Raw genomic sequence first — 109174 nt, forward strand, 5'->3', positions numbered from 1 at the left:
TGACGACACCGGCATAGGCATACTCGCCATGGACCGAAGCACCCGGCCCGCGAATCACCTCGATGCGCTCGACCTGTTCGATCGGCAGGTTGAGCAAGGCGTTGGCGTTCGCCTGCATCGTTGAGTTGAGCGACACCCCGTCGAGCATCAACTTGATATTGCCCGAGGTGTAGCCGGAATAGCCGACGCCGCGGCTCAGGACCTGACGTTCTCCGGTCATCTCCAGCCCCTGGGCGACGCCGGGCACCAGGGACAAGGCCTCCCAAACGGTCCGCGCGCCGCGCAACAGCAGCTCGTCACCATCGAGGATGGATGCCATACCAGGAATGAAATCGGCATTCATACCGCTACGGGTGGCCAAGTCGGTCTCGTTATCCAGTAACGAGAGCAAATCGCGCAGCTCACCGTCCTCCTCCACGGATTCAGCGGCTACGACGCCACCCGCTTGCGACAACAGAGCAAGCCCGAAACACAGAGACCTAAAACAGTTCGGGCCGCAGCCCTTGCGCAATGCCCCGTCACGACCGGGTGCATTAGAAACACTACCCATCACCAATCCCCTCCAATTCAGACGCGGTGTATCGCGGCGAACACAACGCGCATCCAAGAGGAACCCGGTTCAGGACGACTCGAACGGATGACAAACATGACTTTCGACCCTTCACTGACAGCAATCATTCCAGAAACACGGTCGCGCGAGCCGATGCCCCGTGACCGTCAACGACAGAAAGCGCGGTGTAACCCGCGCCATCCGGACGCCATAGAACCATTCGAGCAAACGGTTCGCGAACCACAGGCGAGCCATTGACAAACCAGGTGAACGGCGGAACTCCGCCACGCACCTTGAGTGCGAGTTTGGCCTGCTCCTCGCTATCGAGATCGAGGGCGATACGGGCGCCAGCCGGAGGATAAACGATCTCCAAGACGTTTTCTGTCGCACCCATGCCAGCATTACGGGAATCTCTGACACGCTTCAAGGGTGGCGGCAACTCGCCAGAACCCGATACGCGCAGGATCCCAGGTGGTGCGGAACGCAGCGGAACCCTCGGGCCCAAACGTGCGAAAACGTCGATCAGAACCGGGGCGGCAGCTTCGATCCCGATCAGCCCCGGTACCGGGGCACCGTCCGGCCGTCCGGTCCAGACGCCCACGACCCAGCGGCCGTCGAAACCAACCGCCCAGGCATCGCGATAGCCGTATGAGGTCCCTGTCTTGAATGCAATACCGTCAGCCTGGGTGCGGGACGGTGTCGGTACGCCCTGAAGGATCGAGGCGACCGTCCAGGCCGCTCGTTCGTCGAGCACCGGTGGATTGCCGCGCACCGAGCGGCTCGCGTCGCCAGAGAGCTCGACGCCTGGTGTCAAATTCTCGCGCAGATCGACCGCGCGACCGCCGCGCGCCAGTGCCGCATAGAGGCGAACCAGATCGCGCAGCGTCACACCCACGCCGCCCAAACCGATCGCCAGTCCAGGGGGCGACAGATCCGGCAGCCGAAGTTTTGCGCCCGCCCGACGCATGCGCGCCACCAGACGCGCGGGCCCAACGGCATCCAGCAGACGCACCGCCGGCACATTGAGCGAGAGCTGCAGCGCGCGCCGCACCGTGACCGTGCCCTGGAACGCGCGATCGAAATTGGTCGGCACATAGCCCGAGAATCCGGTCGGCCGATCCTCGATCAGACTCTCGGGGTGGGCGATGCCGTCCTCGAAGGCCAATCCGTAGATCAAGGGTTTGAGCGTGGAACCGGGCGAGCGCACGGCACGGGTCATGTCGATGAATCCGTGGCGTGCATCATCGAAGGGATCGGCCGATCCGACCGAGGCGATGACATCGCCATTGGTGTGATCGGCGACCAAAATCGCCAGCGAAACCTTGGGGCCGAGCAGATGCGCGCGCTCCTCCGCCAGACGTTCCAGCCTGGATTGGATCTCGGTGTCGATGGCAAGCCGCTGTGTCGCCAATTCGGGATGCAAGCGGTGTTCGTGCCAAGCGAGATGGGCGGCATGGACGGGAAAAGGCCGACGCCGGGTCGGAACGGGCTCCCGCAAAGCGGCGGACAGGGCGATCCGGTCGATCAGACCCGAACGCTGAGCGCGGACTAGGATCCGGTCACGTGCCCGGCGCGCGGCATCCGGGTCCCGATCTGGGCGTCTGGCCTCGGGCGCCTGTGGCAGTGCGACCAGCAAGGCCGACTCGGCCGCGCTCAGGCGTCGAGGCTCCTTGCCGAACCAGGCCAGCGAGGCGGCCCGCACACCCTCGATATTGCCGCCATAGGGTGCCAAGGTCAGATAGGTACGGAGAATGGCGTCCTTGTCGAGATGACGCTCCAGCGCCAAGGCGGTCAGGATCTGTGACAGCTTGCCGGACAACTGGCGCGTCCCCTGCCCGTCGAGCAGACGCGCCAGCTGCATGGTCAGGGTGGAGCCGCCCGAGACGATCCGTCCCCGGCTCAGCCACTGCCAGGCCGCGCGCAACAGGGCCCGGAGGTCGACACCCGCATGCCTGAGGAAGCGCCGATCCTCGACCTCCATCAGCATGGCCAGATAGCCCGGATCCAGGGAATCGAGCGTCACCGGCAGTCGCCAGCGCCCCTCCTCCACGGTGAATGGCCGCAGCAGACGTTCCTCGCGGTCGAGTATGAGCGCGGAGGTCCGTGGCTCGGTATCGGGAATCACGATCCGATCCAGCAACATCCCGACCCCGTGGCCGACCCCAGGCAAGAGGAGCGTCGCCGCCAAGAGCGCTGCCAGCAAACGGCCGGGCAAAAATCCAGCGCGCGACCCTCGGCGCGAACCGACGGATCGCGCCGACCCGCGCCAGCCGTTCCCCCCCATCCGCCGAACCCCATTCACAGCCAGCGCATCCCGTCAGACATCGCACTCGGCCCAAGCACACAGACAGCAATCGTTCAGGGCGCGGGCTCCAGCACCTCCACGACCTCGGTTCCCGTCCAGCCACGCAGATTCGGCCGATACATGTCCTCGACCGTCGCCGCCGGATGGGCAAAGACACCGGACGAGACGGCCCTCAGACGATAGGCGAACTGGAACTGTCGCGCACCGCCCTCGGGACGATCGATCGCGGCCACGAAGCGATCGGCTCGAAACTCGGCATGCTGCGCCTGCTCTTCGAGCCCCAGCCAGGGGATGTCGCTGATCGCACCGGCCTTGATGAGATGCGGATTGTCGATCTCGAACCCGGCCGGCAATGGATCGTCGACAATGAGCCGAGCCCGGCGCTGTCGATCGGCCGTAACCGTGACGACGGCGATCATTCGCTCGCCCTGCGCAACACCGCTCGGCTGGATGCGCCGCCCGTTCAGATCGTAATAGGCGCGCTCGATGCGATAGCCGTTGCCGCCAGCGGGCTCGGGCACCTCGGGCACACCCGTGACGGTCAGCAGGACATCCAACGGAGTCGAGGCTGGATTCTCGATCCGCAGAGGCGCGTCGGCCAGATCCCCATCGCTTAGACGACGATAGAACCCACCGGAGTGCCGCTTGCCGTTCACCAGCAGATCGGGCTGATCGGCGTCGGTGATCAGTGCATGCGCCGCCAGCAACAGCCAGGACTGCTCCTGGGTGCTGCTGTAACCATCCTGGTCCCAGGCGTCTTGGACCTGTCGGGCCAGACGCTGACTATCGACCGCCGGGGTGCCGGTCTCAGACGCCAAGGCCAGGAGGGCTGCACCGTCGCGCAACCGCGAACCGTAATCGGCGCGCCAGCGGGTATCGTCATGGCTCTGGGTCCACATCGCCAGGGCATTGCGGAAGAGCGCATCGGCACGCGGACGGTCGCCATAGAGCGCCAGCGCGGCACCCAGCTGGGCCTTGGCCATGGGTGTAGCGAAGGCATCAAGCTTGGTGTCGGCGTAGTAGCGCAGATCGCCGATCGCCGCCCGACCGTTGCGGGCCAGGACATAGAGGGCATAGGCGATATCCTGACCGCCATCGCTGAAGTCAGGGGCGTAGGAGAGTGCATTGCGCAGATTGTCCAGCGCCGTCTCGAAGGGCAGCTTAGGCACCTCGTAGCCCTTCTCGTGCGCTCGTGTCAGGAAGTCGGACACATAGGCATCGAGCCAGGTGTCGCCAGCGTCCGAACTGCCCCAGAGCCCAAAGCTGCCGTTGCTGCCCTGGTTGGCGAGGATGTCGGCGATGGCCGACCGTACCCGTTCCTTGAGCTTCGAGTCGCCGCCAAGACCGACCGAGCGTGCGACATCCTCCAGATAAAGCAGGGGCAAGGCGCGACTGGTCAGCTGCTCGGTGCAACCGTAGGGATAGCGATCGAGCGCCATCAGCAACCCGGCGACATCCAGCCGCCCGGCCCCGCCGATCGACACCAGCAGCGAGCCGGTTCCCGGCAGACGGTCGGACAGCCAGCTCGGATCCAGACGCAACTCGCCACCGGGCGCCAGCTCGCGGACCTGGGTGCGGCTCGTCACCGGCGCGTTGGAGCGCACCGGCACCCTGAGCCGCTTGGTCAGATCGCGCCCATCCGGCGTGCGCAGATTGATCATGAGCCGATCGTCACCGACCGTCAGGGCCTCGATCGGCACCATCATCTGGAGACGGCCGCCCTCGGCCAGGGTCGCCGACTGCTCGGCCGACTCGGGCGCAATCAGGGTATGACCGCCCTCGGTCGCCACCCTGACCGCGATCTCGCCCGCTGGCCCCTCGACATGGGTCAAATTGAGCAGGATGCGCGAACGGTCTCCGGGCGCCAGGAAGCGTGGCAGCGCCGCCGCGACTATCACTGGATCGCGCACCAGGAGATCGCTCACCGCATGGCCCACCCCAGTTGCAGACCAGGCCATGGCCATGACCCGAATCGTGCCGTTGAAGTCCGGGATGTCGAAGGAGACGCTGGCGCGCCCCTGATCGTCCAGCTCGACCACGCCTGAATGGAAGGCAACCAGTTCATCGGTCGGCGGTGGCCCTTCCATCTTGAGCAGCGCACCGTCGCCGCCGGAGCGCACCACGCCTGGAACGCCCTGCATGCGATCGATCAACTGACCGTAGAGATCGCGGATCTCCATGCCCAGACGACGCTGGGCAAAATACCAGTCGTCGGGCGCTGGTGGCTGATAGCGGGTGAGGTTGAGGATACCGACGTCGACCGCAGCGACCGTCACATAGACCGGCTCGCCGGGCGGGGCATGGGCGACCGAAACCGGGATCTGGATGGTCTGACGCGGACGAACCGTACCCTTGAGCGCGGGCGGCAGATCGAGCGCGAGATCCAGCTTGCGCGATCCAGGGTCCACGGGCGCCCAGGTCAAACCGATGGCGCGCGCCGGCATACGCTTGGCCGCGAGGTCCATGGGCCGATAGAGTACGGCGGTGACATAGGCGCCCGGCCCCCAGTCCGCCGTGACCGGCAGCTCGACCTCGGCGCCCGTCTCGGGCACCGCGACCGCGCGCATGGCGATGAGACGATCGTCCACCACCATCACCAGGGCAAGCCCGGGGAAGCGCGGCTCCAGACGGACCTTGACCGTCTCGCCGATCCGGTAGCGCGGCTTGTCGAGCGAGACCTTGAGCAGATCGGGCGTGTCCTGGGCGGTCGGCTTGACGTACCAGCCGGCCTCGAAGTCGAGATCCACGGGCAGCGTGGAGCCGTCCGCGCTCTCCAATGCCAGACGATAGGCGCCCCACTCGACCGGCGACTCGATGCGGCCCAAGGCATCGGCCTCGAGATCCAGCGTTCCGCTCGCCACCCGCTGCGTGCTGGTGATCGGCTCATAGTCCCAGGAGCCGTCGGATTCATACCACTGGAAGCGCGTCGTCACCCGCGAGAGCGTCCAGCGCACGCCGGACAGCGGGGTCCGCTTGCCATCCGCGTCGATGGCAATGACCTCGAAGCGGGCATTGCCACCCTCGTCGACCGAGCCGTCGAACAGCGGCTTGACACCGATCCGGCCCTGCTTGGCCGCCAGCGGAAGAGTCAATGAACGCTCGACCGGACGACCGTTGTCGTCCACCACCCGCACATGCAGATTGGCCTGGAGCGGCTTGCTGGTCGGAGGCAGATCGGGCAGGGTCAGCGCAACCTCGGCCTTGCCCTGGTCGTCGGTCTTGGACGCGGGCAGCGCACCGCCAACCGGCTCGAACGTCTCGCTTTCGAGCCCGAAGCGATAGCCCTCGTATCCAGCGAGACTGGAAACCGGCTTCACCTGAACCTCGCCCTCGACCGCAAGCCCGGCCGCCGGTGCCCCGTAGAGAAAGCGCGCATCCACCGCGATGGGTGCCGGATCCTCGGGGTCGATCACGCCCGCCGCGCTGTCCAGATCGAAGGTCAGCCGCTCGGGCTCGAAGTCCTCGACCAGGAAGGAGAGGTCTGCCAGCGACGGAGCCTTGGGATCGCTGTAGACCGACGCCCGCCAGGTCCCGCGCATGGCGGTTCGGGTGAGGGTCAGGTCGAGCTGATGACCGCCCGCCCCCTTGTCCTTGGTCAGTTGGCGCAGATACTCGACCCCGTCCGGGCGCTTGACCACGAAGGTGATGGGGAGATTGGGCGCAGCCTTGGCCCGGGCGTCGCGGATCAGGGCGGTGAGATGCACCACCTCGCCCGGTCGATAGGCGCCGCGTTCGCTGACCAGATAGACGTCGAGCGGCTTGGGCGGAAGCCGCCCGGCGACACCGCGATCGGAGAGATCGAAGGGCGTCTGGGTCAGATCGAGGAAGGCATAGTCGCCATCCTCGCCCTCGGCGATCAACAACGCGGGGGCGTTGCCGCCCGTGCCGCGCAACAGACCCGGATCGAAACGGGCATAGCCTTGGTCGTCCGTGGTGGCACGCCCAAGGATCTCGTTGTTGACCGCGACCAAACGCACCGCGACCCCACCAACCGGCTTGGCGCTCGACAAGGAGCGAACCAAGGCGTGCAGCCCGTCGTTTCCGGCAAAGGTTGCCAGACCCAGATCCGTGACCACGAACCACTGGGTGGCCCGGGTATCGGATTGGTCGGTGGCATTGTGCGCCCGCGCTGTCATGGCATAGGCGCCGGGCTCGAGATCGGTGACGACCGCGCCGACCGGAACCGCCGTGGTCACCTCGCGATTGAGTTGGGACCGGACCTCCACCGTTCCCTTCCAGACCGATTCGCCCAGGGACTCCTTGATCCGGCCCGTTTTCCAGTCATCGAGCTGTTTCAGCCAGACGCCGTCATCCATCGCCTGGGTCAGGGAGCGGTCGCCGATGCGATAGACCGCCGCATCGATCAGATCGGTATTGACCGAAACCAGCGGGATCGCCGCCTCGTCACCCTTGGGCAAAACATAGGCGCGACCGAGAAAACGCACCATCGGCGAGCGATCGCGCACATAGATGTCCAGATCGCTGCCCTTGGACAGGATCTCGCCGTCCGCGGCAGGGAGACCGGGGCGTACCAGGATGGAATAGCGCTCGCCGTGACGCACTCCGTCGATGCACATCTGGCGATCCTCGACCTCGATCGGAAGATCGGTGCGATCGGCGACCCGCACGAAATCGGTCAAATTGGCCCGATCGCGCGCCAGGGGGTCGCTGAATTGGATGCAGATGCGCGGATTGGCGGCATCGGAATCCACCTCGTGCCCCGTGACCCGGAAGCCATGCTCGGCGAGCAGTTTGTCGTAGTCGGCGCGCAGACGCTCGGACTCGACCAACGCTAAGGAGGCGCGGGTCGCCCGAATCGCTGGTCGCCACTGCTGCTGATCGGCCAGGCTCCGCCCCAAGCGTTGTAACGCGCCGGCCCGCTCCTGCACGCCCTCGGATCGCAGATAGGCGTTGATCGCCGCCGCTGTCGCCTCCTTCTTGAGTCGCTGACGCGTCCGCCAATCGGATGGTGAGGCCGTGCTGGCCGCCTCCGAGAGTGCCAGCCAGAGGTCACGGCTGGCAGGTCCGAGACCCAGTGCGTCGGCATAGAGCTCGGCCGCGCGCACCGGATTCTTGGCCGCCATGGCCGAGCGCGCCTGTGCGACGAGCGACTCGCGCCGCGCGCCCGTCGGCGCCGATTTGGCGAGTCGCTCGACCAGGGCGCGCGCATCGCTCAACTCGCGGGGAGGCAGAAAGGTCAGCTCGGAGGCCCGGGTCGCCGCCAGATCGACGAGCGACACCCCGGCCTCTTGGACGCGCCCCGAGACGGCTCCCTCGAATGGACGCGGATCCGCAAAACTCTCCTTGAGGAAGCACCATCCCGCCTTGGTATTGAAGGTAAATGCCTTGCAGCGCGCATCGTCCAGACAAGCCGCCTTGCAGGCATCCAGGCTCACGTCCTTCAGCGTGGCAAAATCACGGCCGAAATAGTCCGTGCCCAGGGTCATCGTCAGTTCGCGATCCGCTGCGGATGCGGCAATCGGATGCGCAACCGTCAGCATGACACCCAAAACAGAGCAGATGGCGCGCAAAGAAAGGCGCAAGACGGGTCGAAAACCGAGCATGGCGTTACCCCTCTGGAGACGAATCTCGTGGTCGAAACATCCTTTTTGACAACTCTAATCGGTCGCCATAAACGGGTAAAGATGCTGAAAACCCGCCTGAATTGAGGAGGTAAGGGCTGATTCAGCGTACGGGACAGGGTCGAAATACCCCGATGCCCGCACGTTTTTCCTTAACACGTGGTTTCGGTAAGGGTTAAGATCGTTACGCTTGACGCATCGATGGTCTCGCGCGCAGTTCCAGAAGGCCATCGGCCATTCACCACACTGACCCATTTCAGGAGGGTTCGTCGTGTCTAATGCAGGTAAAAAACAAAGTTCGCTGATACTCGCGCTCCTGCCATTCGTGATTCTGTATGTCTGCACCGTCGCACTTTTCGCACTCACCCGCGACGACATGGCCAGCACGGTCGGATATTGGGAATACTTCGTTCCCTTCGCCGCCATCATCGCATTGATCTCGGGCTGGGGAACCACATACGCAAACGGACAGTGGCGCCTCTTCTATCTCATCAAGCAGGCCATCATTTGGGGCGGCTTCATCTGGTTGCTCATGCTGTTCCAGACGATGGGAATCGACACCGCGCTCGGTGCTCAGAAGGCCACACTCACACTCATCTTCCTGGTCGCACTCGTCATGATCGTCTCCGGAATCACCATGGACTGGAAGATGGTCCTCTATGGTGCCTTCCTTTGCCTCTGCGGCTATCTGCTGACGGCTCCAGGCAATGCGGCCGTCCTGCAGCCCATCGGCGATAGACTCGGAATCGCCGATGCCCAAACCAAGCCTATGAGCATGATTATCGGAATCGCCGTCGCGGCGTTCGTTCTCACCGCTCTCATGCTGATCATGACCCGCGCAACCATCGCTACCAAGCGCGGTCGTTGATGAGCGCCTGACAGACGAGATGTCTTTCGTTTCCCGGGTCAGAATCGGGCGCGCCCCCTTCAAGAAGCGTCACCAGCCGACCCACGCCCTCCAAGGCGTCTGACGAAGGCAAGCCCCTCTCCCCACCCTGGGGAGAGGGGCGCAGCGGCCGAATCCTGAACGGCCAGCCCCCCTGAATCTTCCCTGCAAGTCTGGCTGCCCGATCCTCAGGGTAAAGGCAGCTTGTGGCCGGACTCATCGAGCCGCACGAAGGTGATGCAGGTCGAAAAGATCGACTCCTCGACACCCGTTTCCAAGTCGTCCGCAAAGACCTGGATCGAATAGGTCAAGGACGTTCGCCCTCGACAACTCTCGACCGCCTCGAAGCGCAGCACCACCCCCTGGCGCGCGCCCTTATGAAACTCCACGCGGTCCATGCCGACTGTCACGAAACGACACCCCGGATTGTCCCGGCTGGCGGCAATCCAGGCGATCTCATCGACCCATTTCAACAGACAGCCACCGAACAGGTGGCCGTAATGGTTCAGATGCTCAGGTCTGACGACCGTATAAGTCTCCACAACGACACTCCCGATACACGAAAAACACCAAATAAGGACGAAACGTTTACAAAAACGTCCTTTTCATGCGCTGGATCTATATAAAAACAGTGCGTGAACAATGTATTTTCCCCCGCGATCGCACCAAGACCCATAACGAATCCAAAAATAGGGGGAAACATGGCCGGAAATCCTTCGGTAGGCTGGATCGACATCCTCGTCATTCTTGCCTATCTGCTCGCCACCGGCTACCTGGGCTGGCTCGGCTATCGAGGCACCCGCTCGGCGGCCGACTTTCTGGTGGGCGGACGTTCCGCCCATCCGATCATCATGGCGGTCTCATACGGCGCCACCTTTATCTCGACAGCGGCCATCGTCGGCTTCGGCGGCGTCGCCGGCCTCTTCGGCATGAGCCTGCTGTGGCTGACCTTTTTGAACATCGCGATCGGCATCCTCATCGCCTTCACCCTATTCGGCGAACCGACGCGTCGACTCGGACATCGACTCGGAGCACACACCTTCCCCGAGTTCCTGGGACTGCGCTATCAGAGCCGAGGTATCCAGATCCTCGCTGGCGCACTCATCTTTCTGTTCATGCCGCTCTATTCGGCCGCAGTCATGACCGGCGGCAGCATCTTCGCCTCGACCCAATTCGGCATCGACTTCGAGGTCGCCCTGCTCATCTTCGCCGTTATCACCGCCGCCTACGTGATCCCCGGCGGACTCAAGGCGGTCATGTACACCGATACATTCCAGGGCCTCATCATGGCCCTCGCCATGATCTTCCTGCTGGTCTTCACCTATTCCAGCCTGGGCGGCATCACCGAGGGTCATCGCTATCTGACCGAGATGGCCGACATGGTCCCCGCGCCGCTCCAGAACATGGGGCATGAAGGCTGGACCGCAATGCCCGCGTTCGGCTGGGGGTCGCACACCTATGATCTCTGGTGGATCGTCATCACCTCCATCATCCTCGGCGTCGGTATCGGCGTGCTGGCCCAGCCACAGCTGATCGTGCGCTTCATGACCGTGCGCAGCCGCCGCGAGCTGGACCGGGCGGTGCCGATCGGCGCCATCTTCATCATGCTGATGACCGGAACCCCCTTCCTGGTCGGAAGCCTCTCGAACGCCTGGTTCGCCCAGCACGGCCCGATGCTGCACGGCAAAGTGGTCAAGGAGATCGACGCCGAAAAGGACCGCGCACTGGTCGAGCTGATGAAACAGAACGACGCGGGCGACTGGGTCGCGATCATCAGCCCCAAGACCCAGGCTCCGGCCAAGGCCGCGCTCATCGTCAGCGAACGCACCCAGGTCCAGGACGCCTCGAGCCAGGACTTCGAACTGGTCGGCGGACGCTCGACCGCCCTCACCTACGTCAAGGGCGACGCCGACAAGATCATCCCGGCCTTCATCTCAGCAGCGCTGCCGCACTGGTTCGGCGTCATCTTCTTCCTCGCCCTGCTGGCGGCGGCCATGAGCACCATCTCCAGCCAGTTCCACACCATCGGAACGGCGGCCGGACGCGACCTCTACGAGCAAGTCGGCAGCAAGGGGCAGAGCCGCGAACCCAGTCTGCTGGTCATGCGGCTCGCCATCGTACTGGGGCTGCTGATCGCCGTGTCCATCAGCTACACGGTACGCCAGGAATACATCATCGCCCGCTTCACCGCGATCTTCTTCGGTCTCTGCGCGACGAGCTTCCTCCCGGCCTATATCGGCGGACTCTTCTCGCAACGGGTCACGCGCGCCGGCGCGCTGACCTCGATGGTCGTCGGCATGGGCGTATCGCTCTTTTGGCTGCTGCTGGTGAAATCGAAGGAGGCCGCCGCGATCGGGCTGGTTCAGCGAGTCACCGGCGGCAAGACCAGCATTCTGGCCGACTATCCGAACTGGCCGGCGGTGGATCCGATCATCGTGGCACTGCCGGCCGCCTTTCTGGCCCTGATCCTGGTCAGCGCCGTCACCAAGCCACCGAGCGCAGAGCACCTGCGCCACTGTTTTCCCGAACGGAATCCATGAAGAGGCACTGAATCATGATTGGTATCGATGATCCGTTCGTTCTGATCGCCTATTTCGGCATCATCGCATCAGCCGTTGCGAGCCTGATCTACGGGCTCGTGCGGCGCAATGCCGCACGCGATGACGTCACCCCCGAAGATCGCCAATGGGCACTCGACGAGAAGAAGGTAGACGATGACATCTAAGAAAAAAAAACTCCTGGCAGGAGGACTGACCGCCGCGATTTCCTGCACGACGGCCATCGCCCAAGAGGCGACATCGCCATTCACCTGGGGCGGAGACGTGCGACTCCGACAGATCTTCGTGGACAACGTCGGCCTCGACGCCGACAGCAAGACTGCAGACCGCACCTTCGAGCGGCTACGCACGCGACTCTGGGGCAACTACGCCTTCGACCAGAACGTCTCGGTCAAGGCGCGCCTGCTCTGGGAGGGCCGGCACTATCAATCGCCGAACCGATCGGATTACCCTCCGCTCGAAAACTGGTACAGCGGTGGCATCTTGTTCGACCTCCTGCACGTCGATGCCAAGAACATCGCCGGCCTGCCGCTCTCAGCGCGGATCGGCCGTCAGGAGATCATGCTCGGCAACGGCTGGCTGATCCTGGAAGGAACGCCGCTCGACGGTTCCCGAAGCTTCTATTTCGACGCCGCGCGCGCCACCTATGCCGCCGAGGCCATCGACACCACCTTCGACCTCATCTACATCGACCAGAACCCCGACACCGGACGCTTCCCTCAGTCGCTCAACGGCGAACTCGAAGACCAGACCGAACAGCACGAAACCGGTGTCGTCCTCTACGCCAACAACAAGTCCCTGCTGGACGGCGACCTGGACGGCTATTTCATCTACAAGCACGACGCGCCGAACGACACGCCTGGCAATCTGCGCGTCAACAACGGCTATCCATTCGCCTCGCCGAGCAACTCGGCCGACATCTACGCCCTCGGAGCACGTGCAGACACCAAGCTGATGGAGAATCTGCGTCTGCGCGCCGAATTCGTCTATGAATGGGGGACCCGCAACGACCGCGACCTCAGCGCCTTCGGACTCAACAGCCGCCTGACCTACAGCTTCAACGACCCGCTGAGCAACGCGCTGCATCTGGGCTACGAATATCTGTCGGGCGACGATCCGGACACCCAGGACGACGAGGGCTTCGATCCGCTCTGGTCGCGCTGGCCGCAGTGGAGCGAGCTAATGATCTATCAGTGGCCGCTCGACAGCCGCGTGGCCGGCGCGACCAACCTCCATCATCTCAACGCGGGCTGGAGTGCCCAGGTCCATTCGACGACCAAGGTCTCGCTCGACTATCACGCGCTTTGGGCGGCGGAGGAATATCCCAGCTATCCCTCGCAACTTGGTCTGATCAGCGGCGACGACAATTTCCGCGGCCATCTCTTCACCGGCTGGATTCGCACCAAGCTCAACAAGCATGTCGCCGGCCATCTGGTTGCCGAGTATCTGATGCCGGGCGACTATTACGCCGAAAATCGACGCAACGACTCCTTCTTCGTCCGCGCCGAGGTCAGCTACACCTGGTAATCGCATCCGCGATCCATCGGCCAATCGGCTCACTGCCAAGCGCGCGAGCGGGAATCGATACCCGCTCGCGACGCCCTCCTCACCAAGCGACACTCAGGCACTCGGCAAGCGCCTTATTAGAACTCCTCCCAATCCTCATCCGAGGCAGCCGGCGCGCTAGGCTTGCGTGTCTGGGAGGAGGGTTTGGAAACCTTCGTCGGCGACTTAACCGGGCTCGGCGACACCGCACTCTTCGCCGTCGCAGCGACCGGCTTTGCCGCCTCGCCGCCGAGCTGGAAGAGTCTCATCGAACGCACCAGCCCCTGAGTCTGTTCCTCAAGGCTCTCCGCCGCTGCAGCCGCCTCCTCCACCAAGGCCGCATTCTGCTGGGTCATTTCATCCATCTGACCGATCGCCTCGGCCACTTGGTCGATACCGGAACTCTGCTCACGGCTCGCCTGGGAGATGTCGGTCACCAAAGACGCCACCTGGCGCGAGCTCGTCACCACCTTATCGATCGCGGTCCCGGCCTGATTCGCCAACACCACGCCCTCCTCGACACGCTGGGCCGAGTCTGCGATCAGGTCCTTGATCTCCTTCGCCGCCGTGGCACTGCGTTGCGCGAGGCTGCGCACCTCTCCGGCGACGACCGCAAAGCCGCGACCCTGTTCGCCCGCCCGGGCCGCCTCGACCGCCGCGTTCAAGGCCAGGATATTGGTCTGGAAGGCGATGCCGTCGATGACGCTGATGATGTCGGCAATCCGGCTCGAACTCGTCTTGATCTCGCCCATGGTCGAGACCACCCGTCGCACCACCTCGCCGCCGTGAGCGACGGTGTCGTTCGACGACTGGGCCAGATCGTTCGCCTGCTGGGCATTCTCGGCGTTCTGCTTCACCGTCGTGCTCAATTCCTCCATGGCGCTGGCGGTTTGCTCCAGGCTGCTCGCCTGCGACTCGGTCCGGCTCGACAGATCCTGATTTCCGGTGGCGATTTCCTTGGCCGCGCGGTCGAGTTCCTGTGAGGCCTCAATGATCTGGCCAACGACCTCGCGCAGACGCTCAACCGTGGTATTTGAATCCTCTTGCAGGGTGCCGAAGGTGCCCTGGTAATCGCCCTCGATCCGCTGAGTCAGATCGCCCTTGGCCAGCGCATCGAGAATGCGCGAGACCTCGCCGAGCCCCACATCGCTGATGCTCATCAAGCGATTGAGTCCCTCGATCATTTCCTTGAACTCGTACTGGAAGCGCTCGGCATCGCCACGCGCCTTGAAGTTGCCCACCACCGCCGCCTCGACCAAACCCTTGATCTGTTCGTTGACGGCCTGCAGACTGGCCTTGACGCTATCGATCGCGCTGGTGATCTGCGCCTTGCGGCCGGGTAGACGGTCCATATCGACGGACAGGTCGCCCAACGCGTAACGGCTCACGACCTCGACCACACGCATCTTGACGTCGATGTGCGATCGCACCAACTGGTTGATCGAGCCCGCCATCTGGCCATAAACGCCTGGGAACTGCTCGACCAGAATCTGATGGTCGATCATGCCCAATTCATGCTGCTCGGCATTCTCACGCTGGGCCTTGATGAAATCCTTGAAGGTAACCAGCATCCGCTGCATGGCAGCCAAGATGCTCTCGGTGTCTCCAGGCTTCACACGGATATCCATCAGCTCGCCTTCGGCCATCCGCCCGGCGATCTCGACGGCATAAGACGGCTCGCCACCCAACTGACGCATCAAACGCCTGGTGATCCAAACGCCCAGGAGAACGGCCCCCAGGATGGTGACCGCAGCAATGGCGATCATGACGATGACCTGCACGTCCTTGGTGCGCTCGGCCGCGCTCGCTCCCTCGCGTCCAAGCTCGATGTTGTAATCGATATAGCCATGAAGCTCGTCCTCGAGCTTTTTGCCGCTGGCGTCGAAGTCGGTGAACAGCGCCTGCGCTAGCTCCTTTTGGCCAGACCGCGAGTGCTCCAACACGGATTGTAGGGCCGCATCGAACAACTCGAACTGAGCGAGAATCTCATCGAAACGTCGACGATCCTCTTCAGTGAGGATCGTGCGCTCATAGCGCTCCAATCCCGTCTTCGTTTCCTGCTCGGCCGCCGCGATCGACCCCTCGATCTCGCTCATTGAGGCCGCATCGTTGGCGACGAAGACATGGCGCATCGTCCGGATACGCCCGCGCTCGACACCTAAGATCAGCTCGTTCAGCGAAACCAGGGACGGCACCGTGTTCTCGTTCGCGAAATTCGCTGCCGTATAGACGCGCCCGATCTGGGAGACGGCGATCGCAGAGACCAGCAACAGCCCCGCCGCCGCAGTTCCAACTAGAAGCATCAATCGTTGTGTCACTGTCATCGCGGTCATCCATATTCAAGGTGTTCGTCCAATCCTGCATGACGTATTCGGGCCTGGAGCAGTAGCCCCAGGCTGAAATCGAGAGTATCACAGCGTCGCTTCCCAGGAGCACATGACACTTGCGAATACATACTGCAGATTCAAGGCCCTATAGAGCTTGACGCGAAATCGTCGATGACATCGAACGAAGGAACCTCTTCGCATGCCCGCGCACTGAGGAGCTCAGTCGTCTCCTGCGGCGATCGGGGCGGACTGAAGAGATAGCCCTGGTAGGCGAGACAGCCCTCGCGCCGCAGGAAATCCAGCTGCGCCGGCTCCTCGACGCCCTCCGCGACGGTCTTGAGTCCGAGACTGCGGCCAAGCGAGATGATGGCGGCACAGATGGCGGCATCCTCCTCCTTGAGGTGGCACTCGCTCACGAAGGAGCGGTCGAGCTTGATGACGTCGATCGGAAAACGCTTGAGATAGTTGAGTGAGGAATAGCCGGTCCCGAAATCGTCGAGGGCAATCTCCAGCCCCAGCCCGCGCAGATTGCGCAGGGTCTCAATGCAGTGGACCGTATCGCGGGTCAGGATGGTCTCGGTAATCTCCAGCTGGAGCGACGCGGAAAGTGTACGCTGTTCCTCGAGGATGCGCGAAACGACGCCGCTGAAACCGGCCTGAAGGAACTGACGCCCCGAGATGTTGACGGCGATCCGAGGCGGATTCAATCCCTGCTCCCCCCAAGCGACATGCTGACGACAGGCGGCACGCAGCACCCATTCACCCACCGAATCGATCAGGCCGGTCTCCTCGAGTACGGGAATGAAGACCGAGGGCAACACCAGACCCTGACCGGGCCGACGCCAGCGAATCAACGCCTCCAGCCCGATCAATTCCCCCGTATCGATCAGGATTTGGGGCTGATAGAAAAGCTCGAATTCCTCGTTTTCCAGCGCCTCGCGCAGATCGTTCTCCTGCTCAAGACGTTCGGTCAACAGATGGGCCATGTCGTCACAGAAAACCCGGAAGTTGTTCCGGCCGGCCTTCTTGGCCTGATAGAGCGCCAAGTCGGCGTTGCGAATCAGCAGCTCCGGAGTACCGCCGCCCTCTGGATAGAAGGCGATGCCGATACTCGCCGGCGAACGGACGCTGCGCTCGCTAATTCGGTGCGGGGCCTCGAGCTCGCGCAGGATCTGCCCCGCCTTCTGCTCGACCGCCGCCTGGCTCTCCACGCCCAAGAGCGCGACGATGAACTCGTCGCCACCCCAGCGGGCCAGCAGATCGTCGGATCGGACACAGGCACGCAGACGCCCCGCGACCTCCAACAGCAATTGATCGCCCGCCGGGTGACCGAGTGTATCGTTGACGTTTTTGAAACGGTCCAGATCGAGGAAGAGCACGGCAACCTGACGCGGCGCCTCGGCCATGAGATAGAACGACAGGCTGTTGCGAAAGAAATGACGATTCGAGAGTCCGGTGAGCGCATCGTAATGGGCGAGCTGATGCAGCCTGCGCTGGATCTCGCGCTGTCGGGTCACGTCCCGCACATGCAAGGTGTATTCGGGGTGGCGCCCACAGAGCACCTGGGTAATGCCCACCTCGGCCGGGAAGCTCTCGCCATCGACCCGCTGCAGTATGGTCTGGGTGCGCTGATCCAGCAGGAAGCGCCCCTCGATGACGAAACCGCTGCGTAGCGCCTGGAGAAAGCCCTCGCGCCGCTCGCTCGGGATCATGAGTTCGGCCATCGTGCGTCCGATGGCGCTGCGCCGAGAGCAGCCCAGCGTCCGCGCTGCGGCCGGATTGAATTCGAGCACCCGACCTTCGTGATCGATGGTGATTATGCAGTCCAGAACCGCATCCAGAATCGCCGTCTTGCGTCCCTCGCTGGCGGTCAAGGCGTTCAACACGTCTTCGCGTTTCTGGATCTCCTCGTTGACCCGTTGCAGCACATGATTGTATTGGAGCGCAATCTGACCGACCTCGGTATGGGGCTCGACCCTCACCGGATTGGAGAAATCGCCCTGGCGCCTCTGGCTGTCCATTTCCATGAGCAGGTCCAGGATCTCGGTCGTGGCGCCATGCTCGGCCACATTGAGCCCGGCCTGCTCCGACTCGGCGTCCACGCGCAATCGATAGAAGCGCCCGATCAGCCATAGCAATCCGAAGCTGACGGAGAAGGCGTAGGCCCCGATCACGAGGACGCCCAGCCCCTGAACCCAAAGCTGCTCCAGCCGACCGCCGGTCTGAGCGAAGGCCGAGACCGGCGCGAAGAGCGCGACCGCCAAGGTCCCCCAGATCCCCGCGAAGAGATGCGCCGGGATGGCACCGACGGCATCGTCGATCCGCAGCCGCTCCAGCCACGCGCTGCCCAGCACCACCACGACCCCGCCGCCCCCGCCGATCAGCGCGCTCATGGGCGGCGACTGGAGATGACAGGAGGCCGTGATGGCAACCAGACCGCCGATGACCCCGTTGAGCAGGTCGAGTGCCGCCGGATACCCGAGACGGACATAGCCGAAGAACATCGCCGCAAGCCCACCGCAGCCTGCGGCGATGAAGGTGTTGAGCAGGATCAGGGGCACCGTCTCATCCAACTTGGATGCACTGCCACCGTTGAACCCGAACCAACCGAACCAGAGCAGAATGACACCGAGCGACGCCAGCGGCACGTTTCCGCCCTGCAGAACGAAGCCCTCAACGTCGAAGCGGCCGCGACGCGCGCCCAGACGGAGCACCGCAGCAAGGGCGACCCAACCTCCGACGCCATGGACCACGGTGGAGCCGGCGAAGTCGATGAACCCCATCCTTGCCAGCCAGCCCGTTGCCTCGCCCGTCGGCAGACCGCCCCAGGCCCAATGCCCCGTGACCGGGTAGATGAAGGCGACCATCATGAGGGTCGAGAAGACATAGGCGAGAAAGCGCATGCGCTCGGCAACCGCACCGCAGACGATGGTCGCCGAGGTACTGCAGAACATGCACTGAAAGAAGAAGACGCAGATGGAATGCGCCGAAGCGCCCTCTCCGAACAGAAAGTCGTCGGTACCGATCCAGCCGGCATGGGAGGCGCCGAACATGAGGCCGTATCCGAACAACCAGAAAACGAGTCCGGAGAGACAGAGATCGACGATGTTCTTGATCGCGACGTTGATGCTGTTCTTGGTTCTCACCAAGCCGGTTTCCAGACAGAGAAAGCCGGCTTGCATCATGAACACCAGGAAAGAGCACAGCAGGAGCCAGGCGATGTCTAGACCATCGGACATGGAGGGATGCACTACATCTGGGCGACGAGGCCGTATGGTACACCCCTTTCGAGCCGGGACACTCGAGCACCGCACTGCACAAGACGTTTTCGGGCGGGCTTTTGATATGACGCAGGATCGCCCGGGACGACGGCGGTTGCTGCCCCCAAGCGGTGCAGCGGATAATGCGACCGTAATATTCAGACAGCGAGAACAATCCAAGACATGACTGGAGAACGGCTTTTACTGAGCGGGGACGACGCGGTCGCGCTGGCGGCGCTGCACGCGGGCGTAAAGCTGGGGACGGGATACCCGGGCACACCATCCACCGAGATCCTCGAAACCTTCGACCACCTCGGCGGACGGGCGCAATGGTCACCAAACGAGAAGGTGGCGTTGGAAGTCGCGATGGGCACGGCCTTCGCCGGGGCGCGAACCCTGGTCACCATGAAGCACGTTGGACTCAACGTGGCCGCCGACCCGCTCTTCACCGCAGCCTATACCGATATCGAGGGCGGACTCGTTCTGGTCTCGGCCGACGATCCCGGCATGGCCTCCAGTCAGAACGAGCAGGACAACCGCCATTACGCGCGGGCCGCCGCCCTGCCCATGCTGGAGCCGATCGACTCCCAGCAGGCCTATGATTTCACCTGGCTCGGCTTCGAACTCTCCGAGCGCTGGAAGATCCCGGTCATCTTGCGCCTGACCACACGCGTCTGCCACTCCAAGACGGTGGTCGTCCCGCGCGCACGCATCCAGGATCAGCCGGAGCCCAGTTTCGAGCGCAATATCCCGGCGCGGGTCATGATCCCGGCCTATGCCAAGCCGGCGCATCACAAACTGCGTCAGAAACTGGCCGAGATCGCGGCCTGGAACGAGCAGGAAGGTCCAACCCGTCTCGACGAGGGCAAGGCCGAGCTCGGGATCATCGCCACCGGCATCGCCGCCGTGCATGCCCGCGAGGCCGCGCCGGACGCGCGCCAGCTCACCATCGGTCTGACCTACCCGCTACCGATGGAGCGCATTCGCGCCTTCGCCGACGGGGTCGAGCGTCTGGTCGTGGTGGAGGAAGGCGACCCGATGCTGGTCGACGCATTGCGCGCGGCCGGCATCCCGGCCGAGGGTAAACCCGAGATGTACCGCTTCGGCGAGCTCAACGTGGCGCGCGTGCGACGCATCCTTGCCGGCGATACCAGCCCCGAGCCGGTTCCGCCCAAGGGCAAGCCACCGGCGCTGTGCCAGGGCTGCTCGCACCGCACCGTCTTCCAGGCGCTGAAGGATCTCGACTGCATCGTCGCAGGCGACATCGGCTGCTACACACTCGGCGTGCTGCCCCCCTTCTCGGCCATGGACACCTGCGTCTGCATGGGCGCCAGCATCGGCGTCGGTCTCGGCATGCGTCACGTGCTGCCCGAGGATCAGGCGCGGCGCGTGGTGAGCGTGATCGGCGATTCGACCTTCGTGCACTCGGGGCTGACCGGGATCGCCGAGATGGTCTACAACCCGCCAGCGACCGGCCATCTGGTCCTCATCCTCGACAACGGCACCACCGCCATGACCGGCCAGCAGGAGCATCCGGGAACCGGGCGCCTGCTCGATCACTCGCCGACCGGTAAGATCAGTTTCGAGGCGCTCGCGGCCTCCATGGGCGTGCAGAACGTGCATGTGATCGACGCGAACGATCGCGAGGACGGCATGAAGACGCTGATCGCCGATCTGCTGGCCAAGCCGGAGACCTCGCTGGTGGTCGCACGCCAACCCTGCGTGCTGGCGGCCCCCAAGATCCGCTTCTACGAGAAGGCGGCCGCCGAGCAAGGATGCGCAGCCGAGCCGGCCAGCTGAGGCGCACAGGCGGCTCACCCATCGAAATGGACGGGGGTGAACGGCACACACCTAGCTCGGACCGACGGACGACCAGAAGCGTCCGTCGGTCCTCCCATCCGGTCCAAGACGGACACCCCATCAGACAAACAATCCTCAAAGTGATCGCATGACGAACGTTACCAATGTAGTCATCGCCGGACTCGGCGGTCAGGGCGTCCTCAAGGCGTCGGATATCCTGGCCGACGCGGCCTTCCGCGCCGGACTCGACGTCAAGAAAAGCGAACTGCACGGCATGAGCCAGCGCGGCGGATCGGTCAGCAGCGACGTGCGTTTCGGTCCCCAGGTCTTGAGCCCGATGGTACCGCCCGGCGAGGCGGACGTGCTGTTGGTCCTGGAAGAAACCCAGGTCGAAATCAACCGCCCCATCCTGCGCGCGAACGGTATCCTGATCGGCCCGGACGTGCTCGCGGAGGGCGCGCTCAAGAACAAGAAGAGCCTCAATGTCGCGCTGCTGGGCGCCATGTCCATGGTGCTGGACATTCCGGAGGAAGATTGGCTCACAGCCATGTACGCCAACCTTGCAGAGAAGCTCCATAAGATCAACGAACACGCCTTCGCACTCGGACGCGCCGCCGCGCTCGAGCGCAACCAGGCCGGCTAAAATACGCGAGGACCCCATGCTGAGAGAGCTCTGGAACGACGCGGAAGGTGGATTCCATCCCGCCAGCGCCCCGGATTTTCTGCCACAGACGGCGCTCCGAGAGGTCCAGCTGCGGCGCCTGCGCGCCGTCGTAGCCCGCGCCTACGAGCATGTCGAGCTGTTCCGCAGCCGGCTGGATGAACGCGGCATCACGCCCGACGCGATCCAGCGACTGGAAGATATCCAGCGCCTGCCCTTCACAGTCAAAACCGATCTGCGCGACACCTATCCGTTCGGGCTCTTCGCCAGCCCCATGAGCGACGTGGTGCGCCTGCACGCCTCCTCCGGCACCACCGGCAAACCGATCGTGGTCGCCTATACCCGCGAGGACGTCGAGGTCTGGTCCGAGGTCATGGCGCGCACCTTCGCCGCCTGCGGCATGCATCGCGGCGACATCCTGCAGAACGCCTTCGGATACGGTCTCTTCACCGGCGGGCTCGGCGCCCACTACGGCGGCGAGGCGCTGGGCGCCACCGTGATCCCCATCTCGGGCGGCAACACCGACCGCCAGATCATGCTCATCCGCGATTTCCAGGTCACCGCGCTCTGCTGTACCCCAAGCTATTTCACCTACATGGTCGAGCGCGCCCGCGAACTGGGCGTGGATCTGCGCGAACTGCCTCTGAAGATCGGCATCTTCGGCGCCGAGCCCTGGACCGACGGGATGCGCAAGCACATTGAGGCCGAGGCCGGCATCAAGGCCTACGACATCTACGGCCTCTCGGAGATCACCGGTCCAGGCGTCGCCAGCGAATGCTGCGCCCAGGAGGGGCTGCACATCTTCGAGGATCACTTCTATCCCGAGATCATCGACCCCGAGACCGGAGAGGCGCTGCCCGACGGCGAAGAGGGCGAGCTGGTGCTCACCACCCTGAGCAAGAAGGCGATGCCGATGATCCGCTACCGCACGCGCGACATCACCTCCATCATCACCGAACCCTGCTCGTGCGGACGCACCATCCGGCGCATGCGCCGCATCGGACGCCGCTCGGACGACATGTTCATCATCCGCGGCGTCAACGTCTTCCCCTCGCAGATCGAGGCCGCCCTGCTGCGGGTCGAGGGCACCCTGCCCCATTACCAGATCATCCTCACCCGCTCCCATGGGCTGGATCAGATCGCGGTCGAGATCGAAGTCACGCCCGAGGTCTTCAGCGACAAGATCCGTGGGCTCGAAGAGGTGCGCAAACGTCTGGCCCAAGCGATCGAGCACATCATCGGCATCCGGGTCGAACTGCGTCTGGTCGAGCCGCGCACCATCGCGCGCAGCGAGGGTAAGGCAAAACGGGTCATCGACCGCCGCAACGAAGGAAGTTAACCGCACAGCATATTGGGTGCGGGCAGCGAACGGACGCCGCTCCCGCACGTCACGCCCTTGCGGTTCGCAACATCCATTTCTAAAGAGAGCCCAATGCCATGAAACTGCAACAACTCTCGCTCTTTCTCGAAAACCGTCCTGGGCGGCTCGAAGCCCCGTTGACGGCGATCGCCAACGAGGACATCAATATCCTGACGCTATCGCTCGCAGATACCGCACAGTTCGGCATCCTGCGCCTCATCGTCAAGGAATGGGAAACGGCCAAGCGTGTCCTGGAACAGGCCGGCTGGGTGGTGAACCTCACTGAGGTGGTGGCCGTCGACGTGCTGGATCGTCCGGGCGGTCTGGCGGCCGCACTCAAGATCCTTGAGGACGCGGGCCTCAACGTCGAGTACATGTATGCCTTCTCGCTGCGACGCGGCGACAAGGCCATCCTCATCTTCCGTTTCGAGGACCCTGACCGGGCCATCGAGGTCCTGCTCGACAAGCAGTTGCACGTCGTCAGTGCAGAGGAACTCATGAGCTTCGTCCCCTGAAACACGCTCGACACCCCACCGCAAGCCGCCACGACCCCTGGTCGCCGGCCAAATTCCTTGTGGACAGCGACGGCCCCTTCGTCACTGAATCGGACATAGCGATGTCCCGGTTCGACTGGGTGTACGTCGCTCCATTCAAGGACCGAAAGCAGGCACCTCCAAGCGGTCGCGGCCGATCGATGAAGCCGCTGCGCCAAGCCACCCCACGCGTATCTACGGCTTTCACACAACGGATTCCGGATGATGTCCATACCCGATAGTCAACCCCCTTCCTCGACCGCACCCACCCTGTGGAACCCAGCGGCCGAAACCATGCCGCGCGCCGAGCGCGCCGCGCTTCAGCTGGAGCGTCTGCGTGGGCTCGTGACCCGCGCCGCACGGGTGCCCTTCTACCGCGACCAGTTCGCCCATCACGAGATCGGTCCGCACAGCATCCGCTCTCTCGACGACATCCGGCGCTTGCCCTTCACCACCAAAAGCGACATGCGCCGCCATCATCCGCTGGGGCTGCTCGCCGTCCCGCGCAAGGAACTGGCCCGCATCCACGGCTCGTCCGGCACCACCGGCACGCCGACCTTCGTCGGCTATACCGCCCGCGACCTGGACATCTGGTCCGAGCTCTGTGCCCGCTTCCTGGTCGCCGGCGGACTCAGACCCGAGCACACGGTCCAGGTCGCCTTCGGCTACGGACTCTTCACCGGCGGCTTCGGTCTGCACTACGGCATCGAGAAGGTCGGCGCCACCGTCATTCCGGCCGCCGCCGGAAATACCCGACGTCAGATCGATATCATGCGCAACCTGGCACCCGAGGTGCTGATCTGCACCCCGAGCTATGCCCTGACGATCGCCGACACCGCGCGCGATCTCGGCATCGACCCGCGTACCCTGCCGATCCGCTACGCCCATCTTGGGGGCGAACCCTGGACCGAGGACATGCGCCGAGAAATCGAGGAACAGCTCGATATCGCCGCCTTCAACAACTACGGTCTTTCGGAGATCATCGGCCCCGGAGTCAGCGGCGAGTGCCAGGCGCACGACGGCATGCACATCCAGGAGGACCATTTCCTGGTCGAATGTCTCGACCCGGAGACGCTGGAGCCCGTACCCGAGGGAGAACCAGGCGAGCTGGTCATCACCAACCTGACGCGCGAGGCGATGCCCATGATTCGCTACCGCACGCGCGACATCGCCCGAATCTATCGCGAGCCTTGCACCTGCGGCCGTACCAGCATCCGCATGAGCCGCGTCACCGGACGCACGGACGACATGCTCATCATCCGAGGCGTGAACGTCTTTCCCTCCCAGATCGAAGAGGCGCTGCTGCGGGTCGAGGGCACCACACCGCATTATTTGATCGAGGTGAGCCGGCCGGGTACGCTCGACGAGGTGCACGTGAAGGTCGAGATCCATCCTGAAATCTTCTCCGACCGCATGGACCGCATGCAGGCGCTGTGCGAACGAATCAGCCGCGAGATCCACACCGTCGCGGGCATCCGAGCGCATGTCGACCTGGTCGAGCCTCGCAGCATCGAGCGCTTCGTCGGCAAGGCGAAACGCGTGTTGGATAAACGCAACCTGAAAGACTGAGCCACCGATTCCGTGCCAAGCACGCGGATCGGACCAGAAACATCATCACCACAGGGACATCGAACATGACGCAATATCTCGCTCGACCCATCAGCAAGGGCGCACTGCCCGCCGTCCTCGCGCTCCTGATGACGCTGCTCGCGCTCCCAGCCGCCTTCGCCGAAGAAGAGGGGCTCTACATCGAGACACTCAATCACACCTCCGGACTGATGGGCGAGACGCCAACCGAAGAGTTGAGCAAGACCTATATCGCCTACGGGAAGATGAAGGTCGCGAGTTCGAAATCGGACGGAGCCGACATGATCCTGGATCCGACCACAGGCACCATGACCTTCCTGAATAACGCCAAAAAGGAGTATTACCAGATCGACGTCAAGAGCATGATGGAGGGCATGTCGCAGCCCGGCATGGAGCAGATGCGCGCCATGATGGAAAAGACCCAGATCAAGGTCGAGGACACCGGCGAGACTCGCAAGATCGGTGACTGGGACTGCACCAAATACGAGGTCACCAAGACCGGCATGATGGACATTCAACAGGAGATCTGGGCGGCGAAGGACGTCGATCTCGATCTGGATCGGTTCAACAACCTCATGAGCATGTCCGGACCGAACGGCCTACTGGGAGACTCGGCTGCCGCCAAGGCCCAGCGCGCGGAGATGGAAAAGGTCAAGGGCTATCCGATCCTGACCAAGACCCGAATGCAGATGATGGGATCCACCATGGAGACCGAGAGCGAGGTCAAGGTCATCCGGCACGAGCCCATGCCGGCCTCGATGTTCGAGATCCCGGACGGCTACACGCTCAAGGATATGATGGCTGCCCCGCCCAGCGCAGCGGGACATCCCTGATCCAGCACGCCCCAGCACCCGATCCGAGCGCCGAACGGCGCTCGGCTCCCTTCGAGCAGGACAGAACCCTCAATCGCCGCCCGCCAGTGCCGGCTTGTAGCTAACGGCTGGCAACTGGCGACTCAAATATCAGCCGCCCTCACATGGGAGGCGATTGCCGCACGATCGAGCTTTCCCGAATCCAACAGCGGAAAGGGCGCCAGATGCATGAAGGCACGCGGACGCTCGGGACCGGAGAGATGATCGCCACACCAGGCATCGAGGTCGGATTGGGCCAAATCGCCGCTGTGGACGGCGATCAGCCGGTGTCCCCACACCGGATCCGGCCGATCGACGATCTGCACGTCACCGATACCCGGCATGGAGGCCAACAGGTTTTCGATTCGGGCCCGCGAGACATTGGTTCCACCGATCACGAGCACATCGTCGGCCCGCCCGAGGATGCGCAGCTCGCCCTCTGGCGAGAGACAGGCCAGATCGGCGGTCTCGAACCAACCCTCCTCATCCAGACCGTCCCCCGGCCGGCGCTCCGGATTGGCATAGCCGGCCATCACAACCGAACCGCGAATCCGCAGACGCGCGGGGCGCGTATCGCAGTGACTGAGATCCAGATCGAGATCCGGCATGGGACGACCCACCACCGAGGTCTCCTCGATGCGACCGCACAGCGGTCCCTTCGTGGCGATCTGAGAGCCGGTTTCGGTCATGCCATAGCTGACGTGAAGCGGCCACCCAGCATCCAATGCGCGCTGGGCGAGCGAAAGGCTCAGTGCCTGCCCACCGAGCATCAGCACACGCAAGGACGCGGGAGGCCGACAGCCGAGCTCCAGCAGGCGGGCGAGCATCGGCGGAACCAGTGACAGGTGGGTCACCGGAAGACGCTCCAGATCCCTGGCAACCCATTCCGCCACGAAACCATCGTGAAGCAGAAGCGTCGCACCGACGAGGGCGCAACGGTAAGCGATGGATAGCCCCCCGACATGACTCGATCTCAGACAGGCGAGCCAAATATCCCCCGTCCCCAGCCCCAACACCGCATTGGCATTGAGCGCCGAGGCCAAGACGTTGGTCTGGGCCAGCATGGCGATCTTGGGGCGTCCGGTGCTACCGCTCGTCTTGATCAGCAACGCCAGCGATGCATCATCCGTTTCCGCAACCGGGGCGACTCGGTCCCCGACCCACAAGGGCCGCTCGGCCGAGGCATCCCACCTCCACTCCACCCCGGCCTGGGCGATCAACGCCTCCAATAGACTCGGATCCGAACCCTCTCGCACGGGGAACAACAGGGCCCCGATCCGGGCCAGTGCATGCTGGGTGAGGATCAGATCCCAGACCGGCGCATCTGGTGCCATGAGGACCTGACCGGGCAGAACGCCCGATCGCCGCAGCAAGATCTCACGCGCCTCGACCGAGGCACGCAGCTGATCGTAGCTGCATGAACGCTCACCCTGGATCAGGGCCAAAGCTGACCCGCTCGACCAGGGTGCATCGCGGAAACAGGGAAGGTCGCACATAAGTGGAAATCGGAACGTCAACGCCCGCAAACGACAAGGGCTCGGCGCCGCAACAGCGGACCGAGCCCTCGCGGACGTCTGAATGTTACCAGCGAATCTCGAAAACGCAGTTTGGCGCACCGACGGCATGACAGGCGATCTCGGTCACCTGCGCCTTCGGATGGACGAGACGGCCGAAGAGACGCTCGAAGGTACCGGCATAAAAGTCGCACAGCGGCTCCGAGGCGGTGGCACCGCGACAGAGCAGCGAGTCGCTGACGGTCAATTTCGGCGGATAGCTGGGATCGGCCGAAAAGACGCCGGTCCCGACGAAGGTCCAGGCATTGCCGCCGATAGCCTTGAGCAGCATCCGGGTGGCCAGACGCGGCGGTAGAATGGACAGGATCGCCTGTGCCGGTCGCGGAATCCGCACCGCCAGCAAGTAGTCACCCGTGCGCATCCCCGCATCGCGCGCGATCGCGCGGGCGGCGGTAACACCCAACAGTTCCCGCAAGGCGGCCTGTAGGCTGGTCACCTCGCCCTCTTCAACCATCTCGGTCGGCATCGCCTCAAGGTAGCGCTCAAGCCCCGCCCGGCGAAAAAGTTCGGAAACGGCCTCCGGCCCCTGCGCGGCCTCCAATGCCTCGGCGACGCGAATAATCGCGTTCGGACCAACGCGTCCATGATTCTCGTGTTTCAAATCGGTACCCTGAAGCGCCACTGGCTACTTCCCCAATCGACTAATTCGTCCTGCTCGGCGCAGAGTCCACGCAGCAGATAACGCCCTTTGGAGGTCACGCGAATCCCTGCGTCCGACACCTCCACCAGTCCGTGCTCGGCATTGCGACACAGACGACTGTATTCCTGCTCCAGATCAGTGGCTGAACTCGCCGGAAGCTGGAGATTACACATGAGGTAGAGCATGGCGTCACGCCGACGCCGATCGATCTCGCTCAGTTGACGCCCCCAAGCAACCGGCAGATGACCGCTGTTGACACGCTTCTGCCAGGTTCGGAGATCCGGCTCGTTTTGCATCAGGGCATCCCCGACCTCGCCGATACCGCTCGGCCCGAAGGCCAGAACCTGAGTCGAGGGCATGGTCGTATAGCCGATCGCATTGCGATAGAGACGTCCCTCGCGCTGCGCATCGAACAACTCATCCGTCTCGCGCACAAAGAGGTCGAGCCCAACCCAACGATAACCGGCCGAGGTGAAGGCCTCGACCGCGTTCTGGAAGAGACCGAGTTTCTCCGCTGCGGAGGGTAGCTGATTGACGTTGATCGCGTGCTGATGAGGGCGGGTGGAGGGATCGTGGGCATAGCTGAAACAGGCGGCGCGGTCGGGGGCAAGTTCTAGGATCTGGTCCAGCGTCTCCAGAAAGCTCCGCTGAGTCTGGAACGGCAGACCGTAGACGAGATCCAGGTTGATGCTCTCGAAACCGGTCTCGCGCGCCGTCAAATAGACATCACGCACCATGTTGAGCGACTGCACGCGACCGATGGCGCGCTGCACGTCCGCATTGAGATCCTGAACCCCTAAGCTGATACGCCGAAAACCCAAACCGTAGAGCAGTTCGAGTTGTCCGACCGAGGCCCGACGCGGATTGCATTCGATCGAGGCGCAGGTGTCGGATGACAGCTCGAAATGACACTCCAAGATCTCCATCAACCGCGCCAATTGCGGCTCGTTCAGATGATTCGGAGTACCTCCGCCGACATGAAGCTGATCCAACTTGCGACCACGTCCGACAAGACGGGTGACCATATCCATCTCACGCTCCAAGGCGTCGAGATATTGGTCTACCTTTTCGACGCTATGGGTTACCGTCGTATCGCAGGCGCAATAGAGACAGCGAACGTGACAAAAAGGGACATGGACGTACACGGCGAGTCGCTCGTCCGGTCTGCGGCGAAACGAAGACAACACCTCTTGGTAGTGCACGTCCGTAAAGGGTCTGTCCTCGACAGGCCCCAAGTTCGGCATGGCACATCGGTGGGGAGGGACACCGTACCGCTCAAGCAGCTCAAGAGGAAAGACGGAAGAGGAAGAAGGCGCCATGGTCTTAACCCATCTAGTCAGATTGAACCGCTGTCATACTGGGCCTCGCCGATACACCAGACACCACCCGGAACACATTCGACCCTATTCGGCAGCCACCGCCCACCCGAGCGTCGGATCGGACTGCAGACCAAAGTCTGCGGAAGCGGCCCTTGCTGACCCGTACCGACAAGGGTCGAAGGCGTTTGCGAAACGGTACTACAGAAGACGTACGGTGGAATACTTAATGGATCCAGCCGGACCCAACGAGGACAGCATCCAGGCTATACGCAGAGACGGCCATCCTAAAACCCTTCACACGTTGTCGACTTAGGTGTGATCATCGGCGCATCGAAATTATACTGCGCACGCCACCGAACCTCCAACTCGTCAAGACATCCGAGGCAAAGTTCCGGTCCGTTCAGGATGATCGGAGTCAGGAAAGGGCCGAGTTAGGCCTGATAGGCTCGACGCCAAGGTGGGGACGGAACGGCAGTCCGGGAGAGTTCTTGGCTCGTCCCGCGCTGTTTCGATGCGCGTCTTCGCTTGGTAAGCACATCGGATTGATTCGAATCCGAGCCTGGCCGCCCCGAATCATCATCGGAGTCGGGAACATCCTTATGAGGCAAGGCCCAGGCCCAGAGTGCCTCGTCGGGTAGAGGAAGCACCAAGAACCAATGCTCCAGTATCGCCAGGGCCAGCAATGTAGCGACCAAGGCCAATCCCTGCGAGGCGGCTGCGGTTAGACTGGGCTCGCGCGCCTCCAGCACGATCAGGACCACGATCACGGTCGCCAGAGTCACGGAAACGGGGAACAACAGGTTCATGCCCCGCTTCGACATGTATGTCTTGAGATAGCGCAGGTGCTCGGGCAGCCAGTCCTCGTTGAGGTTCGGCACGCCGAGAAAGAGATTCAGCTTCGCGCTCCAGCGCATCAGCCATAAAACCACGAAGGTCCAGACAGCGACCTGGTTCGGCTCCTCCCAGGAGATAAGCACCAGGAAGAGTGCCGTACCCATCACAGCCAACTCGTGATACAGGCTGGTCAGGATCGCCAGACCGAAACGTCGCAGATCGGAGCAACCGGGTGGACAAGGCGTCTTGCGCGGTCCAGTGGCCAACCCAGTGAAATAGCTCATCTCCAGCACGCCCCAGATAACGACCCCGCAGGTGAAAGACGCGTACTGAGCGAAGTTCGTGACGGAGGCACTGCTGATGACGACGCCAAAGGTGGCGATGGCCAGAACGAAGGAGCCGCCGAGCAGGGTCCAGCGAAAGGTACGTCCGGGCAGATTGTCGAGATAGAGCACCACACCGGTGCTGAACCACCAGAGACCGAGCGCGTAAAGGACGGGGAAACCGAAGTCGGACATGCTGTAGACCCAAATCTTGGTGCCGTTTCGAACGAAACGATCTGCGGTCAGCGGACAAAAGGACCGCGATCGACCGTCCTAACCACGACCGAAATCGATCGCGAACAACCGACCGGGTCCACTCTGCTAGGCAGGCTAGCCGTCATTGGGAAGCGCCGCGCGCAGGCAGCAGCTCAGCAAAGGACGCTTGATTGGTTTCGCCATAGGCCCTCAGGTCGATGACGATGCCCGTGGTGGGATCTTCGAGAGTCAAGTTGCCGTTCTGACGAAGGGCCAGGCGGAACGGTGCCTGATCGATCGTGGCGTCATAACCCATCCGTTGGCGCCCGAACGCCCGCAACACTCCACGGATGAATCCAGCACCGCCAGGCGCCAGGGTCTGGATCACCTCGCCGGTGGATGGGTCCACAATCTCTGTCGAACCATCGGATTGATCCACGAAATGCAGTTCGCGCTCCTGCACGATTGGAGTCAACGGGGCCTCATCGAACTTTGCGCCAGTCAGGCGAGCGACCCCGACCATGATGATGACAAAGCTCAGCAAGGAAGCGACGGCGATCAAGACGCCCCTCGGAAAAGGGCGTTCACCATACTCTTCAGTCAAAATGGAACCTCATCGGAATGAGAAATGCCGTCAGGAAGCCAGCGATGTCTCGCCTTGTGCCGAAGACTCAACCGACCCACCATCGGCCTGCCGCGACTCTTCCAAATAGCCCGCAAGGGCATCCGAGAGAATCTTGGCAACCGCAGCGGCATCCGGAATCCCCCTCAGCATCGGCTGAGTCGGCGAGAAATGCCACGGCCTCACGTGGGGCCAAAAGATCATGTACGACGGCCGAGCCGACTTTGCAAGCAGTAGCGGTATATCGCCACTGCCGTCCGGATAGACTCGAAGATCTGCGGACCGGAACTGCTTGAACGGAAGGTTCATGATCATCGGCAAGGCGACGCCGATCCGCATGACGACCCGCCGGTTGGTGATGGTGTAGAGCGTCGTCCGCGCCATTGCCCAACCGAGCAAGGTCAACGCACCAATCGACACCAGCGCCAGCGCAAGGATCCAAGTCACGCCCTGAATGACGCTCGCCGCGGAAGATCCATCGGACCAATCCACGACGAGACGCAAGACCACGAGCACCGCGAAATAGACAGCAACCTTGCGAACATGGAAGGCACGCCGCGCGAGGACATCCCAGCGCGGCGAACCCTGCCAGAGCATCTCCTCGCCAGGAGGAAGACGCTCAGGAAGCCCTCGAACGGGCTCGAAGTCATACTCCCTCACAATAAGGGCCCGGAGCGATCTGCAGTAGCGTAGAGCTTACCACCGCCGTAATAGGCGCTGACCTTGTCTTCTTCGTAAAGCGTGATCTGATCCGGCTTCGACAGCACAGGCACGTTCGCGAAGTGGGCGGCCTTGATTGCGGCAACCTTGACCTTACGTGCTTTCTTATTGAAGACGCAGAAACCGATCGGAACCAGGGCCTGCTTGCCACCGGCCGCAACCTTCAGCTCAAGGTAACGGATCTGAGGCTCGGAACGGTCGACCCAGACATCGGTGATGGTACCGGCCGGCTCGTCATCCAGACCGACGACGGTCATGCCGCGCGGATCCGGATCCTTTTCGGCGATGGAGAAATCGGTGGCGACACGCAGAGGCACAATCTTCTCTACACCATCGATGGTGAGATCGCAGTGCTTGGCACGATCCGGAGAGGCAGCGGGACCGAAGGCGGACAACATGGGGTCACCGACCGGCTCGAAAGGCGCGCCTGGGAAGGGAGCGACAGGAGTCGCCTTCATGTTGGCCTGCGGAGCCTCGGCACGCGGAGCCGTGACGGTGCCGCCGTTGTGCGGCAGGATGAAGGTTTTGGGATCGGGCAGATCGGGGAAGCCGACGACCTTAACGCGACCGCCGGAGCGTTCGGTGCGGTCCGAGTCAAGCGGATAACCTTCCCGCTTGTCCTCGCGGCGGAGATAGATGATGAGTCCAGCAAAGAAGAACCAGAACGCCCAAATCGTCAATTGAGCAACGTCGATGTATTCAGTGATGGCAGCAGACATGATGTAACCTCCGTAGGACAAATGGCTAGCCGGAACAGCCGACTAGACCGAAGCGCGATGACCGCCAGGAACCAAGTCCTCGCACCGTTCGCACGAATGGAGCAACAGCGAACGGCATGGCGAAAAACGTTACGATCTCAATGTGATAAACGACTCTATAGCCGGTGGAAAAACCGGTCAATGCCGGGCCGATAACCCACTGGATGACGCCTTCGACCGATGCCGCCCACTACGCCCCCAGAGCAATCTCCACAGCGCTAGGCTGGGTCCTCCACGGCGCGCAATGCGCCCTCACCACAACGTCACCGATGCGCTCGGTGACGCTGCAAGGCCGCGTCTCATCCGGGAATCAGCTCCAGTGCCTGAGACGTATAAAAGCCAACGGCAATGCGCCGAGTCCGATTCGGCTGCCAGCCGGCCAGTGCCGCATCGGCGGCAATCAAACCTTTCAAGGTCTTGACGCTCACGGGCTCGATCGCCGGCGAGCGATCACCGCGCGGAAAAAACTTGCCCACAGCATGCATGATCGCAAGCGGCACGGTCTTCGGCGCAAAGGTGAAGATGATCGAGGTGCTGGTCCGCTCGGCCAGTCCGGCCAGCACATTCACGACGTCTGCCGGTCGATAATGAATCAGCGAATCCATACCGACCACATGATCGAAACGACCGTGGGCCGGATCCAGCATGTCGCCCGCCTCGAAATGGATCGAACCGCCATCGAAATCCTTGGGCGCGCGTTCGCGTGCGATATCGATCAGTGTCGGCGCCACGTCGATCGCCACCACCTCGGCGCCACGACGTGCGGCTTCGACGGCCAGCGCACCGGTTCCGCAGCCCGCGTCGAGTAGGCGCTTGCCGCTCAGATCGGCCGGAAGCCAGTCGAGCAATGTATTGCGCATGTCATCGCGGCCCGCGCGCACAGTCTCGCGAATACGGCTGACCTTGGCGTCCGAGGTCAGCTTGGACCAGGCATCCGCCGCCGTCCGATCGAAATAGGTTTCGATCTGTCCGCGCCGCTCTTGATAGGAACCATTCGGCATCAGTCGAACCCCAGAAAATCGAAAATGTCACGGTCGCGCATGGGGTGAGCCTCAAGAGGCTCGACGCCATCCCAGAGTCGCTGGGCCAGGTCCAGATATTGCTGCTGCGCACCCTCCAGCCCGGAGCCCGGCTCGGGATCCATCTCGAAGACCGTCGACTTCTTGAGACGACTGCGACGGATGATGTCCAGATCGGGTAGATGCGCCAAACGCTTGAGCCCGACCGCATCGACGAAGCGATCGATCTCGTCGGTGTTGCGGCTGCGATTGGCGATGACACCGCCGAGCCGCACGCCATAGTGCTTGGACTTGGCCAGAATCGCCGAGGCGATGCGGTTCATGGCGAAGATCGAATCGAAGTCGTTCGCGGTCACGATCAGCGCACGCTCAGCGTGCTGCAAGGGGGTCGCGAAGCCGCCGCACACCACGTCGCCGAGCACATCGAAGACGACGACGTCCGTGTCCTCCAGCAAATGATGCTGCTTGAGGAGCTTGACCGTCTGGCCGACCACATAGCCACCGCAACCGGTGCCAGCGGGCGGACCGCCGGCCTCGACGCACATGACGCCGTTGTAGCCCTCGTAGACGTAATCGCTCGGACGCAGCTCCTCGGCATGGAAATCGACCGATTCGAGGATATCGATGACGGTCGGCACCAGGCACTTGGTCAGGGTGAAGGTCGAGTCGTGCTTGGGATCGCAACCAATCTGCAGAACACGCTTACCCAACTTGGAAAAGGCGACCGACAGGTTCGACGAGGTCGTGCTCTTACCGATACCACCCTTGCCATAGATGGCAAACACCTTGGCCGTATCGATGCGCATATCCGGATCGAGCTGGACCTGCACGCTGCCTTCACCATCGGGTTGCTTGGGCAGCGAACCGAACATATCGACGGGCAACTCCTGATTGGTCACGCAGCCGCCTCCTCAATCACACCTTCGAGTCGATCTTCCAACTCTTCTCCCGCCTTTCTAAGCGCTTCGAGGGTCGCCTCGTCGGGCGACCAGTAATTGCGTTCATGGGCCTCGATCAGGCGATTGGCGACCTTGGCCGACGCGGTCGGATTGAGCTGAGCCAAACGGTTGCGCATCTCTTCGTCGAGCACGAAAGTCTCGGTCAGCTGCTGGTAGACCCAGGGTGCGACCTGACCGGTCGTGGCCGACCAGCCCATGGTATTGGTGACATGCACCTCGATTTGACGCACGCCCTCGTAGCCGTGCTTGAGCATGCCCTCGTACCACTTTGGATTGAGCATGCGGGTACGGGTCTCCAGCGCGACCTGCTCGGCCAGGGTGCGCACCACACCGTCGCCGCGCGTCTGGTCGCCAATGTAGACAGGAACATCGTCGCCCTTGTAATGGTTGACCGCCTTGGCGATGCCACCGAGGGTATCGAAGTAATGGTCGACGGTTGTGACGCCGAGCTCCACCGAATCCAGGTTCTGATAGGCGAGCTGCACCTGACCGAGACAACTCTTAAGCAGATCTGCCTGCTGCACGGGCTTGCCGGAGCGACCGTAGGCGAAGCTCTTGCGACGGGTGTAGGTCTCGGCCAGCTCCTCACCCTCATCCCAGCTGCTGCTGTCGATGAGGTGATTGACGTTGGCCCCGTAGGCGCCATCGGCGTTACTGAAGACACGCAGCGATGCGGTCTCCAGATCGCAGTCGTGCGCCTTCTGGTACTCCAACGCATGCTTGCGAATGAAGTTCTGCTCGACCGGTTCATCGGCGGATGCAGCCAGGAAGGATGCCTCGGCCAGCAACTTGGTCTGCAGTGGCAACAGGTCGCGGAAAATACCGGAGAGCGTCATGACCACGTCGATGCGCGGACGACCCAACTCTTCCAGCGGGATCAGGGTCGCGCCGGCCAGTCGGCCATAGTTGTCGAAGCGCGGAAGCGCACCGATGAGTGCGAGCGCCTGGCCAATGGGTCCGCCCTCGGTCTTGAGGTTGTCGGTTCCCCAGAGGACCAGAGCGATGGTCTCGGGGTAGCCGGTGTCATCGGCGCGATGACGCTCGATCAGGCGCGCGGCCTGCTGAGCACCGTCCTTGACCGCGAAAAGGCTCGGCAAACGGAAGGGATCGAAACCGTGCAGGTTACGACCGGTCGGCAGAATCGCCGGGGTACGCAGCAGATCTCCACCGGGTGCCGGCGGGATGAAGCGGCCGTCGAGGGCGCGCAGAATCGCCGGAATCTCGGTGTCCTGGACCAGCAATCGATCGATCTCGGCCAACTCACGGAAGAGCGCGACGGTGTCCTCGGTCGCCTTCACCTTGGCGGCCTTGAGCGCCTTCTCGGGCGACTTACCGGCGACCAGCGCCTCAAGCGCGGCCTTATCGGGACGAACGTCCTTGGTCGATTCGGCGACGGCCATCAGGAGGTCGACGCGCTCCTCCTCATTCGGCGCCTCGCCGACGACATGCAGACCGTGCGGAATCAGGGTGTACTCCAACTCCAGCACTTCTTCGTTGAGCTTGGCGATGCGCGTATTCACATCCTCGCCCCAAGCGGGCTCCAGCTCGGCGAGTTCCAGCTCCGCCGCCTGGGCCTGAATGATCTCGGCCAGCGAAGCGCGCTCGTCGACATCCGTCGGCGGTAGCGAACGCCAGCGTTCCATAGAGCCCTTGAGTTCGACCAACCCCTTGTAGAGTCCGGCGTGGGTGATCGGCGGCGTCATGTAGCTGATGAGGGTCGCGGCCGAACGACGCTTGGCGATGGTCCCCTCGGAGGGGTTGTTGGAGGCATAGAGGTAGACGTTCGGCAGATCGCCGATCAGGCGGTCCGGCCAGCACTCGTTGGAAAGACCCGCCTGTTTGCCCGGCATGAATTCCAAGGCACCGTGGGTCCCGAAATGGAGCACGGCATGGGCGCCGAAATCCTCGCGGATATAGCGGTAGAAGGCCGAGAAGGCATGGGTCGGCGAGAAGCCCTTCTCGAACAAGAGGCGCATGGGGTCGCCTTCGTAACCGAAGGAAGGCTGAACGCCGACGAAGACGCTGCCGAACTGGGCACCGAGCACGAAGATGGAGGCACCATCGCTCTGCTGCTTGCCGGGCGCCGCACCCCACTGATTCTCGATCTCGGCCAAATAGCGTTCGCGGCGGACATGGTCATCTGCGGGAATGCGCGTATGCACGTTGGCGTGCGCGCCAAAACGGGAGGCATTGCCGTTGACGATACGCTCGCGCAGATCGTCGACGTTCTCGGGCAGATCCACGTTGTAGCCCGCAGCATCCATGGCGACCAGAGTGCGATAGAGCGAAGCGAAGACCGACAGATAGGCCGCAGTGCCCGTGTTACCCGCATTGGGCGGGAAGTTGAAGAGCACGATGGCGACCTTGCGCTCGGCGCGCTCAGCCCGACGCAGACGCACCAACTGAGCGGTACGCGAGGCGAGCATCTCGGCGCGTTCCGTATGTGCATGCATGTCGCGCGCGCCATCCTCGGAACCGCCGCCATTGCGACCACCATAGACCATGGAGCCAGCAGCGCCGTCGAGTTCGGGGATAGCGACCATCATAGTCGCCTCGACCGGCAGCAGACCCTGACTGGATTCCTCCCACTGATCCAGAGTCTGGAACTCGACCGCGAGGGTGGAGAGATAGGGCACGTCGAGCCGCGTCAGCATCTCCTCAGCGGCATGGGAATCGTTGTAGGCGGGACCGCCGACCAGCGAGAAGCCGGTCAGAGAAACGACCGCGTCGACGGTCGATACGCCATCCTGCATGAAGAACTTCTCGATCGCCGGACGGGCATCGAGTCCACTGGCGAAGGCGGGGAGCACCTGCAGGCCCTTGGCCTCCAACGCCTTGATCACACCGTCGTAATGACCTGAGTTGCCGGCCAATACATAGGAGCGCATCAAGAGCAGACCGACACGCCCCTTGCGACCCTTGGCGTTGATACCCGGCAGTTGCGCGAGCTTCTCCGAGATGCGCCCCTTCATCTCTGGATGATAGACACCGACCTCGGGATACTCGACCGGCGCGGCGACCTTCAGGGTCCCGCGCAAATGACGGCGGTCGCCGTCCGCATAGCGGTCGACCAGGAAGCGCAGCATATTGGCCAGATTTTCGTCCGAGCCGGCCAACCAGTACTGGAGGGTCAAAAAATAGGCGCGCACGTCCTGCGCGGTGCCCGGAATGAAGCGCAGCAGCTTGGGGATACGACGCAGCATCGACATCTGCTGCGCGCCGGCGCTCTGGCTACGCTCGCGATTGCCGCGCAGCTTCTTGAGCAGCGCCATGGGACCGCCACTGGAAGAGCCGTCCATGCTGAAGCCACCCATGCGGGTCATCTTCATCAGCTCGCTGGCGGACATGCAGACGATCATGGCGTCGCAGTTGTCGCGGCGTGCGGCGAGCGCGGATAGGATCGGCTTGAAGTGGTCCTCCATGACGAGCATGGTGACCATGATGATATCGCCCTCGGCGATATCGCTCAGGCAGCGCTCAAGGGATGCCGGATCGTCGGCCCACTCGGTCGCCGCGTGCAGATTGAGCTGCAGCCCGGGCAAATCGCGCTGGACGATTGGGAGCGCGCGCTGAGTTGTCCCCGCCAGATGCCCATCGAGATTGACGATGACGACACGAACAGGCGTCGTGTCGGAGGATTTGGCGCGCTTTTCAGCGGCCGAAGTGCGCTTTGGCATCGTAGAGCGTCTCCACAGTAATTGTCTGGATCCCGCATTCTTCGGCGAACCTTTCGGTATTGCGCCGCGCCTTTCCGCGCACGAAGAAGGGGATCTTTTTCAGTTCCTGCTCGGCTTCCGGTGCCCAAGCCATAACTGCGTCGTCCGCCCGCGCGGCCTGCTCGGCGGCAGCAGGCTCCGCATCCTCCGATTGCGTCTTACGTGTTCCCGGACCAAGGTGCGAGGGCGTCGCGGCATCGTGGAACTCGAAGTCCTCCCGGAACATGGTGATGAGATGCTCTTCGAGCCCCATCATCAAGGGGTGGACCCACGTATCGAAGATGACGTTCGCACCCTCGAAACCCATCTGAGGCGCGTATCTGGACGGAAAGTCCTGGATATGCACCGGCGCCGAGATAACGGCGCAAGGAACGCCGAGACGCTTGGCGATGTGGCGCTCCATCTGAGTGCCCAGCACCAGCTCCGGTTGCACTTCGGCGACCCGGGCCTCGACCTCGAGATAGTCATCCGTGATCAGCGGATCGACACCGTAGCGCTTTGCCGCCTCGCGTACGTCACGAGCGAACTCACGGGCATAGGTACCCAATCCGACGACCGTAAAACCGAGCTCTTCGGCGGCAATCCGCGCTGCGGCAACCGCATGCGTGGCATCCGCGAAGATGAATACCCGCTTGCCCGTCAGGTAGGTCGAATCGACGGACCGCGAGTACCAGGGCATTCTAGACCAGATAGGATCCTTCGTGGTGTCGATCTCGATACCCGCAGCACGCCCCACCTCGTGGAGGAAATCGCGTGTGGCGCCGATACCGATGGGCACGGTCTTAACCATCGGCTGGCCGAACATGCGCTCCAACCAATGACACGACTGATCCGCAATCTCGGGATACATGCAGACGTTGAAGTCGGCCTCCGGGATGCGCAGCAGATCCTCGGGCGACGCGCCCAGCGGGGCCACGACGTTGACGTCGACCCCAACCGAGTCGAGCAGACGCGTGACCTCGACCACATCGTCGCGACACCGGAAACCGAGCGACGAAGCCCCCAGGAGGTTGGCCTTAGGACGGGCACCCTCGGCGCGCAATTCACGCTCGGAGCCTGGCGCCGGAACACGGCTGCGCAGCAGGCCACGAATCAGTTGATAGAAGGTTTCATTGGCGCCCCAGTTCTCCTTTCGCGCATACGCGGGAAGCTCAAGCGGAAGCACCGGAACGGGCAGGCCCATGCCCTGGGCGAGCGCGCCAGGCTGATCCTGGATCAGCTCGGCCGTGCAAGACTCGCCAACCATGAGCACGCTCGGCTTGAAGCGGTCGTAGGTCTGCTGGATGGTCGTCTTCACCAACTCGGCGGTATCCGTCCCGAGTTCGCGCGCCTGAAAGGTCGTATAGCTCACCGGCGGACGCTGCGGGCGGCGCTCGATCATGGTGAAGAGCAGGTCGGCATAGGTGTCGCCCTGCGGGGCATGCAGAACCAGATGCACACCCTTCATCGAGGCGGCCAGACGCATCGCGCCGATATGAGGTGGGCCTTCGTAGGACCAGAGGGTCAACTGCATGACATCAAACCTGCAACAGTGCGCCGCGCACGAGTGGGCGCGCAAAGAGTTCCGCCAGATCGGCCGCCTGATCGAATCCGTGGATCGGACTGAACACGAGCTCGATCGACCACTTGGTCCGCAGCCCCTCGGCCTCCAGCGGATTCGCCAGGCCCAGACCACAGACGGTGAGGTCAGGACGATCCTCTCGGACCCGATCCAACTGACGCTCGACATCCTGCCCCTCGGTCAGACGCAGGTCGGACGGCAACAGCTGAAGCTCGGATTCCATCAACTGGCGATCCAGGAAGGGGGTCGCCACCTCGACCAATTCCATCCCGCACTCGCGCGCCAGAAAACGGGCGATAGGGATTTCGAGCTGCGAATCGGGCAGGAAGGTGATCCGCTTGCCGGCCAGCAGCTCGCGCTGACGCGCCAGGCCGCGCTCGGCCCGCGCGATGGGAGCGGCGGTCACCTCGCGCAAACGCTCTTCGGACACGCCCCATGCATCTGCGGCTGCCTTCAACCAGCCCAGAGTTCCCTCTATCCCGAGTGGATAGGGGGCATCCAAGAGGGTCGCGCCACGCTTCTGCAACGCCCGAGCGGTCTCGCCGAGGAAGGGCTGAGCCAGCAGGACCCGAGACCCCTTGCCCACCGGAGGCAGCTCGGTCGACTGGCGTGGAGGAAGAAAGTGAACCGGACCGATACCCAAATCGCGGAAGATGCGAGCGAACTGATCCTCGACCACATCGGGCAGGGTCCCAACCACCAAAAGCGAAGACTCGCCCTCGGCAAGCAGGGGCAGCTGAGGCGTCAGGGACATCAAACAGACATCCTCGCCCTGGGTAAAGGTCGTCTCCAGACCGCTGGCCGAATAGTCGAGAACGCGCACGCGCCCCTGATGGGTCTCGGACAAACGCTCGGCCGCCTTGCTCAGGTCGAGCTTGATGACCTCGGAGGGACAGGAGCCGACCAGAAACAGGGTCTTGATATCAGAGCGACGCTCAAGCACATCGGCCACGACGCGATCGAGCTCCTGATTGCAATCGGCCAAACCGGCCAGATCACGCTCCTGAAGGATGGCTGTCGCGAACCTGGGCTCGGCGAAGATCATCACGCCCGCTGCGGACTGCAGCAGATGCGCGCAGGTACGCGAGCCGACGACTAAGAAAAAGGCATCTTGAATCTTGCGATGAAGCCAGACGATGCCAGCCAAACCGCAGAAAACCTGCCGCTGTCCACGTTCGCGATTGACGTTCGGCACGCCACAGCTCTCGACGCCCACGCGTCGCTGCTCATCGGCACTGCTCATTCCGCGACCTCGGCCAAGTGGCTAGCGGCTGGCGCCTTGGCGCGCGCACCCTCAAGACGCGCGGCGCGCAGTTTGATCAGGAACTGGGCGGCATTGACGACATAGGTTGCATAGGCCGCGAGCGCCAGCAACATCTGACCACGCGTATCCGTGAAACCGGTGAAAAGCGCGACGAGATAGGCCGTATGCAACGCGAGCACCAACATGCTGAAGACGTCCTCCCAAAAGAAGGAGGGCGCAAAGAGATAGCGACCAAAGACCACCTTCTCCCAGATCGCGCCGGTGATCATGATGGTATAGAGGACGAGCGTCTTGACGACGATCGAAAGGGTTGCGATAAACGCGCCCTCGCCGGTGGCGAGATAGCGCAACACCAGATAGAGACTGATCAGAAAGACCAGAAACTGAATGGGCGCAAGGATGCCTTGGACCAACGTCCACGACGATGCGTCCCGCCGGAGACGCTCTTCCGGTGTGTAAAGAGGCCGACGCGGGTTCTGTTGATTAGGGTGATGGGTCATCTGTTACTAGGTCGGAATCCGCTCAAGATCCTTTAGATCATCACTTAAGTCGCATGCAGAAATCTAGTCTGCTTTCAAAGATGCGTCAACCAAACTTTACGTAAACCTGACTTGACAACCCAGAACAAGCCACCACAATAGGAAATCGAACCCGGAGGACGGAGTCGGCGTGCCGCGCCATCGCTAACCAAGCGTTTTCCCTTAGGGAATTCCCCGTAGCAGACCGCATTCCTCGCTGGGCACAGCGTCTGCGGGCCAGTCATCGACAAAACCCATGACAGACGTGCGTTTATTAAATCGTTACGTCGGCGCTCTCGGTAGCGAACCCGGCATGAGCGGACGGTCTCAGCCAAGCCGCCGTCACTTCGCCAACCGGCTGTAAACGCGGTTGACAGAGTGTGAAAACAGCCGAATACCGTAAATGTCGTAGCAATGCACAGCGCGTCTTCTGGCGTGCGTTATCGTATTAATCGATCCGGCGAATCTGCCGCTGCGGGCCCAGGAGAGGGCCTTCGGGGCACGCCCATAGGCAGTGGAGGGTCTGGTCGCCGTGAGTTCGTTCAGAGCCCCGAGGGAATCCCTCGGCGTCCTCGACGCCGAGACAGCGGCGGCCTTGGTCGAGGGCATGGCCGATATCGCCGTGGTGCTCGACGACCAGGGGGTAGTGAACGACATTTCCTTCGGCAGCGACGAACTGCGCGCGGACTTCAGCATGGACTGGATCGGCCAGCCCTGGGCGTCCGTGATCGCCCCGGAGAGTCGCGCCAATCTCGAAGCCCTGCTCAACGAGGCCCGTCAGCAGACGATGACCCGCTGGCGGCAAATCAATCACCCGACAGCGCGCGGAACCGACATCCCCATCCAGTATCGCGCCCTGCGCCTACGCGATCAGGGGCCGATTGTCGTCGTCGGCCGCAATCTGCAAGGCATGGCCGCGCTACAGCAGCAGCTCATCGATGCCCAACAGGCACTCGAGCGCGACTATTGGCGCTTCCGTCAGGTCGAGACCCGTTATCGCCTGCTGTTCCGCATGGTCTCGGAGGCGATCCTCATAATTGATGCCCCGACGCAGCGTGTCGTCGAGGCCAATCCGGCCGCCGGCCAACTGCTTGGCGAGAGCCCGAGTCGCGTTATCGGACGCCCCTTCCCCGAAGGCTTCGACACCGAGGGCATGCACGCAATCAACGGACTCCTCGCCGGAGTCCGCGCAGCGGGCCGCGCGGACGACGTGCGCGCCAACCAGCTCGACAGCATGCAGGAATTCCTGGTCTCCGCCTCGCTGCTGCGCCAGGAAAACGCCTCATTCCTGCTGGTGAGACTGGCTCCAATCCTTTCGGCGCCCTCGACCTCGGCCCTGCCGGAGACGAAGGCCCGCTATCTGCGCGTGTTCGAGAACGCGCCGGACTGCTTGGTCATCACCGACCCAGAAGGTCGCATACTGACGGCAAACTCGACCTTCCTGAGTCTCGCCGAGGTTCCGACCGAACAACAGGCGCGCGGCGAATCGCTCGACCGCTGGCTCGGACGCCCCGGAGTCGACCTCAACGTTCTCATGGCCAATCTGCGCCAGCACACGACCGTCCGGCTTTTCGCGACCACCTTGCGCGGCGAGTACGGCTCGACTACGGAGGTCGAGATCTCGGCCGCTGCCGTGCGTAACGGAGAACGCCCCTATTTCGGATTCTTCATCCGTGACGTCGGACGACGGCTGAACGCCGAGCAACCGACTACCCCGGAACAGACCCGCTGGTTGGATCAGCTGACCGACCGAGTCGGTCGCGTCCCGCTGAAGGAACTGGTCCGCGAATCGACCGACACCATCGAGCGTCTCTGCATCGAGGTGGCACTCAAGTTGACCGGGGACAACCGTGCCTCAGCCGCCGAGTTGCTGGGCTTGAGTCGACAAAGCCTGTACGTCAAAATCGACCGTTATGGCATCGTCGCGGATCAGCCCTCCGACCCACCGGGGCCAGACAAGAAGGATCGATCTTGAACGGGGTCCCGCCGTCATTCCCGCTCGCCGCCCTCCATCACGAGCACCCATGTGCCGCCCTATCGGCGCCCGAGGTGGCGCGGGCGTTATGACGAGCAATCCCCAGGCGAACGACGCCGATTTGCCTCTATCCGTAAAACCCTCACGATGAGTCGACCCTCTCGGAGCAGACGAAGGTTCCCCGCATGAATCAAACGATGCCGCTCGCGAACGCGCGCTATCCCCAGCCCTCCGCGATGCTGGAGGTGCTCCACCCCATCACTTGGTTTCCACCCATGTGGGCCTTCGGTTGCGGCGTGGTCTCCTCGGGTGCGCCGATCCTGGAGCAACTGCTGGTGGTCATCGCCGGCATCATCCTCGCCGGCCCGCTCATGTGCGGCACCAGCCAGGTGGTCAACGACTGGTACGACCGCCACGTCGATGCCATCAACGAACCCAACCGCCCGATCCCGTCGGGGCGCATCCCTGGTCGCTGGGGCTTGTATCTATCCCTGATCTGGACCGCCGTCTCGCTGCTGCTGGCCTATGCGCTCGGTCCCTGGGTCTTCGGCATCGCGCTGGTCGGCATGGCGATCGCCTGGGGCTACAGCGCGCCGCCCTTCCGCTTCAAGGGCAACGGCTGGTGGGGCAACCTGGCCGCCGGTATCTCCTACGAGGGTCTAGCCTGGGTCACGGGCGCAGCGGTCATGATCGGCGGCGCACTTCCGGACTGGAAGATCCTCGTCCTCGCCCTGCTCTACAGCCTTGGCGCGCACGGCATCATGACCCTGAACGATTTCAAGGCGATCGAGGGCGACATCCAGATGAATGTGCGCTCGCTGCCGGTCCAGCTCGGCGTGGACGGCGCGGCGCGCCTACTCTGCCTGGTGATGGGGCTGCCGCAGGCCGTGGTCGTCGCCCTGCTCTTCGCCTGGGACAAGCCAGCGCATGCCATCGCCGTCGGCGTGGTATTGCTGATCCAGGTCGCGCTGATGATCCGCTTCCTGGGCGACCCGCGCGAACGTGCGACCTGGTTCAGCGGACTGGGCGTCAGCGTCTATGTCACCGGCATGATGATCAGCGCCTTCGCCGTACGCGGACTGATCCAGTAAACCCCGCGCCTGCGTGCGCGAGTCCTTTTGCTATCGACGAGACTTTCCATGTCAAACCCTGAAACCTTCGACGTCGTCGTTATTGGTGGCGGACCCGCCGGGGCCACTGCCGCCAACGACCTGGCCAAGCTGGGCCGTTCCGTCTGTCTGCTCGACCGCGCTGGGCGCATCAAGCCGTGCGGCGGCGCCATCCCGCCCCAGGCGATGCGCGAATTCGACATCCCAGAATCGGCCCTGGCCACTAAGGTCTATTCGGCGCGCATGATCGCCCCCTCCGACCGCGAGGTCGACATGCCGATCGACGGCGGCTATGTCGGCATGGTCGACCGCGAGCACTTCGACGAATGGCTGCGCGAGCGCGCGGCCCAGAACGGCGCGATCCGCAAGACCGGCACCTTCGAGCGCATCGAGCGCGACAGCGACGGCACCGCCGTGATCCACTTCCGCTCCGGCCAGGACCGCATCAACGGCGAGGCCGAGAGCGTGCGCGCCAAGGCCGTGATCGGCGCGGACGGGGCCAACTCATTCGTCGGCAAGAATTACGTCCCAGGCTACGAGACCGTCAAATACGTCTCCGCCTACCACGAGATCGTCGCCACCCCCAAGGACGCGGATTTCGACGGTACCCGTTGCGACGTCTACTACCAGGGCGACATCTCGCCCGATTTCTACGGCTGGGTCTTCCCACATGGCGACACCATCAGCGTCGGCGTCGGCACGGCCATCCCCGGATTCTCGATGCGCTCGGCCTGCACCGAGCTGCGCCGCCGCGCCGGACTAGAAAACGCAGAGACCCTGAGACGCGAGGGCGCACCCATTCCGCTCGAACCGCTCAAGGTGTGGGATAACGGTCGCGACATCCTGCTCGCTGGAGACGCAGCCGGCTGCGTCGCGCCAGCCTCCGGCGAGGGTATCTACTACGCCCTGGCCTGCGGGCGCATGGCAGGCGAGGCGGTCAACGAATTCTGCACCACCGGCAACCCCAAGGCGCTCAAGAAGGCCCGTCAACGCTTCATGAAGGCACACGGCAAGGTATTCTGGGTGCTGGGAATCATGCAGAAGTTCTGGTATTCCAGCGACAAGCGTCGCGAGCGCTTCGTCAGCCTCTGCGCCGACCCGGACATCCAGCACCTGACCTGGGAGGCCTATATGAACAAGCGCCTGGTCAAGGCGCGACCAGGTGCCCATTTCCGCATCTTCTTCAAGGATCTCGCCCACCTGCTCGGGATCGTTTCGCCTCGCTGATGGCGAAGCGCGACCGACGCATCGGCGTCGGTCGCGCACCGGGAATGGCCCCAACTGGCACGCTGCGTTACACTGCTCCGCCTGAGGCCATCCCAGCCTTCTCGCCTTTCACCCGCCCTCGTAGCTCAGCTGGATAGAGCGATCGCCTCCTAAGCGGTAGGTCACAGGTTCGAATCCTGTCGGGGGCACCATTTCGACATCGCCACCCTATTCCAGCGCAAGACCGCAGTCTCAGTCGCCATTCTGGGCGATTCGCATCAGGCCACGCAGCACCAGATCGGGAACACGTTCGCAGGGTTTCGCGATCGCGTCCTGAATGCGGTCCGCATCCCCTCCGGTCAGCAGCAAACGCGGATCGCTTCCCGACTCGACCGCAAGACGCTCGAATAGCCGATCCGTCAGGGCAGCGACGGCCTGCACACTCCCCGCCGCCACCGCAGTTCCGGTATCCGCCGCCCAGGGCTCGCCAGTCGGCTCGGATTGGATGCGCGGGATCTGGGTGCCCGCCAACAGGCTGTTCCGCATCATCTCGACGCCAGGCAGAATCACCCCACCCAGATGGCGCCCATCGCCAAGCATGAGATCGAAGGTGACGGCCGTACCGGCATCGACGATGAGCGCGGGCCGAGCGCCAGAGGCATGGGCCTCGACCAGAGCCAACCAGCGATCGACGCCGAGACGACCGGGATCGGCATAGGCGATCCGCAGCCCCCGCCACGACGCCCGCGAACACGCGAACTCGGGCTCGACACCCCAGTAGGCGCGCGCAACCCGGCACAAGGATTCGCCGACACCCCCTCCGCCAACGTTACTGACGAGCATCCGCGACGGAGGCTCCAGGGTCTCCCAGCAGGCCAGCAGGTCGAGCGGAACCGCACCGCCGTGACGAACGATCTCCGGCTGAGACACACCCTCTGCGGCTGCACGGCTCCAGCGCAGGTTCGTATTTCCGATATCGAGCAGCAACATGATCAAGACTCCTGAGCCCGAAGGCTTACTTCGCCGGCCTGGAACGGCACTCGCCCCTCGGGCGTCTCCAGAATCAAGGAACCGTCGGCCGCAATACCCGCATGCGTACCCTGAATGACGCGATCTCCGAGGATCAGACGCACCGGTTCGCCATGAAGCCTATCGAAACGGCGCCAAAGATCGATGAACGGCGACAGACCTTCGCGCCCATAGCGCTCCAACGCGCTCACCAGCGCCTCCAGCAAGCGACCGGCGAGCACATTGCGGCAACGGCTGAGCTCCGGCATCGCCTCCTCGATCGAGGCCCATGGCTGCTCGATCGAAGCCCCCTGGGTCGGCTGCATGCGCAGATTGATCCCGAGACCGATCACCAGATGACTCGGCCCCTGGGACTCTCCGGACACCTCAAGCAATAGACCCGCGAGCTTGCGGCGGCGCCAGAGCAGATCGTTGGGCCATTTCAAGGAGAGATCCTCGATCCCCTCCGAACGCAACAGATCGGCAATGACCGCGCCAACGGCGAGGCTCATGCCGCCCAAGGCGGCGGGCGCCAAGGGGAAGCGCCAGAGCAGAGACAGATAGAGATTGACACCGAAGGGCGATACCCAAACACGCCCCCGGCGCCCGCGTCCGGCGGTTTGGCGCTCGGCGAGACAGGCCACGCCCGAGGGCATGCCAAGCGCGGCCTCGCGCATCAGATAGGCACTGGTCGAATCGATCTGATCCTGGATCTCAAGACGCGTCAAACCGGCCCGCGCGCGGCCCGACATAGCCGCCAGGATCGCCTCGCGATCGAGCAGCTCCAATGGCACCGGCAGCCGGTAGCCACGACCGCGCACCGACTCGATCTCCAAGTCGAATTGATCGGCCGTCCTGCGCAACGCCTTCCACACGGCGGCGCGCGTGACCCCGAGATGCTCGGCGATCGCCTCTCCAGAATGAAATTGACCATCCGCCAACATACGGATCAATGCGAAATGACGCTCCATCGCTTGACTCATGCCAGACTCGCAAGCCAGGCGCGCCTGGCCTGCTCGACCGACTCGGCGGGCTGATCGAGCCAGAGGAGCTCACAGGTATCGGAGGCGGCGGGCTGCAGATCGGCTCGTAGCACCAGAAGCTCGTCACGCCGGAACAGATGCAGCGTGACACCCGCGTCTTGGGTCGCCGCACGCTCTAGAAGTCGCCCCAGATTCTCGGCGCTCGCTCGCAAGCCGTCCACGGCGATCAGGGTGTCGCCAGGCGCCAAGCCAGCGCGCTCACCGGCCCCGCCGGTCAGGACGCTCTGAACGACCGCCTCGGAGACACCTGGACGCAAACGGATGGAGAGACCATTGCCTGGCGCAATCGGGTCGAAGGATTCGACCAGGCCACCCAGATCCTTGTCGCCACGCGAGGGGCGCAAACGCATTCCGATACCGACGGTTTCGAGCAGCGGAACCAGGTCCAGATCCTGGGTCGAATCGAGGGCGAGCGCGAAGAACTCGCTCAGATCCAAGCCGGACACCGATTGGGCGATCGCCTCCACGCCGCGCTCGGGAACGCCGATCCCAGGTTCGCCATGCGCGCGCCAGAGGGCACGCATGACATCGTCGAGCGAAACGGCACCCTGGGTGCACTCACGCAGGGTCAGATCGAGCGCCAAGGCGACGAGGGCCCCCTTGGCGTAGTAACTGACGATGGCATTGGGGGCGTTCTCGTCCTGCTTGTAGAACTTGGTCCAGGCATCGAAGCTCGAATCGGCCAAGGTCTGCACCCCTCGTCCGGGGCCGCGCATGACCCGAGTAATGGTCGTCGCCAACATGCCGAGATAGGTCTTGGGATCGATGCAGCCGCAGCGGACAAGGGCCAGCTCATCATAGTAAGAGGTGATGCCCTCGAACGCCCAGAGCAAACGGGTATGTACCTCACGATCGAGCCCGCCTTCCATCAAAGCGGCGGGACGGATGCGCTTGACCATCCAGAGATGGAAGTATTCGTGACTACAGAGCCCGAGGAATCGGCCATAGCCAGCGGACACCCCTTCGTCCATCGAACCGGCAAGATCGTCCCTCGCACACATGAGGCTGGTCGAGTAACGGTGCTCAAGACCACCATACCCATCACCGACCACCGTCAACAGGAACAGATAGCGATCGATCGGCAGCACACCGAAGAGTGCCGCGTGCTGAGCACAGATACGCTCCAGATCCTTGATCAGACGGGACTCGCTCACCCAATGACGCCCTGTGATCGCCATGCCATGACGAATTCCGCCGACTTCGAAGGAGAAGGATCTGAATCGCCCCATCTCGACCGGGTGATCGATCAGGTCGTCATAGCCCTCGGCCGCATAGAGCCCGAATCCATTCGCGTCCGCATTCAGAAGACGCAGACTCGTCGCCACCCGCCAATCCCCCGACCGATCAGAAGGAGGCGGAAGCAGCTCGATTTGACAGGGAAGATGATCGAGGCCCTCGGCGCGCAACAACAACGCGGGGCCGTTGAAATAGGCGTGGGTCGCATCGAGATGAGCACCGCGCACGGAGAGATCCCATGCGAAGACTTGATACGACAGGATGAGCGGTTTCCCGAACGTCTCGCAGAGCCAAGTCTGCTTGTCTGTTTTGTGTATAGGAAGCGCCGCGCCCGTTTCATCGACGGCGTCCAATTTCAACAGATTTCGGGCGAAATCACGCACCATATAGCTGCCTGGAATCCAGGCGGGCATGGATAGGCGCAACGAACCGAGCGGCGGATCCTGTATCCGCATCTCGATGCGGAACAGATGGGCATGAGGATTTTCAGGCCGAACCCGGTAGCTAACCGAAAAATAACCGGGAACCTGTTCTGAAGGGGCGTTTTCTGAATGGATATCGAGCATGAGAAGGCATCGGATGATAACAACCAGCCGATAGACTACCAGGCTCGAACGAACAAAATCGATCGGACACACAATGCCCGATCAAAGCCCCCGGATCAAACCATCCAGGGGCGATCAACAGTCTACCAGCGCGGTGCACGAGCCGGACGCGGGCTGCGCGGCTTCGCCTCGTTGACCTTCATGTTGCGCCCCTTGAGCGGAGTTTCATTCAGTCCCTTGATCGCGGCATCAGCCTCGGCGTTGTTAGACATCTCCACGAAGCCGAACCCCTTGGAATTACCGGTGAACTTATCGGTAATCAAGCTCGCGCTGGAGATCTCGCCATACGTCGAGAACGCCGCGCGCAGGTCTTCTTCGGTGACACTATAGGCCAAGTTGCCGACATAGATGTTCATCATTCAAATTCCATGGATCGCGCATTGAAGAAAAGTGAGAACGGTCGAAAAATCAATGCACAACTGATTCGACGGTCTTTGCCTCCAACCATTGGAGACGAAGTGTGCTTAGGACTCAACCGTCCGATCCCGCATCACGATGCATTCGGGAAAAAACGGTACCTGAACAACTCGAAACCAGTTGCGGAGACAATGCAGCCTTTGAGGGACTGGAGATCCAGAAAAGGGCGTTCAGAGAGAGAGCCTGTATCTAGAGGAAAGATCTGACGCGACACTCCGAGCCGTCGCGATCTAGTTGAGCAGGAGTTTAAGTGCTCGTCAAACCAAAATCTAGTAGGGAAAAATACGTGACTGAGCGGAGCAACGGCCGGACCTGCCAAGATCGGATCTTGCCGTCTGACGATCGAAACCCCGCTCCAATCCATACCGCATCCATCACGCACGCCTAGCGGAAACCGAATAGGCGACACGGATGCGCAGGCCAGGACAGCCTGTCCTTAGATCTCGCGCAAAGAGTTCGCCTTGAACGCCTCACGGTCCTCTTTCGAAGACGGATCGTATCCCTGCTCCTGCATCTTCTTTTTCATCCAGCCTGGCAGAACACCGCGAACATAGACGTTCTCGGAGTTATCCGGATCCACATAACGCTTATACTGGCGATCACCAGACAGCTTGCGGCCAGCACCACGCCGCCGCTTAGGGGCGACGAGCGGAATGATCTCGTCGTAATCGTATCCGTTACTCTCGATCAGATCCCTGACCTGCTGAACGATATCATCCTTACCTTCCTCTCGACGCGTTTCCAGAAGACGCTTCAACTCAGTCTTTTTGGATTCGGCCTCGTCCAGCTGACGCTGGATCTCTTCGACGCTAAGATTAGCGTACTCCACGTGCGATACCTCCAATAGGTGGGACATAGACGGTCATTCAGAAGCACGATATCAATCGCGCTTCTGAATAATGTATGCAATAACTATTAAATGTCAAGAAAACATCGCTTCATTTCGTGACGCATGACGAGAAATCACGCAAAACGCCAAGAAAAGGACAACACGAAAGGACGACGCGAGACATAACAACGAAGACGATTATCAAGAATCGCAATGAACCGAGAAGCCAATAGGCAGACATATAAATTTCCATTGGCGCCTGAACCAAACCGGGCTTACCCCCTCGAAAACGGGATAAGGATAAAAAGGGCCACAGAGCTATTCGACCCTGAATCAGAACGCTTAACCGGAGAGATCGCCCTCAACTTCGGCGCGAGTCAGAAACATCGCATCTCCATAGCTGAAGAAACGATATCCCTCAGCAATGGCATGGCGATAGGCGTTCATGATGGAGGCATAACCAGAGAACGCCGCCACGAGCATCAACAAAGTGGATTCGGGCAAATGGAAATTGGTCACCATTGCGTCGACGACGCGGAAACGATAACCGGGCCGAATAAAGAGACGACTCTCGCCCCTGAAGGGCACCAGTGAACCACCCGCTGCAGCCGTTTCGAGACTCCGAACGCAGGTGGTACCAACCGCAATGACGCGCCCACCTCGTGAGCGCGTCCGCTCGACCTGCGCGCAAACCGCCTCGGACACCTCCAGCCATTCGGCATGCATCTGGTGCTGATCGAGATCATCGGTCCGCACCGGCTGAAAGGTTCCAGCACCGACATGGAGCGTCACCTCGGCCCGTTCGATTCCCATGTCCGCCAGACGCGCCAGCATCGCCTCATCGAAATGCAGGCCTGCCGTCGGCGCCGCGACCGCACCCTCGTGGCGCGCAAACAGGGTCTGATAGCGCGCATCGTCGGTCGTGTCGTCCGGGCGCTGGATATAGGGCGGCAGAGGAAGATGCCCGTAGGCATCCATCAGCTCCGCATACCCAAGATCGCACGCACGCAGTCGAAACAAGGCGCCCTCTCGCCCCAACACCTGCAAGCAGGCACCCTCGGCCAGACGAATACGACTGCCTTCGCGCGGGGACTTGCTGGCGCGAACATGGGCGAGCGCTTCGTCGGGCGCGATCAGACGCTCGATGAGCACCTCGACACGACCGCCGCTCTCCTTGTGCCCAAACAAACGCGCGCGCATCACCCGCGTGTTGTTGAACACCAGCAGATCGTTGGGACGCAACAGTTGGGGCAGATCCCTGAACAAGCGATCACAAGGCAGCATGGGCGCGCCCTCCAGCGTCAGAAGACGCGCTCCGGCACGCTCGGCCGGCGGTCGCTGCGCGATCAATTCGGGAGGGAGGTCGTAATGGAAATCGGATCGCCGCATCATTCTTCGCTGGAGTCAGCCAGCCACTCTGTAGAAACACTCCGCCAAAACCCTCTTTAAGGGATTTGGCGAAACGCTCGATTCAATTGGTAAAGGTATCCAGCGTCATCACGCATTGAGTTGAGGCCCGATTCAGGGAGACAATCCGCGCCTCACTTGAACAATAGGTCCCGACACAGGTTCTGGAACATGATGAAACTCGGCATCGACCGTCTGCTGGAAAATCCGGAACTACGCAAACCGCTCTGGGGCCGCCGTATCGCACTGCTCGGTCATCCGGGCTCGGTCACATCAGAGGGCCATCACAGCCTGGACGCCCTCATGGCCTTGAACGAGCTCAACATCGTCGCCGCCTTCGGCCCCCAGCACGGCATGAGGGGCGACAAGCAGGACAACATGGTCGAGACACCCAACACGCTCGACCCTCGCTACGGCATCCCCGTCTACAGCCTCTACGGCGAGGTACGCCGCCCCACCCAGGAGATGCTCGACAGCTTCGACGTGCTGCTGGTCGACCTGCAGGACATCGGAACGCGGATCTATACCTATGTGACCACCCTGAGCTATCTCATCGACGCCTGTAGCGCGAACGACAAGGGTCTCTGGATACTGGATCGCCCCAATCCGGCCGGCCGCCCGATCGAAGGCAGTCTGCTGGAACCGGGCTGGGAGAGCTTCGTCGGCGCGGGACCACTCGTCATGCGCCATGGCCTCACCTTCGGCGAACTGGCCAAATGGTTCGTCGCCGATCGCAGGCAGCCGTTGGATCTCCATCTGGTCGCCATGGAAGGCTACTCACCCTCCGAGGCTCCAGGATACGGCTGGCCGCTTGCCGAACTGGCCTGGGTCAACCCCAGCCCCAACGCGTCGAGCCTCAACATGGCCCGCTGTTTCCCGGGCACGGTGCTCCTCGAAGGGACCACGCTCTCCGAGGGCCGAGGCACCACAACCCCACTCGAAGTGGTCGGCGCACCGGACGTCGATTTCGAGCAGGTGCTGCGGCGCATGCGACACGAATGGCCGTCCTGGACCGAAGGCGCCTTGATCCGTCCTTGTTGGTTCGAGCCGACCTTTCACAAGCACGTCGGACAACACTGCTCGGGCCTGCAGATCCACACCGACTACGCGGGCTATCGGCACGAGAGATTCAAGCCATACCGGCTGATGGCGCTCCTGCTCAAAAGCCTACGCCTCGAGTATCCCGACTACCCGATCTGGCGAAACTTCCATTATGAGTACGAGACGGAACGTCTCGCGATCGACCTGCTGTCTGGAGGCACCTTCCTGCGCGAATGGGTCGACGACCCCGCAGGGCAACCTGGAGACCTCGAACGGCGCCTGACGGCAGACGAGGAACGCTGGGCGAAGACCACCGCACCAATCAAGATCTACGCCTAAGAGAATCCAACGCTCTGATCGAATTTGATTCCAAACCATCCATTGGAAATCGACCAAGCCGGTTAAAATACCTTATTCGAGACTAAAGCGCACGCCCCGCGTTCATTTTCTGTTTCGGCGCTCTAATATACGTGTACCAGCGAACGGCGGCCCACGCTCATCCAATCTTTAGCAGTGATCGCTCGAAGCGCAGAAGCACACGTAGACCTGGCCCATTGTCTTCCAACTCGATGGTCGCGTGATGAATCTGGACGATGGCACGCACCAGACTCAGCCCCAGCCCGCTGCCAGGCGTCGAGCGGCTGTCGTCGATGCGAAAGAAGCGGCGAAAGACCTGTTCGCGCAATGCGCTAGGAATACCCGGCCCATTATCCGAGACCAGCACCTGTATTTCGTCGGCCGTCTCGACGACCTCAAGGCTCACCCGACCTCCGGTCGGGGTGTACTTGATCGCGTTGTCGACCAGATTGGCGAATGCCTGAAACATCAGATCGCGATCCCCGAGCACATGTGCCGGCCCGGTCTGAGTCAGGATTAGAGACTGATCCCGCTCGGCCGCGACCGGCTCATAGAGTTCAACCACATCCTCGATCAGCGGCACCAGATCCAATGTCGCGAATGCGGAGCGACGACTACCGGATTCGATCCGCGCAATCCGCAACAGCGCATTGAAGGTCGTCAGCATCTCCTCTGCGTCCGAAATGGTCTCATCCGCCAATGCGCGAGCGGATCCGGCCCCCGGTAATTCGGCGCTGAGCAATTCGAGCTTGTTGCGCAGCCGCGTCAGCGGAGTACGCAGGTCGTGCGCGATATTGTCCGAGACCTGACGCACCCCGGCCATGAGCACCTCGATTCGCTCCAGCATTCGATTGAGCGAGGCCGCCAACTGATCGAAGTCGTCGCCGCTCCCGCTCAACGGAATGCGCCGCGAGAGATCGCCTTCCATGATCTCGCGACTGGTCTGATTGATGGATTCGAGCCGCCTGACCAAACTCGCGCTCATCAGCCAGCCACCCAGCAGGGCCAATCCGGCCGTGATGGCCAGACCCCAGCCAAGCGCTTCAAGGATCACCGATCGAATCGCCTCCAGGTCGCGCACATCGCGTCCCACCAGCAGCCGCAACCCACTGCGCAGTCGGAAGACCTGGGCGCGCGCCTCATGCTCCTCCGAATGATCGGGTCCGCGCTCGCGCAGATGAAAGCTGATCCAACCCTCGGTATCCGGTAACTCGACCGGCCAGCGGTCCAAATTGCCGACGATGCGGTGCAGGTCGCCGTCAACGAGCAGATAGACGCTGGAGCCCACCGGATCGCGCGCCACACGTTCGCCGATCACGGCGGTGAGCCCAGTCAGACCGCGTTGACGGTATTGCTCGGCGAGACCGCGGATCTCGGCCTGAATGGTGGCCTCGATCTGACGATCCATGTAGCCGGCAGTCGACCAATAGATGAATGCCAATAGGATGGCGACCGAGACGCCGAGCAGAAAGACGTAGAGCAGCGCCAGCCGAAAGGTGGAACTGCGCAGGATGCGAGGGGTGCGCGAGCGCAATTCGGCCCAGGCACCGATGATTGCGCGCGCGGGGGACGTCATTCGGCGCGCAGCATATAGCCGGCGCCGCGAACGGTATGCAGCAAGGGGGCGCCAAAGCCTTTGTCGATCTTGCCGCGCAAGCGGCTGATGTGCACGTCGATGACGTTGGTCTGAGGATCGAAGTGATAGTCCCAAACCTGCTCCAACAGCATAGTTCGAGTCACGACGCGCCCCGCCTGCTGCATCAGGCATTCGAGCAGACGAAACTCGCGCGGCTGAAGCTGAATCGGCTGGCCGGCACGCTGAACCTCGCGCTTGAGTAGATCCATTTCCAGGTCGGCGACGCAAAGACGCGTCGCCGGGGCCTCGGTCGAGCCCCGCCGCAGCAACACCTCGACGCGGGCCTGGAGTTCGGAGAAGGCGAAAGGCTTGATCAGATAGTCGTCGCCGCCGGCACGCAAGCCCTCGACCCGGTCATCGACCTCGCCGAGGGCACTCAGGAACAGCACCGGCGTACGATTACCAGAGGCACGGAGGGTGCGCACGATGCCGAGCCCGTCGAGACCCGGCAGCATACGATCGAGGATGAGGATGTCATAGTCACCGCTGGCCGCCATCAGCAACCCTTCACGGCCATCGCCGGCCAGATCGACCACAGCGCCGGACTCCACCAGCGCCTTGCGCAGATAGTCCGCCATCTGACGATCATCTTCGACCAATAGGATATGCATCGACTCTCGACCTCCAACCTCAACCCACGAGAAAATGTCGAAAAGGCCCGTACACGGGCCTTTTCGACTCGAAATCGGGACATCAGGATGTCCCGACTCCTGCATCGCGGAAGCTATCGCTGTGCGCGACACGCGCTCAGGCCGTCAGCGGGACGGCCACGAACAAGGCCCGTCCACCGCGCTCGACCCGCATGATCACGGCCTTCTGCTTCTCGGCGCTCGCCTTACGCACCGCCGCCTGAACCTGCGCGGGCGAACTGACCGGATCCGCCCCCACCATCGAAATCAGGCTGCCGGGCTCGATGCCGGCCTCAGCGGCCGGACTACCGGGCTCGACCCTGGCGACCAAGACCCCGGAGCTCCCGTCGTCCAACCCGCGACGCATCCGGAGCTCGGGCGTCAAGGGCGCCAGATAGAGCCCCAGATGCGGATTCTCGCCCAACTGATCATCGGACTGGGACGCCGAGGCGACACGGCCATTGTCGGGCATGGATCCGACCTTGACGTCGATGCGAAGCGGCTTACCGTCACGCATGACATCCAATTCCATCCGGCTGCCCGACTTGAGGTCGGCCACCAATCTCGGGAGATCCTTGTAATTCTCGATCCGCTGACCGTCGGCACTCAGAATGACGTCGCCCGCCCGCAGATCGGTCACGCTCGCCGGTCCGCCCGGCACCACATCGGCGACCAGCACACCGCGCGCCTCGTCCAAGTCCAGACCAGCAGCCAAATCCTCGGTCACCGGCTGAATCTGGATACCCAGCCAACCGCGCTCGACATGACCATTCTCGCGCAGATCCGCGATCACATGACTGACCGTCTCCGCCGGAATGGCGAACCCGATCCCCACATTGCCACCGGTCGGCGAATAGATGGCGGTATTGACCCCGATCACCCGACCGCTGGTGTCGAACAACGGACCACCCGAATTGCCGCGATTGATGGCGGCATCGATCTGCAGATAGTCGTCATAGGGTCCGGAATGGATGTCGCGCCCACGCGCCGAGATGATGCCAGCATTCACCGAGCCGCCCAAGCCGAACGGATTGCCAACGGCCAGCACCCAATCACCGACACGCGCCTTGGCCGAATCGCCGAGTTCCACATAAGCGAGCGGATGATCCGTGTCGATCTTCAGGAGCGCCAAGTCGGTCTTGTCGTCCCGTCCAACGACCTTGGCCGTATGCGATGAGCCATCGTTGAGCACAACCGTGACCTGCGTAGCACCATCGATGACATGGTTATTGGTCACGATATAGCCATTCGGGTCCACCAGGAATCCGGAGCCTTGGCCCTGAATACGATGCGGGGCCCCCTGGACACGCTCGTCGAAATAGCGGCGGAAGAACTCGGGGAGCGGCATATTCTCGGGCATCCCCGGAAGACCGCGCACCACCACACCCCCAGTCTTCACCTCGGAGGTCACCTTGACGTTCACCACAGCCGGCGACACACGCTCTGCGACATCGGCGAAGCTGGGCAGCGCCATCGGCTGCCCCGTCGCCGAGTGAAGCGACACCGCCGGAGCCTCAGCGCGGACCATCATGGTTCCGCCCACCACCAAGGCCAAGGTCACGGCCGTGGCGATGGCCGTCCGCGCGACACGGCGGGGCGCGACAGTCTTACCCCTCCGCTTTTCGGGTTCAATCAATCGATTCGAAGTCATGCTCGCGCTCCTCGTGAAATCAGTTGAATTGGACTGGATGTCCGATCGGACAACACAACCCAAGACGTCCACATCAGGGAGCAGTATCCTGGCAACCGCATGTCGGCCAACTTAACGGATCCTTAACTTTCCGTTAGGGAGACCTCGCTCAGGGTACGGGAACCCCCGCCCCAAGCCGTTTATTCAAGAGTGGATGCGAAAAAGACGATCACGAGCGACCAACCAACACAGGGTCCAACCATGCATGCACGACACCCCCGCACCACCTCCTTCCATGTGATCGCGGGCATCCTGTTGGCAATCGCCCCAACCCTGAGCGGATGTCAGTCGGACGCTTCACGCAAGGAGGGGCAGACTTGCAACCTAGTCCCCGGAATGACCACAGAGCAACTGGCGGAATGCGGCTGCTTTCCCATCAAGGCAGGCGGGGGTTATTCGGTCGGACTGAGCCAGAAGGATCTCGACCAGCCCGTCCAGCAGATCAGTGTCGTCAACTATCTCTGCCCATCCAAGACCGCCGGCTTCACCAAGATCGTCGAAGTCAATGGCATCGCCAAGGAAGTCTTCCGCTGAACGCCCCAGATGCCGGAACGCATTCGCCGCAAGCCGAGATGTCCCGACGCTGTATAATAAGAAGTCTTGTCGCCGCACTCGACGCGGCCCCGAGCCTTGGTCTTTTTGACACGACCGATTAGACTGCGGTCCATTTGAAATCGCGCGGCACACTGCTAGCCAAACGCTTTCGCTGGATCCAGCGTGATCCGCAAGGGGCAGCATCAAGAGAAAAGGTGGATCGGCTGCCATTCGCACTGCGGATCGCCGCATCCTCAGGTCAGTGGCCAATCGCCCACGAAGCACCTCGGATCACGAACGCGCCCCTCAATGAAAAGAGACGCTATCCGGGTACGCGCTTGACGCACTACCCGGATGGAACCCGAATCCTCACCGATACCGGCCCCCTTTCCGGTCGACCCTGCGAGTGCGTTCAGCCAACGCATGGCGGCAACACCCGCTGCCATCGGATCTCCATTCGCGACCTGGACGACTGGGCGGCGTTAGGGCCAGCCGTCCAACCTACCTAATATTGAGCATGGAATATCCGCGATACCGGGCAATCAAGCCGCTTCAGGGCGAAACAGCATGAGAGATATCGAGCAGACCTCGCCCCCCCTCTTTCTCAGTCTGCGCTGGAAGGCGCTCATCGCCCTGAGCTTCATCCTCGTCGTGGTCAACGCCTCGCTCGCCTTTCTGGCCAATGCCCAGTCGATTCGACAGTTCGAACTCCAGCAAACCCAGGTCCGCGCGCAGCAAGCCCGGCAACTGCGCGCCATGCTCAATGAACGCACCCAGGAGATGTCCAAGCTCGCCAGCATGGTTTCAGCATTGGGTCCCGCAAACGCGGCCAATCTCACTGACAAACTCGCCAAGGCACTCGATGCAAATGGTGCGATGCTCGATCTGGAATGGGACATCCGCTCGGTCCATTGGATCGAGGCCGACGGCCAGACGCAGCTCTCCTGGCCGCCACGTGGTGCGGCCGAATTGCCGCGCGTGCTGCTGACCCGACTCGAGCACTCACCCGAGAGCACCTTCTCACTAGTCTCCTGCGAATTCGGCTGCGGTCAGTATCTGGTGGCGCCAGAACTCTGGGAGGGGCGCTTCGCCGGATCGCTGGTGCTGGAACGCTCACTTTCCGACGCCTTGCTGGCATTCAACGCCTTGACCGGCGCCGAGATCGCCATCGACCTGGACCAGAACGACCGACCAGCCGACCCGACATCACCAGAACAGGAAGCGGAACCGGTACCATCGTATCAGCTCAATTTCCCCGTCATCACCTATCCAGAACGCTCATTGCCGATCTTGCGGACCGCCTGGCCATCCCTGAGCAAGATGACGCTCACTCCGGCCCTGATCGAGATGGATGACCGGGAGTGGTTCGAGATCTACCGCATCAAAGGTCTGTCCGAGGGCGTCAGTGCCTATGTCATCAACGACGTCACGACTCAACAGGAGAGCATCCAAGATGCCTGGCACGACAGCCTGCTGATCGCGATCTTCGGACTGCTGCTGTCCGAGTCGCTCCTTCTGGTGATCATGCAGCCCCCGCTCTATCGACTGCGCGATCTGGCGTCCGCCCTGCCCCTACTCGCCGAACGGCGCTACGCCGACCTGCGCGCAGCCCTCGCGCCTTTCGTCCATCTGCATCTGCCACGCGACGAGATCGACCTCATGGTCGAAACGGTCGAACATCTGACCGACCGCATGGAATTGCTACAACAGGATCGGGAACAGGCGGAAGAGCAGCTCATCTGGCTCGCCGACCACGACCCGCTCACACGCCAGATGAACCGACACCGATTCAAGGAGGATTTCGCACGCGTGGTCGACCAAGCCATGCGCTTTGGTCACAGCGGCGCACTGCTATACCTCGACCTCGACGAGTTCAAGGACGTCAATGATCTCAGCGGACATCAGGTGGGCGACACCCTGCTCAAACGTGTCGCCGAACAGCTGAGCGGCATCGCCCAATCGAGCGACCTGCTGGCGCGTCTCGGTGGCGACGAGTTTGCCCTGGTACTGCCCGAGGCCAGCCCCGACGAGGCGATCGCCTGCGCCGAAACGGCACAGAAGGTCATCCGTGGCATCAACCTGCGAGAACAGGGCCGTCAGCACCGCATCTCGGCCAGCATCGGCATCGTGACCTTTCCGGAGCACGGACAGGACATCCCAGAACTCATGGCGAACGCCGACCTGGCCATGTATCAGGCCAAGGATCGCGGGCGCGGGCGCTGGCACCTTTTCTCACCGCTGGACCCGGGCCGCAAGCAGCTCAACGACCGCATCCTCTGGAAGGAGGAGATCGCCGAGGCCCTCCGCCAAGACCGGTTCGAACTCCATTTCCAGCCGATCATCGATCTGGCCACGGGCGCGCCCTGCCACATGGAGGCATTGCTGCGCATGCGCGACCGGGAGGGCGGCATGGTGTTCCCGGATCGTTTCATTCCCATCGCCGAGAAGACCGGCCTGATCCAGATCATCGATCACTGGGTTCTGAGCCAGGTGATCGAGGTCTTGGCCCGCTATCCAAGTCTTCGGATTGCGGTCAATCTATCCGGGAACGCCATGGTCGATCCAACGATTCTCAAGGAGCTTGAGCGACTGATCCAACTGCACGCCATCGACCCGGAACGCCTCTCGTTCGAGATCACCGAGTCGGTCGCGATCGACAGTCTCACCGACGCCACACGACTCATGAAGAGCATCCAGGAGCTCGGTTGCCGCTTCGCCCTAGATGATTTCGGCAGCGGTTATGCCTCCTACGCCTATCTGCGCCAGCTTCCAGTCGACTACATCAAGATCGACGGCGCCTTCATCCGCGACCTCCCCAACAATCGCGAGGACCGCATCTTCGTCAAGGCCATCACCGACATGGCGCACGGCATGGGCAAGCGTGTCATCGCTGAGTTTGTGGAAAACGCGGAGATACTCGACGTACTGGAGAACATCGGCGTGGACTGTGCTCAGGGCTACTTTTTCGCCCGTCCCGCGCCACTTCAGGATCTGGGATGATCGGGATCCGCACGGTTCGGATCCAGCAGCTCCAGCCAATGCACCACCGGGATCTCCGTCCCGGCATCGAGGTGCAGCTGACAGCCGATGTTGGCTGTGGCGATCACCTCCGGCGACCCGCTGGCCAGGGCCGACAGCTTATCGTCGCGCAACCGCAGTGACAGCTCGGGCTGGGTGATCGAATAGGTTCCGGCCGAACCACAGCAGAGATGGGCATCCGCAATCTGGGTCGGTACGAATCCGCAGCGGACCAGAATCGACTCGACGACCGAGCGGATACGCTGACCATGCTGCAGACTGCAGGGGGCATGAAAGGCCACCCGGCGACCGCCACCGGACACGCCGAGCGACGATAGATCCTCGACTCCGGCCAACAGCTCGGCCGGATCGCGGGCCAGCTCGGACACCTGGGCCGCCTTGACCGCGTAGTCCGGATCGTTGGCCAGAAGCTCGCCATACTCCTTCACCATGGCGCCGCAGGCACTGGCATTCACCAGAACCGCCTCGCACCCGGACTCAATCTCTGGCCACCAGGCATCGATATTGCGCTTCATGGCGTGAATCGCGTCCTCGCGGGCGTCCAAATGATGGGCCACAGCCCCGCAGCACCCGGATCCGGCCGGCTCGACGAGATCGATCCCGAGCCGATCCAGGATACGCGCGGCTGCAGCATTGGTCGCTGGAGTCGCAGCCGCCTGCACGCAGCCACCGAGGACCAGCACCCGTCGCCGACCGTGTGGACGCGGCCAATGACCGACCGACTGCGACCGTGGAACCTTGGCCCTCAAGGCGGATGGCAGCAGTGGCGACAGCAACCGCGCAAGACCAATCAAGGCACGGGCACGACCGGCATGCGACAGGACGAAGACGAGCCCGCGCCTCAGCCAGCGCTCGACCAGCGGTCGACGAACCCGTTCATCGACGAGATGTCGCCCGATATCCAGCAGGCGCGCATAGCGCACGCCCGAGGGGCAGGTGGTCTCGCAGGAGCGGCAGGTCAGGCAGCGGTCCAGATGGAGCTGGGTCACCCGCGTCGGGGTCTCGCCCTCTAGAACCGACTTGATCTGATAGATGCGACCGCGCGGTCCATCCAACTCGTCGCCGAGAAGCTGATAGGTCGGACAGGTCGCCGTGCAGAAACCGCAATGGACGCAGTTGCGCAGAATGGCGTCGGCCTCGCGACCATCGGCCGTGTCGAGGAGTTCAGGCAGGATCTCGGTTTGCATGGGCCGCCCTAAAACTCGGCGTAGAGCCGGCCGGGATTGAGGATACCCAGTGGGTCGAATGCCAGCTTGACGCGCCGATGGAGTCGCATGACAGTCTCCGGCAAGGGATGGAAGACGTCTCCGGAGCGATCACCGCCACGAAACAGGGTCGCGTGACCGCCGACGGCCGTGACCTGACGGCGGATCTCATCGGCCGACCGATCGCTACGCAGCCAGCGCTGACATCCGCTCCATTCGATCAGCTGATCGCCCGCGAGCGACAACGGCCCCACGGCCGAGGGCAGAGACAGCCGCCACAGCGGCCCCTCGCCGGCAAAGAAGAAATGGGCCTGATCACGGATCTGGTCGCGCCAGAGGGTCTCGGCGGCCGCATCGTCCAGAGGCTCACCACCGATCGACTCGGCCGCCGAACTCACGCCCAGCCGTGCACCCGAGAGACGCACCCAAAGCCGTCCGCCGTACCAAACGGTCGCGCTGATGGGCAATGGCTTGGCGGCCCAGTCAGTCATGCGCTCCAGCGCCTCCTCCACCCCGAGCTCCAACATCCGGGTGTGGGTGACGGCGGGACACGGCATCACCTTGACGCTAATGTCGAGCAGAATCCCCAGCGTTCCCATGGCACCGGCCATCAGCCGCGAGATATCGTAACCGGCGACGTTCTTCATGACCTCGCCACCAAACCTCAGCACCTCGCCGCGCCCAGTCAGGGCCCGCACGCCCAGCACCAGATCGCGCGGCGCACCGGCATGGGGTCGAGCCGGACCGCCGAGCCCGCTGGCGATCGCTCCACCCAGAGTCGCGACCGCCGCGCTCGCGCCAACGCGAAAACGGGGCGGCTCGAACGGCAGCCCCTGGCCATGCTCGGCCAGGATCTGCTCGATCTCATCGAGCGCGGTCCCGGCACGCGCGGTCAACACCAATTCCTTCGGCTCATAATTGAGGAGCCCCACGTGATCGGACAGATCGAGGGGCTCGCCTCGGGGAGTCCGACCGTAGAAGGATTTGCTACCACCGCCCACGATGGACAACGGGGCGCCATCCGCTGCGGCGGCCCGCACGCGCTCTCGAATCTCGGTTGTCGAATCCCTACTCAACGCCTCCTCCACTCGTACGATGACATGCGGTCGTCACGGCAAGGTGGAGGCTGCGATCGATTCGGACAAGTCGGCGATCCGGCACTCGACCTCACAGCCCGACGCGAAGCGCCGCCGGAAGAGCCGATGGCCCCGCCTTCAGGACGCGCTGACGGCGCGCAATGCGGCGCGGATGATCTCCTCGGAGGTCTTGGCGCCATCGTCGGCGGCACGGGCCATCCGAGTGGCGTCGGGCGGACGATAGCCAAGCGCGACCAGCGCGCTGACGGCATCGCCGAGCGCCTGATCCTGTTGACTGACGGGCGCCGAGGATGGCGCAAGAGCGACACCCAGGTCGCCCGACAGTCCGCCGAGCCGGTCGCGCATCTCGATGATGAGTCGTTCGGCTGTCTTCTTGCCGATACCGGGAATGCGGGTCAGCGCGGTCGCGTCTTCCTGCTCGACGCACTGGGAGAAGCGGGTCGCGTCCATGCTGGAGAGAATGGCCAATGCCATTCTTGCCCCCACGCCGGTCACCTTGAGCAGCAAACGAAAGAGGGCGCGCTCCTGCTCGCGCAGGAAGCCGTAGAGGATATGGGCGTCTTCGCGCACGACCAGATGGGTGACCAGCGTCACCGTTTCTCCAACAGCGGGCAGGTCGAAGAAGGTGGACATGGGGGCCTCGATCTCGTACCCGACCCCACCGACATCCAGCAGCAGCAGCGGCGGCTGCTTGAGAACGAGCTGACCACGCAGACGACCGATCATGACTCAGGGCCTCCAATCGCGCCAGGAGGCCGCCGCACGCTTGCGCGCCGGGATCCCCATCGAGTGGGCATGACAGAGCGCGATGGCGAGCGCGTCCGCCTCGTCTTCGGCGGGAAGATAGGACAATGCGAGCAGCACGCGAACCATCTGCTGTACCTGGGATTTCTCGGCCGCGCCGGTGCCCACCACCGCGAGCTTGACCGATTTGGGGCTGTATTCGTGAACGCCCATGCCGCCCTTGAGTCCGGCGCAGAGCACCGCACCTCGGGCCTGGCCGATCTTGAGTGCGGCGGTGGGATCGCGGGCGAAGATGAGCTGTTCGACCGCCATCTCGTGCGGTTGGTGCTCGGCGACGATCTCCGCCACCTGATCGAAGATGAGCCCGAGCCGATCGGGCCAGGCATGCTCGCCCACTCGGATGCAACCGCTGGCGACGCACACGCTGCGGTGCCCGTCGGTATCGATGACACCGAAGCCGGTCGTCCGCGATCCCGGGTCGATTCCCAGGATGCGGTGACGCAGCTCGGCGGTCCCGGTCGGTCGATTCAGCATCGGCGAGACCGGCAGGACGGGCGCTCGGCTCGACCCGGATCAGACATCCAACGCGGCCATGATCTCGTCCGAAATATCGGCGTTATGGTAGACCTCCTGCACGTCGTCCAGGTCCTCCAGCATCTCGACCAGCTTCAGCAGCTTCTCGGCCGTCTCCTGATCGAGCTCGGCCTGGGTCGAGGCGTTGTAGGTGATCTCGGCGACCTCGGTGTCGAATCCGGCCTGGGTCAGGGCATCCTTGACTGCGGCGAACTCCTCGGGCGCGGTGACGACATCGAGCGATCCGTCGTCGTTGACGACCACGTCCTCGGCACCGCCCTCGAGCGCGGCCTCCATCACGGTATCCTCGTCCGTGCCGGGCTGGAAGCTGATGACGCCCTGCTTGGTGAAGAGATAGCTGACCGATCCGTCCGTCCCCAGATTACCGCCGCGCTTGGTGAAGGCGTGGCGGACCTCGGAAGCGGTGCGGTTGCGATTGTCGCTCATGCAGTCGACCATGATGGCGACGCCGCCCGGACCATAGCCCTCGTAGCGGATCTCCTCGTAGTTGTCGCCCTCCATGCCACCGGCACCGCGCTTGATGGCGCGATCGACCGTGTCGCGCGGCATGTTGGCACCGAAGGCCTTATCCATGGCGAGCCGGAGTCTTGGGTTGGCTGCGGGATCTCCGCCAGCCTCACGGGCCGCGACCGTGACCTCGCGGATCAACTTGGTCCAGACCTTACCGCGCTGCTTATCCTGCGCGGCCTTGCGATGCTTGATATTGGCCCATTTACTGTGACCGGCCATGGGAAGGATCTCCTCGTATGTGATGCTGTCTGGCGCCTCGCGCCGCAAGAGGTTGGCACGCAGCTGGGGGGACACTCCGCGATCCGCCCGCCGAGCCCCACGGAGGGACGCGAACGCGGCCGACCGAAAGCCGAGCCAGGCCGGAGACCATGAACCTGCACTGCCAGATGGTTAGCCGTGCATTCTAGCATCGGCAAGAAGGCCGAGGCGAAACCGACTCGGCGTCTTGATCGCGATGCCGCCGCACCCCGCGCGGAACCCGAATCCGGTCCACGAGCCTTGTGGTAACCTCGGCATCCCGAGGCCATGAGCCGGCTTACCGCCGACAGGATCCCGAGAACGCCATCATGTATGCCACCCCTGAAACCGGAGACGGCTGGATCACGCGGATCGAGAGCCGTGACGACAGCGGTTTCACCGTCTCCGCCCGCTTCACGCTATCGCAGGGTTTTCGACGTCTGGTTGGAGGGCGCGAGTCGGACCTCGTCTTCGCCGCCCGCAGCCGACTCGCCCGTCTCGGCATCAACATCCTGCCGCTAGGCGCCCCGGATCTGAACGGCCAGTCTTGCGACATGCGCCTGCGGATCGTCGCAGCCATCGCCTCCTACGGCATCGGCGCGCACCTGGAACGCATCCTCGTACCGGGACTGCGGGTTGGGCGGCTGGTCTTCTGCCCGACCGACACCCGTCTCAGCTCATCGGACATCCATCGTCTGATCCGCGACAATCTCCTTCAGGTGCCGGAAGGCTTCTCCCTCGACGGCAACGGCTATCTGATCCTACGTCCGCAACGCCAGATCTTCCGCTTTCAGAAACCACTGACCACCGAAGAGGTCACCGCCATCGCGACCCACGCCGATGGCAAGGACCTACTCAACCGATTGCAGGTCCGCGAGGAGGTCGATCACATCGAGCTACCGCCGCGAGACGGACTGGTCACGGCCTGCTCCATGTTCCTGCACAGCCACTATGTGGTGCTGCGCAACCTGGACGAGTCGCTGGGCTTCCACCTCCAGGCAACCGTCCTGGATCCGGTCACGACACGGGGCACCAACGTCTACCTGGAATTCATCAACCGCACCGAGCAGCTCATCATCAACCCGAGCATCGCCGCCTCGGTGCATGAGGCGATTCGCGTCGATCCACGTCCGCGCTATTGGCACGGACACGAGGTCGTCGAACCGACGCCCCAAGAGGGCGGCGGCCCAGATGCCTGTCAAGCACTCACCGAGGTCTTCGATCGACTGGAGGCGGCACCGGGCCGCGACCGCTACTCGCACCGGATGATCGCGGTCTCCCGGAATCCGCACACATTGCTGGCGGGCGCCAACCCCGACCAGATCTGGACCCAGCCACTGACGCCGCATGACCCCAGAGTCGGAACGGACCTCTCGGCGGGGCTGGTCGCCAAGGGCTTGCAGCAGGACATTCCGGTCGAATGCGGAACCCAGATCCTGGACAGCCTCCCGGACGGCGCGCGCGCAACGCTCTTGCTGGGGTATTTCCCCAATCTGATCGAGCACACCCAGATTTGCGCCGCCGCGCTGCGTCAGCGGGTCGGGCGCATCGTCTTCCGCCGCGCCTCCTTCGAGCACGGCCCCTTTCTGTCGTCGCGCGACCATGGCCGACTCGCCGATTACGAGGGATTGGGTTTGGAGGTCTTCTGGTGCAACGAGACACGCGGACAGGTGGTACGCCATGTCTTCCGTGGAATGCGCGGCTATTTCACCACCCCGGACAAGGTGGACCGCTTCGGCTCCAGTCTCATCTTCGCTATCTATGGCTCCACCAAGCCGCTCAGCGAACGCTCTGCGCACCAAACCGAGCGCCTGCTGAGAAATCTGTGCGGGCTCTTCGGCAGCGACATCGGTATCCTGACGGGAGGCGGACCCGGCGCCATGCAACAGGTGACGGACATCGCCCAAAACATGGGGCTCATGGCCGGGTCCAGTTTCATCGAGACCATCGACCAGGAGCCCAACCAAACCGCCGAGTTCTATCAGTCCTTCCAGGCACGCAGCCGACAGGCCCGTCAGCGCTGGTTCGAGATCGCCAGCTTCCATCTGTTCCTGATCGGCGGCGTCGGCACCCTGGAAGAAGTCGGACTCACCCTGACCGACATGAAGCTCGGGGTGATCGAACGCAGCCCGATCGTCTTCTTCGACGGCTCCGGAAACGGATTCTATTGGGAAGGGCTGCGCGAGCAGCTCGCCGAGATGGCCAGACAAGGCCGGGTACCGGCATGGTTGATCGATCAGGTCCTCATGACCACGGACCCCGACGCCGTTCTGGATTTCTACAAGCAGAAGTTGCGCCTAGGATGAGAGCAGCCGGAGATGAGAAAAACCGGACTCGCGCGATCAAATCACAGTGGGAGCCAACCGAAAAGGGACAGAGCAAAAACACGCGCGCGGGTGACATCCCACATCGAAACCGGGACAATTCACCAAACATCCAGCCTACGCGCTCCAGATTCCATCATTTAATCACTTGATCGCCGTGCGGGATGCGTCCATGGGATGCTCATCTCGGCCGATTCGAGAGAAAGCCGTGTCCACACTGATCACTTACGAACATCCGCTCAACGAACGTATCCGCACCTTCCTGCGGCTCGAACACCAGTTCGGGCAGCTCGATCATTTCATTCATCAGGAAGACCCCAAGGCGACTCGCGCCGCCATCGCCGCATTGCTGGAAATCATCTCCATCACGGCGCGCGCGGACGTCAAGAACGATATCCTCAAGGAGCTCGACCGTCATTTAGGCACGCTCAGCGGGATGACCAATCAACGCGGCATCGACCCGGAGGCGCTCGAACAGCTATTGACTGACATGCGCCGAGCCATTGAGGCCATCCAGAACATCCCAGGCCCCATCGGACATACCTCGCGCGAAGACGATTTCCTCAAAGGAATCGCGCAACGCAGCAGCATCCCGGGCGCCACCTGTAGCTTCGATCTGCCGCATTTCCATCACTGGCTCACCCAGCCGAGCGAGGTTCACCAGGAACGCTTCGGCAACTGGCTCCACGACCTGCGCCCGGCGATGGATGGCATCCAATTGATTCTGATGCTGATCCGTTCGAGCGGCACTTCGCGCCGCATTCTGGCCGAGGGCGGATTCTTCCAGGAGGCGCTGGACGCGCAGCTACCCGCCCAGATCCTGCGCGTGGGGGTCGATGCGGAGACGGGAATCTTCCCCGAGATCAGCGGACACAAGAATCGCTTCAGTATCCGATTCATGAACGCCGAGCCACGCGGACGCGCCTCTCAGCACAACGAGGACGTGAACTTCCGTCTAACCTGCTGCGTCTTCTGACCACATCCGGTTCCCGATTTATGGCAACAGTCGTACCCTGCCCCAACTGCGGCGCCTCGGTGGAATGGAGCGACAGGTCACCCTGGCGCCCCTTCTGCAGCGAGCGCTGTCGTCTAATCGATCTCGGCGAATGGCTGAACGAAGGTCATCGCATCGCGGATCCCACCGATGCCCCGAGCGAAGATCCACCACCCTCGGACGATCTATCGACCCCGCATTGACCAGAGACCACGGATTGCCGCGACGCCTTGCGCGCCGTGGGCAATGGCCTCACCGAGATGTCCCGGTCCGAGCCCACCCAGGGCATAGACCGGCAAGGGCACCGGATCCACCAGGTCGGCAAACGCACGCCAGCCGAGCGGCGCGGCCTCGGGATGCGTCAGCGTGTGGAGCACCGGCGAGAGCAGCGCGTAATCGAGCCCGAGGCGTGCGGCATGCGCCAGTTGCCCGGCATCGTGACAGGAGGCGCCGACCAGCTCTCCCGGACGTCCCGGCCGCCGAGTCGATCGCATCAGTCGCCCCGAGGTCAGGTGCAGACCATGACGCGGAAGGTCCTCGACTGCGTCTGGATCACGGTTGAGCAGCAAGCGGGCGCCCTGCGACTCGCAAAGGGCATGCGCACGACGCGCCAGACTGGCATAGCGCTCGCAATCCAGGTTCGGAGCCCGTAGCTGGACGAGCCGAATCCCACGCGCGAGGGATTCCTCCAGACGCTCCAGGAATGCGTCCGAATCCAACGGATCTTCGCCCGTAATGAGGAACAGCGGCGGCAGACGTAGCGCATTGATGATGGGACGGTCGGCCGCCGGAAACAGATCCGGGTCCATCGCCTCGGGCGCAAGCCAACGCAGCGGCTGACCCTCGCGGCCACGCGGCACACCCTCATAGTCGTCGACGCGCCGCACCTCGAGCAGGATGTAGCGGTCGCCGTAATCGTGATGCACCCGGATCAGCGGACGGCTATCGAGGACCCGGATGCCCAGCTCCTCGTCCAGCTCGCGCGCCAATCCGTCCTCGGGCGATTCGCCCGGCTCCAGCTTGCCGCCCGGAAACTCCCACAGCCCACCCTGATGCACGTGATCGGGACGCCGGGTCACCAGGATGCGGCCATCGGTGTCGGCGATGGCCCCGGCCATCACATGGATGAGCCTCGGCTCAGCTGCGGTACTCGGCGTTGATGCGGACATAGTCGTAGGAGAAGTCGCAGGTCAGCACCTGGGCGTCCAGGTCGCCGCGCCCGAGCGAGACCCGAATCTCGATCTCGGACTCCGCCATGACGGCGGCTCCGGCTTCCTCGGTATAGTCGGCCGCGCGCCCCCCGTCCTCGACGATCAGGACATCGCCGAGATAGATGCGGATCCGATCGATGTCCAAATCGGTAACGCCCGCGCGACCGACGGCGGCGAGGATACGCCCCCAGTTCGGGTCGGAGGCAAAGAGCGCGGTCTTGACCAGCGGCGAATGGGCAATGGTGTAGGCCACCTGACGAGCCTCGTCCCTGTCGCGCGCCTCATCGACCCGAACCCGCACCAGCTTGGTCGCACCCTCGCCGTCGCGGACGAGCTCGGTCGCCAAATCGACACAGACCGCCTCGACCGCCGCCTGCAGGGCCGCGAAGTCCGCCCCGCTCGTCTCAGCGATCGCTGTATTCCCGAGGGCTCCGGTCGCGGCAAGGACGCAGGCGTCATTGGTCGAGGTATCGCCATCAATGCTGATGGCATTGAAGGAACGATCGGCTGCGGCTTGCAGACAGGCCCGCAGCACCTCGGGCTCAACGGCGGCATCGGTCGCCAGAAAGGCAAGCATGGTCGCCATGTTCGGGCAGATCATGCCGGAGCCCTTGGCCATTCCGGTGACCGTCGCCGTGCGTCCGTTCAACTCGAACCGAACCGAGCGGAGCTTGGGCCGGGTATCGGTCGTCATGATGGCGCGGGCCGCGCGGGGCCAGGCGTCGGTATCGAGCGACTCCAGCAGGGCCGGCAGGGCCGAGGCGAAGCGATCCACCGGCAGATGCTCGCCAATGACGCCGGTCGAGAACGGCAGGACCTGCTCGACCTGACAGCCGGCCAGATCGGCCAGCGTTTCGCAGGAAGAGCGAGCATCGGCGAGACCCCGCTTACCGGTTCCGGCGTTGGCGTTGCCAGCATTGATCAGCAAATAACCGGGCATCGCGGTCTGCAAATGCTGGCGCGCCAGGATCACGGGCGCGGCGCAAAAGGCGTTGCGGGTAAAGACGGCCGCACAGCGGGTGCCCGGGTCGAACGCCAGCACCACCAGATCGTCCCGCCCTTGATAACGAATACCCGCCGGCCCGGCGGCTAGACGAACGCCAGCGACGGGCTCGAAGGCCAGATCCGAGTCACTCATGAGGATCACCGCCTAATTCAGCTTGCCGTGACACTGTTTGTACTTCTTGCCCGAGCCGCAGGGACAGGGCTCGTTGCGCCCGACCTTTCGACCGTCGCGAATGAAGGGCTGATGGGCATCGCTTCCCTCTTCGCCAGACTCGGGCCGCGCATCAGGAGCGGGCTCGGCGGACTCGCTCGAACCGAACCCCTTGAATGCCTCATGCTTGAACTCGAAGGCACTCTGAGACGCTCCGGAATCACGAGCAACGAGTTCGGAGGCATCCTGCACCTGAACCTCCAGCTTCGCCAACGTCGTGACCACATCCTGCTTGATGCTGTCGAGCATGGCCGAGAACATCTCGAAGGCCTCACGCTTGTATTCCTGCTTGGGGTTCTTCTGCGCATAGCCGCGCAGATGAATGCCTTGGCGCAGATAGTCCATCGCGGCCAAGTGATCCTTCCACTGGGTATCCAGGGTCTGGAGCATCACCGCCTTCTCGATCTGACGCAGGTTTTGGACGCCGACCATCGACTCCTTGGACTGATAGCGCTCGGCCAGCAGGTCGTGGATACGTTTGCGCAGGGTCTCCTCGTGCAGATCGTGATCCTCGTCCAGCCAGCGCCGCAGCGGCCAGTCGCCACCGAAGTGTTGTGCCAGGGCCTCGCTGAGACCGGACAGATCCCACTGCTCCTCCAGACTCTCGGGCGGGATGTAGCTATCGATCAAGCTCTTGAGCGTATCGTCGCGCATGGCCGTAACGGTCTCGGAGATATCCATCACGTCCATCAGGTCGCGGCGCTGGCGATAGATGACCTTGCGCTGATCGTTGGCGACGTCGTCGTATTCGAGCAGCTGCTTGCGAATGTCGAAGTTGCGCCCCTCGACCTTGCGCTGGGCATTCTCGATGGCCTTGGTCACCCAGGGATGCTCGATCGCCTCACCCTTCTGCATACCGAGACGCTGCATCATCCGACCGATGCGATCGGAGGCGAAGATGCGCATCAGGTTATCTTCGAGCGAGAGATAGAAGCGCGAGGAACCCGCGTCGCCCTGACGCCCGGAACGTCCGCGCAACTGATTGTCGATACGCCGCGATTCGTGGCGCTCGGTGCCGACCACATGGAGGCCGCCGGCCTTGAGGACGGTCTCGTGACGTTCCTTCCAAACGGCACGGATGGCGTCGCGATCGGCGTCCGGTCCGGCCTCTTCCAGCTCCGCATCCAGATTGCCGCCGAGCACGATGTCGGTTCCGCGACCGGCCATGTTGGTGGCGATGGTCACGGCGCCCGGGCTACCGGCCTGGGCGATGATGCCGGCCTCGCGCTCGTGCTGCTTGGCGTTCAGCACCTCGTGATCGATGCCTTCCTTCTTCAGCAGACCCGAGACCAGTTCGGATGTATCGATCGAGGCCGTACCCACCAAGACCGGCTGACCACGTTTCACGCAGTCTCGGATGTCGGCGATGATGGCGTCGTACTTTTCTTGCTGGGTGAGATAGACCAGATCGCCGCGATCGTCGCGGACCATCGGCTTGTTGGTGGGGATGACCACCACCTCCAGGCCGTAGATCTGCTGGAACTCGTAGGCCTCGGTATCCGCCGTTCCGGTCATACCCGAGAGCTTGGGATAGAGCCGGAAGAGGTTCTGAAAGGTGATGGAGGCCATGGTCTGGTTTTCAGACTGGATGGACACCCCTTCCTTGGCCTCGACCGCCTGATGCAGACCCTCCGACCAACGCCGCCCAGGCATGGTCCGCCCGGTAAACTCGTCGACGATGATGACCTGACCGTCGCGCACGATGTATTCGACGTTCTTCTGGAACAGTGCATGGGCGCGCAACGCCGCATACACATGGTGCATGAGCGCGATGTTGCCTGGATCGTAGAGGCTCGCACCCTCCTCGAGCAGACCGATCTCACCCAGCATGCGCTCGACATTTTCATGACCCTCCTCGCTCAAGAAGGCCTGACGGCTCTTCTCGTCGACCGAGTAGTCGCCGGGGCCAAAGTCGGGCTGCCCCTCTTCGTTGGTGATGGGCTCCTGGCGCGTGAGCCGAGGGATGAGGACATCGATCTGCTTATAGAGATCCGTGTTGCCCTCGGATGGACCCGAGATAATGAGCGGGGTCCGAGCCTCGTCGATCAGGATGGAGTCGACCTCATCGACGATCGCGTAGAAGGGATCGCGCTGTACCCGCTGCTCCGGCGTGAAGGCCATATTGTCGCGCAGGTAGTCGAAACCGTATTCGTTGTTGGTGCCGTAGGTGATGTCGGCGGCATAGGTCTCGCGCCGTGTCGCCGGGCGTAGATGACGGAAGCCCTGACCAGCGTCGGCCTCGTAGTCCGGATCGAAGACGTAGGAGGCCATATCCGGCCCCTGACCGCCCGAGGAATTGATGACACCGACCGAGAGCCCCAGAGCATGATAGAGACGCCCCATCCAGGCCGCATCGCGACGCGCCAGATAGTCGTTGACCGTCACCACATGCACGCCCTTTCCGGGCAGCGCGTTGAGATAGGCGGAGAGCGTCGCGACCAGGGTTTTACCCTCGCCGGTGCGCATCTCGGCGATCTTGCCGCTATTGAGCACCATACCGCCGACCATCTGGACGTCGAAATGGCGCATCCCCAGGACGCGCTTTCCGGCCTCGCGAACGACGGCGAATGCCTCGGGAAGGAGCGCGTCGAGGGCGGTACCGGCGTCGAGCCGCTGACGGAATTCGTTCGTCTTCGCCGCGAGCGCCTGATCCGACAGCGATGCCATCGTCGACTCGAACGCATTGATCTGCGCCACTGTCTTCATCAGCGACTTGACGAGCCGCTCGTTACGGCTACCAAAGATCTTTTGGAACAGATGAGTAACCATCGGATGAGCTAGGACCTGTCGAAGAAATCGGCGGATGATACCGGATTTCGAGGATCGGCGTTGCGGGCCATCCCGCGCCGACGCCTCTCCGGGAAGGGGGTCAACCAGACTGATCGGCCGTGTTCTCGGCCACAAAGCGGCGCGGCCCGGCCTTCAGATAGGGCATGGGATCGACGTTCTTGCCGTCCTTCAAGACCTCGAAGTGGACGTGGGGACCGGTGGCCGCCCCCGATGAACCCACGGAGGCGATCTTTTCACCTTGATGGACCAACTGTCCCTTTTTGACGAGGTTTCTGGAGTTGTGAGCGTATCGCGTCACCATGCCGTCCAGATGACGGATCTCGATCATGCGACCATAGCCGCCCTTGCGTCCGCTGAAGGTCACGACGCCGTCGGCGACAGCCACGATCGAGGTTCCCCGAGGACTGGCGAGGTCGATTCCCTCATGGAAGATACGCGTCTTGCGGATCGGGTGGATACGAAAACCATAACGCGAGCTGATATAGCCCGAATGCACTGGCCATCCAGCGGGAAATGCCTTCGCCGAAAGCTTCTTGTCGAGAATGACGCCCTCAAGGACCTCGAGCTTGCGTTGACGGTCCTGGACGAGATCAACCATACCGCTGAGCTCGTTCGCCAGCTCCTTGATGGTGTAGTCGCGGACCGGCCCCGTCTCGGCGCCACCCTGAGGCGGGGGACTCTCGAAATCGAATTCAGCGGGATCGAGACCTGACATTTGCACCAGACGCTCGCCAAGTGCATTGAGTCTCATGACCTCCGCCTGCATCTCTCCAAGACGCGCCGCCATCAGATCCACCTCGCCGGCCCCCTGCAACGCGGGTTGAGCCGATGAGGCAGGGAGCGGCACACCAGCGGAGGAGCCGGAAATCCCGGAAACGGCTGGAAGGAAAGCGAATTCAGAGAGCGAGGTACTAGCGAATGGAAGGTGACCGGAGTATTTTCCAAGCCAGAAACCGAGACCGGCTCCGGCCATGGTGAAGGACAGAACGGCCAAGAGCGTGACAACGGCCTGCCCGCGAACGGCTTTGCTTCGATCGAGGTGCAACATTGTTTTTCTCTGCGGTTGACGTGGTCTAGCAGGCCCGTGCGATAACGCAGACGAGAGAAGCTAGCACGTCCGAAAGAGATCGGGCCCGGCTCGTGATTGAGAGGCCAATGGGAGTGAAAAAATGCCTGCCGCCAGACTCGCACACGTTCAGAACCTGCTGAACCAACATGCGACGATCCGCGCGCTAGTCGACCAGCGACGACGCGAGATCGAATTGCTGGACGCGGTACGGGCGCAACTGCCCACTCCGCTTCGAGAACACTGCCTGGATGTGAGCATTGCCGAGGACTGCATGACCCTCTTCCTCGACGCCCCGGCTTGGGCAACTCGGATCCGATTCCTGGCCGACGACATCATCGCATCCCTGAGCCTCACACGAATCACACGGATTCGTACTCAAATCCGCGTCGACCAGCCCAAGAAGCCGGCTGCCGACGAAAAGACCAAACGGGCTCGGGGACTGACAGCCAACGCTGCACGACATCTGCTCGACGCAGCCGAGGACATGGAGGACCCGACCCTGCGAGAAACCTTCAGGCGCTTCGCGTTGCGGCATGTCGAGCACACCGCACCGGACGAAGTTTAAACGACAGGCACCGGCTGCGCATAGCAGATCGGAGCTGCGGCCGAATCCTCGAACACCACCTCTTCCCAAGCAGCGGGCTCGGCGGCGAGCGTGCGTAGCAGCATATTGTTCAAGGCATGCCCGGACTTATGGGCGGTGAAGGCGCCGATCAGGGTATGGCCGAGCAGATAGAGATCGCCGATCGCATCAAGGATCTTGTGCTTGACGAACTCGTCCTCGTACCTGAGGCCTTCTTCGTTCAGCACCCGATACTCGTCCACCACGACCGCGTTGTCCAGACTACCGCCCAGCGCCAGATTCTGTTGACGCAGCGCCTCGATTTCTCTCAGGAAACCGAAGGTGCGGGCACGACTCACCTCGCGCACGAACGAGGATGTCGAGAAATCCACAGTCGCGCGGTTGGCGCGGGCATTGAAGGCCGGATGATCGAAATCGATCGAGAACTCGACCTTGAAGCCATCGTAGGGTGTGAAGCGGGCGAGCTTGTCGCCATCGCGCACCTCAATGGGACGCTTGATTCGGATGAATCGCTTGGGACGCGCCTGCTCCTCGACCCCTGCAGACTGAAGCAGGAAGACGAATGGAGCCGCGCTGCCGTCCATGATAGGCACCTCGGCGGCACCGACATCGACATAGGCATTGTCGATACCCAGCCCAGCGAACGCGGACAAGATATGTTCGATTGTCGAGACCCGCACCCCATTTTGGACCAGGGTCGTTGACAGACGGGTATCGCCCACGTTAAAAGGCGTCGCCTTGATCTCAACCGGCTCCGCGAGATCCACCCGCCGAAACACGATGCCTGTATCCGGCGCAGCCGGACGCAGGGTCAATTCGACTTTTTCACCCGAGTGCAAGCCGACGCCAGTCGCCCGGATCGTCGTCTTTAAGGTGCGTTGCTTGAGCATCGGTCGGGTTCTCCAATCGCGGTCCACGGCGGCTGACGGCATCCATTGCCGGCTGATCGACTACCGCACATGATCCAGCAAACCTTTGCCGAGACCACGGTCGTTGTCCTTTAGCCAAATCGTTGCGCGTCCGCATCTTTCGAACGCGCAACGATAGCTTAGGGTTTTCCCGGACGATTTTCAAGCTCAACCTTGAATCAACCGAAAGATCTTTGTTTTTTAAAGATTCCTCAACAGAGGGAAAATCCTGATTAATCTGCCTGGCGACGCAGAAACGCCGGAATGTCCAGGTAATCCAAGTCCTTTTCCTCGTTGCTTTCGGAGGTGTTCACGCCACCACCTTTGCGGTAAACCGCCGGGCGACGCTCCATCTCCCGGTAGTCTGGCGCACTCTCATTCGCATCCGCCACGAGCCGCATCGCCGGCTCCGCCGCGCTCGGACGCTTGACCGTCAAGCGGCGCTCGCCCAGACCAGTCGCCACCACGGTGACGCGCAGTTCGTCCTCGAGCTCCGGATCGACCACCGTTCCCACAACCACCGTCGCATCGTCGTCGGCGAAATCGCGAACCGTGTTGCCGACCTCGTCGAACTCGCCGATCGTCAGGCTCAGGCCTGCTGTGATATTGACCAGAATGCCCTTAGCGCCGGCGAGATCGATATCCTCGAGCAGCGGGCTCTTGATCGCCGCCTCGGCCGCCTCGCGCGCACGATTCTCGCCAGTCGCGGAACCGGTCCCCATCATGGCCACGCCCATGTTGGACATGACGGTCTTGACGTCGGCGAAGTCGACGTTGATGAGACCACGGCAAGTGATGAGTTCGGCGATACCCTGAGTCGCGTTGAGCAGGACATCGTTGGCTGCCTTGAAGGCGTCGAGCAGACTCATGTCCTTGCCCAGTACCGCCAGCAGTTTCTCGTTCGGAATGGTGATGAGCGAATCGACATGCTGGGCCAGCTCGGCGATCCCCTCCTCGGCAACCCGGCGGCGCTTGGCGCCCTCGAACGGAAACGGCTTGGTGACGACGGCGACGGTCAGCACGCCCAGCTCCTTGGCGACCTGGGCGACCACAGGGGCCGCACCGGTGCCGGTTCCACCGCCCATGCCTGCGGTGATGAACACCATGTCGGACCCATCCAGCGCCTCTTGGATCCGATCGCGATCCTCCATCGCAGCATGGCGCCCGACATCGGGATCGGCGCCTGCACCGAGACCCTTGGTAATCCCGGCACCCAACTGCAGGATGGTCTTGACGTTGGAACTCTTGAGCGCCTGGGCATCGGTATTGGCGCAGATGAAGTCCACGCCCTCGATAGTCGACGCCACCATATGATTCACAGCATTGCTGCCACCACCACCGACACCGATGACCTTGATGACTGCATTCTGACTATGGGTATCCATCAATTCGAACATTGATTTCTCTCCTCTAGCGCACGACGTGCGCCAACTGAAACCTCATTCAGCCGCATGCTCCAGCATGCGACCGCCCCCGACACGACCAATACGCCCGACACGTCCTGGCCCCTTGTTGGCCGCCGAGACTGCGCGACCAACCTTCCAGCAAGACCCATCGCGCATGCAATGCCGCCTTGCATTCGACGGTGCTCCGAGCGCCGTCGACCAACTCGATCACCGGCGTGACGAGGCCGGCGAGATCGGACGCCTCTGACGTCCAACGCTTCAAAAGTTGCCTTGAAACCAATTCCGCATGCGTGCCCAGGTGGCCTTGAGCCCCAGATTCTCTGATAGCTCGGAACTCCGAGCGAAGCGATGCTGGCGCGCATACATCAACAATCCGACTCCAGTCGAGTGTATCGGATTGGTGACAACCTCCTCCATACCGAGTACGTATTGAGGAATACCGAGACGCACCGGGATGTGGAAAACCTCCTCGGCCAGCTCGATCAAGCCCTGCATCTTGGCGCTACCACCCGTGATGACCACGCCCCCGGCGATCAGATCCTCAAAGCCGCTGCGTCGCAGTTCATTGTGTAGCAGGGTCAGAAGCTCCTCGTAACGCGGCTCGACCACCTCGGCCAACGTCTGGCGCGAAAGATGCCGAGGCGGACGATCACCGATGCTCGGTACCTCGATGGACTCACCATTGGCGGCCAATTGAGTCAGCGCACAGGCATGCTGGACCTTGATCTGCTCGGCATGCTGGGTCGGCGTGCGCAAGGCGACGGCGATGTCGTTGGTCACCTGATCGCCCGCAATCGGGATCACTGCGGTGTGGCGGATGGCCCCGTCGGTGAAGACGGCCAGATCCGTGGTTCCACCGCCGATGTCTACGACACAGACACCCAGTTCCTTCTCATCCTCGCCGAGGACGGCGTAGCTCGAACTCAGCTGGGCCAAGACCAGATCGTCGACCTCGAGCCCGCAGCGACGAATGCACTTGATGATGTTCTGTGCCGCGCTCACCGCGCCCGTGACCATGTGCACTCGGGCCTCCAGGCGCACGCCGCACATACCGATCGGCTCGCGGATGCCCTCCTGGTCGTCGATGATGAATTCCTGCGGCAGGATGTGCAGGATCTTCTGATCCGCCGGAATCGCCACCGCGCGCGCCGCGTCGATGACGCGATCCACGTCGGCCTGGGAAACCTCGACCTCCTTGATAGCCGTGATCCCGTGCGAATTGAGACTGCGCACATGGCTGCCGGCGATCCCCGCATGAACCGAGTGGATCTCGCACCCGGCCATCAGCTCGGCCTCTTCGACCGCGCGCTGGATCGACTGGACGGTAGACTCGATGTCCACCACCACGCCCTTCTTCAGTCCGCGCGAGGGATGGGTACCGATGCCGATGATCTCGATCTGGTCGTCGTCCTTGAGCTCGCCCACCAGCGCAGCGATCTTCGATGTACCAATGTCCAGGCCGACCAGTAGATTCTTGTCGTTACGTCGCGACATCCAGATTTATCCTCGATTGCCGGACCGCTTGGAGCGGCCCGAATTGGCGCGGACCTGCGGGCCCGCGTCAGATGCCCATTTCACGGCGAACCCGTTGCTGTAACGCAGGTCCACCACCAGAGGCCGGCCTGCGGCCTCGAGCTGCGGCGCGCTGGCGATGAATCGCGCGAGCCGCTCCTCGACGGGGCCGGTGCCAAGCCGCAACTCGGTTCCCATGACCAGCACGACGCGCCAATCGCCACGCGGATCGACCGACAGGCTCTGAATCAGGTGGCCCGCCAGCATCAACTCGTCGCGCCATTGCTGATAGCGCTTGGCCACCTCCGGCGCCCGCTTGTCGTCGCCTTCGAGCAGCGGCAGACCGGCCGGAATGGTCCGCGAGAGCGGATGGAAGACGATCCCCTCGGCCGTGACCAAACCATCGGCGTTCCAACGCGCGATCGGCCGATGCTCCTCGACCCGAACCAGAAGACGATCGGGCCAGACCCTCCGCAAATTGGCATGTCCCACCCAAGGCAGCTCCTCGGCTGCGGATTTGAGATCGTCCAGATCGGCTGTCAGGATCCCACCGTGCAGGCGCTCGCTGAGCGTCTGCTGTAGCAGCTCCGAGGAGTGGTGATGAAGCCCACCCTCGACCTCAATCACCAGGATCGGCAGCACGCGCGGCTCCCAATACCCGAACAGCCAGACGATGACGCCCATGCCACCGAACAGGGCCAGGCCGACGGAGGCGAGCAGACGCGAGCGCCAAGGAGAGGGCTCGCTCGCCGATCTGGATTCGACTCGCCGCGTCGCTGTCACGTTAGAGACTCGTTTCGAGAATGCGCCACACCAGGGTATCGAAATCGATCCCAGCGACACGGGCCGCCATCGGCACCAGGCTGTGATCGGTCATCCCTGGGACCGTATTGATTTCGAGCAGGAAGGGGTGGCCCTCCGCATCGACCATGTAATCGACGCGCCCCCAGCCGCTCGCCCCCACCGCGTCGAACGCGTCCAACGCCAGTTGGCGCAGCCGTGCCTCCTCACCCTCGGACAGTCCGCAGGGACAATGATAGAGGGTGCTGTCGGCCCGATATTTCGCCTCGAAGTCGTAGAAGGCATGCGGGGTCTGCAGTCGAATCAAGGGCAATGCCTCGTGCCCCAGGATGGCGCAGGTATATTCGGTGCCCTGGATCCAGCGCTCGGCCAGCACCAGCGCATCGAACTCGGCCGCATTGCGCCAAGCCCGCTCAAGCTCCTCGCGACACTCAACCCGAGCCATGCCGATGCTCGACCCCTCGTGGACCGGCTTGATCATGAGCGGGAAACCCAACTCGGCGGCGGCCTGCAGATCGTCGGGACCGCGCAGCAGCACGAAGTCGGCTGTCGGCAGACCACACCCGGCCCAGAGCAGCTTGCAGCGATATTTGTCCATCCCCAGCGCCGAGCCCAGCACGCCGGCCCCCGTATAGGGCAGACCAAGCGTCTCCAAGGCACCCTGAATCTGACCGTCCTCGCCACCCCGACCGTGCAGGACGATGAAGGCGCGATCATAGGCCCCGGCGCGCAAGCGACTCAGCACCTCGCCATCGGGATCGATCGGATGGGCATCGACGCCCGAGCGCAGCAGCGCATCGAGCACCGCCTGTCCGCTCTTGAGCGAAATCTCACGCTCGGCCGCCGTCCCTCCCAAAAGGACCGCGACTTTCCCGAACCGGGCTGCAGATCCAGCCGCATCAATCGTCATGCAGAGTCTCCAGCGACACGGCGAACCTCGGGAACCAGACGGATTCCGGTGCGAGACTCGACCGCATCTTGTACGTGAGCGATGAGGCAGGCGATGTCCGAAGAGGTCGCCCCGCCCGTATTGATGATGAAATTGGCGTGCTTATCCGAAACCTGAGCGCCACCGATGCGATATCCCTTGAGGCCATGGGACTCGATGAGACGTGCCGCGTGATCGCCCGGCGGATTGCGAAACACGGATCCGCAGCTCGGCAGACCGGTCGGCTGGGTCGCGGCACGACGCTCCAAGAGTTCGCGAATGCGCGCCATGGCGGCCGCGCCGTCTCCGGGCGTCAGCTCCAGATCGACGTCGAGGAACCACTCTCCTTCGGGTCCCTCTACCTGCCGATAACCGACGCTGAACGCCTCGGGTCCACGCTCCCGGATCCGTCCCCAGCGATCGATGGTGCGCACGCGCGCCACATGGGGCCAAGTTTCGCCCCCCCAGGCGCCCGCATTCATGGCAAGCGCGCCGCCCATGGTGCCAGGGATTCCGGCCAGGAATTCGACACCGACCAGATCGAGACGTGCCGCGAACCGCGCCAGCTTCGCACAGGCCGTACCCGCCTCGGCATGGATACCCGTCTCGCCGCGACGCTCCAGGGCGGCCAGGCAGCCCTGGGTATGAATCACGGTTCCCGCAAAACCACGGTCGTCGATCAGGACGTTGCTCCCGAGCCCCAGCCACAATAGCGGCTCCTCGGGATCCAGTTGAGACAGGAAGCGCGACAGATCCTCGGCGTCGGCTGGACGATAAAAACGACGCGCGGGGCCGCCGACCCGCCAGGTGGTATGGCTGGCCAGCGGCTCGTCGAGCCGCAACTCGCCTCTCAATTCCGTCAGAACGGCAAGCGTCATTTCAGAGCTCCACGTGCAGGGCACGGGCTCGTGGGCGATCGATGCGGCGCGCTGCCGGACATGGAGCGCAAAAGCGAGAGGCCGCCGAGACGCCGAGCGGAATTGTCAGCGGTTGGCGCACGCAACGACTCGCCGCAGCCCATGAACAGACGCCGTATCAAGGACCGTTCGATCATGCCCCCCTCCCAGAACGACAACGGGTGGCGCTCATCCGAGTCCCTCCTCCAGCATGGCCGGCAGACGCGAGGCCATGCCACCGATATCACCTGCCCCGGCCACCAGCAGGATGTCGCCATCCTGGATCAGATTGGCCAGCAGACCAGGTACCGCGTCGATCATCTGAGCGAAGATGGGCTCCAACTCGCCACGCATGCGAATCGCTCGACTCAGCGAACGTCCGTCGGCGCCGGCGATGGGTGTCTCGCCGGCCGGGTAGACGTCGCACAGGATCAATGCATCCGGGGTCGAGAGCACCTCGACGAAGTCCTCGAACTGCTCCTGGGTGCGCGAATAGCGGTGCGGCTGGAACACCAACACCAAACGCCGCTCCGGCCAGCCCGCGCGGGCCGCCGCCAGGGTTGCCGCCAACTCGCGCGGATGATGGCCGTAGTCGTCCACCACCAACAGACGGCGCCCCAAGGGATCCGTCACCTCGTTCGCGACGAAGCGCCGACCCACACCCTGGAATCCGTCGAGCGCCCGGCGGATCGCTTCCTCATCGACACCCAACTCCAGGGCGACGCAGATGGCCGCCAAGGCGTTCAAGACGTTGTGACGTCCCGGCAGGTTCATGTCGACGGTCAGGGGCTGTTCGAATTCGGCGCAATGCACGCGAAAGATCGTCCGCATGCCTTCCTGATGGAGGTCGGTCGCACGGACATCCGCCTCTTCACGGGTGCCATAGGTCCGCACCGGACGCGCGACCGTGGGCAACAGCGAACGGACCTCGTCGTCATCGATACAGAGCACCGCCAGACCGTAGAAGGGCAGGTGATGCAGGAATTCCATGAAGGTCTGGCGTAATCGCGCGAAATCGTTTCCGTAGGTGACCATATGATCTGCATCGATATTGGTCACAACGGCGATCATAGGCTGGAGATAGAGGAAGGAGGCATCGCTCTCGTCCGCCTCGGCGACCAGATACTTGGTGGTCCCCAGCTTGGCATTGGTCCCCGCACTCGTCAGTCGGCCACCGATGACGAAGGTCGGATCCAGACCGCCCTCGGTCAGAATGCTGGCCACCAGGCTGGTCGTGGTCGTCTTGCCGTGAGTGCCGGCGATCGCGACTCCGTAATAGAAACGCATCAGCTCGGCCAGCATCTCGGCACGGCGCACGATGGGGATACGCAACTCCCTGGCCTGCTGAATTTCAGGGTTGGTCTCGTCGATGGCGGTCGAGACCACCACTGCGTCGGCGTCCACCACCTGCTCGGCCCGATGTCCGATGAAGATGTCGATGCCCAACCCCTGAAGCCGGTGCGTCGTGTCGCTCGGGCGCAAATCCGAGCCGGCCACCTCGTAGCCGAGATTGGCCATAAGCTCGGCGATTCCGCTCATGCCGGAACCACCGATACCGATGAAGTGCAAACGTCGCACGCGCCCCATCCGCGCCGCCGTATGTTGAAGGTGAGCATTCATCGATCACCCCCCCCCAACGACGCGTGTCGAAAAATCCAGACAGGTTGCAGCGATCCGCTCGGCCGCATCCGGCTGGGCCAGGCGGCGCGCCGTTTCGGCCATGCCGAGCAGCAGGGAACGATCGCCGAGAAGTTCGGCAAGCTGAGCGGTCAGTCCGGCCGCAGTCAGATCACGCTGAATGATGAGACGCGCAGCGCCGGCATCGGCGAGATAGCGCGCGTTTCCGACCTGATGGTCGTCCACGGCGAAGGGATAGGGGACCAGGACCGAGGGAACGCCGGCGGCGGCCAGCTCGGACACGGTCAGGGCACCAGAGCGGCACACCACCAGATCGGCCCAGGCATAGGCCTCGGCCATGTCGCGGATGAAGGGCACCACATCGGCCTCGACCCCAGCCGATCGATAGGCCTCGCGCGCGGTCTCCAGCGTTCTCTCGCCCGCCTGATGGCGAATCTCCGGGCGCATCCCGGCCGCCAGGCCGGCCACAGCGAGCGGTACCGTTTCGTTCAACGCCTTGGCACCCAGAGAACCGCCCAGAATCAGCAGGCGTGGCGCACCCTCGCGAGCGGCGAAACGTGCTCGGGGCTCGGGGAGGTCCAAGATAGACCGGCGCACCGGATTGCCCGTTGCGATCGCGCGACGCCCCACCGCAAAGCTGCCAGGAAATGCCTCGAAAACCCGGTTGGCGACGCGTGCCAGCCACTGATTGGTCATACCCGGCACGAAATTCTGCTCATGGATCACCAGCGGCAGCCCCAGGGCGCGCGCGGCCAGACCGCCAGGACCGGAAACGAATCCGCCCATGCCAAGCACGAGGTCGGCCTCGCGCCGCTTGAGGATGCGACGGGCCTGCAGCAGCGCACTGGTCAGACGGAATGGTGCACGCAGCATCTGACCGAGTGACTTGCCCCGCACACCCTCGATGCCGACCCATTCCATCTCGAAGCCATGGTCAGGAACCAGACGCGACTCCATGCCCCGGTGCGTGCCGATCCAAAACACACGGGCGCCTTGGGCGCGCAACGTCTCGGCCACCGCCAGGGCCGGGAAGACATGCCCGCCGGTTCCTCCGGCCATGACACCTATGCACGGACCCATTTCACCCCCCGTTTCGATTTGGCGTCCGACTCCTGCTCGCGGACGGTGACATCGATGCGCAGCAGGATCGCGATCGCCATGCAGCCGACGATGAGGCTGTTACTGCCATAACTGAGAAAGGGCAGGGTCAGTCCCTTGGTGGGAAGCAGGCCGACGTTCACCCCGATGTTGACGAAGGCCTGCATGCCGAGCCACAGCCCGATGCCCTGCGCGACATAGGAGGCGAAACGGCGTTCCAGCACCTCGGCCCGAACGCCGATCGCGAAGGCCCGCCAGACGATAAAGACGAAGGCGCCGATCAGGACCATCATGCCGACCAAGCCGAACTCTTCGCCGATCACCGAGGCGAGAAAGTCGGTGTGCGCCTCCGGGAGAAAGAACTGCTTCTGGATCCCATTGCCGAGCCCCACGCCAAACCATTCGCCGCGCCCAAAGGCAATCAGCGCCTGACTGAGCTGATAGCCAGAATTGAAGGGGTCCTCCCAGGGATTGAGGAAGGAGGTCACACGCGCCCAGCGGTAGGGAGAAAAGATGACGAGCGCGACTAGACCGACGCCCACGACACCGATGAGAAAGGCGAACGGCAGGATGCTCACCCCGCCCAAGAACAGAAGACCCATGACGGTCGCCAGCATGACGGCCGTGGTACCGAAATCGGGCTGCATGAGGATCAAGGCGGCCGCCACGCCAATCAGGAGCATCGGCCGAATGAAGCCGGAGAGATAGTTGGCGACCGAATCCGCATGACGGACCAGATAGCCCGAGACATAGATGATGGCAAACAGCTTGACGAACTCGGAGGGCTGGATGTTCAGCGGCCCCAGCGGAATCCAGCGGGTCGCACCATTGACGGTGCGACCGATGCCCGGAACCAGCACCAATACCAGCACCAGCATGCTGACAAGGAACAGCACCGTTCCTCGACGCTCCCAGGTTTCGAGCGGAATCTGATAGACCAAGAGCCCTGTCGCCAGCGCCAAGCCCAAGGCCAGTGCATGGCGCATCACATAGAAGAAAGGATCATGACAACAGTTCTCGGCGATCGACATGGAGGCCGAGGCGACCATCACGAAGCCGAACGCGAGCAACCCCAGGGCGCAAATCAGCAACGGGTAATCCATCGGCGGAATCCGTTCCCGGCGACGAGGTGACGCACGGCGAGTGCGGGCGGCGGCGGTCATGACACAAGCCTCCGAACCGCATCGGCGAAGACTCGCCCACGGTGCTCATAGTTGTCGAACATGTCGAAGCTGGCACAGGCGGGAGACAGGAGGACGCAATCCCCGGGCTGAGCGAGCGCGGCAGCCTGACCCACCGCATCGGCCATGTCGGAGGCATGAGCCAAAGGCACGGCGCCAGCCAGGACGGCCTCGATCAGCGGTGCGTCGCGCCCGATCAGCACCACCGCCCGAGCGGCCCGCTTCACCGCAGCCAGCAACGGCTGGAAATCGGCACCCTTACCGACCCCGCCCGCGATCAGAACGGCCCGGGCCGAGGTTCCCTCTGCAATGAGCCCATCGAGCGCGGCGACGGTCGCGCCCGGATTGGTTCCTTTGGAGTCGTCGTACCAGCGGACCCCATCGCGCTCGCCGACCAGTTCGCTGCGATGCGGAAGCCCCGGAAAGGTGCGCAATGCCTCGCAGGCGGGCTCTCTCGGAATGCCGCAGGCCAGCGCGAGTGCCAAGGCGGCCAAGGCGTTGGCAAGATTGTGGCGGCCCGGAATCGCCACCTCGGAGGCCGGCATCAAGGGCACATCGCCATGACAGATCCAGAGCGTTTCGGGCTCGGACGCCGATACGGCAAGCTGGCGCAATCCCAGGTCGTCCGGGCCGGGGTCGCCGAGGGTGAAACCGATCTCGCGCTCGGATGCGCGCGGCATGGCAAGGACCAGCGGATCGTCCCGATTGACCACCGAGACGCCCGCCCCGCGATAGACGGCGGCCTTGGTTTCGGCATAGTCCGCAAGATCGGAATAACGGTCGAGATGATCCGCCGAGACGTTGAGCACCACGGAGACATCGGCACGCAATCCAGGCGTGGTCTCGAGCTGGAAGCTCGACAGCTCGACCACATAGAGGTCGGCCTGCTGTTCGAGCAGGTCGAGAACCGGCTCGCCGAGATTGCCCCCGACGGCGACACGACGACCGGCTAGACGCGCCATGAGTCCGACCAGGGTCGTCACGGTACTCTTACCATTGGAGCCGGTGATGGCACAGATTGGCGCCTGCGCGGCACGCGCGAAGAGCTCCACATCACCGATGACAGGCACACCGCGCGCGATCGCCTCTTGAATCAAGGGCTCGGCGACCGGTACCCCAGGACTCACCACCAGCTGAGTCGCCGCAGCAAACACCTCGGGATCGAAGCCGCCGACGAAGATCGCCAGCTCCGGCATCTGCGCACGTAAGGTGTCGAGCCCGGGCGGCTGGGGACGCGAATCGGTCACGGCGGCCATCACACCCCGCGCGCGCAGATAACGCGCGCAGGACAGCCCCGTCTTGCCAAGCCCCACGATGAGGGTCTTGCTCTGGTGGCCCGGCGCCCGATCCATGTCCATCCGCTGTTCGGCGTGCATCTCGATCACCGAATCTTCAGACTTGCCAAACCGATGAGGACCAACACCACGGTCACGATCCAGAAACGCACGATGACACGCGGCTCGGGCCAACCCTTGAGCTCGAAATGGTGATGCAGCGGGGCCATGCGGAAGACACGCCTGCCGGTCAGCTTGAAGGACATCACCTGCAGCATCACGGACAGCGTCTCGACCACGAAGACGCCACCCATGATAAAGAGCACCAGTTCCTGCCGCACGGCGACCGCGACCACACCGAGCGCGGCACCCAAGGCCAGGGCGCCGACGTCGCCCATGAAGACCTGAGCCGGATAGGCATTGAACCAAAGAAATCCAAGCCCCGCGCCGACCAACGCGCCACAGAAGATGACCAGCTCACCGACCTCGGGAAGGTGAGGAATCAGCAGGTAGTTGGCGATCTGGGCATGTCCGGCCGCATAGACGAAGATGGCCAAGGCACCGGCGACCAGGACGGTCGGCATGATGGCCAGGCCATCGAGCCCGTCGGTGAGGTTCACCGCATTGCTCGACCCGACGATCACGAAATAGGTCAGGAGGATGAACCAAGGCCCGAGCTGGATCGCGAAATTCTTCGTATAGGGAATCAGCAGAGCCGTCTCCGCCGGGGAGCCAGCCGTCGCATAGAGCGCTACGGCGGCGGCGAAGCCGGCGAGCGTCTGCCAGAAATACTTCCAGCGCGCCACAAGACCACGCGGATCCCGCTTGACCAGCTTCTTGTAGTCGTCGACCAGACCGATGCCCCCGAACGCCAGGGTGGTCAGCAGCACGATCCAGACATAGTGATTGCTCAGATCGGCCCAGAGCAGGGTCGAAATCCCGACCGCCACCAGGATAAGCGCGCCGCCCATGGTCGGCGTGCCGGATTTGGAGAGGTGGCTCTGGGGGCCGTCGTCACGCACCGTCTGACCGATCTTGTAGGTCCGCAGACGGCGGATCATGGGACGACCGACCAATAGAGCGATCGACAGGGCGGTCAGGACGCCGAGAATCGCGCGCAAGGTCAGATAGCGGAAGACATCGAATCCGCTATAGATCTCGGCAAGCCATTCAGTCAATAACAACAACATCCTAACGCCCCACCTCGGCGCACAGCGCCTCTACGACCAGTTCCATCCGCGCCAGGCGCGAACCTTTGACCAGGACCCGATCATCCGGACCTAGCTCCGAACGCAGGAAGTCGACCAGCGACTCCCGCTGTGAAAAATGCTGCGCTCCCGACCCGAACGCCTCGCTGGTCCCGGCCGTCAAGGTCCCCAGGGTCGCCAAGCGTTCGACGCCAGCGGCCAAGGCCATGCGACCCAACTCACGATGAAGATGCTCGGCCTCGGGACCCAACTCACCGAGATCACCGAGCACCAGCCAACCGCGCCCACCGAGCCCAACCAGCACCTGGATCGCGGCCGCGATCGAGTCGGGATTGGCGTTGTAGGTGTCGTCAATCAGCGAGAGCCGGCCGCAAGAGCGCGGACAGAGCCGCCCCTTGACCGGGGACAAGGACGCCAGACCCTCGCGGATCGCCGTCTCTTCGATGCCAAGCGCGAGGGCGACCGAGGCGGCGGCCAACGCATTGCGGACGTTGTGGTGCCCCGCCAACCGAAGCCGGATAGGAATCGACGCCGAACCCAGCAGCGCACCGAACTCGGTGCGAAATCCGTCAGCGTCCCAGGCGACGCGAATGGAGGCCGGGTCGGCGCATAGATCGGCCGCGCCCGGCTCCATCCCGAAACCGAAGAGTCGGCGCCCCTCGGCCAGTTCGCGCCATAGCGGCGTGAAGGGCGAGTCGCCGGGCACCACGAAGGTGCCCCCGGACGCCAGACCGCGCGCGATCTCGCCCTTGGCCCGAGCGACACCCTCAAGACTGCCGAACCCTTCCAGGTGGGCACGCCCGGCGTTGGTGATGAGTGCCACATCGGGCCGTGCGATCTCGGTCATGTAGCCGATCTCGCCGTGATGATTGGCGCCCATCTCCAAGATCAAAAAGTCCTCGTCACGCGCCTGCAGCAAAGTCAGAGGCATGCCGATATCGTTGTTCAGATTGCCCAGCGTGGCCCGCACACGACCGGCACGTCCAAGAATCGCCGCGACCATTTCCTTGACGGTGGTCTTGCCGTTGCTGCCGGTGATGGAGACGACCCGTCCGGGGAAACGGTCCCGCCAGGCGGCGGCCAGACGACCGAGACCCAGACGGGTATCCGGCACGACCCATTGCGGCAGATCGAGCGGCAGCGGATGGTCGACCATCGCCGCCACGGCGCCCGAACGCTGTGCGGCCTCGACATATTGGTGGCCGTCGAATCGATCGCCGCGCAAGGCGATGAATAGCTGCCCGGAGCAGTCGGCGCGCGAATCCGTACCGACACTGGTAAAGGACCGGTCCTCTCCATGGAGGCGACCGCCTGCCTGGGCGATGGCATCGGCGAGAGTCCACATCAGTGGTGCCCCTCCCGCCATTCGCGCAAGGCCTCGACGACCTGTGCGCGATCGCTGAAATGCACCTTGAGCTCGCCCATATCCTGGATGATTTCATGCCCCTTGCCGGCAACCAGCACGGCGTCCTCGGTGCTCGCCAGGGCGATGGCCCGACGAATGGCCAAACCGCGTTGGCGCTCCAACCTCACCTCATCTGGAGCGGACACTCCGGCGAGGATATCGGCGAGGATGGCATCCCCCGACTCATGGCGCGGGTTATCGTCGGTCAGAATGATGTGATCGCTCAGTTGCTCGGCGATAGCGCCCATGCGGGCGCGCTTGGCGCGATCGCAACTGCCGTCGCAGCCAAAGACGCTGATGATCCGCCGATAGCCGTGCAGGCGCAGATTCAACAGCACCCGCTCCAGCGCCTCCGGCGTATTGGCGCTATCGACCACGACCTGCGGCGCGGACTCGGTACCGAAACATTCCATGCGACCGGGTACGGGACGCACGCACGCGATCTCGCGCGCCGCGCGATCGAGTGAGCCGCTACGCGAGCGCAGAACGGCGAGTATGGCCATGAGGTTCGCGGCATTGAAACGACCGAGCAGGCCGACCTCAAGCACGGCCTCCTCCAGTCCAGAATCACCCGTGCATTGGATGCGCATGCGCAGACCGCGCGGCCGGGTCTCGATCGAGCAAGCCTGGAGCCAGAGATCGCAGCGCCCGGGCGGATGGGCATCCGGTCGCAGGCTGTAGGCCGCAACCGACACATCGGGGTCCAGACCGGCCAGAATTTCGTCCGAAAAGGAATCGTCGAGGTTCAGCACGGCCCACGCCAATCCGGGAGACGCGAACAGTGCGCGCACGGACTCGACCTGGACGCCCCCCTCCTCATGCACGACACGCTGATTCCGACCCTGGTTGGTAAAAAGGGCATGCGAGACACGCACCGCCGACAGAGAGGAGCGCGCAGGCGCTTGGCTGGGCATCTCTAGAGTGATACCCCGAGCTCCGCGCGAACGCAGATCCTCCAGCGTCCATTGCAGGGTGAGCGGATCCGAGGTCGCGCTCGGGCCGACATGTAGATCCCCGGGAAAACCGTTGCCGATTGAACCGATCAGCGCGCAGGAGAACTCGGCCGAACATGCCTGGGCCAGCAGATGACCGAGACTCGTCTTACCGCTGGCCCCTGCGATACCAAAGACCTCAAGACGCGCACTGGGGGCACCATGGAATCGGTCGGCGATGGCGGCGAGGCGTGAGGACAGACCCACGACAGGGATCACCGGCAGACCAAGACGTCCCTCCAGGTGACGCATCACCTCGATCGGCCACTCATCGGTTGATTCGGCAAGAATCGCGATCGCCCCGCGTCGCCGCGCCTCGTCGGCGAAGGAGAGCGCATGCACGCAACGCCCCTGACAGGCGAGGAACAGTGCGCCTGGAATCAGCGTTCGGCTGTCCAGGGCAAGCCCCGACACCCGAAGATCCAAGACCGACTCCGACTCGGGCGGAAGATCGCAGAGTCCCTCGATCAGATCGCCGAGACGCCAGACATGACCGGTGCGCGCCAATGCCATCATGGCGTTAGCTCCTTGCGAGCGAGCAGCATGGAGGACGCGGGATCGTCGGGCGGCACATTGAACAGACGCAAGGCACCTTCCATCACCCGCTGAAAGACGGGCGCTGCCACGAGGCCGCCGTAATAGGACTTACCGCCCGGCTCGTCGACCATCACCACCATGACGAGACGAGGCTTGCCAACGGGCACGAAGCCGGCGAAGACCGCCTGATAGCGATGACCACCATAGCCTCGCGCACCGGCCTTCTTGGCCGTGCCTGTCTTGCCACCGACGCGGTAGCCAGGAATCTTGGCGCGCCTAGCGGTGCCCTTGTCCGAGACCACGGTCTCCATCATGGCCCGCACCTTGCGCGCGGTATCCACGCTCAAGACCCGTGTTTCACCCTCAATCGGATCGCTCGGGTCGCGCTTCAGCAGGGTCACCGGACGCTTGATGCCGTCGGCGGCAATCACGCTATAGGCCTGAGCGAGCTGCAATGCCGTCACCGAGAGGCTATAGCCGAACGCCATGGTCGCATGCTCGAAGGGCCGCCATTGAGAGTAGTGGCGGAGACTGCCGCGGCTCTCGCCCGGAAAACCAACGCCCGTCGGCTGACCGAACCCGACCTCGCGATACATGTTCCAGAGGCCCGCATAGTCCATCATCTGGGCAATCTTGACCGCTCCGACATTGCTCGACTTGGTGATGACGCCCGTCACGTCGAGCGTCCCATAGTTGTGCACGTCCTTGACCCGATTACGGCCCACCCGCAGAAATCCCGGACCAGTCTCAATCCGGGTCGTCGGCGCGATCAGCCCCTTCTCGAGCGCGGCCGCAACCACCAAGGGTTTGACGGTCGAACCCGGCTCCATGACGTCGGTCAGGGCGCGGTTGCGTCGACGGTCGCTGCCACCGTCTCGATCGCCATTGGGGTTGTAGCCAGGCTGATTGACCATGGCCAACACCTCACCAGTGGCGACGTCCAAAACCACGGCGGTACCACCCTTGGCCTTGTTCTCCTTCACCGCCTTCATGAGTTCGCGATAGGCGAGGAATTGCAGCCGGCGATCGAGACTCAACTCCAGATCCTTACCGGGATGCGGCGGACGGATTTGCTCGACCTCTTGAACGATGCGATGACGCCCGTCGCGAATGACCCGATGCAGACCAGGGACGGCCTTGAGTTGGTCGTCGTATTCGAGTTCCAGCCCCTCCTGCCCTCGGTCCTCGATGTTGGTGAAACCGATGACGTGTCCGAAAACCTCGGCTCCTGGATAAAACCGGCGATACTCGGTCTCGAAATCGACGCCCTCGATGCCGTGTTCCGCGATCGCCTCACGCACCGCGCGCGCCTCGCCGAAGGTGATCCTGCGTTTGATATAGAGGAAACCGCGCTCGCGATTGTCGAGAATCTTCTGACGCAGACCGCCCGCATCGAGCTTGAGCGCCGAGGCGAGCGGCCCGATGGCATCCAGATTCAGAACGAGCTTGCGCGGCTCCGCCCAGACCGTCTCGACGGGCGTGCTCACGGCCAACGGCTCGGCATTGCGATCGGTGATCATGCCTCGACGCGCGGCGATCTCGCCGTCGCGCAGATAACGCCGTTCGCCCTCGGTTTGCAGAAAATCCGTTTCGATGACCTGACGGAAGAAAACGGCCCCGGCCAATACCACGAAGGCGACCGACATCACACCCACGAGCAACTGACGGCGCAGACGCAGATTCGGCTTCGCCTTGGGTGTCGTCGCGTTTCGCCGCGCGCGGCGACTACGGCTGGCCATGACCCGCCTCCTCGACCAGGAGTACGTCGCTCAAACGCGGGGTGAACATACCCAGCTCCTGATGCGCCTTACGCTCGACGCGGGCATGGGTGGACAGTGCCGCCTCTTCGAGGCGCAGCCGATTCCATTCCACGTCGATCGCATCGCGCTGTGCTCGAAGGTCCTGCAAATGGGCGAATTGGATCCTCGTCAGATACTTGACGTGCACCACCTCGACCGCAGACAGGACCACTACCAGCGTGAGGAGAGCGAGCATGACAACCCCGTTGCGGCTCATGGCAAGCGCTCGGCGATGCGCATCACGGCGCTTCGAGCGCGCGGGTTCGCAGCCACTTCCTCATCACTGGAACGGACCTGCTTACCGAGCGCGCACAGACGTCCCCGAGTTTCGACCGCCTGGACGGGCAACCCCTTGGGCAGCTGAGGACCGCGCGACTCGTCGCGGATGAAACGCTTGACGATCCGATCCTCCAGCGAGTGGAAACTGATGACGACCAGGTGTCCGGCAACCGCGAGCAGGTCACAGACCTGATCGAGGCAGAGACGCACCTCGTCCAGTTCCTCGTTGACGCGAATGCGCAGCGCCTGGAAGGTCCGGGTCGCCGGATGCTTTCCCGGCTCGCGGGTCCGCACGCTGCGGGCGACCAGGTCGGCAAGCTGGCTGGTCGTGAGGATGGGCGTCTCGGCACGCGCCGCGACGATGGCGCGCGCAATCCGCCTGGAAAAACGCTCCTCGCCCAATTCATAGAGCACGCTGGCGATCTCAGATTCGTCCGCCTTGGCAAGCCAATCCGCTGCAGACAGCCCTCGCTCGGGATCCATGCGCATATCGAGCGGACCATCCGCGCCAAAGCTGAAACCGCGTCCAGGCGAGTCGAGCTGCGGCGAGGACACGCCGAGGTCCAATAGAATTCCGCTCAGCCTGCCCGCAACGCCGGCCTGGCGCGCAATCTCGCCGATGGAGGAAAAGCGACCATGGTGGATACTGAAGCGCGAATCCCGCGCGGCCAGCAATTCGCCCTCGGCGACGGCCTCCGGATCGCGATCGATCCCGATCAGACGACCGGCATGACCGAGTCGCTCAAGAACGGCACGACTGTGCCCACCCCGACCAAAGGTGCAATCGATATAGACGCCATCCGGATTCCAAACCAAGGCAGACACGCTTTCCTCCAGCAGAACTGGCAGATGCAGCGGAAGATCGCCAGACAAATCGTTGCGAAACACGTTGGTCATCTTTGAATTTCAAGTGGGCTAACAATTGCGCCGCATCGAACCTAAAGCGTCAGGGAACCGAGCCCGTTCGCCTGGGCCAGGTCACCGATCGCCGCATCGTTCAATGCCGCTTCGTTTCGCGAAGTCCAGGCATCTTCGTCCCAGAGCTCAAATTTGATGCCTTGTCCCACGAAGGCGACCCGCTTATCCAGAGTGGCAAAATCGCGGAGATACTGAGGAATCAGGATTCGACCTTGAGCGTCAACATCCACGTCTTGTGCGTTTCCGACATACAGACGCTGGAGAGAACGTGCTGTGGGATCAAGCGCGGGGAGCGCGGCGAACTTACGCTCGATGATTTCCCATTCGGGCTCTGGGTAAAGCAGAAGACACCGATCGCGATCTACCGTAATGACCAGATGCGAACCACACGTCTCCTGCAAGCGCTCGCGATGCTTGGCTGGAATCGCGAGACGCCCCTTGGCATCCAGATTGACGATGGAAACCCCCCGAAACACCAGCGCCCTCCTGGCTAGTCGCCACTGGTGGTTTTCGCCCCGACCCCACTAAACACCACTGACCCCCACTTGCTTCCCATGTTAGAGGTGACCCTGGGTATCGTCAAGAAAGCACTGACCTTTATTCTTGACAGTCAGCAACTTAGAGGCGGAAGTTAGGCCGACATAACAACTTCGGCAAAGAGCCTACTTTTCAAGGGTATGGGAAAGAAATCTCAAGTAATGTAGCAACTAGAGAAACCAAGTCGCAGATGGACTTTGGCGGCACTCGGGGAACAGCGAAGGGGGGAATGGTTCCGGATGGAGGAGAGGGAGTCAGCCGATAAGCCGGGTTCTGTCGAGGGCAGCCATTCATCTGGGACATGCGTCACCGCATGCCTCAAGCGACCTACCCGGGAACACACGCGGGCCGCGTGCTGCAGAGTGAACTGCGCGCTCCCCTATTTGGTCTTGCTCCGGGTGGGGTTTACCCTGCCACTGATGTTGCCACCAGCGCGGTGCGCTCTTACCGCACCTTTTCACCCTTACCGCCCGCCGTGAGGCGGGGTTGGCGGTATCTTTTCTGCGGCACTTTCCGTGGACTCGCGCCCCCCAGGCGTTACCTGGCACCCTGCCCTATGGAGCCCGGACTTTCCTCCCCTTCCAGATGGAAGGAGCGGCTGCCTGGCTGACTCCCAGCCGACTATTCTACATGAGTTACGCAACCATGACGGCGCCCTATTCAACGCCGTTCCAAGAAAGACATGAGGATTTTCGACGCACCAAGACGTGAGGTAAGGATCACTCCCCCTCCCCGCCGAGCCCCAAATCGAGCCCCAACCGATAGAGCGAATTCTTCTTGGCACCGGTCAGTCGAGCGGCCAACGCCGCCGCCTGACTCAGTGGCAACGAGTCGGCGAGGACGCGGAGAACCCGTTCCTGCTCCTCGCGCCCAGCGCCATCGCCCCCGGTACCCCGCCCCTGAATCAGGATCACCAGCTCGCCGAGCTGCTGCTCCGCGTCCTCCTCGACCCGACGCGCGAGTTCGGTGGCCGAGCCGAACAGAAAGGTTTCGAACCGTTTGGTCAGCTCGCGGGCTAAAACGACGCGCCGCGCATCGCCCAGGGTCTCGGCAACATCGGAGAGCGTCGCCACCGCACGCTTACCGCTTTCGTAGAGGATCAGGGTTCCCGGCTCACCGGCAACGTCCTTCAGCCACGCCTGGCGCTGCGACCTTGAGCGCGGGGGAAAACCGAGAAAGAGAAAACGGTCGCTGGGAAGTCCAGCCGCAGAGAGTGCGCAGATCAGGGCGCTCGGACCCGGAATAGGAACGACGGTAAAACCCTGCTCTCGAGCTGCCGAAACCAGACTGTAGCCGGGATCGCTGATGAGCGGCGTTCCCGCGTCCGACACCAGGGCGACATCCCGCCCATCCTCCAACGCACTCAACAGACGGTGCGACACGCGCGTCTCATTGTGATCGTGACAGGCGACCAGGTTCGCTGAAATCCCGAAATGATTGAGCAGGCGAAGGGTCTGCCGCGTATCCTCTGCGGCGATCAAATCCACATCAGTCAGGACCTTGCGAGCACGCTCCGTCATATCCGCGAGATTGCCGATCGGCGTCGCGACCACGTATAGTACCCCACCAGATTGCTGCATCTTGCGCTCCTGACAGCCTTCGAACGGAACGGAATCATGCCCAAGCATTGCGTTGCCCGCACCTCCCTGTCCATCACCTATTGGTTGACGGCCATTATTGCCGCAATCCTGCTGACCGCCTGCGCGGTCAACCCGACCTTCGACGAGGCACAGATCCTGGCTCCGGTCGCGCGAACCGACCTGGACCGCGCCGCCGCTGCGGAGCGTCAAGGCAAGCAACGCGAAGCGGCCGACATCTATCTGCAACTCGCGCCCCGATCACCGCAACCCGCGCGCGCCCAGTTGCAGCTGAAGGCGCTCCACGCCTATCTGTCCGCCGGACGGACAAGCGAGGCCGCGAAGCTGGTCGCAACGCTCTCCGCCGCCCCCCTGACATCCCTGCAGCACCAGCTGCTTCGACTCGAACAAGCGGACCTGGCCCTGCTGTCGAATCACCCCAAGGAAGCGATTGCACATCTCGAACGCATGCGGTCGAACGCGCTCCCCAAGACATTCCAGGTGCGCCGACTGGGCACCCTGGCCTTCGCGCAACGCCTCGCCGATCGGCCGATCGCGGCCGCCGAGTCGCTGGCCCAGCTCGACCGGGTGCTCAACGGCGAGGACGCGCGCCTAGCCAATCAGGTCTCGCTCGTCTCGGCGCTCGCCTCGCTGCCCCAAGCGCGACTGCAGACGCTGGCCCGAAACGGCAGCGGAGCGATGAAGGGCTGGGCAGGGGCTGCACTCGCGCTCAAGGGCGCAAACGCCTCTCCCGAACGATTAAAATCCAGTTATCGGACCTGGAAAGACGCACATTCAGGACATCCGGCAAGCCCCGATTTGGGAAATGCCTACGCCGAAATGCTGACCGGAGGCTATACCGATGGCGACCGGGTCAGCGTCATGCTGCCGCGTAACGGTCGTTTCGCTGCTGCGGCCAAGGCGGTGAGAGAGGGCATTGAGGCCGCCAAGCGCGCGGACACAAGCAACCGGACCCCAACGCTCAAGTTCGCGGACAGCACCAATGCGACACGCGTGACATCGCTTCACGCCAAGGCGGTCCAATCCGGCGCCGATTACGTCATCGGTCCACTGGAAAAACCCGCCGTCGATGCGCTCCTGAGAAAACGTTATCTGCCGCTCCCAACACTGGCACTGAACGAGGCGACCCACGGCGACCGACGTGCCGAGAACCTCTTCCAGTTCGCCTTGTCACCGGAGAACGAGGCGACCGAGGCCGCCAATACCGCATTCACCATGGGCTCGCGACGCGCACTCATCCTCTATCCGCAAGGTGCCTGGGGCAACCGCATGGCCACCGCCTTCCGCCATCAGTGGCGCAATCTCGGCGGCACCCTGCTCGGGCAGGCGACCTACAACCCAAGGCGGTCGAGCTACGCGGCGACGTTGCGCAAGTTGATGGCGGATTCGAGCGCCGACCTCCTCTTCCTGGTCGCCACCGCAGAGCCGGCGCGCCGCATCTATCCGCATATCCAGTCGCTCGCGCCCGCCGGACTGAAGGTGGTCGCGACCTCGCATGTCTACTCGGGACGTTTCGACCCGGCGCGCGACAGACCGCTGATCGGACTCTATTTCGTCGACATCCCATGGATGCTCGACAGGAACGCCGATGGCCCCCTGTCGCGACAACGCCTCATGGGCACCTCAATGAGCGTGGCGGGTCCGCTGGCTCGACTCTATGCGATGGGGATCGACGCCTACCGACTGGCACCACATCTCACGGAGATGTCGAGGAATCGTGGCGCCTTTTATCCGGGACAAACGGGCGGACTCTCAATGGACCCGCTGGGCCGGATCAAGCGGCAACTCACGCTCGCGCGTTTCACCGCTCAAGGCCCGCGCCCAGCCGACGAAGCACCGGATTGAGCAAAGGCGAACACCCGAAACGCCCGATGAAACCACCGAGGGACACGAGCCGGATCGGCGCCGAGGCCGAGCGACTTGCCGAGTCCTTCCTGAACGAACAGGGCCTTAAGACGCTGGCCCGCAATCACCGCTGCCGGTATGGCGAAATCGATCTCGTCATGCGCGATGGTGCGGTCCTCGTCTTCGTTGAGGTACGATTCCGCCGTTCGAACCAGTTCGGCACACCGGCCGAAACCGTCGACAGACGCAAGCAGAAACGCCTCATCACGACCGCCCGACACTACCTAAACACCAACCCCAGCACCTTGCCTTGCCGTTTCGATGTCATCGCCATCGACGGCCAGAATCGCATCCAATGGATCCAACATGCCTTCGCCGTCGAATCGACCTAGACCCTCAATAGAGGTTGCAACGACCTCCAACACCACGCTGCATCATACCCGACCAAAACCCGCACCCAGGGTCGCCATCGCCTTGGTCATAGCGCTCGCCGCCACCTCGCTCGGTGGTTGCGGCGCAATGATCGTCGGAGGGGCCGCAGTCGGCGCATCGGCGCTCTACGATAGACGCGACCACCTGATCTTCATCGCAGACCAGGAGATCGAGCTGACGGCAACCCATGCCTTGCAGCAAGACAAACAGATCGAGGGCCATTCGAGGATCTCGGTCACCAGCTACAACCAAAGCGTTCTTCTGACAGGCCAGGCGGAATCAGAAAAGGTCGCCCATCATGCAACCCAAGTCGTCAGCCAGATTCCCAGAGTCAAACGGGTGATCGACGAGATCAGCATCGGTCCAAACATCAGCCTGACCCAGGAGTCCGAGGACCTCTACATCACCTCCCGCGCGAAACTGACCATGACCAGGGTGAAGCTACCCGATTTCAACCCGACACGGATCAAGGTGGTAACCGAAAACCGTGTCGTCTATCTGCTTGGACTCGTCAGCCCGGAAGAAGCGGATGCCGCAACCGAACAGGTCCGCTATGTCCCAGGCGTCGAGCGCGTGGTCAAGCTCTTTGAATACAAATAACCCCATCCCCCCCTCCATCCCAGAACTCTCGAACGGATTTCGCCGAGTACTGGCGCACATCGCTGGCGACGGGCGTCTACTCACGGATCCGGCCGACTGCTGGGCCTATGGCTACGACAACAGCCGACGCCACGCCCTGCCCCAGGCCGTGGTCTTTGCCTCGGACGAGGAGCAGATTCTCCAGTTGGTGAGTCTCTGTCGTGACGCGGGCGTGCCGCTGACCGCGCGTGGCCGAGGAACGGGCACGACCGGGGCCACGGTTCCCGATCGAGGCGGCGTCGTGCTTTCACTGGAGCGCATGGACCGCATTCTTCAGATCATCCCCGAGGACCGGCTGGCGATCGTCCAACCTGGGGTGCTCAACGCCCAGTTACAGCAGGCGGTCGGCGATCTCGGATTCTTCTGGCCGCCCGATCCCACGAGCGCGGCGACCTGCACCATCGGCGGCAACCTCGCCTACAACTCGGCCGGCCCGAGAGCGGTGAAATACGGCACTGCCCGCGAAAGCACCTTGGGGCTCAGGGTCGTGACCGGACGGGGCGAGGCACTACGCACCGGTGTCATGACCACCAAGGGCGTCGTCGGCTACGACCTGACCCGTCTCATCATCGGTTCGGAAGGCACCCTCGCCATCATCACCGAGGCCACGCTCAAGCTGACCCCCTTGCCCGAGACCAAGCGCACGCTGCGCGCGACCTATAAAGATATCCATGCCGCAGCGGCCGCCGTCTCGGCCATCATGGCCCAACCGATCATCCCCTGCGCGCTGGAGTTCATGGATGCCTCGGCTATCGCGACCGTCCGCCACTATGCCGAGTTCGACCTACCGGACGGGGCCGGCGCAGCGCTCATGATCGAACTGGACGGTTCGGCCGCCTGCATCGAGGAGTCGGTGTCGGCGGTCTGTGCCGCCGCCCGTAACGCAGGCCTGCTGGAACTGCGACGCGCCGAGAGCAAGGAGGAGATTGCAGCCTTGTGGAAGACGCGCAAGGCGCTATCGCCGACGCTGCGCCACATCGCGCCCAAGAAGATCAATGAAGATGTCGTGGTCCCGGTCTCGCGCATGGGCGAGTTCATCGAAGGACTCGAACAGCTCTCGCAGAGCACCGGCATCCGCATCGTCAACTTCGGCCATGCCGGAAACGGCAACATCCATGTCAATCTCCTGATCGACCCGGACGACCCGGACGAGGTCGCCCGAGCCGCCGAGTGTCTGGACGCGGTCTTCGCCCTGGTTCTGCGTCTTGACGGAACCCTATCCGGTGAGCACGGGGTAGGAATCGAGAAACGCGACTTCGTCGGTCAGGAGCTTGGCCCGACGGCGCTCGCGCTCATGGCGGATATCAAACGCTGCTTCGACCCGGCCGGCATCCTGAACGCAGGCAAGGGCTTTCCGTCACCCTGATACGCTGAACCCTGACCAGAGGACCGAGCGCCCCCGCACCGGTTGGTTACTTGCCGGGCCGCACCAAGGCACCAAGGCCGACACCATCGAGCGCATCCAGGAGCAGCCGGCGCACCGCGCCGGCATCCTCGCACTCGAGTGCGACCTTCAGCACCTCGCGCGCCCGCGCCCGGCTGATACTGCGAATGACCCGCTTGACCCGCAGCAGACCGCCCGCCCCCATGCTCAGGCTATGCACGCCCATGCCAAGCAGCAGGAAGGTCGCCAGTGGATCGCCAGCCATCTCGCCACAGACGCTCACCTCGCGCCCATGCAGCTTAGCCCCGGTCAGAATCTGCAGCAGGGCGCGCAGAACCGCCGGATGGTATTCGTTGTAGAGCTTGGCGACATGGGGGTTATTGCGATCGACAGCCAGCAGATATTGGGTTAGATCGTTGGTTCCGACCGAGAGGAAATCGACGCGCCGAGCCAGTGCCTCGGTCTGATAGACGGCAGCAGGCACCTCGATCATGACACCAATCGGCGGCATCTTGACCTGGTAGCCCTCTTCCAACAGTTCGTCATGGGCACGGCGAATCAGCAGAAGGGCATCGTCCACCTCGCCAACCGTGCTGATCATCGGCAAGAGCAGACGCAGATTGTCGAGTCCGATCGCCGCGCGCAGGATGGCCCGCACCTGGGTGAGGAAGATTTCCGGCTGATCGAGCGTGATGCGGATACCACGCCATCCCAGAAAGGGATTGGCTTCCTGCATCGGGAAATAGGGCAGCGGCTTGTCGCCACCGATGTCCAGGGTACGAATGGTCACGGGACGCGGTGCGAACAACTCCAAGACTTGGCGATAGTTCGCCATCTGGGCTCCCTCGCCCGGGAAGCTGTCGCGCACGATAAAGGGAAGCTCGGTGCGATAGAGACCGACGCCGGCCGACTCCTCGATCCCCAGCGGACGCGCCTCCGACACCAGACCGGTGTTCAGATAGAGCGGCACCAGATAACCATCGGTGGTCTCGGCCGGCAGATGCCGAAGGGTCTGTAGCTCGCTCGTCAGCGCCGCATCGTCCTCGGCGAGCCGCTGATACTCGGAGCGCACCGCCGGTCCCGGCGAGACGTAGACGCGCCCACGGTAGCCATCGACCACCATCTCGCGCCCCTCGATCCGGCTGACCGGCAGATCCGAAACGCCCATGGCGGCCGGAATCCCCATGCCCCGAGCCAGAATGCCGACGTGCGAGGCACCCGAACCCGTCGTCGAGACGATGCCGACCAAACGCTCGCGAGGAACGTCGGCGATCTGCATCGCACTGATCTCCTCACCGACCAGGATCGTCTGGGGCGCGTACTCGATCGGACCGGCCGCCTGATTCTGTAGATGCATCAGGATGCAGCGTCCCAGATCCCGCACGTCCGAGGCGCGCTCACGCAGATAGGCGTCGTCCATGTCGTCAAAGACACGGGCATGCTCGGTGATCGTCTCGCGCAGGGCGCCAGGCGCCCAATTTCCGGCGCGGATCCGCGACAGCGTCCCCTCGATCAGGGTGTCGCTTTCGAGCATCAGACGCCAGGCGTCGAACAGGGCCATGTCCTCGGCACGCAGATGATTCTGGGTACGCGCCGCGAAGCGCTCCAGATCCTGTATGACGTCCCCCACCGCGCGGCGGAACTCCTGGACCTCGACCTCGGCGTCGTCGGGACGACGATCCGGTACCGCATTCAGATCGGCTGGGGGATAGACCACAACGGCCTCGCCGATACCGATTCCGGACGAGGCGGCGAGCCCGGGAAGGAAGCGCTGCGGGATACCGTCGTCTTGGAGACGGGCGAGTTCGCCACTGGTGCGCGCAAAGGTGATGGCACCGGCCAACTGCGAGGCGAGGGTCATGACAAAGGTAACCTCGTCCTCCCCGAAATGACGCCGACGACGCTGACGCAAGACCAGCACGCCCAGCACCTTACGGTTCTGGATGATGGGTGCGCCGAGGAAGCCGTGATAGCGCTCCTCGCCCGTGTCGATGATGCACTCGTAGCGCGGATGATTGGCCGCGTCGTCCAGATTGATCGGCTCGGCCCGTTCGCTGACCAGACCGATCAAGCCGCGACCCAATTCGAGACGCACGCGCCCAACGGCATCCGGTCGCAGTCCCTCGCTCGCCTGCAGAACGTGACGATGATTCTCGAAATCGTTGAGATAGACCGAGCAGACATCGGCGCCCACCGCCTGCTTGACGCGCCGCACGATGATATCAAGCGCCAGTTGGAGGTCAGGGGCGTTGTTGACCTCCTGTACGATACGCCGGAGCGACTCCAGCATGCTCGGTGGAGCCGCCTGATGGGATGTAGCCTGTTGGCTTGGTGAGGGATCGGACACACTCTTGCCTGAATTCAGCTGAGATGAAACAAGGCCGCCGCGATAGGGCGAGGGCGATGACCGATCGACAGGGGCGCCGAGGCAGGGACCAATGCCCCCGAGCGCCCGAGCCGAGACCCGATGTCAGGATCCGAGGCCATCTACGGACAGCGCTGCCGCAGGAGCCTCGCCCCGCCCGCATAGTGACTCTCTCGCAGTGGAGCACCATCCGGGTAGAGGGTTGGCGCCAATTCCTCAAGTGCCTGTAGATACACATGGCGCTTGAAATAGACCACCTCGTTCAAGGGCTGCCAGTATCGGACCCAGCGCCAGGCGTCGAACTCGGGCTTATCGGTATGGTCGAGACAGAATGCCTCTTCGCCACAATTCACCCGCAGCATAAACCAGATCTGCTTCTGACCGATGCAGGTCGGACCGCAATGACGGCGGATGTAGCGTTTGGGAAGGTGGTAACGCAGCCAACCGCGCGTGAAACCGAGAATGGTGACCTGCTGTTCCTGCAAACCGACCTCCTCTTCGAGCTCGCGGAACATCGCCTCCTCTGGCGTCTCGTTCGGGTTGATGCCTCCCTGAGGGAACTGCCATGCGTTCTGGCCAACGCGGCGTCCCCAGAATAGGCGGCGATCCTGATTGCTCAGGATGATACCGACGTTTGGTCTGAAGCCGTCGTGGTCGATCAAAGGGTCTCATCCAGTTGGCGTTTTCGGACCAATTCTTCCATATCCGACGCATCTGCGGCAAGCAGACAGATCCGCTAAGCAATTGTCAATCAACAGCTTGCCCGCACAGATTGAAGCGGCGCTCGAAATCGAGCGCCGGGATCAGCATCCACGCGGCCCAGTCCCTTGAAACGCGCCAGCAAATCCGCGAGTATCGCCACGAATCGACCGAGTATCGCTGCATAATACCCGTCAGATCGCACTTTCCACCACCCTCGCACAGGCAACGCCCAGGACGCACCCGCGCATGGCTCTCGCACTCTTCGATCTCGACAATACCCTACTCGCCGGAGACTCCGACCATCTATGGGGACGATTTCTCGCCGCCAGCGGGATCGTCGACGGTGCCCACTACGAGCGCGAGAACGAGCGTTTCTACGCCGAGTATCGCGCCGGAACCCTGGATATCGACGCATTTCAGCGCTTCTCGCTCCAGCCGCTACGCGACAACCCCAGGGAGGAGATGGAAAGGCTGCGCAAGGCATTCATCACAGAGCAGATCGAGCCCATCATGCAGGACTCGGCCCGGGCACTCATCGCCCGCCACCGGGATGCCGGCGATACCCTCCTCATCATCACCGCCACCAACGCCTTCGTCACGGCACCCATCGCCGAACGATTCTGCGTTCCTCATTTGATCGCGACGAACCCAGCCCAGAGCGAGGGACGCTACACGGGAGAAGTCGAGGGGACACCGGCCTTTCGCGAAGGCAAGGTGCTCAGACTGGAGGCCTGGCTGCAAGAGCAGCACCTGGATCTCGACGGAAGCACCTTCTATAGCGACTCGCACAACGATCTGCCGCTACTGGAGCGTGTAACACACCCCGTCGCGGTCGATCCCGACCCCAGCCTGCGCGAGACCGCCGCCTCACGAGGTTGGCCCATCATTTCGCTGCGCAGCTGAGTTCCGGGGCGGACACCGAGCGTACCAGCAACCAAGACAGCATACTGGCCAACCAACCCGCCCGCACGTCTTCACCAGCCCGTCATGCTGCACACATCAAGCTGAAATAGTCTCAAAATATCATAACCCTCTACTTGCCGAACAACTGTCGAGGGTTTTCAATGGCCGTGTCTGCTTCTGCCCAGGTCGCCCCACGCGGTGAGCGACTTTTCGTCGAGCTCGCTACATCCGAACACGAAGTGCGCGAGGCGCAGGCCCTGCGCTACCGGGTCTTCGGCGAAGAGATGGGCGCCAAGCTCAAGGGCCCCGCCAAGCTCGACATCGACGAATTCGACGATTACTGCAAGCATCTCCTGGTCCGCGAGACCAAGAGCGGACAGGTGGTCGGTTGCACGCGCATCCTGACCGATAGCGAGGCCAAACGGCTCGGGCGCTTCTACTCCGAGAGCGAGTTCGACCTTGAACCCATCAAGGCGCTCCCAGGACGCCTGCTCGAAGTCGGCCGCACCTGTATCGCACCCGAGTTCAGACAGGGCTCCGCCATCGCGGTACTTTGGTCCGGCCTGGCCGGATTCATCCACCTGCATCAGTTCGACTATCTATTCGGCTGCGCCAGCGTACCGCTCGGCGAGCGAGACATCCAAGCAGCCGCCATCATGAACCGGATACGCCGCCAGGCGATGGGCCCCGAGCACCTGCGGGCGACACCGCGCGCGCCGCTGCTCACCAGCCAGACATCCGACGACACCTTGGACGCCCCCTTGCCGGCACTGCTTCGCGCCTACATCCGGCTCGGCGCCAAGGCCTGCGGCGAACCCTGCCGCGACCCGGATTTCGGCGTCGGCGATGTCCTGATGCTGCTCAACGTCGACGAGCTCAATCCTGCGTATTCGCGCCATTTCCTGGAACGCCTTAGCGAAAGATGAGAGCCTGATGGTCGGAAAGTCACTTTGGAGGAGCCTTCGAGTCGTCGAGCACCTGAGTACGGGTGCCTTGATCGCGCTCTACGTGAACCTGCGCCACCGGGATGGCCAACAGCCCGACTGGCTACCCCGGGTCACCGCCTGGTGGCACAAACGGCTGTGCGCCACGCTCGGCGTACGGATCTCGGTTCGAGGCCGACTGGAGCCGGGTTGCCTGCTGATCGCCAACCATATCTCCTGGCTCGATATTCCGATCATCGGCGCGCAGGGCCGGATCGGCTTCCTCTCCAAGTCCGAGGTCCGCGACTGGCCGCTCATCGGCTGGATGGCCGAGATTGCCGGGACCCTCTTCATCGCCCGAGGGGCGAACCAGACGACCGACATCGCCTCGCACATCTCCGAGCTGGTTGCGTCCGGCGGCACGCTGGTGATCTTCCCGGAGGGGACCACGACCGACGGCCATGAGGTGCGACGCTTCCACCCCAGACTCTTCGGCATCGCCCAAGGCTCGGGCCCCAGAATCCAGCCAGTCGCGATCGGCTATCGCCGGGGCGCCGACCCGGCACCGGAACGAGAGGCGGCCTATATCGGCGAGGACACCCTGGTTGCCAGCCTCTGGCGCATCATCCGTCACCCGAACCTGGTCGCCGACATCCAGTTCCTGCCGCCAATCCAGGCGGGCGAGAACGACCCTCGCCGCGCACTGGCGGAACGCACCCATGACGTGATCACGGAGGCACTGGGCCTCGCCGCGAAACGCCCCGCGCGCCATTCCGCACCGGAGCCCGTCTCGGACCGCGCGGACAAGGCGATGGACCTCGACCCAAACCCGGCGCTGATCCAATGACTGCCGCAGAACAGAACGCATCCTCCGCGAAGACGAACCCGGCACTTCGAGTCGCCATCGTTACCGAAACCTATCCGCCCGAGATCAATGGTGTCGCGAACACCATGCTGCATCTCGCCGAAGGACTCGCAAACAGAGGGCACCGCATCCAACTCGTCCGCCCCAAACAGACGGCGGATCAAGACACGACCAAACGCGCCGACATGGATCTGATGTTGGTTCCGGGATTGCCCATTCCAGGCTACCGTGGCTTGCGCTTCGGACTGCCCGTCTATTGGCGCATGCGCCGCTTCTGGCATCGCCATCGACCGGATCTGGTCTACATCGCGACCCAGGGACCGCTCGGCCACGCGGCACTGTCCGCCGCGCGGGCGCTCAAAATCCCCGCGATCACCGGATTCCACACCCAGTTCCAACAATACAGCCGTCATTACGGACTCGGCCTACTGACCCGCCGCATCGCCAATTCGCTGCGTCATTTCCACAACCGATCGGACACGACGCTCGTACCGACGGCGGAACTCAAGGCCGAGCTGTCTGCGGACGGCTTCCTCAATCTGCACGTCTTCGGCAGAGGGGTGGACGTCGACCAGTTCTCGCCCGCTTGGCGTAGCGCCGAACTACGTCGCGCCTGGGGCTGCGGGGATGACGATCTGATCGTGCTCTATGTCGGACGGATCGCGGCGGAGAAAAATCTGGATCTGGCACGCGAGGCATTCCAGGCCATCCAGTCGCATCGACCGAGCGCGCGCTTCGTGCTGGTCGGAGACGGCCCGGAAGCGGTTCACATGCAGCGCGAATTTCCCGCGTTCATCTTCGCCGGAGCAAAGGTCGGCGCCGAGCTATCCGCGCACTATGCCTCTGGCGATCTCTTTCTGTTCCCCAGCCTCACGGAGACCTTCGGCAACGTGGTCACCGAGGCCATGGCAAGCGGACTGCCCGTCATCGCCTTCGACTATGCCGCACCCCACACCTACATCCGTCCCGGAGAGAACGGCATGACCGTGCCCATGGAGGATCACGCAGCATTCGTCGCTGCAAGCCGCGAAACCGTAAGCGATATCGGACGTCTACGTGAAATGGGGAAGGCCGCACGCAAAACGGCCGAGGACATCAGTTGGGATCGGGTTCTGGGCGGGGTCGAGGAACGTCTCTTCGAAGTGATCCACCAACAGCGTGGAACGGAGGCTCGTCATGCAAGTATGGCTACAACAGCTGAATGAAATCGAAGCGCCGATGTGCCGGCTCTGGAGTCGGTCGGGCCAGCGCAACTGGATCCAACGCCCCTTCGCCGTCATCAGCCGTCTCGGCGACGGGATCTTCTGGTACAGCCTCATGGGCGTCCTGCCGCTGGTCTACGGTCTCACTGGCGTGCAGGCCAGTCTGCACATGCTCGCGACAGGCGGCATCGCACTCGCCCTCTACAAATCACTCAAAGGCGTCACGCGCCGCGAACGGCCCTGCCGCTATGCAAGCGACATCATCGCGATCGTGCCACCGCTCGACCGCTATAGCTTCCCGTCCGGCCACACGCTCCACGCGGTCAGCTTTTCGACGGTCGCCATCTATTACATCCCGGAACTGGCCTGGCTGCTGGTCCCCTTCACCTGCCTCGTCGCCGCGTCGCGCGTCATTCTCGGACTCCATTACCCCAGCGACGTCCTGGTCGCCACCCTGATCGGCCTGGGTCTGGCCTACTGCGGCATCATGCTGGTCGTTTGACGGCGGCCAGCGGGGCTGGTGTAGGGCGCAATAGCGATAGCGTATTGCGCCGCATGGCAGACCACAGCTCAGCTGTCGAACCCCGATCAACCACCCTGTTTCGTCGATTGTTCACAGCCAACCGGTGCACAGTGAGAAGCCGACTGAAATCGGATAGCCGGGGGTTTTTCTCCCCCGGCCTCCACAACACCCCGCATGCGGGTCCGCACGGGGCGTTTCCTTCGGGTTTAAAAGGATCACCGAAGAATGGCGACCTCCAACGCTGGCTACATAACGGACCGCCAAGGCCGATTCACCCGGTCGGGTGCAATTCAGCCATTGAGATTCGCCAGGCT

Annotated in this window: 85 protein-coding genes, 1 tRNA gene, 1 other RNA gene and 1 pseudogene (1 of these 88 running past the window's edge); 30 read left to right on the top strand and 58 right to left on the bottom strand. The window is 63.0% G+C overall.

Features of this window, described 5'->3' with window-relative positions; translation table 11 throughout:
* The 3 genes from THIDRDRAFT_RS27085 to THIDRDRAFT_RS07785 all read right to left on the bottom strand — a co-directional run.
* Nucleotides 1-550, bottom strand: partial view of a TonB-dependent receptor plug domain-containing protein gene (locus THIDRDRAFT_RS27085; protein ID WP_007040286.1) — the 5' portion only. 1481 nt of this gene lie to the left of the window's left edge; the window shows 550 of its 2031 coding nt (coding positions 1-550); the start codon lies at nt 548-550; the stop codon falls past the left edge of the window.
* 124 nt (nt 551-674) lie between these two features.
* Complete coding sequence (gene pbpC, locus THIDRDRAFT_RS07780; protein WP_245535800.1) at nt 675-2765, bottom strand: penicillin-binding protein 1C; 2091 nt, start codon at nt 2763-2765, stop codon at nt 675-677.
* Nucleotides 2766-2908: 143 nt separating this feature from the next.
* A complete protein-coding gene (locus THIDRDRAFT_RS07785; RefSeq protein ID WP_007040288.1) occupies nt 2909-8419 on the bottom strand; it encodes an alpha-2-macroglobulin family protein in 5511 nt (1836 codons plus the stop codon).
* 289 nt (nt 8420-8708) lie between these two features.
* Between THIDRDRAFT_RS07785 and THIDRDRAFT_RS07790 the strand changes: the two genes are divergently transcribed.
* Complete coding sequence (locus THIDRDRAFT_RS07790) at nt 8709-9305, top strand: hypothetical protein (RefSeq protein ID WP_007040289.1); 597 nt, start codon at nt 8709-8711, stop codon at nt 9303-9305.
* A 206-nt stretch (nt 9306-9511) separates the two neighbouring features.
* Here the strand turns inward: THIDRDRAFT_RS07790 and THIDRDRAFT_RS07795 are convergent, their stop codons facing one another.
* Nucleotides 9512-9865 (bottom strand): acyl-CoA thioesterase, encoded by a 354-nt coding sequence (locus THIDRDRAFT_RS07795; protein WP_007040290.1) that lies wholly within the window; start codon nt 9863-9865, stop codon nt 9512-9514.
* A gap of 159 nt (nt 9866-10024) precedes the next feature.
* On the opposite strand from THIDRDRAFT_RS07795, the gene THIDRDRAFT_RS07800 reads away from it, so the two are divergent.
* The 3 genes from THIDRDRAFT_RS07800 to THIDRDRAFT_RS07805 are packed head-to-tail and all read left to right on the top strand — an operon-like array spanning nt 10025 to nt 13408.
* The gene (locus tag THIDRDRAFT_RS07800; protein ID WP_007040291.1) at nt 10025-11863 is read left to right on the top strand and encodes a sodium:solute symporter family protein; all 1839 of its coding nucleotides are present in this window, start codon (nt 10025-10027) and stop codon (nt 11861-11863) included.
* Nucleotides 11864-11877: 14 nt separating this feature from the next.
* Nucleotides 11878-12048 carry a symporter small accessory protein gene (locus tag THIDRDRAFT_RS26365; protein WP_007040292.1) on the top strand — a complete coding sequence of 57 codons (171 nt, stop codon included), beginning with the start codon at nt 11878-11880 and terminating at the stop codon, nt 12046-12048.
* Nucleotides 12038-13408 carry an alginate export family protein gene (locus THIDRDRAFT_RS07805; RefSeq protein WP_007040293.1) on the top strand — a complete coding sequence of 457 codons (1371 nt, stop codon included), beginning with the start codon at nt 12038-12040 and terminating at the stop codon, nt 13406-13408. Before THIDRDRAFT_RS26365 ends, THIDRDRAFT_RS07805 begins: the two co-directional genes overlap by 11 nt.
* Before the next feature lie 116 nt (nt 13409-13524).
* Here the strand turns inward: THIDRDRAFT_RS07805 and THIDRDRAFT_RS07810 are convergent, their stop codons facing one another.
* Nucleotides 13525-15750, bottom strand: a complete 2226-nt coding sequence (locus tag THIDRDRAFT_RS07810; protein WP_007040294.1) for a methyl-accepting chemotaxis protein — start codon at nt 15748-15750, stop codon at nt 13525-13527.
* 140 nt (nt 15751-15890) lie between these two features.
* Nucleotides 15891-18992, bottom strand: coding sequence for an ammonium transporter (gene amt, locus THIDRDRAFT_RS07815; RefSeq protein ID WP_007040295.1), 3102 nt, complete (start codon nt 18990-18992; stop codon nt 15891-15893).
* A 204-nt stretch (nt 18993-19196) separates the two neighbouring features.
* Between amt and THIDRDRAFT_RS07820 the strand changes: the two genes are divergently transcribed.
* The 6 genes from THIDRDRAFT_RS07820 to THIDRDRAFT_RS07845 all read left to right on the top strand — a co-directional run bounded on the left by THIDRDRAFT_RS07820 (nt 19197) and on the right by THIDRDRAFT_RS07845 (nt 25787).
* On the top strand, nt 19197-20813 hold the full coding sequence (locus THIDRDRAFT_RS07820) for a thiamine pyrophosphate-dependent enzyme (protein WP_007040296.1): 1617 nt from the start codon (nt 19197-19199) through the stop codon (nt 20811-20813).
* A 148-nt stretch (nt 20814-20961) separates the two neighbouring features.
* On the top strand, nt 20962-21456 hold the full coding sequence (locus THIDRDRAFT_RS07825) for an indolepyruvate oxidoreductase subunit beta (RefSeq protein ID WP_007040297.1): 495 nt from the start codon (nt 20962-20964) through the stop codon (nt 21454-21456).
* Between the two features lie 16 nt (nt 21457-21472).
* Nucleotides 21473-22813 carry a phenylacetate--CoA ligase family protein gene (locus tag THIDRDRAFT_RS07830; RefSeq protein WP_007040298.1) on the top strand — a complete coding sequence of 447 codons (1341 nt, stop codon included), beginning with the start codon at nt 21473-21475 and terminating at the stop codon, nt 22811-22813.
* Between the two features lie 98 nt (nt 22814-22911).
* On the top strand, nt 22912-23349 hold the full coding sequence (locus tag THIDRDRAFT_RS07835; RefSeq protein WP_007040299.1) for an ACT domain-containing protein: 438 nt from the start codon (nt 22912-22914) through the stop codon (nt 23347-23349).
* 243 nt (nt 23350-23592) lie between these two features.
* Nucleotides 23593-24936: a phenylacetate--CoA ligase family protein gene (locus tag THIDRDRAFT_RS07840; RefSeq protein WP_007040300.1), complete on the top strand. Its 1344-nt coding sequence runs from the start codon at nt 23593-23595 to the stop codon at nt 24934-24936.
* Nucleotides 24937-25001: 65 nt separating this feature from the next.
* Entirely contained in the window at nt 25002-25787 is a 786-nt protein-coding gene (locus THIDRDRAFT_RS07845; RefSeq protein WP_007040301.1) for a DUF4412 domain-containing protein, read from the top strand.
* Between the two features lie 122 nt (nt 25788-25909).
* Here the strand turns inward: THIDRDRAFT_RS07845 and THIDRDRAFT_RS07850 are convergent, their stop codons facing one another.
* The 13 genes from THIDRDRAFT_RS07850 to bchF all read right to left on the bottom strand — a co-directional run bounded on the left by THIDRDRAFT_RS07850 (nt 25910) and on the right by bchF (nt 41809).
* Entirely contained in the window at nt 25910-27301 is a 1392-nt protein-coding gene (locus THIDRDRAFT_RS07850) for an AMP-binding protein (protein ID WP_050984664.1), read from the bottom strand.
* Between the two features lie 85 nt (nt 27302-27386).
* Nucleotides 27387-27980: a bacteriochlorophyll 4-vinyl reductase gene (bchJ, locus tag THIDRDRAFT_RS07855; RefSeq protein ID WP_040844304.1), complete on the bottom strand. Its 594-nt coding sequence runs from the start codon at nt 27978-27980 to the stop codon at nt 27387-27389.
* Nucleotides 27977-29263 (bottom strand): oxygen-independent coproporphyrinogen III oxidase, encoded by a 1287-nt coding sequence (gene hemN / locus THIDRDRAFT_RS07860; RefSeq protein ID WP_007040304.1) that lies wholly within the window; start codon nt 29261-29263, stop codon nt 27977-27979. Before hemN ends, bchJ begins: the two co-directional genes overlap by 4 nt.
* A 506-nt stretch (nt 29264-29769) precedes the next feature.
* On the bottom strand, nt 29770-30690 hold the full coding sequence (puhE, locus tag THIDRDRAFT_RS07865) for a putative photosynthetic complex assembly protein PuhE (protein WP_007040305.1): 921 nt from the start codon (nt 30688-30690) through the stop codon (nt 29770-29772).
* Between the two features lie 142 nt (nt 30691-30832).
* Nucleotides 30833-31294, bottom strand: a complete 462-nt coding sequence (gene puhC, locus THIDRDRAFT_RS07870; protein ID WP_040844264.1) for a photosynthetic complex assembly protein PuhC — start codon at nt 31292-31294, stop codon at nt 30833-30835.
* 30 nt (nt 31295-31324) lie between these two features.
* On the bottom strand, nt 31325-31972 hold the full coding sequence (gene puhB / locus THIDRDRAFT_RS07875) for a photosynthetic complex putative assembly protein PuhB (RefSeq protein WP_050984665.1): 648 nt from the start codon (nt 31970-31972) through the stop codon (nt 31325-31327).
* Nucleotides 31969-32751, bottom strand: a complete 783-nt coding sequence (puhA, locus tag THIDRDRAFT_RS07880) for a photosynthetic reaction center subunit H (RefSeq protein WP_007040308.1) — start codon at nt 32749-32751, stop codon at nt 31969-31971. The genes puhB and puhA overlap by 4 nt, the downstream gene beginning before the upstream one ends.
* Before the next feature lie 338 nt (nt 32752-33089).
* Nucleotides 33090-33791 carry a magnesium protoporphyrin IX methyltransferase gene (bchM, locus tag THIDRDRAFT_RS07885; protein WP_007040309.1) on the bottom strand — a complete coding sequence of 234 codons (702 nt, stop codon included), beginning with the start codon at nt 33789-33791 and terminating at the stop codon, nt 33090-33092.
* Nucleotides 33791-34681 (bottom strand): ferredoxin:protochlorophyllide reductase (ATP-dependent) iron-sulfur ATP-binding protein, encoded by an 891-nt coding sequence (gene bchL / locus THIDRDRAFT_RS07890; RefSeq protein ID WP_040844310.1) that lies wholly within the window; start codon nt 34679-34681, stop codon nt 33791-33793. The genes bchM and bchL overlap by 1 nt, the downstream gene beginning before the upstream one ends.
* 23 nt (nt 34682-34704) lie before the next feature.
* The gene (locus THIDRDRAFT_RS07895; protein ID WP_007040311.1) at nt 34705-38445 is read right to left on the bottom strand and encodes a magnesium chelatase subunit H; all 3741 of its coding nucleotides are present in this window, start codon (nt 38443-38445) and stop codon (nt 34705-34707) included.
* The gene (gene bchB / locus THIDRDRAFT_RS07900) at nt 38420-39997 is read right to left on the bottom strand and encodes a ferredoxin:protochlorophyllide reductase (ATP-dependent) subunit B (protein ID WP_007040312.1); all 1578 of its coding nucleotides are present in this window, start codon (nt 39995-39997) and stop codon (nt 38420-38422) included. The genes THIDRDRAFT_RS07895 and bchB overlap by 26 nt, the downstream gene beginning before the upstream one ends.
* A gap of 4 nt (nt 39998-40001) precedes the next feature.
* Nucleotides 40002-41288: a ferredoxin:protochlorophyllide reductase (ATP-dependent) subunit N gene (locus THIDRDRAFT_RS07905; protein ID WP_007040313.1), complete on the bottom strand. Its 1287-nt coding sequence runs from the start codon at nt 41286-41288 to the stop codon at nt 40002-40004.
* A complete protein-coding gene (gene bchF, locus THIDRDRAFT_RS07910; RefSeq protein WP_007040314.1) occupies nt 41285-41809 on the bottom strand; it encodes a 2-vinyl bacteriochlorophyllide hydratase in 525 nt (174 codons plus the stop codon). The genes THIDRDRAFT_RS07905 and bchF overlap by 4 nt, the downstream gene beginning before the upstream one ends.
* Nucleotides 41810-42359: 550 nt before the next feature.
* Here bchF and ppsR point away from each other — a divergent pair.
* The 4 genes and pseudogenes from ppsR (at nt 42360) to THIDRDRAFT_RS07930 (ending at nt 46329) form a co-directional block, all read left to right on the top strand.
* Entirely contained in the window at nt 42360-43802 is a 1443-nt protein-coding gene (gene ppsR, locus THIDRDRAFT_RS07915) for a transcriptional regulator PpsR (RefSeq protein ID WP_040844312.1), read from the top strand.
* Between the two features lie 179 nt (nt 43803-43981).
* A pseudogene (gene chlG / locus THIDRDRAFT_RS07920) lies at nt 43982-44893 on the top strand (chlorophyll synthase ChlG); the annotation flags it as partial.
* Nucleotides 44894-44941: 48 nt separating this feature from the next.
* Nucleotides 44942-46138 carry a geranylgeranyl diphosphate reductase gene (locus THIDRDRAFT_RS07925; RefSeq protein WP_007040317.1) on the top strand — a complete coding sequence of 399 codons (1197 nt, stop codon included), beginning with the start codon at nt 44942-44944 and terminating at the stop codon, nt 46136-46138.
* A gap of 114 nt (nt 46139-46252) precedes the next feature.
* Nucleotides 46253-46329: transfer RNA gene (locus tag THIDRDRAFT_RS07930), tRNA-Arg, on the top strand.
* A gap of 40 nt (nt 46330-46369) precedes the next feature.
* Here THIDRDRAFT_RS07930 and THIDRDRAFT_RS07935 read toward each other — a convergent pair.
* The 6 genes from THIDRDRAFT_RS07935 to queA form a co-directional block, all read right to left on the bottom strand.
* Nucleotides 46370-47107: a type III pantothenate kinase gene (locus THIDRDRAFT_RS07935; RefSeq protein ID WP_007040318.1), complete on the bottom strand. Its 738-nt coding sequence runs from the start codon at nt 47105-47107 to the stop codon at nt 46370-46372.
* Between the two features lie 2 nt (nt 47108-47109).
* The gene (birA, locus tag THIDRDRAFT_RS07940; RefSeq protein WP_007040319.1) at nt 47110-48108 is read right to left on the bottom strand and encodes a bifunctional biotin--[acetyl-CoA-carboxylase] ligase/biotin operon repressor BirA; all 999 of its coding nucleotides are present in this window, start codon (nt 48106-48108) and stop codon (nt 47110-47112) included.
* On the bottom strand, nt 48105-49970 hold the full coding sequence (locus tag THIDRDRAFT_RS07945) for a M61 family metallopeptidase (RefSeq protein WP_007040320.1): 1866 nt from the start codon (nt 49968-49970) through the stop codon (nt 48105-48107). The genes birA and THIDRDRAFT_RS07945 overlap by 4 nt, the downstream gene beginning before the upstream one ends.
* Before the next feature lie 122 nt (nt 49971-50092).
* The gene (locus THIDRDRAFT_RS07950; protein ID WP_007040321.1) at nt 50093-50365 is read right to left on the bottom strand and encodes an RNA recognition motif domain-containing protein; all 273 of its coding nucleotides are present in this window, start codon (nt 50363-50365) and stop codon (nt 50093-50095) included.
* A gap of 497 nt (nt 50366-50862) precedes the next feature.
* Complete coding sequence (locus tag THIDRDRAFT_RS07955; RefSeq protein ID WP_007040322.1) at nt 50863-51255, bottom strand: H-NS histone family protein; 393 nt, start codon at nt 51253-51255, stop codon at nt 50863-50865.
* Between the two features lie 342 nt (nt 51256-51597).
* Nucleotides 51598-52644, bottom strand: a complete 1047-nt coding sequence (queA, locus tag THIDRDRAFT_RS07960; RefSeq protein ID WP_040844315.1) for a tRNA preQ1(34) S-adenosylmethionine ribosyltransferase-isomerase QueA — start codon at nt 52642-52644, stop codon at nt 51598-51600.
* Nucleotides 52645-52833: 189 nt separating this feature from the next.
* On the opposite strand from queA, the gene THIDRDRAFT_RS07965 reads away from it, so the two are divergent.
* Nucleotides 52834-54042, top strand: coding sequence for an exo-beta-N-acetylmuramidase NamZ family protein (locus THIDRDRAFT_RS07965; RefSeq protein WP_007040324.1), 1209 nt, complete (start codon nt 52834-52836; stop codon nt 54040-54042).
* Between the two features lie 157 nt (nt 54043-54199).
* Here THIDRDRAFT_RS07965 and THIDRDRAFT_RS07970 read toward each other — a convergent pair whose 3' ends face one another.
* The 3 genes from THIDRDRAFT_RS07970 to THIDRDRAFT_RS07980 form a co-directional block, all read right to left on the bottom strand.
* Complete coding sequence (locus tag THIDRDRAFT_RS07970; protein ID WP_007040325.1) at nt 54200-55636, bottom strand: sensor histidine kinase; 1437 nt, start codon at nt 55634-55636, stop codon at nt 54200-54202.
* On the bottom strand, nt 55633-56307 hold the full coding sequence (locus THIDRDRAFT_RS07975) for a winged helix-turn-helix domain-containing protein (protein WP_007040326.1): 675 nt from the start codon (nt 56305-56307) through the stop codon (nt 55633-55635). The genes THIDRDRAFT_RS07970 and THIDRDRAFT_RS07975 overlap by 4 nt, the downstream gene beginning before the upstream one ends.
* Nucleotides 56308-56443: 136 nt before the next feature.
* Nucleotides 56444-57976 carry a DegQ family serine endoprotease gene (locus THIDRDRAFT_RS07980; protein ID WP_007040327.1) on the bottom strand — a complete coding sequence of 511 codons (1533 nt, stop codon included), beginning with the start codon at nt 57974-57976 and terminating at the stop codon, nt 56444-56446.
* A gap of 240 nt (nt 57977-58216) precedes the next feature.
* On the opposite strand from THIDRDRAFT_RS07980, the gene THIDRDRAFT_RS25545 reads away from it, so the two are divergent.
* Both THIDRDRAFT_RS25545 and THIDRDRAFT_RS07990 read left to right on the top strand, forming a co-directional pair.
* Nucleotides 58217-58549, top strand: coding sequence for a hypothetical protein (locus THIDRDRAFT_RS25545; protein WP_007040328.1), 333 nt, complete (start codon nt 58217-58219; stop codon nt 58547-58549).
* A gap of 567 nt (nt 58550-59116) precedes the next feature.
* Nucleotides 59117-61549 (top strand): bifunctional diguanylate cyclase/phosphodiesterase, encoded by a 2433-nt coding sequence (locus tag THIDRDRAFT_RS07990; RefSeq protein WP_007040330.1) that lies wholly within the window; start codon nt 59117-59119, stop codon nt 61547-61549.
* Here THIDRDRAFT_RS07990 and glcF read toward each other — a convergent pair.
* The 5 genes from glcF to THIDRDRAFT_RS08015 form a co-directional block, all read right to left on the bottom strand.
* On the bottom strand, nt 61534-62775 hold the full coding sequence (gene glcF, locus THIDRDRAFT_RS07995) for a glycolate oxidase subunit GlcF (protein WP_007040331.1): 1242 nt from the start codon (nt 62773-62775) through the stop codon (nt 61534-61536). The genes THIDRDRAFT_RS07990 and glcF overlap by 16 nt on opposite strands.
* An 8-nt stretch (nt 62776-62783) precedes the next feature.
* A complete protein-coding gene (glcE, locus tag THIDRDRAFT_RS08000; protein ID WP_007040332.1) occupies nt 62784-63869 on the bottom strand; it encodes a glycolate oxidase subunit GlcE in 1086 nt (361 codons plus the stop codon).
* A 138-nt stretch (nt 63870-64007) separates the two neighbouring features.
* On the bottom strand, nt 64008-64616 hold the full coding sequence (gene ruvA, locus THIDRDRAFT_RS08005) for a Holliday junction branch migration protein RuvA (RefSeq protein WP_007040333.1): 609 nt from the start codon (nt 64614-64616) through the stop codon (nt 64008-64010).
* Between the two features lie 3 nt (nt 64617-64619).
* Nucleotides 64620-65168: a crossover junction endodeoxyribonuclease RuvC gene (gene ruvC / locus THIDRDRAFT_RS08010; RefSeq protein WP_007040334.1), complete on the bottom strand. Its 549-nt coding sequence runs from the start codon at nt 65166-65168 to the stop codon at nt 64620-64622.
* Nucleotides 65169-65207: 39 nt separating this feature from the next.
* Complete coding sequence (locus tag THIDRDRAFT_RS08015) at nt 65208-65957, bottom strand: YebC/PmpR family DNA-binding transcriptional regulator (RefSeq protein ID WP_007040335.1); 750 nt, start codon at nt 65955-65957, stop codon at nt 65208-65210.
* Nucleotides 65958-66304: 347 nt separating this feature from the next.
* On the opposite strand from THIDRDRAFT_RS08015, the gene THIDRDRAFT_RS08020 reads away from it, so the two are divergent.
* The 3 genes from THIDRDRAFT_RS08020 to yacG all read left to right on the top strand — a co-directional run bounded on the left by THIDRDRAFT_RS08020 (nt 66305) and on the right by yacG (nt 69496).
* On the top strand, nt 66305-68281 hold the full coding sequence (locus tag THIDRDRAFT_RS08020; RefSeq protein ID WP_007040336.1) for an LOG family protein: 1977 nt from the start codon (nt 66305-66307) through the stop codon (nt 68279-68281).
* Nucleotides 68282-68507: 226 nt separating this feature from the next.
* Nucleotides 68508-69275 carry a cell division protein ZapD gene (gene zapD / locus THIDRDRAFT_RS08025; RefSeq protein WP_040844271.1) on the top strand — a complete coding sequence of 256 codons (768 nt, stop codon included), beginning with the start codon at nt 68508-68510 and terminating at the stop codon, nt 69273-69275.
* Nucleotides 69276-69295: 20 nt separating this feature from the next.
* Nucleotides 69296-69496: a DNA gyrase inhibitor YacG gene (gene yacG / locus THIDRDRAFT_RS08030; protein ID WP_040844273.1), complete on the top strand. Its 201-nt coding sequence runs from the start codon at nt 69296-69298 to the stop codon at nt 69494-69496.
* Here the strand turns inward: yacG and THIDRDRAFT_RS08035 are convergent.
* From THIDRDRAFT_RS08035 to THIDRDRAFT_RS08050, 4 genes are all read right to left on the bottom strand, one after another.
* Nucleotides 69479-70462: a Nudix family hydrolase gene (locus tag THIDRDRAFT_RS08035; RefSeq protein ID WP_050984666.1), complete on the bottom strand. Its 984-nt coding sequence runs from the start codon at nt 70460-70462 to the stop codon at nt 69479-69481. The two genes, yacG and THIDRDRAFT_RS08035, sit on opposite strands and share 18 nt — an antisense overlap.
* Nucleotides 70431-71642 carry a bifunctional glutamate N-acetyltransferase/amino-acid acetyltransferase ArgJ gene (argJ, locus tag THIDRDRAFT_RS08040; RefSeq protein ID WP_007040339.1) on the bottom strand — a complete coding sequence of 404 codons (1212 nt, stop codon included), beginning with the start codon at nt 71640-71642 and terminating at the stop codon, nt 70431-70433. Before argJ ends, THIDRDRAFT_RS08035 begins: the two co-directional genes overlap by 32 nt.
* A gap of 12 nt (nt 71643-71654) precedes the next feature.
* Entirely contained in the window at nt 71655-74489 is a 2835-nt protein-coding gene (gene secA, locus THIDRDRAFT_RS08045) for a preprotein translocase subunit SecA (protein WP_007040340.1), read from the bottom strand.
* Between the two features lie 100 nt (nt 74490-74589).
* The gene (locus tag THIDRDRAFT_RS08050) at nt 74590-75558 is read right to left on the bottom strand and encodes a M23 family metallopeptidase (protein ID WP_007040341.1); all 969 of its coding nucleotides are present in this window, start codon (nt 75556-75558) and stop codon (nt 74590-74592) included.
* A 121-nt stretch (nt 75559-75679) separates the two neighbouring features.
* On the opposite strand from THIDRDRAFT_RS08050, the gene THIDRDRAFT_RS08055 reads away from it, so the two are divergent.
* Entirely contained in the window at nt 75680-76144 is a 465-nt protein-coding gene (locus tag THIDRDRAFT_RS08055) for a DciA family protein (RefSeq protein WP_007040342.1), read from the top strand.
* Here the strand turns inward: THIDRDRAFT_RS08055 and lpxC are convergent.
* The 19 genes from lpxC to rsmI all read right to left on the bottom strand — a co-directional run bounded on the left by lpxC (nt 76141) and on the right by rsmI (nt 97059).
* Complete coding sequence (lpxC, locus tag THIDRDRAFT_RS08060) at nt 76141-77052, bottom strand: UDP-3-O-acyl-N-acetylglucosamine deacetylase (protein ID WP_007040343.1); 912 nt, start codon at nt 77050-77052, stop codon at nt 76141-76143. The two genes, THIDRDRAFT_RS08055 and lpxC, sit on opposite strands and share 4 nt — an antisense overlap.
* A gap of 251 nt (nt 77053-77303) precedes the next feature.
* Nucleotides 77304-78467: a cell division protein FtsZ gene (gene ftsZ / locus THIDRDRAFT_RS08065; RefSeq protein ID WP_007040344.1), complete on the bottom strand. Its 1164-nt coding sequence runs from the start codon at nt 78465-78467 to the stop codon at nt 77304-77306.
* Between the two features lie 267 nt (nt 78468-78734).
* Nucleotides 78735-79970, bottom strand: coding sequence for a cell division protein FtsA (gene ftsA, locus THIDRDRAFT_RS08070; RefSeq protein WP_007040345.1), 1236 nt, complete (start codon nt 79968-79970; stop codon nt 78735-78737).
* Nucleotides 79971-79976: 6 nt separating this feature from the next.
* Nucleotides 79977-80771, bottom strand: coding sequence for a cell division protein FtsQ/DivIB (locus THIDRDRAFT_RS08075; RefSeq protein WP_007040346.1), 795 nt, complete (start codon nt 80769-80771; stop codon nt 79977-79979).
* A gap of 1 nt (nt 80772) precedes the next feature.
* Nucleotides 80773-81699, bottom strand: coding sequence for a D-alanine--D-alanine ligase (locus THIDRDRAFT_RS08080; protein ID WP_007040347.1), 927 nt, complete (start codon nt 81697-81699; stop codon nt 80773-80775).
* Complete coding sequence (murB, locus tag THIDRDRAFT_RS08085; RefSeq protein WP_007040348.1) at nt 81696-82595, bottom strand: UDP-N-acetylmuramate dehydrogenase; 900 nt, start codon at nt 82593-82595, stop codon at nt 81696-81698. The genes THIDRDRAFT_RS08080 and murB overlap by 4 nt, the downstream gene beginning before the upstream one ends.
* A gap of 207 nt (nt 82596-82802) precedes the next feature.
* A complete protein-coding gene (gene murC / locus THIDRDRAFT_RS08090) occupies nt 82803-84233 on the bottom strand; it encodes a UDP-N-acetylmuramate--L-alanine ligase (RefSeq protein WP_040844274.1) in 1431 nt (476 codons plus the stop codon).
* 3 nt (nt 84234-84236) lie between these two features.
* On the bottom strand, nt 84237-85331 hold the full coding sequence (murG, locus tag THIDRDRAFT_RS08095; protein WP_007040350.1) for an undecaprenyldiphospho-muramoylpentapeptide beta-N-acetylglucosaminyltransferase: 1095 nt from the start codon (nt 85329-85331) through the stop codon (nt 84237-84239).
* On the bottom strand, nt 85316-86512 hold the full coding sequence (gene ftsW, locus THIDRDRAFT_RS08100; RefSeq protein ID WP_007040351.1) for a putative lipid II flippase FtsW: 1197 nt from the start codon (nt 86510-86512) through the stop codon (nt 85316-85318). The genes murG and ftsW overlap by 16 nt, the downstream gene beginning before the upstream one ends.
* A complete protein-coding gene (gene murD, locus THIDRDRAFT_RS08105) occupies nt 86509-87906 on the bottom strand; it encodes a UDP-N-acetylmuramoyl-L-alanine--D-glutamate ligase (protein WP_007040352.1) in 1398 nt (465 codons plus the stop codon). Before murD ends, ftsW begins: the two co-directional genes overlap by 4 nt.
* Before the next feature lie 5 nt (nt 87907-87911).
* A complete protein-coding gene (mraY, locus tag THIDRDRAFT_RS08110) occupies nt 87912-88994 on the bottom strand; it encodes a phospho-N-acetylmuramoyl-pentapeptide-transferase (RefSeq protein ID WP_007040353.1) in 1083 nt (360 codons plus the stop codon).
* Between the two features lies 1 nt (nt 88995).
* Complete coding sequence (locus tag THIDRDRAFT_RS08115; RefSeq protein WP_007040354.1) at nt 88996-90357, bottom strand: UDP-N-acetylmuramoyl-tripeptide--D-alanyl-D-alanine ligase; 1362 nt, start codon at nt 90355-90357, stop codon at nt 88996-88998.
* Nucleotides 90357-91925, bottom strand: coding sequence for a Mur ligase family protein (locus THIDRDRAFT_RS08120; RefSeq protein ID WP_007040355.1), 1569 nt, complete (start codon nt 91923-91925; stop codon nt 90357-90359). Before THIDRDRAFT_RS08120 ends, THIDRDRAFT_RS08115 begins: the two co-directional genes overlap by 1 nt.
* Nucleotides 91922-93685: a peptidoglycan D,D-transpeptidase FtsI family protein gene (locus tag THIDRDRAFT_RS08125; RefSeq protein WP_007040356.1), complete on the bottom strand. Its 1764-nt coding sequence runs from the start codon at nt 93683-93685 to the stop codon at nt 91922-91924. The genes THIDRDRAFT_RS08120 and THIDRDRAFT_RS08125 overlap by 4 nt, the downstream gene beginning before the upstream one ends.
* Nucleotides 93672-93962 (bottom strand): cell division protein FtsL, encoded by a 291-nt coding sequence (ftsL, locus tag THIDRDRAFT_RS08130; protein WP_007040357.1) that lies wholly within the window; start codon nt 93960-93962, stop codon nt 93672-93674. The genes THIDRDRAFT_RS08125 and ftsL overlap by 14 nt, the downstream gene beginning before the upstream one ends.
* A complete protein-coding gene (rsmH, locus tag THIDRDRAFT_RS08135; protein WP_007040358.1) occupies nt 93959-94921 on the bottom strand; it encodes a 16S rRNA (cytosine(1402)-N(4))-methyltransferase RsmH in 963 nt (320 codons plus the stop codon). The genes ftsL and rsmH overlap by 4 nt, the downstream gene beginning before the upstream one ends.
* 41 nt (nt 94922-94962) lie before the next feature.
* Complete coding sequence (mraZ, locus tag THIDRDRAFT_RS08140; protein ID WP_007040359.1) at nt 94963-95418, bottom strand: division/cell wall cluster transcriptional repressor MraZ; 456 nt, start codon at nt 95416-95418, stop codon at nt 94963-94965.
* Between the two features lie 307 nt (nt 95419-95725).
* Nucleotides 95726-96093: RNase P RNA component class A (rnpB, locus tag THIDRDRAFT_RS23695), an RNA gene on the bottom strand.
* Between the two features lie 105 nt (nt 96094-96198).
* Nucleotides 96199-97059 (bottom strand): 16S rRNA (cytidine(1402)-2'-O)-methyltransferase, encoded by an 861-nt coding sequence (gene rsmI / locus THIDRDRAFT_RS08145; protein WP_007040360.1) that lies wholly within the window; start codon nt 97057-97059, stop codon nt 96199-96201.
* 36 nt (nt 97060-97095) lie between these two features.
* Here rsmI and THIDRDRAFT_RS08150 point away from each other — a divergent pair, with 36 nt between their 5' ends.
* From THIDRDRAFT_RS08150 to THIDRDRAFT_RS08165, 4 genes are read left to right on the top strand one after another with little or no spacing between them, the layout of a single operon-like run.
* Complete coding sequence (locus THIDRDRAFT_RS08150) at nt 97096-98922, top strand: penicillin-binding protein activator (protein ID WP_007040361.1); 1827 nt, start codon at nt 97096-97098, stop codon at nt 98920-98922.
* Nucleotides 98923-98948: 26 nt separating this feature from the next.
* On the top strand, nt 98949-99314 hold the full coding sequence (locus tag THIDRDRAFT_RS08155; RefSeq protein WP_007040362.1) for a YraN family protein: 366 nt from the start codon (nt 98949-98951) through the stop codon (nt 99312-99314).
* Nucleotides 99289-99954 carry a BON domain-containing protein gene (locus THIDRDRAFT_RS08160; RefSeq protein WP_139058675.1) on the top strand — a complete coding sequence of 222 codons (666 nt, stop codon included), beginning with the start codon at nt 99289-99291 and terminating at the stop codon, nt 99952-99954. The genes THIDRDRAFT_RS08155 and THIDRDRAFT_RS08160 overlap by 26 nt, the downstream gene beginning before the upstream one ends.
* Nucleotides 99908-101359, top strand: a complete 1452-nt coding sequence (locus tag THIDRDRAFT_RS08165; protein ID WP_007040364.1) for an FAD-binding oxidoreductase — start codon at nt 99908-99910, stop codon at nt 101357-101359. The genes THIDRDRAFT_RS08160 and THIDRDRAFT_RS08165 overlap by 47 nt, the downstream gene beginning before the upstream one ends.
* 46 nt (nt 101360-101405) lie before the next feature.
* On the opposite strand, the gene ptsP is transcribed toward THIDRDRAFT_RS08165, so the two are convergent.
* Both ptsP and THIDRDRAFT_RS08175 read right to left on the bottom strand, forming a co-directional pair.
* Complete coding sequence (gene ptsP, locus THIDRDRAFT_RS08170; protein WP_007040365.1) at nt 101406-103667, bottom strand: phosphoenolpyruvate--protein phosphotransferase; 2262 nt, start codon at nt 103665-103667, stop codon at nt 101406-101408.
* A gap of 197 nt (nt 103668-103864) precedes the next feature.
* Nucleotides 103865-104404: an RNA pyrophosphohydrolase gene (locus tag THIDRDRAFT_RS08175; RefSeq protein ID WP_007040366.1), complete on the bottom strand. Its 540-nt coding sequence runs from the start codon at nt 104402-104404 to the stop codon at nt 103865-103867.
* 286 nt (nt 104405-104690) lie between these two features.
* Between THIDRDRAFT_RS08175 and THIDRDRAFT_RS08180 the strand changes: the two genes are divergently transcribed.
* The 5 genes from THIDRDRAFT_RS08180 (at nt 104691) to THIDRDRAFT_RS08200 (ending at nt 108839) form a co-directional block, all read left to right on the top strand.
* Nucleotides 104691-105347 (top strand): histidinol-phosphatase, encoded by a 657-nt coding sequence (locus THIDRDRAFT_RS08180; protein ID WP_007040367.1) that lies wholly within the window; start codon nt 104691-104693, stop codon nt 105345-105347.
* A 161-nt stretch (nt 105348-105508) separates the two neighbouring features.
* Complete coding sequence (locus THIDRDRAFT_RS08185) at nt 105509-106273, top strand: GNAT family N-acetyltransferase (protein WP_007040368.1); 765 nt, start codon at nt 105509-105511, stop codon at nt 106271-106273.
* Between the two features lie 7 nt (nt 106274-106280).
* Complete coding sequence (locus THIDRDRAFT_RS08190; protein ID WP_007040369.1) at nt 106281-107117, top strand: lysophospholipid acyltransferase family protein; 837 nt, start codon at nt 106281-106283, stop codon at nt 107115-107117.
* Nucleotides 107114-108340: a glycosyltransferase family 4 protein gene (locus THIDRDRAFT_RS08195; RefSeq protein WP_007040370.1), complete on the top strand. Its 1227-nt coding sequence runs from the start codon at nt 107114-107116 to the stop codon at nt 108338-108340. The genes THIDRDRAFT_RS08190 and THIDRDRAFT_RS08195 overlap by 4 nt, the downstream gene beginning before the upstream one ends.
* Nucleotides 108312-108839, top strand: a complete 528-nt coding sequence (locus THIDRDRAFT_RS08200; protein ID WP_007040371.1) for a phosphatase PAP2 family protein — start codon at nt 108312-108314, stop codon at nt 108837-108839. The genes THIDRDRAFT_RS08195 and THIDRDRAFT_RS08200 overlap by 29 nt, the downstream gene beginning before the upstream one ends.
* Nucleotides 108840-109174: the final 335 nt, after the last annotated feature.

The organism is Thiorhodococcus drewsii AZ1 (genome assembly GCF_000224065.1).
Classification (GTDB): Bacteria; Pseudomonadota; Gammaproteobacteria; order Chromatiales; family Chromatiaceae; genus Imhoffiella; species Imhoffiella drewsii.

Coding starts and splice junctions, on each gene's coding strand:
- THIDRDRAFT_RS07785 (WP_007040288.1), bottom strand. CDS start 8,419: ATGCTCGGTTTTCGACCCGTCTTGCGCCTTTCTTTGCGCGCCATCTGC.
- THIDRDRAFT_RS07800 (WP_007040291.1), top strand. CDS start 10,025: ATGGCCGGAAATCCTTCGGTAGGCTGGATCGACATCCTCGTCATTCTT.
- THIDRDRAFT_RS26365 (WP_007040292.1), top strand. CDS start 11,878: ATGATTGGTATCGATGATCCGTTCGTTCTGATCGCCTATTTCGGCATC.
- THIDRDRAFT_RS07805 (WP_007040293.1), top strand. CDS start 12,038: ATGACATCTAAGAAAAAAAAACTCCTGGCAGGAGGACTGACCGCCGCG.
- THIDRDRAFT_RS07810 (WP_007040294.1), bottom strand. CDS start 15,750: ATGACAGTGACACAACGATTGATGCTTCTAGTTGGAACTGCGGCGGCG.
- amt (WP_007040295.1), bottom strand. CDS start 18,992: ATGTCCGATGGTCTAGACATCGCCTGGCTCCTGCTGTGCTCTTTCCTG.
- THIDRDRAFT_RS07820 (WP_007040296.1), top strand. CDS start 19,197: ATGACTGGAGAACGGCTTTTACTGAGCGGGGACGACGCGGTCGCGCTG.
- THIDRDRAFT_RS07825 (WP_007040297.1), top strand. CDS start 20,962: ATGACGAACGTTACCAATGTAGTCATCGCCGGACTCGGCGGTCAGGGC.
- THIDRDRAFT_RS07830 (WP_007040298.1), top strand. CDS start 21,473: ATGCTGAGAGAGCTCTGGAACGACGCGGAAGGTGGATTCCATCCCGCC.
- THIDRDRAFT_RS07835 (WP_007040299.1), top strand. CDS start 22,912: ATGAAACTGCAACAACTCTCGCTCTTTCTCGAAAACCGTCCTGGGCGG.
- THIDRDRAFT_RS07840 (WP_007040300.1), top strand. CDS start 23,593: ATGTCCATACCCGATAGTCAACCCCCTTCCTCGACCGCACCCACCCTG.
- THIDRDRAFT_RS07845 (WP_007040301.1), top strand. CDS start 25,002: ATGACGCAATATCTCGCTCGACCCATCAGCAAGGGCGCACTGCCCGCC.
- THIDRDRAFT_RS07850 (WP_050984664.1), bottom strand. CDS start 27,301: ATGTGCGACCTTCCCTGTTTCCGCGATGCACCCTGGTCGAGCGGGTCA.
- hemN (WP_007040304.1), bottom strand. CDS start 29,263: ATGCCGAACTTGGGGCCTGTCGAGGACAGACCCTTTACGGACGTGCAC.
- puhE (WP_007040305.1), bottom strand. CDS start 30,690: ATGTCCGACTTCGGTTTCCCCGTCCTTTACGCGCTCGGTCTCTGGTGG.
- puhA (WP_007040308.1), bottom strand. CDS start 32,751: ATGTCTGCTGCCATCACTGAATACATCGACGTTGCTCAATTGACGATT.
- bchM (WP_007040309.1), bottom strand. CDS start 33,791: ATGCCGAATGGTTCCTATCAAGAGCGGCGCGGACAGATCGAAACCTAT.
- bchL (WP_040844310.1), bottom strand. CDS start 34,681: ATGTTCGGTTCGCTGCCCAAGCAACCCGATGGTGAAGGCAGCGTGCAG.
- THIDRDRAFT_RS07895 (WP_007040311.1), bottom strand. CDS start 38,445: ATGCCAAAGCGCACTTCGGCCGCTGAAAAGCGCGCCAAATCCTCCGAC.
- bchB (WP_007040312.1), bottom strand. CDS start 39,997: ATGCAGTTGACCCTCTGGTCCTACGAAGGCCCACCTCATATCGGCGCG.
- THIDRDRAFT_RS07905 (WP_007040313.1), bottom strand. CDS start 41,288: ATGAGCAGTGCCGATGAGCAGCGACGCGTGGGCGTCGAGAGCTGTGGC.
- bchF (WP_007040314.1), bottom strand. CDS start 41,809: ATGACCCATCACCCTAATCAACAGAACCCGCGTCGGCCTCTTTACACA.
- THIDRDRAFT_RS07925 (WP_007040317.1), top strand. CDS start 44,942: ATGTCAAACCCTGAAACCTTCGACGTCGTCGTTATTGGTGGCGGACCC.
- THIDRDRAFT_RS07935 (WP_007040318.1), bottom strand. CDS start 47,107: ATGTTGCTGCTCGATATCGGAAATACGAACCTGCGCTGGAGCCGTGCA.
- birA (WP_007040319.1), bottom strand. CDS start 48,108: ATGAGTCAAGCGATGGAGCGTCATTTCGCATTGATCCGTATGTTGGCG.
- THIDRDRAFT_RS07945 (WP_007040320.1), bottom strand. CDS start 49,970: ATGCTCGATATCCATTCAGAAAACGCCCCTTCAGAACAGGTTCCCGGT.
- THIDRDRAFT_RS07950 (WP_007040321.1), bottom strand. CDS start 50,365: ATGAACATCTATGTCGGCAACTTGGCCTATAGTGTCACCGAAGAAGAC.
- queA (WP_040844315.1), bottom strand. CDS start 52,644: ATGCGGCGATCCGATTTCCATTACGACCTCCCTCCCGAATTGATCGCG.
- THIDRDRAFT_RS07965 (WP_007040324.1), top strand. CDS start 52,834: ATGATGAAACTCGGCATCGACCGTCTGCTGGAAAATCCGGAACTACGC.
- THIDRDRAFT_RS07970 (WP_007040325.1), bottom strand. CDS start 55,636: ATGACGTCCCCCGCGCGCGCAATCATCGGTGCCTGGGCCGAATTGCGC.
- THIDRDRAFT_RS07975 (WP_007040326.1), bottom strand. CDS start 56,307: ATGCATATCCTATTGGTCGAAGATGATCGTCAGATGGCGGACTATCTG.
- THIDRDRAFT_RS07980 (WP_007040327.1), bottom strand. CDS start 57,976: ATGACTTCGAATCGATTGATTGAACCCGAAAAGCGGAGGGGTAAGACT.
- THIDRDRAFT_RS25545 (WP_007040328.1), top strand. CDS start 58,217: ATGCATGCACGACACCCCCGCACCACCTCCTTCCATGTGATCGCGGGC.
- THIDRDRAFT_RS07990 (WP_007040330.1), top strand. CDS start 59,117: ATGAGAGATATCGAGCAGACCTCGCCCCCCCTCTTTCTCAGTCTGCGC.
- glcF (WP_007040331.1), bottom strand. CDS start 62,775: ATGCAAACCGAGATCCTGCCTGAACTCCTCGACACGGCCGATGGTCGC.
- ruvA (WP_007040333.1), bottom strand. CDS start 64,616: ATGATCGGTCGTCTGCGTGGTCAGCTCGTTCTCAAGCAGCCGCCGCTG.
- ruvC (WP_007040334.1), bottom strand. CDS start 65,168: ATGCTGAATCGACCGACCGGGACCGCCGAGCTGCGTCACCGCATCCTG.
- THIDRDRAFT_RS08015 (WP_007040335.1), bottom strand. CDS start 65,957: ATGGCCGGTCACAGTAAATGGGCCAATATCAAGCATCGCAAGGCCGCG.
- THIDRDRAFT_RS08020 (WP_007040336.1), top strand. CDS start 66,305: ATGTATGCCACCCCTGAAACCGGAGACGGCTGGATCACGCGGATCGAG.
- yacG (WP_040844273.1), top strand. CDS start 69,296: ATGGCAACAGTCGTACCCTGCCCCAACTGCGGCGCCTCGGTGGAATGG.
- THIDRDRAFT_RS08035 (WP_050984666.1), bottom strand. CDS start 70,462: ATGTCCGCATCAACGCCGAGTACCGCAGCTGAGCCGAGGCTCATCCAT.
- argJ (WP_007040339.1), bottom strand. CDS start 71,642: ATGAGTGACTCGGATCTGGCCTTCGAGCCCGTCGCTGGCGTTCGTCTA.
- secA (WP_007040340.1), bottom strand. CDS start 74,489: ATGGTTACTCATCTGTTCCAAAAGATCTTTGGTAGCCGTAACGAGCGG.
- THIDRDRAFT_RS08050 (WP_007040341.1), bottom strand. CDS start 75,558: ATGTTGCACCTCGATCGAAGCAAAGCCGTTCGCGGGCAGGCCGTTGTC.
- THIDRDRAFT_RS08055 (WP_007040342.1), top strand. CDS start 75,680: ATGCCTGCCGCCAGACTCGCACACGTTCAGAACCTGCTGAACCAACAT.
- lpxC (WP_007040343.1), bottom strand. CDS start 77,052: ATGCTCAAGCAACGCACCTTAAAGACGACGATCCGGGCGACTGGCGTC.
- ftsZ (WP_007040344.1), bottom strand. CDS start 78,467: ATGTTCGAATTGATGGATACCCATAGTCAGAATGCAGTCATCAAGGTC.
- ftsA (WP_007040345.1), bottom strand. CDS start 79,970: ATGTCGCGACGTAACGACAAGAATCTACTGGTCGGCCTGGACATTGGT.
- THIDRDRAFT_RS08080 (WP_007040347.1), bottom strand. CDS start 81,699: ATGACGATTGATGCGGCTGGATCTGCAGCCCGGTTCGGGAAAGTCGCG.
- murB (WP_007040348.1), bottom strand. CDS start 82,595: ATGACGCTTGCCGTTCTGACGGAATTGAGAGGCGAGTTGCGGCTCGAC.
- murC (WP_040844274.1), bottom strand. CDS start 84,233: ATGAATGCTCACCTTCAACATACGGCGGCGCGGATGGGGCGCGTGCGA.
- murG (WP_007040350.1), bottom strand. CDS start 85,331: ATGGGTCCGTGCATAGGTGTCATGGCCGGAGGAACCGGCGGGCATGTC.
- ftsW (WP_007040351.1), bottom strand. CDS start 86,512: ATGACCGCCGCCGCCCGCACTCGCCGTGCGTCACCTCGTCGCCGGGAA.
- murD (WP_007040352.1), bottom strand. CDS start 87,906: ATGCACGCCGAACAGCGGATGGACATGGATCGGGCGCCGGGCCACCAG.
- mraY (WP_007040353.1), bottom strand. CDS start 88,994: ATGTTGTTGTTATTGACTGAATGGCTTGCCGAGATCTATAGCGGATTC.
- THIDRDRAFT_RS08115 (WP_007040354.1), bottom strand. CDS start 90,357: ATGTGGACTCTCGCCGATGCCATCGCCCAGGCAGGCGGTCGCCTCCAT.
- THIDRDRAFT_RS08120 (WP_007040355.1), bottom strand. CDS start 91,925: ATGATGGCATTGGCGCGCACCGGTCATGTCTGGCGTCTCGGCGATCTG.
- THIDRDRAFT_RS08125 (WP_007040356.1), bottom strand. CDS start 93,685: ATGGCCAGCCGTAGTCGCCGCGCGCGGCGAAACGCGACGACACCCAAG.
- ftsL (WP_007040357.1), bottom strand. CDS start 93,962: ATGAGCCGCAACGGGGTTGTCATGCTCGCTCTCCTCACGCTGGTAGTG.
- rsmH (WP_007040358.1), bottom strand. CDS start 94,921: ATGACCAACGTGTTTCGCAACGATTTGTCTGGCGATCTTCCGCTGCAT.
- rsmI (WP_007040360.1), bottom strand. CDS start 97,059: ATGCAGCAATCTGGTGGGGTACTATACGTGGTCGCGACGCCGATCGGC.
- THIDRDRAFT_RS08150 (WP_007040361.1), top strand. CDS start 97,096: ATGCCCAAGCATTGCGTTGCCCGCACCTCCCTGTCCATCACCTATTGG.
- THIDRDRAFT_RS08155 (WP_007040362.1), top strand. CDS start 98,949: ATGAAACCACCGAGGGACACGAGCCGGATCGGCGCCGAGGCCGAGCGA.
- THIDRDRAFT_RS08160 (WP_139058675.1), top strand. CDS start 99,289: ATGCCTTCGCCGTCGAATCGACCTAGACCCTCAATAGAGGTTGCAACG.
- THIDRDRAFT_RS08165 (WP_007040364.1), top strand. CDS start 99,908: ATGTCCCAGGCGTCGAGCGCGTGGTCAAGCTCTTTGAATACAAATAAC.
- ptsP (WP_007040365.1), bottom strand. CDS start 103,667: ATGCTGGAGTCGCTCCGGCGTATCGTACAGGAGGTCAACAACGCCCCT.
- THIDRDRAFT_RS08180 (WP_007040367.1), top strand. CDS start 104,691: ATGGCTCTCGCACTCTTCGATCTCGACAATACCCTACTCGCCGGAGAC.
- THIDRDRAFT_RS08185 (WP_007040368.1), top strand. CDS start 105,509: ATGGCCGTGTCTGCTTCTGCCCAGGTCGCCCCACGCGGTGAGCGACTT.
- THIDRDRAFT_RS08190 (WP_007040369.1), top strand. CDS start 106,281: ATGGTCGGAAAGTCACTTTGGAGGAGCCTTCGAGTCGTCGAGCACCTG.
- THIDRDRAFT_RS08195 (WP_007040370.1), top strand. CDS start 107,114: ATGACTGCCGCAGAACAGAACGCATCCTCCGCGAAGACGAACCCGGCA.
- THIDRDRAFT_RS08200 (WP_007040371.1), top strand. CDS start 108,312: ATGCAAGTATGGCTACAACAGCTGAATGAAATCGAAGCGCCGATGTGC.